This is a genomic window from Chryseobacterium vaccae, from assembly GCF_009602705.1.
Classification (GTDB): Bacteria; Bacteroidota; Bacteroidia; order Flavobacteriales; family Weeksellaceae; genus Chryseobacterium; species Chryseobacterium vaccae.
Genome location: NZ_VSWH01000001.1, coordinates 3,690,524 through 3,805,866 on the forward strand (window position 1 = coordinate 3,690,524; position 115,343 = coordinate 3,805,866).

The 115,343-nt window shown below is 38.2% G+C and carries 94 protein-coding genes and 2 riboswitches (2 of these 96 running past the window's edge); of the genes, 47 read left to right on the forward strand and 47 right to left on the reverse strand.

The window, feature by feature from the left end; genetic code table 11:
* From FW768_RS16825 to FW768_RS16865, 9 genes are all read right to left on the reverse strand, one after another.
* On the reverse strand, positions 1–1,068 hold the 5' portion of the coding sequence (locus FW768_RS16825) for a T9SS type B sorting domain-containing protein (protein WP_153397390.1). It extends 1,050 nt beyond the left edge of the window; the window shows 1,068 of its 2,118 coding nt (coding positions 1–1,068); its start codon is at positions 1,066–1,068; the stop codon falls past the left edge of the window.
* Positions 1,069–1,172: 104 nt separating this feature from the next.
* Complete coding sequence (locus FW768_RS16830) at positions 1,173–3,251, reverse strand: T9SS type B sorting domain-containing protein (RefSeq protein WP_153397392.1); 2,079 nt, start codon at positions 3,249–3,251, stop codon at positions 1,173–1,175.
* A 177-nt stretch (positions 3,252–3,428) separates the two neighbouring features.
* On the reverse strand, positions 3,429–4,034 hold the full coding sequence (locus FW768_RS16835) for a tetratricopeptide repeat protein (RefSeq protein ID WP_153397394.1): 606 nt from the start codon (positions 4,032–4,034) through the stop codon (positions 3,429–3,431).
* Between the two features lie 344 nt (positions 4,035–4,378).
* Entirely contained in the window at positions 4,379–6,469 is a 2,091-nt protein-coding gene (locus FW768_RS16840) for a T9SS type B sorting domain-containing protein (RefSeq protein ID WP_153397396.1), read from the reverse strand.
* Positions 6,470–7,015: 546 nt separating this feature from the next.
* Complete coding sequence (locus FW768_RS16845) at positions 7,016–8,251, reverse strand: MFS transporter (protein WP_153397398.1); 1,236 nt, start codon at positions 8,249–8,251, stop codon at positions 7,016–7,018.
* A gap of 93 nt (positions 8,252–8,344) precedes the next feature.
* Entirely contained in the window at positions 8,345–8,707 is a 363-nt protein-coding gene (locus FW768_RS16850; protein WP_153397400.1) for a hypothetical protein, read from the reverse strand.
* Positions 8,708–8,776: 69 nt separating this feature from the next.
* Entirely contained in the window at positions 8,777–10,276 is a 1,500-nt protein-coding gene (locus FW768_RS16855; RefSeq protein WP_153397402.1) for a GH3 auxin-responsive promoter family protein, read from the reverse strand.
* A 368-nt stretch (positions 10,277–10,644) separates the two neighbouring features.
* A complete protein-coding gene (locus tag FW768_RS16860; protein ID WP_082377044.1) occupies positions 10,645–10,890 on the reverse strand; it encodes a hypothetical protein in 246 nt (81 codons plus the stop codon).
* A 178-nt stretch (positions 10,891–11,068) separates the two neighbouring features.
* Positions 11,069–11,461, reverse strand: a complete 393-nt coding sequence (locus FW768_RS16865) for a hypothetical protein (protein ID WP_153397404.1) — start codon at positions 11,459–11,461, stop codon at positions 11,069–11,071.
* 255 nt (positions 11,462–11,716) lie between these two features.
* Between FW768_RS16865 and mfd the strand changes: the two genes are divergently transcribed.
* From mfd to pth, 7 genes are all read left to right on the forward strand, one after another.
* Positions 11,717–15,085, forward strand: coding sequence for a transcription-repair coupling factor (gene mfd, locus FW768_RS16870; protein WP_153399954.1), 3,369 nt, complete (start codon positions 11,717–11,719; stop codon positions 15,083–15,085).
* A 388-nt stretch (positions 15,086–15,473) separates the two neighbouring features.
* Positions 15,474–16,295, forward strand: coding sequence for a hypothetical protein (locus tag FW768_RS16875; RefSeq protein ID WP_153397406.1), 822 nt, complete (start codon positions 15,474–15,476; stop codon positions 16,293–16,295).
* A gap of 7 nt (positions 16,296–16,302) precedes the next feature.
* The gene (locus tag FW768_RS16880) at positions 16,303–17,118 is read left to right on the forward strand and encodes a hypothetical protein (RefSeq protein ID WP_153397408.1); all 816 of its coding nucleotides are present in this window, start codon (positions 16,303–16,305) and stop codon (positions 17,116–17,118) included.
* Between the two features lie 8 nt (positions 17,119–17,126).
* Positions 17,127–17,867 (forward strand): hypothetical protein, encoded by a 741-nt coding sequence (locus FW768_RS16885; protein WP_153397410.1) that lies wholly within the window; start codon positions 17,127–17,129, stop codon positions 17,865–17,867.
* A 153-nt stretch (positions 17,868–18,020) separates the two neighbouring features.
* Positions 18,021–18,893, forward strand: a complete 873-nt coding sequence (locus FW768_RS16890; RefSeq protein ID WP_153397412.1) for a hypothetical protein — start codon at positions 18,021–18,023, stop codon at positions 18,891–18,893.
* A 98-nt stretch (positions 18,894–18,991) separates the two neighbouring features.
* Positions 18,992–19,924, forward strand: coding sequence for a hypothetical protein (locus FW768_RS16895; RefSeq protein ID WP_153397414.1), 933 nt, complete (start codon positions 18,992–18,994; stop codon positions 19,922–19,924).
* Between the two features lie 86 nt (positions 19,925–20,010).
* On the forward strand, positions 20,011–20,574 hold the full coding sequence (gene pth, locus FW768_RS16900) for an aminoacyl-tRNA hydrolase (RefSeq protein WP_153397416.1): 564 nt from the start codon (positions 20,011–20,013) through the stop codon (positions 20,572–20,574).
* 129 nt (positions 20,575–20,703) lie between these two features.
* Here pth and FW768_RS16905 read toward each other — a convergent pair whose 3' ends face one another.
* The 9 genes from FW768_RS16905 to FW768_RS16945 form a co-directional block, all read right to left on the reverse strand.
* Positions 20,704–22,296 carry a SulP family inorganic anion transporter gene (locus tag FW768_RS16905; RefSeq protein WP_153397418.1) on the reverse strand — a complete coding sequence of 531 codons (1,593 nt, stop codon included), beginning with the start codon at positions 22,294–22,296 and terminating at the stop codon, positions 20,704–20,706.
* 146 nt (positions 22,297–22,442) lie between these two features.
* Positions 22,443–22,742 carry a hypothetical protein gene (locus FW768_RS16910; protein WP_153397420.1) on the reverse strand — a complete coding sequence of 100 codons (300 nt, stop codon included), beginning with the start codon at positions 22,740–22,742 and terminating at the stop codon, positions 22,443–22,445.
* A gap of 24 nt (positions 22,743–22,766) precedes the next feature.
* The gene (locus FW768_RS16915; RefSeq protein WP_153397422.1) at positions 22,767–23,435 is read right to left on the reverse strand and encodes a carbonic anhydrase; all 669 of its coding nucleotides are present in this window, start codon (positions 23,433–23,435) and stop codon (positions 22,767–22,769) included.
* Positions 23,436–23,776: 341 nt separating this feature from the next.
* The gene (locus FW768_RS16920; protein WP_153397424.1) at positions 23,777–28,729 is read right to left on the reverse strand and encodes a T9SS type A sorting domain-containing protein; all 4,953 of its coding nucleotides are present in this window, start codon (positions 28,727–28,729) and stop codon (positions 23,777–23,779) included.
* A 432-nt stretch (positions 28,730–29,161) separates the two neighbouring features.
* Entirely contained in the window at positions 29,162–29,716 is a 555-nt protein-coding gene (locus FW768_RS16925) for a serine acetyltransferase (protein ID WP_153397427.1), read from the reverse strand.
* An 11-nt stretch (positions 29,717–29,727) separates the two neighbouring features.
* Entirely contained in the window at positions 29,728–30,876 is a 1,149-nt protein-coding gene (locus FW768_RS16930) for a glycosyltransferase (protein WP_231128714.1), read from the reverse strand.
* Positions 30,877–30,886: 10 nt separating this feature from the next.
* A complete protein-coding gene (locus FW768_RS16935; RefSeq protein ID WP_153397431.1) occupies positions 30,887–31,891 on the reverse strand; it encodes a glycosyltransferase family 2 protein in 1,005 nt (334 codons plus the stop codon).
* Complete coding sequence (locus tag FW768_RS16940) at positions 31,846–32,976, reverse strand: glycosyltransferase (RefSeq protein WP_153397433.1); 1,131 nt, start codon at positions 32,974–32,976, stop codon at positions 31,846–31,848. The genes FW768_RS16935 and FW768_RS16940 overlap by 46 nt, the downstream gene beginning before the upstream one ends.
* Before the next feature lie 102 nt (positions 32,977–33,078).
* Positions 33,079–33,648: an acyltransferase gene (locus FW768_RS16945; RefSeq protein WP_153397435.1), complete on the reverse strand. Its 570-nt coding sequence runs from the start codon at positions 33,646–33,648 to the stop codon at positions 33,079–33,081.
* A gap of 49 nt (positions 33,649–33,697) precedes the next feature.
* Between FW768_RS16945 and FW768_RS16950 the strand changes: the two genes are divergently transcribed.
* The 3 genes from FW768_RS16950 to FW768_RS16960 are packed head-to-tail and all read left to right on the forward strand — an operon-like array spanning position 33,698 to position 35,696.
* The gene (locus tag FW768_RS16950; RefSeq protein ID WP_153397437.1) at positions 33,698–34,672 is read left to right on the forward strand and encodes a ketoacyl-ACP synthase III; all 975 of its coding nucleotides are present in this window, start codon (positions 33,698–33,700) and stop codon (positions 34,670–34,672) included.
* A 32-nt stretch (positions 34,673–34,704) separates the two neighbouring features.
* Positions 34,705–34,938: a phosphopantetheine-binding protein gene (locus FW768_RS16955; protein ID WP_062698016.1), complete on the forward strand. Its 234-nt coding sequence runs from the start codon at positions 34,705–34,707 to the stop codon at positions 34,936–34,938.
* A complete protein-coding gene (locus tag FW768_RS16960) occupies positions 34,938–35,696 on the forward strand; it encodes an SDR family NAD(P)-dependent oxidoreductase (RefSeq protein ID WP_153397439.1) in 759 nt (252 codons plus the stop codon). Before FW768_RS16955 ends, FW768_RS16960 begins: the two co-directional genes overlap by 1 nt.
* Here FW768_RS16960 and FW768_RS16965 read toward each other — a convergent pair whose 3' ends face one another.
* Genes FW768_RS16965 through FW768_RS16975 form a run of 3 tightly spaced genes read right to left on the reverse strand, consistent with a single transcriptional unit; the run spans position 35,697 to position 38,202 of the window.
* A complete protein-coding gene (locus tag FW768_RS16965) occupies positions 35,697–36,857 on the reverse strand; it encodes a glycosyltransferase (RefSeq protein ID WP_153397441.1) in 1,161 nt (386 codons plus the stop codon).
* A complete protein-coding gene (locus FW768_RS16970) occupies positions 36,836–37,660 on the reverse strand; it encodes a glycosyltransferase family 2 protein (RefSeq protein WP_153397443.1) in 825 nt (274 codons plus the stop codon). The genes FW768_RS16965 and FW768_RS16970 overlap by 22 nt, the downstream gene beginning before the upstream one ends.
* Positions 37,657–38,202, reverse strand: coding sequence for an acyltransferase (locus FW768_RS16975; protein WP_153397445.1), 546 nt, complete (start codon positions 38,200–38,202; stop codon positions 37,657–37,659). The genes FW768_RS16970 and FW768_RS16975 overlap by 4 nt, the downstream gene beginning before the upstream one ends.
* Before the next feature lie 105 nt (positions 38,203–38,307).
* On the opposite strand from FW768_RS16975, the gene FW768_RS16980 reads away from it, so the two are divergent.
* The 4 genes from FW768_RS16980 to FW768_RS16995 all read left to right on the forward strand — a co-directional run bounded on the left by FW768_RS16980 (position 38,308) and on the right by FW768_RS16995 (position 42,688).
* A complete protein-coding gene (locus FW768_RS16980; RefSeq protein WP_153397447.1) occupies positions 38,308–39,078 on the forward strand; it encodes a class I SAM-dependent methyltransferase in 771 nt (256 codons plus the stop codon).
* 62 nt (positions 39,079–39,140) lie between these two features.
* Positions 39,141–40,160 (forward strand): acyltransferase family protein, encoded by a 1,020-nt coding sequence (locus tag FW768_RS16985; RefSeq protein WP_153397449.1) that lies wholly within the window; start codon positions 39,141–39,143, stop codon positions 40,158–40,160.
* 175 nt (positions 40,161–40,335) lie between these two features.
* The gene (locus tag FW768_RS16990) at positions 40,336–41,769 is read left to right on the forward strand and encodes an MBOAT family O-acyltransferase (protein ID WP_153397451.1); all 1,434 of its coding nucleotides are present in this window, start codon (positions 40,336–40,338) and stop codon (positions 41,767–41,769) included.
* 1 nt (position 41,770) lies between these two features.
* Positions 41,771–42,688: a hypothetical protein gene (locus tag FW768_RS16995; protein WP_231128716.1), complete on the forward strand. Its 918-nt coding sequence runs from the start codon at positions 41,771–41,773 to the stop codon at positions 42,686–42,688.
* On the opposite strand, the gene FW768_RS17000 is transcribed toward FW768_RS16995, so the two are convergent.
* On the reverse strand, positions 42,685–43,626 hold the full coding sequence (locus tag FW768_RS17000; protein ID WP_153397455.1) for a glycosyltransferase family 2 protein: 942 nt from the start codon (positions 43,624–43,626) through the stop codon (positions 42,685–42,687). The genes FW768_RS16995 and FW768_RS17000 overlap by 4 nt on opposite strands.
* A gap of 132 nt (positions 43,627–43,758) precedes the next feature.
* Between FW768_RS17000 and FW768_RS17005 the strand changes: the two genes are divergently transcribed.
* The gene (locus tag FW768_RS17005; RefSeq protein WP_153397457.1) at positions 43,759–43,962 is read left to right on the forward strand and encodes a hypothetical protein; all 204 of its coding nucleotides are present in this window, start codon (positions 43,759–43,761) and stop codon (positions 43,960–43,962) included.
* Here the strand turns inward: FW768_RS17005 and FW768_RS17010 are convergent.
* From FW768_RS17010 to FW768_RS17105, 20 genes are all read right to left on the reverse strand, one after another.
* On the reverse strand, positions 43,940–44,884 hold the full coding sequence (locus tag FW768_RS17010; RefSeq protein ID WP_153397459.1) for a glycosyltransferase family 2 protein: 945 nt from the start codon (positions 44,882–44,884) through the stop codon (positions 43,940–43,942). The two genes, FW768_RS17005 and FW768_RS17010, sit on opposite strands and share 23 nt — an antisense overlap.
* 440 nt (positions 44,885–45,324) lie before the next feature.
* On the reverse strand, positions 45,325–46,257 hold the full coding sequence (locus tag FW768_RS17015; RefSeq protein WP_153397461.1) for a glycosyltransferase family 2 protein: 933 nt from the start codon (positions 46,255–46,257) through the stop codon (positions 45,325–45,327).
* A gap of 1 nt (position 46,258) precedes the next feature.
* Complete coding sequence (locus FW768_RS17020) at positions 46,259–47,197, reverse strand: glycosyltransferase family 2 protein (protein WP_153397463.1); 939 nt, start codon at positions 47,195–47,197, stop codon at positions 46,259–46,261.
* Positions 47,198–47,201: 4 nt separating this feature from the next.
* Positions 47,202–48,998, reverse strand: a complete 1,797-nt coding sequence (gene asnB, locus FW768_RS17025; RefSeq protein WP_153397465.1) for an asparagine synthase (glutamine-hydrolyzing) — start codon at positions 48,996–48,998, stop codon at positions 47,202–47,204.
* A 47-nt stretch (positions 48,999–49,045) separates the two neighbouring features.
* Complete coding sequence (locus tag FW768_RS17030) at positions 49,046–49,969, reverse strand: glycosyltransferase family 2 protein (RefSeq protein ID WP_153397467.1); 924 nt, start codon at positions 49,967–49,969, stop codon at positions 49,046–49,048.
* A gap of 59 nt (positions 49,970–50,028) precedes the next feature.
* Positions 50,029–50,697: an NAD-dependent epimerase/dehydratase family protein gene (locus FW768_RS17035; protein ID WP_153397469.1), complete on the reverse strand. Its 669-nt coding sequence runs from the start codon at positions 50,695–50,697 to the stop codon at positions 50,029–50,031.
* A gap of 79 nt (positions 50,698–50,776) precedes the next feature.
* A complete protein-coding gene (locus FW768_RS17040) occupies positions 50,777–51,703 on the reverse strand; it encodes a glycosyltransferase (protein ID WP_153397471.1) in 927 nt (308 codons plus the stop codon).
* Between the two features lie 14 nt (positions 51,704–51,717).
* Complete coding sequence (locus FW768_RS17045) at positions 51,718–52,581, reverse strand: glycosyltransferase family 2 protein (RefSeq protein ID WP_153397473.1); 864 nt, start codon at positions 52,579–52,581, stop codon at positions 51,718–51,720.
* Between the two features lies 1 nt (position 52,582).
* The gene (locus FW768_RS17050) at positions 52,583–53,479 is read right to left on the reverse strand and encodes a glycosyltransferase family 2 protein (RefSeq protein WP_153397475.1); all 897 of its coding nucleotides are present in this window, start codon (positions 53,477–53,479) and stop codon (positions 52,583–52,585) included.
* Between the two features lie 3 nt (positions 53,480–53,482).
* Complete coding sequence (locus FW768_RS17055; RefSeq protein WP_153397477.1) at positions 53,483–54,583, reverse strand: DegT/DnrJ/EryC1/StrS family aminotransferase; 1,101 nt, start codon at positions 54,581–54,583, stop codon at positions 53,483–53,485.
* Positions 54,584–54,630: 47 nt separating this feature from the next.
* On the reverse strand, positions 54,631–55,599 hold the full coding sequence (locus FW768_RS17060; protein ID WP_153397479.1) for a ketoacyl-ACP synthase III: 969 nt from the start codon (positions 55,597–55,599) through the stop codon (positions 54,631–54,633).
* 10 nt (positions 55,600–55,609) lie between these two features.
* Positions 55,610–55,840, reverse strand: coding sequence for an acyl carrier protein (locus tag FW768_RS17065; RefSeq protein ID WP_153397481.1), 231 nt, complete (start codon positions 55,838–55,840; stop codon positions 55,610–55,612).
* A 4-nt stretch (positions 55,841–55,844) separates the two neighbouring features.
* Positions 55,845–56,372, reverse strand: a complete 528-nt coding sequence (locus FW768_RS17070; RefSeq protein ID WP_153397483.1) for a GNAT family N-acetyltransferase — start codon at positions 56,370–56,372, stop codon at positions 55,845–55,847.
* Positions 56,373–56,384: 12 nt separating this feature from the next.
* A complete protein-coding gene (locus FW768_RS17075) occupies positions 56,385–56,801 on the reverse strand; it encodes a sugar 3,4-ketoisomerase (RefSeq protein WP_153397485.1) in 417 nt (138 codons plus the stop codon).
* On the reverse strand, positions 56,788–57,969 hold the full coding sequence (locus tag FW768_RS17080; protein ID WP_185152000.1) for a glycosyltransferase family 61 protein: 1,182 nt from the start codon (positions 57,967–57,969) through the stop codon (positions 56,788–56,790). Before FW768_RS17080 ends, FW768_RS17075 begins: the two co-directional genes overlap by 14 nt.
* Positions 57,954–59,216, reverse strand: coding sequence for an ABC transporter ATP-binding protein (locus tag FW768_RS17085; RefSeq protein ID WP_153397489.1), 1,263 nt, complete (start codon positions 59,214–59,216; stop codon positions 57,954–57,956). Before FW768_RS17085 ends, FW768_RS17080 begins: the two co-directional genes overlap by 16 nt.
* Before the next feature lie 29 nt (positions 59,217–59,245).
* Positions 59,246–60,094, reverse strand: a complete 849-nt coding sequence (locus tag FW768_RS17090; protein ID WP_153397491.1) for an ABC transporter permease — start codon at positions 60,092–60,094, stop codon at positions 59,246–59,248.
* Positions 60,095–60,268: 174 nt separating this feature from the next.
* Positions 60,269–61,132 carry a glucose-1-phosphate thymidylyltransferase RfbA gene (rfbA, locus tag FW768_RS17095; protein ID WP_153397493.1) on the reverse strand — a complete coding sequence of 288 codons (864 nt, stop codon included), beginning with the start codon at positions 61,130–61,132 and terminating at the stop codon, positions 60,269–60,271.
* Between the two features lie 87 nt (positions 61,133–61,219).
* Complete coding sequence (rfbB, locus tag FW768_RS17100; RefSeq protein WP_153397495.1) at positions 61,220–62,299, reverse strand: dTDP-glucose 4,6-dehydratase; 1,080 nt, start codon at positions 62,297–62,299, stop codon at positions 61,220–61,222.
* Entirely contained in the window at positions 62,300–63,616 is a 1,317-nt protein-coding gene (locus FW768_RS17105; RefSeq protein ID WP_153397497.1) for a UDP-glucose dehydrogenase family protein, read from the reverse strand.
* 216 nt (positions 63,617–63,832) lie between these two features.
* Here FW768_RS17105 and rimP point away from each other — a divergent pair, with 216 nt between their 5' ends.
* The 11 genes from rimP to pckA all read left to right on the forward strand — a co-directional run bounded on the left by rimP (position 63,833) and on the right by pckA (position 82,915).
* The gene (rimP, locus tag FW768_RS17110; protein WP_153399956.1) at positions 63,833–64,300 is read left to right on the forward strand and encodes a ribosome assembly cofactor RimP; all 468 of its coding nucleotides are present in this window, start codon (positions 63,833–63,835) and stop codon (positions 64,298–64,300) included.
* A gap of 15 nt (positions 64,301–64,315) precedes the next feature.
* Positions 64,316–65,551, forward strand: coding sequence for a transcription termination factor NusA (nusA, locus tag FW768_RS17115; protein ID WP_062697940.1), 1,236 nt, complete (start codon positions 64,316–64,318; stop codon positions 65,549–65,551).
* 79 nt (positions 65,552–65,630) lie between these two features.
* Positions 65,631–68,588 (forward strand): translation initiation factor IF-2, encoded by a 2,958-nt coding sequence (infB, locus tag FW768_RS17120; protein WP_153397499.1) that lies wholly within the window; start codon positions 65,631–65,633, stop codon positions 68,586–68,588.
* A gap of 680 nt (positions 68,589–69,268) precedes the next feature.
* Positions 69,269–72,124 carry a SusC/RagA family TonB-linked outer membrane protein gene (locus tag FW768_RS17125; RefSeq protein WP_153397501.1) on the forward strand — a complete coding sequence of 952 codons (2,856 nt, stop codon included), beginning with the start codon at positions 69,269–69,271 and terminating at the stop codon, positions 72,122–72,124.
* Positions 72,125–72,146: 22 nt separating this feature from the next.
* The gene (locus tag FW768_RS17130) at positions 72,147–73,574 is read left to right on the forward strand and encodes a RagB/SusD family nutrient uptake outer membrane protein (RefSeq protein WP_231128717.1); all 1,428 of its coding nucleotides are present in this window, start codon (positions 72,147–72,149) and stop codon (positions 73,572–73,574) included.
* A 231-nt stretch (positions 73,575–73,805) separates the two neighbouring features.
* Entirely contained in the window at positions 73,806–75,743 is a 1,938-nt protein-coding gene (locus tag FW768_RS17135) for a putative porin (RefSeq protein ID WP_153397503.1), read from the forward strand.
* A 12-nt stretch (positions 75,744–75,755) separates the two neighbouring features.
* Positions 75,756–77,342 carry a bacillithiol biosynthesis cysteine-adding enzyme BshC gene (bshC, locus tag FW768_RS17140; protein ID WP_153397504.1) on the forward strand — a complete coding sequence of 529 codons (1,587 nt, stop codon included), beginning with the start codon at positions 75,756–75,758 and terminating at the stop codon, positions 77,340–77,342.
* 38 nt (positions 77,343–77,380) lie between these two features.
* Positions 77,381–79,309 carry a LysM peptidoglycan-binding domain-containing protein gene (locus FW768_RS17145; protein WP_153397506.1) on the forward strand — a complete coding sequence of 643 codons (1,929 nt, stop codon included), beginning with the start codon at positions 77,381–77,383 and terminating at the stop codon, positions 79,307–79,309.
* 70 nt (positions 79,310–79,379) lie between these two features.
* Positions 79,380–80,255 (forward strand): ACP S-malonyltransferase, encoded by an 876-nt coding sequence (gene fabD / locus FW768_RS17150; RefSeq protein ID WP_153397508.1) that lies wholly within the window; start codon positions 79,380–79,382, stop codon positions 80,253–80,255.
* Positions 80,256–80,265: 10 nt separating this feature from the next.
* Positions 80,266–81,171 carry a GYDIA family GHMP kinase gene (locus FW768_RS17155; RefSeq protein ID WP_153397510.1) on the forward strand — a complete coding sequence of 302 codons (906 nt, stop codon included), beginning with the start codon at positions 80,266–80,268 and terminating at the stop codon, positions 81,169–81,171.
* A gap of 127 nt (positions 81,172–81,298) precedes the next feature.
* A complete protein-coding gene (gene pckA, locus FW768_RS17160) occupies positions 81,299–82,915 on the forward strand; it encodes a phosphoenolpyruvate carboxykinase (ATP) (protein WP_153397512.1) in 1,617 nt (538 codons plus the stop codon).
* A 304-nt stretch (positions 82,916–83,219) separates the two neighbouring features.
* Here the strand turns inward: pckA and FW768_RS17165 are convergent, their stop codons facing one another.
* Positions 83,220–83,627: a type II 3-dehydroquinate dehydratase gene (locus tag FW768_RS17165; RefSeq protein WP_153397515.1), complete on the reverse strand. Its 408-nt coding sequence runs from the start codon at positions 83,625–83,627 to the stop codon at positions 83,220–83,222.
* Between the two features lie 243 nt (positions 83,628–83,870).
* A riboswitch (SAM riboswitch) is annotated at positions 83,871–83,968 on the forward strand.
* Positions 83,969–84,051: 83 nt separating this feature from the next.
* Here FW768_RS17165 and FW768_RS17170 point away from each other — a divergent pair.
* Both FW768_RS17170 and FW768_RS17175 read left to right on the forward strand, forming a co-directional pair.
* Entirely contained in the window at positions 84,052–86,967 is a 2,916-nt protein-coding gene (locus FW768_RS17170; protein WP_153397517.1) for a SusC/RagA family TonB-linked outer membrane protein, read from the forward strand.
* 19 nt (positions 86,968–86,986) lie between these two features.
* The gene (locus FW768_RS17175; RefSeq protein WP_153397519.1) at positions 86,987–88,480 is read left to right on the forward strand and encodes a RagB/SusD family nutrient uptake outer membrane protein; all 1,494 of its coding nucleotides are present in this window, start codon (positions 86,987–86,989) and stop codon (positions 88,478–88,480) included.
* A gap of 65 nt (positions 88,481–88,545) precedes the next feature.
* Here FW768_RS17175 and FW768_RS17180 read toward each other — a convergent pair whose 3' ends face one another.
* On the reverse strand, positions 88,546–88,866 hold the full coding sequence (locus tag FW768_RS17180) for a hypothetical protein (protein ID WP_153397521.1): 321 nt from the start codon (positions 88,864–88,866) through the stop codon (positions 88,546–88,548).
* A 219-nt stretch (positions 88,867–89,085) separates the two neighbouring features.
* On the opposite strand from FW768_RS17180, the gene FW768_RS17185 reads away from it, so the two are divergent.
* The 19 genes from FW768_RS17185 to FW768_RS17275 all read left to right on the forward strand — a co-directional run bounded on the left by FW768_RS17185 (position 89,086) and on the right by FW768_RS17275 (position 113,129).
* Positions 89,086–89,409 (forward strand): DUF6660 family protein, encoded by a 324-nt coding sequence (locus FW768_RS17185; RefSeq protein WP_153399961.1) that lies wholly within the window; start codon positions 89,086–89,088, stop codon positions 89,407–89,409.
* 135 nt (positions 89,410–89,544) lie between these two features.
* On the forward strand, positions 89,545–93,906 hold the full coding sequence (locus FW768_RS17190; protein ID WP_153397523.1) for a CusA/CzcA family heavy metal efflux RND transporter: 4,362 nt from the start codon (positions 89,545–89,547) through the stop codon (positions 93,904–93,906).
* Between the two features lies 1 nt (position 93,907).
* Positions 93,908–95,218: an efflux RND transporter periplasmic adaptor subunit gene (locus FW768_RS17195; protein ID WP_153397525.1), complete on the forward strand. Its 1,311-nt coding sequence runs from the start codon at positions 93,908–93,910 to the stop codon at positions 95,216–95,218.
* Between the two features lie 125 nt (positions 95,219–95,343).
* Positions 95,344–96,225, forward strand: a complete 882-nt coding sequence (locus FW768_RS17200) for a bestrophin family protein (protein ID WP_153397527.1) — start codon at positions 95,344–95,346, stop codon at positions 96,223–96,225.
* Between the two features lie 20 nt (positions 96,226–96,245).
* Positions 96,246–97,142, forward strand: coding sequence for a cation diffusion facilitator family transporter (locus FW768_RS17205; RefSeq protein WP_153397529.1), 897 nt, complete (start codon positions 96,246–96,248; stop codon positions 97,140–97,142).
* A gap of 12 nt (positions 97,143–97,154) precedes the next feature.
* Positions 97,155–97,574 (forward strand): Fur family transcriptional regulator, encoded by a 420-nt coding sequence (locus tag FW768_RS17210; RefSeq protein ID WP_153397531.1) that lies wholly within the window; start codon positions 97,155–97,157, stop codon positions 97,572–97,574.
* 44 nt (positions 97,575–97,618) lie between these two features.
* Positions 97,619–99,580, forward strand: a complete 1,962-nt coding sequence (locus tag FW768_RS17215) for a heavy metal translocating P-type ATPase (RefSeq protein WP_153397533.1) — start codon at positions 97,619–97,621, stop codon at positions 99,578–99,580.
* Between the two features lie 717 nt (positions 99,581–100,297).
* A complete protein-coding gene (locus FW768_RS17220; RefSeq protein ID WP_231128719.1) occupies positions 100,298–100,681 on the forward strand; it encodes a hypothetical protein in 384 nt (127 codons plus the stop codon).
* 145 nt (positions 100,682–100,826) lie between these two features.
* Positions 100,827–101,102: a YHS domain-containing protein gene (locus FW768_RS17225; protein WP_153397534.1), complete on the forward strand. Its 276-nt coding sequence runs from the start codon at positions 100,827–100,829 to the stop codon at positions 101,100–101,102.
* Entirely contained in the window at positions 101,089–101,772 is a 684-nt protein-coding gene (locus FW768_RS17230; protein WP_153397536.1) for an SCO family protein, read from the forward strand. The genes FW768_RS17225 and FW768_RS17230 overlap by 14 nt, the downstream gene beginning before the upstream one ends.
* A 142-nt stretch (positions 101,773–101,914) precedes the next feature.
* Entirely contained in the window at positions 101,915–102,589 is a 675-nt protein-coding gene (locus tag FW768_RS17235; RefSeq protein ID WP_153397538.1) for a superoxide dismutase, read from the forward strand.
* A gap of 3 nt (positions 102,590–102,592) precedes the next feature.
* Positions 102,593–102,961, forward strand: coding sequence for a hypothetical protein (locus FW768_RS17240; RefSeq protein ID WP_153397540.1), 369 nt, complete (start codon positions 102,593–102,595; stop codon positions 102,959–102,961).
* Between the two features lie 199 nt (positions 102,962–103,160).
* Complete coding sequence (locus FW768_RS17245; protein ID WP_153397542.1) at positions 103,161–103,988, forward strand: MbnP family protein; 828 nt, start codon at positions 103,161–103,163, stop codon at positions 103,986–103,988.
* Between the two features lie 37 nt (positions 103,989–104,025).
* On the forward strand, positions 104,026–105,027 hold the full coding sequence (locus tag FW768_RS17250) for a cytochrome-c peroxidase (protein ID WP_394349981.1): 1,002 nt from the start codon (positions 104,026–104,028) through the stop codon (positions 105,025–105,027).
* A complete protein-coding gene (locus tag FW768_RS17255) occupies positions 105,027–105,977 on the forward strand; it encodes a transporter (RefSeq protein WP_153397545.1) in 951 nt (316 codons plus the stop codon). The genes FW768_RS17250 and FW768_RS17255 overlap by 1 nt, the downstream gene beginning before the upstream one ends.
* 162 nt (positions 105,978–106,139) lie before the next feature.
* Positions 106,140–106,324: riboswitch (cobalamin riboswitch) on the forward strand.
* Positions 106,325–106,433: 109 nt separating this feature from the next.
* The gene (locus tag FW768_RS17260; RefSeq protein WP_153397547.1) at positions 106,434–108,464 is read left to right on the forward strand and encodes a TonB-dependent receptor plug domain-containing protein; all 2,031 of its coding nucleotides are present in this window, start codon (positions 106,434–106,436) and stop codon (positions 108,462–108,464) included.
* Positions 108,461–109,594: a YncE family protein gene (locus tag FW768_RS17265; protein ID WP_153397549.1), complete on the forward strand. Its 1,134-nt coding sequence runs from the start codon at positions 108,461–108,463 to the stop codon at positions 109,592–109,594. Before FW768_RS17260 ends, FW768_RS17265 begins: the two co-directional genes overlap by 4 nt.
* Positions 109,595–109,606: 12 nt before the next feature.
* Positions 109,607–110,815 carry a cell surface protein gene (locus FW768_RS17270; RefSeq protein WP_153397551.1) on the forward strand — a complete coding sequence of 403 codons (1,209 nt, stop codon included), beginning with the start codon at positions 109,607–109,609 and terminating at the stop codon, positions 110,813–110,815.
* A gap of 37 nt (positions 110,816–110,852) precedes the next feature.
* Positions 110,853–113,129, forward strand: coding sequence for a T9SS type A sorting domain-containing protein (locus FW768_RS17275; protein WP_153397553.1), 2,277 nt, complete (start codon positions 110,853–110,855; stop codon positions 113,127–113,129).
* Positions 113,130–113,211: 82 nt separating this feature from the next.
* Here the strand turns inward: FW768_RS17275 and FW768_RS17280 are convergent, their stop codons facing one another.
* From FW768_RS17280 to FW768_RS17290, 3 genes are all read right to left on the reverse strand, one after another.
* Positions 113,212–114,000 (reverse strand): DUF6383 domain-containing protein, encoded by a 789-nt coding sequence (locus FW768_RS17280; protein WP_153397555.1) that lies wholly within the window; start codon positions 113,998–114,000, stop codon positions 113,212–113,214.
* Positions 114,001–114,283: 283 nt separating this feature from the next.
* A complete protein-coding gene (locus FW768_RS17285) occupies positions 114,284–114,868 on the reverse strand; it encodes a hypothetical protein (protein ID WP_153397557.1) in 585 nt (194 codons plus the stop codon).
* A 177-nt stretch (positions 114,869–115,045) separates the two neighbouring features.
* Positions 115,046–115,343: the final stretch of a retropepsin-like aspartic protease gene (locus FW768_RS17290; protein ID WP_153397559.1), read on the reverse strand. Its footprint extends 815 nt past the window's final position; only the last 298 of its 1,113 coding nucleotides appear in the window; its start codon lies beyond the right edge, outside the window; its stop codon occupies positions 115,046–115,048.

Below are 115,343 nucleotides of genomic sequence, written 5' to 3' on the forward strand. Positions count from 1 at the left end.
GTTAGCCGGGTCAGTGATCTCATTCGTATCTGCGTTCAGGTCAGCCATGGTAGGGTAGTACTTCTTCGTAACCGTACCTGTGAATATGTCTGCGGTAGTCAGATCGAATTTTGCTGTGCCTTCTTCCTTGTTATTACAACCTAAAACGGTTGCGTCCCTGCCGGTAATTTTAACTTCTTTAAATTTAAAGCTTCCTGTAATGAAACATTTGTTCAGTGCATTGTTTGGATCATCAGGGTCAGTATACTTTACTCTGTAGAAATAAGTAGATGTTCCATTTACAGTAATAGGAGTTTCGATAGGGGCATCACCTGTAAGAGCATCGTTGTTATTACGGTGGTACGTTACAGAGAAATGTTCATTACCATTGACAATATTATTACTAAGAGTAGTAAAATCATATAAAGACGGAAGTGAGCAGATTGGCACTTCACGAGGAGAAGTAGGGGTTGGCCCCGCTCCTCCCGGAGGAAGGAATGGATTAGGAGAAAGTGTCGGGTGGTTGAAAGGTGATGCTAAAGTAGCTGTTCCTCCCCAAGTTAATGAGAACCCTAAAGTATTATGACTGAAGTTGTCTACCAGTAATACATAAGTCTGGCCGGCTACTACATTCATTGGAGCTTCGTAACTACCGTTAGGTGCAGGGGATGCCAATCCTGTAGGATAAGGCCAGTCTCCTGTTCTGGGTGCGTAGTTACAACGAATAGGAGATCCTAAACTCTCGATACTTCCGCAGACAGGGCTTGGTCCCCATACAGCCCAGTCGTAATCTGCACTGTTGGCATCATTATGAGGTCCGTTCGGGTCAACATTTGGGGTGATTTCAAATGTAAGAGTACCGGATTGTCCTATCGTAAACGAATACCATACGGAAAAGTGCTCACCATCTTTTAGGCAAAGGTTGGCAGGAACATTCGGTGGTTTTGGTATGTCTACAACAACCCCTGGTCCTTTAGGGTCATACGAGATATTCGAGTTCCCACAGACCGGAATTGCAGTGACGCAGTCGGACTGCGAGTAAAATACCTGCGATAGAAATAGGATAAAAAGAAGTAGTGTTTTTTTCATTTTTAAACGATTTTTTAATGAAACAAGTTAAACAAATAATTTGATTCAGCATTTATGTTGAAAAAACCGCCCCGTAGAGCGGTTTTTTATGTTTTATTAAAGAATTATTCTCTGTTTTTTACCATTACCCATCCTGAGAATTTAAACGAAGTATTCTTTTTGTCGTTTTCATTCCAGGTTACAGAGTACCAGTAAGTTCCGGTTGGGATTTTTAAACCTCCTACGGTTCCGTCCCATTTGTATCCGTTGGTTTTATCAGCCTGGTGGATTTTTGTTCCGTATCTGTCAAAGATACTGAATATAAGGTTTTGTTTACCCGCCATAGCAGAATAATCGATCACATCATTTACGCCGTCTCCGTTTGGTGTGATTACATTCACAAGGTTAGGAACTACTACACCTATTTCAAGAGGGTCACAATCATAAGCATCTTTTACATAGATTTTGTGATCGCCTCTGGATAAGTTGGTAAATACATTAGAGTCCTGCCAGTTGATGTTATCCATAGAATATTTGTAGGCCGGAGTTCCTCCGATCACGTTCACTGTGATGGTATTGCTGCTGATATCAACATTAGATATCACCGGCTGTTCAGAAGCATATACTTTTACCTTTTGCAGAGTGATACATCCTCCTGTATTCAGTTTTACCCAGTAAGTTCCTACTCCCACGTTGCTGATGGATTGTGTAGTCGCTCCTGTGCTCCATTCATAGCTGGCAAACCCAGGTCCTGCATCCAGAGTAGTTTTATCTTCAATACAGATAATTTTATCTTCGAGAACATTAGATTTTACCGGTGCAATAACCGTTAAGGTCACTTTAGCAATGGCATAACAACCCTGGTTGTTGAATACTTTTACAAATACTACACCGCTTGGTGCTGTGTAAGTAAGCGGAGCTAAAATCTCATTAGTACCATCTATTGCATCTGTAAGTGAAGGGTAATATTTTTTCGTAGCGCCGAGTACAGTGGTTACTGTTGCGTTGGTAAGATTGAATTCTCCAAGAGAAGGATTACTTTCAAGGAAACATGTTCTTAAAAAAGCATCAGTTACAGTAACTACCGGGTGGAATTTAAGGGTGATCTCTGCAACATCAATACATCCGAATTGAGAAGTTACTTTTACGAAAATTTTTCCTTCCGCAGAAACAAACTGATACAGAGAGCTACCTGTAATTTCGTTAGTACCTGCATTCAGGTCGAACATAGTAGGGTAGTATTTCTTAGTTGCTGTTGGATCTCCAAATACATTGGCTGAGGTCAGATCAAACGTTGCAGTACCCGCATTATTATTGTTACACTGAGTAAGTGTGGCATCGGTAGCAACAATGCTTCCATCCTTAAATTTAAACTTACCGGTCTGCCTGCATTTGTTGATTGGGTTGTCCGGATTCGTAGGATCAGTATAGCTAATACTGTAATAGTAAATACCTGTAGTATTAATTGTAATAGGAGTGGTAATTGCATTGCTTTCGATCAGGGCGTCATTCTGGCTTGTATGATAAGTAATTCTGAAGTTAGGATTACCATTAAGTATACCTGTTGATAACGTTGAAAAGTCAAAAATCGCCGGATTGGTACAAACAATTACTTCTCTTGGATCTGCTGGATTTGCAGCCGGAATTCCTGGTGGATTGAATGGATAAGGCTGCACAGCAGGATCTGTAAACGGAGAAGATAGAGTAGCTGTTCCTCCCCATGATAATTGGAATCCGTTAGCAGTTTCCCTGTGATTGTTAATTACGATATAATAAGTCTGTCCGGGAAGTACATCAAGGTATTTAACCCATTTGTCTCCGCCCGCACCTTCTGTAGTATCGGTTGCAGTCATACTAAGGCCGGTATTTCCAGGGGTTCCTGAATATGAACAACGGATAGGACCTCCTAAATTACCACACGGCCTATTAGGACCATATACCCCGAAATCATAATCGTCGCCCTGATTATTAGGGACAATTTCAAAGGTAAGGGTTCCGCCTGTCTCTACAGTAAAAGAATACCATACAGAAAATGTTTCATCTACAGACAGACATCCTCCCAGTTCTTCTTCAATGTCTCCGTGGCCGCTTGGGGTGTAGGAAATATTGGAGTTTCCACAGACTGCCATTGCAGAGGTACAGTCTGACTGTGCATATAGGATATGCGAAAATATAATTAAGAAAACAAGTAATGCTTTTTTCATAAGGGGGGATTTAAAAAAACAAATATTTAAAACTGTTGAATTTTGAAAAGAACGTTGCTTTTTATTACTGTTTTTAAAGAAAAATTATAGATATATTGTATATCTTGAAATCCTGTCGGTGTTGAATCCGAAAACAGCAAGAGTTCAGCTTTTTGCGTTCTTACAATCATCTTATTATTAATTTGCTCCAACTAGCTGTTTGCCCCAGTTTGGACTGCCGGTAGAAGAGTTTGAAGTATTGAATTCTGCTGTTGCTTTTTGAAGCAATTTAATAGCTTCGGTTTTGTTGCCTGATCTTTCAGCAAGCTCTGCTTTTAAGAACGTAAGCCTTGGATTGTTTTTCAAAACCGTTTCTGCTTTTTTCATATATCCTGTAACCGTTTTTAGTTCCTTTTGAGGATCTGTAGAGGTCTTTATTCTGAATTTCTGAAAATGAATGAGACCTAAAAGGGTATTAATCTCGCCATTGTTCTTTTCAGACGCAAGAGCCTGAGTTGCCAGTTTATTCGCCAGTTCGTTAGATTCGCTAAGGTTTTTGTTAGGAGAATTTGACAGAAGGAAGTTGGTCTTCAGATACATGGTTGCAGCAGCATAATAATTAGCCTGCCACTTTTCAGAGGTGTTAGTTTCTGAAAATATTTTGAAAAGCGTGTCATAGTCATTTTCTGAACTGGCATCGTTAAGCTTCAAAACAGACTGTTGTAAAGCCTGATCTGAAAACACTTGGGCAGATGCCCAGGAGCCAGCCATGAGAAAGCCTAAAATTAATAAAAGTTTATTCATAAAGGGGAATTTTTTATTAAGCAAATATAGAAAATTATTAAAATTAAATTAAAGAATTTGTGATATATTTAATAAAATAAGCGTATTGTGGGTTTATATTTTAATATTACTAACTTGGGATTGGTGTGTGGAAATTTTCGTTTTTATTATTCTCATCCTTTTTTATAAAGATGAAAACAATTTTTTAGATAAATTATTGTGTAATGGATAAAACGTGTTGGAATTGATCCTTTTAAAGTTGAAATAGTACTGTATCACCTTGATGAAAATAAGCTAAAACGAAAAGACCGCTTCATATGAAGCGGTCTTTTCGTTTATAAAATCTGGTATTGGTTAAAATTAGGTTACTCTCTGTTTTTCACCATTACCCATCCTGAGAATTTAAACGAAGTGTTCTTTTTATCATTCTCATTCCAGGTCACGGAGTACCAGTATGTACCTGTAGGAACTTTTTTGCCGGTTACGGTTCCATCCCATTTATAGCCATTGTTTTTATCAGCTTGATGAATTTTTGTCCCATATCGGTCAAAGATACTGAATATGAGATTTTGTTTACCCGCCATGGCAGAATAATCGATCACGTCATTTACGCCGTCTCCGTTTGGCGTAATTACATTCACAAGGTTGGGGACTACTACGCCTATTTCAACAGGATCGCAATCATAAGCATCTTTTACATAGATTTTGTGATCGCCTCTGGATAAGTTGGTAAATATATTGGAATCCTGCCAGTTGATGTTATCCATAGAATATTTGTAGGCTGGAGTTCCTCCGATCACGTTCACTGTGATGGTATTGCTGCTGATATCAATATTAGACACTACCGGCTGGTCGGAAGCATAAACTTTTGCAGTCTGTGTGGTAATACATCCTCCTGTATTCAGTTTTACCCAGTACGTTCCTACTCCCACATTGCTGATGGACTGTGTAGTCGCTCCTGTGCTCCACTCATAACTGGCAAACCCAGGTCCTGCATCCAGAGTAGTTTTATCTTCAATACAGATAATTTTATCTTCCAGAATATTTGACTTTACTGGCGCAATAACCGTTAACGTCACTTTAGCAATTGAATAACAGCCTCGGGTGTCGGTTACTCTTATATATATTACGCCGCTTGGAGCAATGTATGTAAGTGGATTCAGAATTTCATTGGTTGCATTTTCAGCATCAGTAAATGACGGGAAATATCTTTTTGTAGCGCCGAGTACAGAAGTTACTGTTGCATTGGTAAGGTTAAATGAAGCGGTTGCGGGATTAGATTCTATAAAGCAGGATCTGAGACTTGTATCATTTACGGCAACTACAGCATAAAGATTTAAGTTGATTTTGGCTGTTGCAGTACATCCCTGCGGAGTGGTTACCAGTACATAAATCACATTTGTTGATGAAAGGTAAGCATACGGATTGGTGATCTCATTAGTTCCTGCATTCAGATCAGCCATGGTTGGATAATATTTTTTTACCGCTGTACCGTTTGGATCATTATATACGTTAGCGGTTGTCAGATTAAAAACCGCTGTTCCCGCGCCGTTGTTGTTACACATCGTCAAAGTAGCATCTGTAGCAACTATATTCCCCTGTTTGAATTTGAATTTCCCTGTCTGTCGGCAGGAATTTATCGGGTTGTTCGGATTGGTAGGATCTTCATAATGAACACTGTAATAGTATACTCCGGTAGTGTTCACCGTTTGAGGGGTCAGAATGGGATTGTTTCCGGAAAGAGCTTCGTTCTGGCTGGTGTGATAGGTAACAACGAAATTGGCATTACCATTTACGATTCCTGATGTTAAAGTGGAAAAATCAAAAATGGCAGGGTCCGTACAAATAACTACTTCTGACGGGTTGGCTGGATTGGCCGCCGGAACTCCCGGAGGTACAAATGGATGAGGGGTAATTGCCGGATCATTGAAAGGTGAAGCCAGGGTAGCGGTTCCTCCCCATGTAAGGGAAAATCCGTTTGTGTTGGCACTGTAATTATTTACCAGAAGGTAATAGGTTTCTCCAGGTAGTACATCCATGTACCTTACCCAATCACTTGTATTTCCTGTGCCGGCACCAGCAAAAGGAAAGGTTGTAGTCATATTAAGTCCTGTAGCACCCGATGTATATAGAGTATTACATCTTATACTATTTCCTTTATTGGCACAGGTTACGTTCGGGCCCCATACATAAAAGTCGTAATCTGTAGCCCCGGTTTGTAAAGGAGTGATCACGAAAGTCAGAGTTCCTGCTGTTGCAATAGTGAATTTATACCAAACAGAGTACCTTTCCTCATAAATTCCGCAGCTCCCGTCAGGTAATTCCTGAACTCCGGGTCCGCTGGGAATATAGGAAATATTGGAATTACCACAAACCGACATCGCTGTAATGCAGTCTTGCTGAGCGAAAAAGAGCATGGGTAAAAATAAAATTAAAAAGAGTAGAGTTTTTTTCATATCTGATTATTTAAAAATGTTAATTCATATAGGTTTTAGTTAATGGCAGCCTGTTTTTACAGGATTTATTTTCGAATAGTCTGGCCAACTATTGTATGTTTCTGAATCTCAAACTATTAATTTATAACAGATGATTCTGGAAATTCAGAATGTTTTTATCTTAATTTTATAAGGTGATGCTTATTAAACTAGTGTGAATTAACTATAGCCCTGGTAATCCCATAAGAAATGAATAATACCACTCCTGAAAGTTGAACGAATGGTTTAAATAACAAAAAAGGGCAGGCCGTTTTGCTATAGTATTTTCATTAAAATGAATATTTCCTGATCAAATATACTTAAAAAACACCTGTTGATTATCAATTGTTTAGTATTTTAATCTTTTTTTAATTATCAATGAATTACAGTAATACAAATTTTATCTTTTTATTAAAGTATAGCAAGATTTAATAACCGTAGATGAATTGTATTTACGTTAGAAGAAAAAGTAAAAGGGGAATTGTCTCTGAATTTTGTTCTGATTAAAAAAAAATTTTGTCAGAAAAATTAATACTGCATTTTTCTCAGCTTCGGATTGGTGCTTCCTACAAGTAGAGCAATCAGAACAGTCATGCTTCCCCCGAATACAACAGACCGTACAACCCCCATCAGCTTAGCCATCAGCCCGCTTTCAAACTGACCCATTTCATTGCTGGACATAATAAAAATTGAATTGACACTCAGAACTCTTCCCCGGATATGGTCCGGTGTCTTAAGTTGTACAATGGTCCCACGGATGACAACAGAAATGCCGTCAAGCATTCCGCTCATCACTAAAAATATAAAGGAAAGCCAATACAGTTTAGAAAGCCCGAAACCAATAATGCAAAGCCCAAATCCGGTAACAACTGCCAAAAGAATTTTTCCCTGGTTTTTACGTAACGGAACAATCGAGAGAATAGTGATGATACACATGGAGCCAATATCAGATGCCGCATTCAATAATCCGAAACCTTCCGCTCCGGCATCCAGTATGTCTGTGGCAAAAACAGGAATCATGGCGACAGCGCCGCCAAAAAGGACAGCAAACATATCAAGACATAACGCCCCTAAAATTTCTTTCGTTTTAAAAATATAGGAAATCCCTTCACGCATACTGTCAACAACATTTACCGTTTCTTTTTTATATTCCGAATACTGTTTATTCAGCTGCCAAAAGAAAAGCGACGCAATAAATATCAGAGAAAGAATGACTACCAATGTCCATTTTACTCCGAAATACCCAATCAGAAGCCCGCCTGCAGCATGTCCGCATACCGAAGAGATAAGAAATGTAGCCTGATTAAGCGTAACAGCATTCGGGAGATTTTCTTTTTTTACAATCTTAGGAATCATAGAAGGAACAATAGGTCCTATAAATGCCCGCGCAATACCCGTAAAAAAGATAACTCCGTATATAAAATAGGTAGTCTGATGCCCGTCAAAATGCATTTCCATCCTGAAGAATGCAGGAATCAGCAGCAGTCCGATCAGGAAAATATAAGCATAGTTACAGATCAGTAATAATCTCTTTTTTTCATTCATATCAATGACATGGCCTGCATATAACGCACAGCTTACCGCAGGAATCACCTCCGAAAGTCCTATCAGCCCAATTGAAAACGGGTCTTTTGTCAGCTGATATACCCACCATCCCAATAAAGTAGCAAGCATCCTGAAGGCTAAAACAATAAAAAATCTTCCCGTAAGAAGATTCCTGAATTCAATATTTTCTAATGTTTTTAACGGGGTAAAAGAAATCATGCACAAAAATAGCCCTAAATATTTATTTAAGGCTGTTTGTATATTTGTTTTTTAAATGATAAATCAAATAAGTTCTGAAAGATAAAATCTATTTTAGTCTGCTCTCAGTGAACTGATCACGATGGCGGCAACACCTGCAGCACCAATTACCGTAGCACCCGCTGTTACTCTGGCTTTAGATCTATCTTTCACCGCAGCTACATTAGATTTTGGAATGATTACTTCTGTACTGTCTTTCTTACCGGCAGTCCCGATGAGGTTATTTCCGTCTACATTTCTAAAGAGCATTTTCTGTTTCGGAGAACCGTCTTTCATGGTAACGATATACATTCTTCCGGCTTCCAGATTAGAATAGTTATTTTTTGAAATATCATCACTGTACTTTGTCGTAGCACATGAGGAGATAACAAATAAAGAGGTTAATAAAGCTGATTTTAAAAGTACAGATGCTCTCATTATTATTTTTTAGTTTTTCAAATTTATAATTTTTTTCCAATATACGTTTTTGGAATTAAAAAAATATCTTTAAAATTTATGAAGTTCTAACTGATCTGCAATTTTTCTGTCATTGGCCAGCCTCGGGATTTTATTCTGCCCACCCAATTTTCCTTGGGATTTAGCATATTCATGGAAAGCGTTTTTCCTCAGTTTTGTGATATGAAGTTTCTGCAGGATATTTCCGGTAATCAGATCGTCATAGTAAATATTGCGTTTACGTAGCTGATCATCAAGTTCGTTTCGGAAAAGATTCATATTTTCAGGTTCCTTTTCAAATTCTATCAGCCACTCATGATAAGGAAGCCCTTCATTGGGATTCACCTGCGGTGCAAGATGGAATTCTGTGATCTGCGCCGGGAACTTCTCCAAAGCGGCTTTCATTGCTTCTTCTACCTCAAAAGCAATAACATGTTCTCCGAAAGCGGAAGTGAAATGTTTGGTTCTGCCGCTTACCAGAATTCTATAAGGATCTTTGCAGATAAATCTCACTACATCCCCGATGGAATAGGCCCAAAGACCTGAATTGGTAGTCAGGATAAGAGCATAATCTTTATGAAGTTCAACCTCTTTTAATGACAGGCGTCGTGCTCCGGGCTTTCCGTATTCTTCTAACGGAATAAATTCGTAAAAAATTCCGTGGTTGGTTAAAAGAAGTAGTCCTTCCTTCGTATAATCATCCTGGAAGGCAAAAAAACCTTCAGATGCGGGGAAGGTCTGTACGGTATCTACTTTTCCACCCAGCAGATCTTCCATTTTATCTCTGTAAGGCTCGTAATTAACGCCTCCCGTTACGATAAGCTGCAGATTCGGGAAAAGCTGTTTGATCTTTTTACCATATTTTTCAGTCAGTTTTTCAAAATACATGATCAGCCATGGTGGAATACCCGAGATAAGGGTCATATCTTCCTTCTCTGTTTCTTCGATAATTTTGTCGACCTTGGCTTCCCAGTCTTCCATGATATTGGTTTCCCAGCTTGGAAGACGGTTCTTTTGAAGGTAACCGGGAATGTGGTGGGCAACAATGCCGGAAAGACGTCCTGTTTTTATTCCGAAAACTTCTTCCAGCTCCGGGCTACCCTGGAGGAAGATCATTTTTCCTTTAACGAAATCTGCGTTATTCTTTTGAGCAATGTAATGGAAAAGAGCACTCTGTGCACCTGCGATCTGAAAAGGCATTCCTTCTTTGGAAATAGGAATGTATTTTGACCCCGAAGTTGTTCCCGATGTTTTGGCAAAATATTCAGGGGTTTCTGTCCATAGAATATTGGCCTGCCCTCTTTTTACTCTTTCAATATAGGGTTTTAAATCTTCATAATCTGCAACAGGAACTCTTTTCTGAAACTCCTGTACCGAATGGATATTCTCAAAATCATGCTCCCGCCCGAAAAGCGTTTTCTGGGCAGTTTTAACAAGAGAGAGAAGCAGGGCTTCCTGGTTTTGTTCAGCATTTTTCTTGAATTCTTCAGTTTTCCGGACATGTTTTTTTGCCCAGATCAGTGCTGCATTTTTCTTGATGAAGTTTAACATGCTTCAAATTTATAAATAAGTATAGAATCTTAAGCCATTTTCTTTGCTCAGGTGTAAAAGTTTAGGGATTTTTAATGATGGTAAATGAGCATAAAATAAATAATACCGTTTCGTTTATCTTATTTATACAGGACATAAATATCCTTGTGTGAAATATATTTTCAATCTTCTTATATATCGGCCATTCTTTCTATTTAAATCCTGTTTAGAATTGAAGAAAACATTGGTATTAAAAAATTTTCGCTCGTAGATTTGTCAGATTGAGCATATTTTTTGAAGCTTTAGACTATGAGTTACAAAAAAAACCAGTGAATAACTTCACCGGTTCTTCGAAATTTGATTATGAAAATAACAACTATATGTTGAGTTTATTTGTTCTCTTTATATCTCTTGTCAGGAGTGCCGTCTTTTTTTAGCTTTTTGTTCTCCTTATATCTTTTGTCCGGTGTACCGTCTTTTTTCATTTTGGCTGCCGGTTTTGCTGTTTTGGCTTCAGGAGCTTTTACTGTTTTTGTAGTCTGATGAGGGGCTGTGCCGGAAGCAGGAGCAGTCTGTTGGGCAGTTGCAAGCCCTAGGCCTAGTACCAAAGACATTGCAGTTAATAATTTTTTCATAGGGTTTTATTGTTTGTTTTCTTAAGTAAAGATAATCAAAAAACGGGCTGGAAAAACGGATGTTTTTAAACTTAACTAAAGTTTATTACTGCTTAAAAAAAAATTAAAACGTTGATATAAGGCATAAAATGAGCCTGTTTATTTTAAACAGGCTCTGATGTAAGTATGAATTGTTGGTTTATCGTGTACAGTTGGCAGTCCAGGTTTTACCATCTTTTATGTATAAGATCTTTAGCTCATTATTATCAATTCTGATGTAAGATGTTGCATTAGATCCTATCATAACCAGAGTATGGTCTCCTTGCTGCTCAAATTCTATTCCGTTCAAATCGGGGATGCTGTTAGAGAATGCAAAATTATACTTTGTACCGCTGGCGATCTTGGTCACAAATACACTTCCGTTGTCTGTATTAATGTTGGTAGATCCGTCATTATAGGAAACACTGCCTTTATAGGTTCCCGCAAAAAAGTCATTATTTACAGGGTCATCATCTCTGCTGCACGATGAAAAAGATAACGCTGTAAAAAATACCAGCATACAAATTCCTAAAATTCTAATTGCTTTTTTCATAATACTATTTCTTTAAAAGTTTGTTAAAGGAAAATTTCCAAACTTTATGCCATGGGGTTAAAAACAATATTTTTTTAACGTATAATTAAATGAATTGGTAAAAAATTAAGATTTGGGTATCTGTTTTAAAGTTTTGTTAATTTTTATACAAAACCCGAATTCTTAAAAAAGAGAAAAATATACGTATCTTTGCCGCTCAGACACGGTTTCGGAGAACTTCCGAAATCGCTTTTGTCGTTTATACAATTACTATTTATGCAGCTAAAACCTATCAACGAAAAATTTCTTCCCGATCTGCTTCAGAAAGAATTTGGCAAAGAGATCTTTGATCAGCTGGAAGGGAGCCAGCATATTTCCGTGAAGGGAAATGCTGGTTCTTCAGCTTCTATTTTTACTGCCGAGCTTTTCCTCACACGAAAAAAAAATATCCTTTATCTGGTTGATGATAAGGAAGATGCCCTGTATGCGAATACTGAAATGGAAGATCTGCTGGGGAAAGATAAAGTTTTGTATTTTCCGGCAACCCATATGGAACCTTATCAGGTTGAGAAAACGCAGAATGCCAATCTTGTTTTGAGAACAGAGGTTTTAAATAAGATCAATTCAGGGAGATCTCCCAAAGTGATTGTTGCCTATGCGGGAGCTTTATCGGAGAAAGTTCTTAAAAAAGAAGACTTTAAAGCCATTTCTCATCATATAAAAACAGGAGATCAGCTGGACTTTGATTTTGTAGATGAGCTTCTTACACATTATCATTTTCAGCAGGCTGATTTCGTTTCCGAGCCCGGAGAGTTCTCAGTAAGAGGGGGAATTGTAGATGTATTTTCTTATTCCCACGAAAAGCCTTACCGTATTACTTTCTTTGGAAATGAAGTGGAAAGTATTAAAACATTTGATATAGAAACCCAGCTTTCAGTAGAAAAAGTAAAAGAGTTCCAGCTGGTTTCGAATATGAATTTTTCGGTGACAGGAACAAGGGTTTCATTACTGCAGCTTCTGCCGGAAGGGAGTTTTATCATTTCCCGGAATGGAGCGACCGGAATGCAGAAAATCAAAACATTTTATGAAAAATCTCTTGAGAAATATGAAGCGCTGAATAAAGATATTGCTCATAGAAGACCTCAGGAACTGTTTATTTCAGATCAGGAGTTTTTATTTGATTATAAAAAATTTACAACGGTTGATTTTGCTGGGATTTCGATGGAAGGCCTCAGAGATCTCACAGAAATTAAAATGGAACAGCTTCCGCAGCCGTCTTTCCATAAAAATTTTGAACTGCTTATTGAAGATCTTGAAGAAAAGCAAAATGCAGGTTTCGATACATGGATCTCGTTTTCCACAGAAAAACAAAAAGAAAGGCTTGAGTCTATTTTTGAAGAACTGGAACACGAACTCCCTTTTAAAAGTTTTAAATCTGAACTGCATGAAGGTTTTGTAGACAGCGGACATAAATTATTGGTATATACGGATCACCAGATTTTTGACAGATATCAGCGGTATAAAGCAAAAAATACTTTTGCCAAATCTGAGCAGCTTACATTGAAAGACCTGATGTCATTGAAAATCGGAGATTATATTGCTCATATTGATCATGGTATCGGAAAGTTCATGGGACTGGTAAAAGTGAATAATGACGGAAAGATTCAGGAATGTTTCAAACTGACGTATAAAAATGGAGACCTGTTGTATGTGAGCATCCACTCGCTGCATAAGATTTCGAAATATAATGGTCCGGAGGGAAAAGAGATTACCCTAAGCAAGCTTGGTTCGCCAACCTGGAAATCTTTGAAACAGAAAACAAAAGCGAAAGTAAAACAGATTGCTTTCGACCTTATCAAATTATATGCACAGCGGAAAACAGCAAAAGGATTTGCATATACTCCGGATTCCTATCTGCAGAACGAGCTGGAAGCAAGCTTTATTTATGAAGATACACCTGATCAGGAAAAAGCTACCATTGATGTGAAAAAAGATATGGAGGCAGATACCGTGATGGATCGTTTGGTATGTGGCGATGTAGGTTTCGGAAAAACGGAAGTTGCCATGCGTGCAGCATTTAAAGCAGCAACAGATGGAAAACAGGTTGCTGTGCTGGTTCCTACCACTATTCTGGCGTTTCAGCATTACAGGAGTTTTAAAGAAAGACTGAAAGATTTTCCTGTGAATGTTGCATATGTAAACCGTTTCAGAACTGCTAAGCAGAAATCTGAAACACTTGAAGATCTGAAAAACGGAAAAGTAGATATCATCATCGGGACCCATCAGCTGGCAAGCAATTCTGTGAAATTTAAAGACCTTGGACTTCTGATTATTGATGAAGAGCATAAATTCGGTGTTTCTGTAAAAGATAAGCTAAAAACTCTTAAAAGTAATGTAGATACGCTTACACTGACAGCAACTCCAATTCCCAGAACGCTGCAATTTTCCCTGATGGCAGCAAGAGACCTTTCTGTAATTAAGACACCACCGCCCAACAGACAGCCCGTTGATACCCATTTGATCGGTTTCAATGAAGAGACGCTCCGGGATGCTGTTTCTTATGAACTTCAGAGAGACGGGCAGGTGTATTTTATCAACAACAGGATTGAGAATCTTAAAGATATTGCAGGACTTATCCAAAGATTGGTTCCGGATGCAAGGGTAATCACAGGGCACGGCCAGATGGAAGGAAAACAGCTGGAAAAAAATGTCCTTGACTTTATGGATGGAAAATATGATGTTCTTGTTTCTACTACCATTGTTGAAAGTGGAGTGGATGTTCCGAATGCCAATACTATATTTATTAATGATGCCCAGCGTTTCGGAATGGCCGATCTTCACCAGATGAGAGGAAGAGTAGGACGAAGCAACAGGAAGGCTTTCTGCTATCTGATCACCCCTCCTTATGATATGATCACTTCTGATGCCCGTAAACGTCTTGAAGCGATTGAACAGTTTTCTGATTTAGGGAGTGGCTTTCAGATCGCGATGAAAGACCTGGAAATCCGGGGAGCCGGAGATCTTCTGGGAGCAGAGCAGAGCGGCTTTATCAATGAGATGGGCTTTGAAACCTATCAGAAACTAATGCAGGAAGCGCTGGAGGAGTTGAAAGACGATGCCGATTTTGAAAACTTATTTGAAAATGAGGAAGACCGTCAGAAGCTCTTCAAGTCTGTAAAGGATGTTAATATCGATACTGATCTTGAATTAATGTTACCTGACTTTTATATTTCTAATACAGAGGAGAGGCTGCTGCTTTATCAGAAAATTGCAGAGATCAACAGTGAAAAAGAACTTCACAAGTTTGAACTTGAATTGATTGATCGTTTCGGTCCGCTTCCCAAAGAGGCGGTAAATTTATTAAAAAGTGTCTCCCTGAAATGGCTTGCAGCAGATATAGGATTTGATAAAATCGTGATGAAAAACGGGGTGTTCCTGGGATATTTTCCAGGTAATCCTCAGGATAAATTTTATCAGACCGACCGCTTCAGGCATATCATCAACTATTTAACTCAGAATCCGACTGAAGCTCAGCTGAAAGAAAAAATCGGAAAGGAAGGTAATCAGTTGATGATGAGAAAAGAAAAAGTAAAAAATGTGGATGAAGTGAATAGTCTTCTAAAGGCAATCATCGGACATGAATAAATGGATAGAATGACGTTTTTTTTGATAAAAAATAGTTTTTAAATCTCTGAAAGCAAATAATTTTTATTCAAAATAGATAAAAGATCTGGAAAATTTACTTTTCAGATCTTTTTTTATTGAAAAATTTTAATAATTATTTTGAACAGTTGATCCATAAAAAAGTGACTGAAAATCACAGTGTAATGAGTAAAAATAATTCGTGAAATACTTCTATTACAGGGCTTAACGAGGGTTTTTCAGCGAAAATAAAGAGCGGATTAATCACTTGTAGAAATAATTCTACTTTTTTGTACAACTAATTCGATGGTGTAAATGCTTTATTTCTACATAGTTAGAATTAATTGGGTTGCTTTTTTAGGTTGATAATTTGTATCTTTGTGGCCCAATTATGAAAAAAATTATATTTTGTTGCGCTTTTGGACTTGTTTCATTCTGTGTCAGCGCGCAGGTGGGAATAGGGACTACATCCCCTAAATCTACTCTCGATGTAAACGGGAAGACCACCTTAAGAAGAGAACTTAGAGTAGGCGGAAGTTCGGCCGAGGCAGGAAAAGCCGGGCTTAACGGCCAGGTTTTGGTTTCACAGGGAGAAGGAAAGTCTCCTGTATGGAAATCATTGAATGTTTCCTTTATGGAAGAGGGGCAGTACAAATTAATCAATTCGTATGTGTCTTCAGATCAGAACGGGATAAGTTCCCTTTCTAACTTAGCTACCGGTGATGGCATATACAAAAATAATGTGGGAGATGATATTACCGATACTTCAAAAGGAACATGGGTGAAAATTGAAGGTCTGAAAAATATTTTCGATATCAAAAACGGGAAAAACAGACTTACTTATCAGTTTCAGACCGGTGTTGAAATAAAAGCCCCGAATGCACAGGCTTCCCAGAACATAAGTTTTACCTGTGGTGTTTTCAGAAACGGAAGGCTTGTTGCGGTACGTCCGGACAGGATTGCTTCAAATAACAACAGCGAAAAAGCAGGAATACAGGAGTATATTTTTACCCTTAACTATACTGAACAAAATGTACCTATAGGCACACAAAGGCTTGAAGTAGCCTGTCGTAAGATCTCTACTTCCAGTTCGGGATCCCAGTTTGCCATAGGACGTAATATATCAGACACCAACACGGTTTCCAATGCATTTACTCTTGAATCTATTATGAAGATAGATGTGATTGAGTATGTTACTTATAAAAACAATTAATCAACTGATGAGAAAAATAATATTAACTCTATTTCTTGGAGCAGGACTGCTGCTGTCCGGACAGGTGGGTATTAATACAGATACTCCGAAGGCCAAACTGGATGTGAACGGAGATCTGAATCTGAGAAATAAAATAGTCGTTCTGAATACAACAGACAACAGCCTTTCTCAAGGGAATAATGACCAGATCCTTGTCTCTCAGGGAGAAGGCTACCCGCCCATCTGGAAATCGCTGCGTATTCCGGAATATGAACCGAATAAATTTTATCTGATATTCAATAATTCCTTTTCGGACAGAACAGGAGTGAAATTTACCAGTACTGAACAGTTTGGTACTGCTGCCCGAAGTACAGCTTTTGTAAAAGGAGCAAATTTCTCCAGTTTTTCAACGTTTAAGAAAATCCCGGGACTGTCTGAGAAAATCAAAGTATACAGTACACAAAGCAAAACATACTTCCAGTTTGAAACTGTGGTGCAGGCCGATCTGCCTTCCAATAAGCCAACAGACGTTTCAATAGATTATGCATGTGGAATTTTTGTAGATGACAAATTGGTCAATATGAGACAGAGAAACCTAAAGGCAAGTACTGCAGCCAGTACTTTCATTACCCATAATCAGATCGGGGTCATTGAAAACCTTTCTATAGGAGAACATAACGTAAGCGTTGCATGCTCAAGAATCGGGTCTTATGAAACGGCAAATAATATTGTTCTGGCTATAGGAACCTATGCGGCAGATAATATCAATGATTTCATTACCCAGTCTTCTTTAAAAGTAGATGTGTATGAAATTCCTCAGTTCTTTAATCCTATTACTAATTAAATCCGGTCATGAAAAAAATACTAATTATAAACTCTTTATTGTTGGCTGTTTTTGCCGGGGCTCAGGTGGGAATAAATACTTCTAATCCTGTTAATGCATTGGATGTAAACGGAGATCTGAGTGTAAGAGGTGAGTTGAGAACAGGAGGAACTAATGTTCTTAGAGGATCTGCCGGTACAGCAGGATACATTCTGCATAATAACTCAGAGATGAATATTAATGATTGGAAGAACATTAAAATTGCTGACGGGCAGGGAAGTATGTCTGTATTTTCCCTGAATACGGTAGCAGACCAGACTGGTGTTGTTTTTACCGGAAACGGATCTCCTGTTCCTTATACAGAAAATACAACCCTGAATAGTAATTGGGTAGTGCTTCCCGGAACCAATGATACATTTTCCATTACAAATGGTACAAACAAAGTGGTATTTACCTTTCAGACGACTGCTCAGAAGACTGGAAACGGAAGTTCTTCAGCTGGTTTTGCCTGTGGTGTTTTTGTAGATAATAAACTTAGGGCGGTTCGAACTGAAGTTGTATTAGGAGATGAAGGTGCCTATAAGATTTTTAATCTTAATGCAACACTTACCAATCTTACACCCCAAAATAACTACAGCGTTAAGGTAGCCTGTACAAAGAGAACCTTGAATAACGGAACTCTGGGAATAGGCACTGCTGTAAATGTAAACTTCCTTAATAATGAAATGGCACAGTCTGTATTAACAACTTCCGTACTGCAACCTTATTAAAATATCATTATTATACCTTATAAAAACCTAAAAACATCATGTTTTTAGGTTTTTTTTATGAAAAGAAAAGAATTGCTTTTAAATTGTTATGAAAATGAATGATTTGGTCAAAAAAATGGATTATATTTGTGAACTCACTAAAATATTTTTTCAATGGGAAAAAACTATCTTTTAAAAATTTTTGCCGGCGTACTGGTTGGATTCATGGTTTCATGTAACAACAGTGGTTCGGATGATTTTGAACCAAGTGCTGGTAACGGCGGAAATAACGGTAATGGAACTCCTCCTCCTGCAAGAGTACTGGAAGAGATCACTTTTAACAATGTCGTTCAGGAAAAATATATTGTTAATTCAGGAAAACTGGTAACCGGAATGTTTAAAGATGGCAATACCAGTACATCTTATACAGGTACGGTAACCTATAACGGAGATAAAATATCCAAAATAATGTTTCTGGGAAATGTAGCTGGAAGTGTTTCTTATGATTTCACAATTAGTGAAGACAGCAAAGGAAATATGTATAATGCCACCTGTAAGGCTGTTGCTCCTACAGCGGCCAATTCTTATATCAGTGATTATACTTTTACTTATGACACAACAGGAAAGCTTACCAAAATCCTTGAAAAGAAAAAATATGGCGGTACATATGCTTATACCAATTTTGTGCTGATTGATTTTACTTATATTGGAAATAATATTTTTAAAGGAGACTGTACCAGAGGAGTAATGAACGGCGCAGGCGATCCAGATATGAGCACTGCTAAGAAAACAATGTACAGCTTCCAAAACTATGATTCTAAGATCAGTCCGTTTTCTACACTTCCAAAGAGCTTTTTTATGGCGTGGAGCTTAGTGCGTCCTGACACCTTCTATAGAATATCTCCCAATAATCCTACTTCAGTATATGTAGCACCACCGGCACCGGCTACTGCTACCAGTACACCATTGGATTATCTTTATGATAATCAGAACTATCCTGTATCTAACAAGGATCAGAAACTTAAATATACTTACAGAGTTTTATAATCCTTCTTTGATTATCGGTTTTACCGGAATATAAATAAAAAGATAGCTTTTATACAAAAAAAAGTTATATTTGTCAAAAAATAAACAATTACCTGGAAATGAAACGACTTTTCTACTTTATTGTATTGATAGCAGGTTTTTCTTCAATATACTCCTGCAAAGATATGCTGGATGATAACGGGGATCCTTTAATAGATTTAAATAACACTGGAGGTCTTATTGGGCCAAGAGCACTGTACAGAGAAATTACAGACAAAGATACATTGGCAGAATACCATTACAGTGGTCTTCTTTTAACCAAAGTACTTATGGATAGTTCTTCAGTAGCAGATATTGCTTATAGTGGAGATAAAATAAGCCAGGTTACTTTTAACGGTTTTCTGGATCTTAACGCAGACGGAAAACTGGACAAGGACAGTATTTCTTATACGCAGCTGTTTACTTACGGACCTAATAATAAATTAGTAACCATCTCAGAGAACAGACTGACTTTCAGAAGACCAGCACCTGTACCTCCGGCTACGGCTCCGGGCCCTCAGACGCTTCTGAACAGAACAAAAGCTCTTTATGATTTAAAATACGATGCATCTACAGGCAAGCTAAGTACCATTTCGATGAAAAATGGTCCTGAAACTCCAGGAGTTCCATTCACTTTTAAAGATTATTCTGAAACAGAATATACATATTTAGGGGATAACGTGGCTAAAACAGTAAGAATTTACGGGCCAATGGCTGGCGGTGTACCAGGAGCGGTTACTAGAAAATATGCTTACGAGTATTTTGCTTATGATAATGAAATAAGCCCTTTTACTCTGCTTCCTTCAGCGTATAAAATTTCAAGACTTTTATCAACAGAAATTAATGATAGAGAAAGTCATATCTTGTCTCCAAATAATCCTAAGAGACTAACGGTAACAGACCTTATGCCTCCTATTCCTACTTCGGTGATCAGAACGACTAATTATAATTATGACCTTCAGACCTATATGACAAAAGGGTTTGGTGTTAACTATATTTATAAGCCTTTCTAGAAAATAATTTCTTAAAATATACAGCCCGGTCTTTTGGAGATTGGGCTTTTTGTTTTTTATCCCTTAATTTTGTAAAAAATTTCTAAATGAAATATTTAATAGTCGGTCTCGGAAATAAGGGGCCGGAATACGAGAATACACGTCACAATATAGGATTTAAGGTTGCCGAAAAGATTGGGGAAACCCTGGAGGCTCCATTCAATACAACTAATTTTGGCTGGATGGCTGAAGGAAAATACAAAGGGAGAAAAGTTTTTGTGCTTAAACCTGATACCTATATGAATCTTTCCGGGAACGCCGTAAGATATTGGATGCAGAAAGAGAATATTCCCTTGGAAAACGTGCTGATTATCACAGATGATCTGGCGCTGCCATTTGGGACATTGAGAATGAAGATGAAAGGCTCAGATGCAGGCCATAACGGCCTTAAGAATATTAATGAAGTGCTGAATACCCAGAATTACGCAAGGCTTCGTTTCGGAATATCTGCAGATTTTTCTCAAGGCCGGCAGGTAGATTACGTTTTGGGAACCTGGAGTGGGGAAGAAGCAGAAAAGCTGCCGGAGAGGATTGAAAAATTTTCTAAAGCCTGCCTGTCTTTTGTTTTTGCGGGAATCAATAACACGATGTCAGCTTTTAACGGAAAATAAAATCAGATTGTAAAGATTATCAGTCTAAGCAATACATAAAAATAAAGACCATCGGGATTTCCGATGGTCTTCTGTTGTACTTTTAAAAATTAATTTCCAATCAATTTATATCTAAACTACTACTTGCTTTTACATCGCCCTTCTGTGCGTGATCAGGATGTGAGAATCCTCATCTCTTTCATAATCTGCATATGAAGTTTTGAAGCCTAAAAGTTCCACATCAATGTCTTCTTCTTTTGCCCTGATATTAGCGAAATCCTGAATCATTTCTAATACATCTGTGGCAATATATGAAGTTCCTCTTGCATCGATGGTCACGGCAGAATTGGACTTGATATTTTTTAAAGTTTTTTTAATGGCAGCCTTGTTTAAGAAGGATACTTCTTCCGCAAGTTTTATCGTAATGCCGTCTGCATTATTCAGCTTTTCACGGCTCAGATAATAAGCACGTTTCATATTTCCCTGAAGGATATAAAAAACGGAAATGGCCAAACCAATACCTACACCTTTCAATAAGTCTGTAGCTACTACAGCTACCACGGTTGCAACAAATGGGATAAACTGGAATTTTCCAAGATGCCAGAAGTGCTTGAAAGTAGCCGGTTTTGCCAGTTTGTATCCTACCAGGATAAGTACAGCAGCAAGTGTGGCAAGCGGTATCAGGTTGAGTATAAATGGAATGGTAAGTACACAAACCAATAACAGTACACCATGAATCATGGCAGACATCTTAGAGGTTGCTCCAGCATTGGCATTGGCAGAACTCCTTACTACTACTGAAGTCATAGGAAGTCCCCCGATGAATGAACTGATCAGGTTTCCGATGCCTTGTGCTTTAAGCTCAAGATTTGTGTCGGTTATTCTTCTCTGTTTGTCCAGTCTGTCGGATGCCTCAATGCAAAGAAGGGTTTCAATAGAGGCTACAATAGCAATAGTTGCTCCTACGATCCACACTTTAGGATTGGTGAATCCTGTAAAATCCGGCATGGTCACAAGGTTCTTAAAATCATCCAAAGACTGTGGGACCGGAAGTGAAACCAAATGCTGGGTATTGATTGCTAAAGAACTTCCGGAAAGCTTAAAAGCTTCATTCATGAGAATTCCTGCTACTACAGCTACCAGTGCTCCCGGAAGCATTTTCATTCTTTTCAGAGCAGGAATTTTATCCCACAGAATAAGAATAGCTACCGAAACCAAAGTGACAATAATGGCTCCCGGGTGAATAGCCCCGAAAAGCTCTGAAAAATAATTGAAGTTAATTCCATTGTTAAAAAGAGACTGATTGCCTTCGTAATCTTTGTCAAATCCCATTGCATGAGGAATCTGTTTCAAAATAATAATGATCCCGATAGCAGCTAGCATTCCTTCAATAACATTGTTCGGGAAGTAATTGGAAATACTTCCTGCTCTGACGAATCCCAGTACAAGCTGGATCAGTCCTGCAATAATTCCGGCGCATAAGAAAAGTTCAAAAGCGCCCAGATCTGTAATGGCTGTTAAAACAATGGCAGTAAGCCCGGCAGCCGGTCCGGATACTGAAATATTTGAATTACTGATGAATCCTACAACAAGACCTCCTACAATACCGGCAATAACTCCCGATAATGGCGGTGCGCCCGATGCTAAAGCGATTCCTAAGCATAAAGGTAACGCTACTAAGAATACAACGAGTCCGGAAGGGAAATTCTCCTTGATTCCTCCTAATAATGATGTTTTTTTCATGATATTTTTGAAAAATACTATAACCGATTGATCTATCCTTTGATAATCAATTATAAAAGATTGGAAATTTAATTTTTAAAGCACACGGATTCGATACCATGATCTGATATGAATACCTATTAAATAAATCTAATTATACTTAAAAATTAAGCTTCCGGAGGCGGAGAAAATATAGTGAGTAAAGGCGATAGATGAAAGGAGTCATCTACCAGCACAAAAGACACGCCCTGAAGATCAGGTTCGGAGAACTTCAGATAATCGAATACATCTAAAGTTTTCGGAAGGGTCTTTTCGTAAACAATAAAAGATGACGGGTGAGAGTGGGGCTCTTCTTCGTTAATTACTACATTGGTTCTTACCAACTCCCAGCCGGCAACCGCAGCAATGCCCGGCAGCGCTGTAAAGTTAACAAAGAACATCAAAATAATAATACTCCAGAATTTCATTTTACTCTTTTTTGTCAGAAAAAATTATTTGGTTTTTCTGCTCATTACCCAGTCAGAACTTGTAAGGTTGTAGATCTTTTGGATATCCTTTAAGGTTTTCTCAAAATCAATCTCCAGATCAATGATCTTACCGGTTCTAAGGTCAAACACCCAGCCATGTACAATAGGATACTCTTCTAAAATGTATCTTTCCTGTACGCAGGCCATTTTGATCACGTTAATACACTGCTCCTGAACATTAAGTTCTACAAGTCTGTCATAACGTTTTCCTTCGTCTTCGATAGCGTCTAATTCAGTTTGGTGTAATCTGTAAACGTCACGAATATTTCTCAGCCACGGATTTAATAATCCTAAGTCCTGAGGCGTCATCGCTGCTTTTACACCACCACAGTTGTAATGTCCGCACACCACAATGTGTTTTACTTTAAGATGTTCTACTGCGTATTGAATTACCGCTGTGGAACTCATGTCTAAAGTATTAACAACATTGGCAATGTTTCTGTGGACAAAAACTTCTCCCGGTTTTGCTCCCATGATTTCTTCAGCTGTAGCTCTACTGTCTGAACATCCGATATACAGATAATCAGGTGTCTGAGTTTTAGCCAGTTCATGAAAGAAATTCGGGTCTTCAGCAATTTTAGACTCTACCCACTTCTTGTTGTTTTCGAAAATAACTTCGTACGATTGTGACATAATTTAAATGTTTAAGGTTTATAATTATTTATTTCGTTTAAATTATTTTCAAATTCAATAGACTATATCAATAATTATGCAAAAATATAATTTTTGCCATAAAGGCAGGCACTTTTAACAAAGTTTAATATTAAAATATGCTTAAAATCATATTTAAAAAGATCATTACTAGTCATTTTCAGATTAGTTTTTCTGACAAAGCTATAATCCAAACTCAAAAAACAATGATAAAATTACGAACTATTAATTATAAAATTGAATTTAAAGATTAAATATTTTTAAATCTGCATAAAATGAACTGCCTCAGTCTGAGGCAGTTCATTTTATAAAACAACAGTTTTTTACTGTTTAATAATCTTTACGAAGGTTTCGGCATTGTTAATCCGTACCAGATAGGCTCCGGATACCAGAGAAGAAACATCGGTCTGTCTGTTCTCAAACTTTCCTTCTTTAATCAGTTGTCCCGAAAGATTATAAATCTGGAAATAATAATCTCTGTCATCAGCATTAATGTACAATGTATTTTTTACAGGATTCGGGAAAAGGATCAGTTTATTATCCTTCTGTATCTTTTCTATCTCTTTTTTAGCAAAGACATTAACTGCTTTCTGTACTGCATTTTTAGGAACAGGAACAGCAAAAGGCTCATATCTTGGAATCTCTTTTCCATCTGCATCGTACTGGATCTTCGCACATCGGCAGGACATAGCAGATTGTGGACGGAAAGAGAAACTCGGTGTAAAGAAATACATTTTTACATCATGGCTTACCTGGCTGATCTCTGTGTTGAACAGCATTCCTATAGAATTGTCACCTCTTAGTGCGGCAGTCCAGATTCCGGAAAGTTTAAAATTCTCGTCTGCTCCGAATGTCCCTGCCTGAGAAGCTGTTAAAGCGTTTCCTCCACCAAATCCACGGATTCCGTTATTCGGGAAATTACCGATATTGTATTCCGGCTTATTAAAGATAAAACCGTATCTCACATTTACTCTTCCCTGACCGGCAGGAGGTATAGATTTTACATAACCGCCCAGGTAGTTCAGCTTAGTAGCGCTGAAGGTCTCATTGCTTACGAAAGTATTCATGTCGGAAGGATCCAGACCGTAAACATTTTTATTATTTTGGGTAAAATTAGCGTGGTAATACCAGGGAGAATTTCCTTTGGCATAGGCTAAGAAACCTGCGGAAATATTTACACCTCCGTCTGCAATGCCTTGTACATCAGGAATTCTCCATCCTTCAGGACATGGATCGTACGGTGATTTTTCTGATGCATGACCCCATCTTTCAGAAGCCAGACCATTTTCACCGGAAATCCAGTCTTTGCTCGCCGCTGCGCTTTGATACATGAAAACAGAAGGATTGTTTACAGAGTATTTCAGAACTTTTTTAAGTTTCAGATCCTGGGTGTCATTAGCTGCCACAGTGCTGGAATAAGTGGAGTATTCTTTAGTCTGATTGGTAACGTAGTTGGTCTCATCAATCGCCCCTGAATAAACAATATTCCCTGCATTCGTTCCGGTTTGTCTGAAAATAGTATATTTTCTGAACAGGTTTCGGGTATTTCCTCCCGCAGAATGCTCATAAAAACCTCCCGGGTAGTAGAATACCGGTAACGGATCTTTTCTTCCCCATTGGTAATGAAGACCGCCGCTGTCTTTAAGTGTCTGTACGATGGCATTTCCATAATAAGCAGGATTGGACGCGTTATAATAGAACGTTCCATATAATCCCTGTTCAACCATGTGCTGATTCAGGAATGGGCCCAATGCACCAAGGTCTCTGTCCATTAAGGTCGTTTTCAAAGGAACTCCGTAATAACTTTTAGCTGAATTTACGAACTGACCTGCTGTGTCTTCAGTAATTCCCGTATTGGCAGCTGTTTCTGTAGTATATTCAGGGTGTTCCTGTACAACGGATTTAGGTGCCCAGATATGCCAGCTCCACAGAAGAGGATCTGTATTATTTCCAGCCGTCCATTGTCCGGAATTTCCTAAATGAAATCCTACTACGGCATTTCCAGTTTTGTTTTCGTTAAGGGTAACGCGTAGTTTAGCAGTTTCAATTGAACCATCAATAATTTCTACTTTTGAAATCAGGCTCTGATCTGTAGTCCATACTACAGACGTTGATTTTATACTTCCGGCAGGCATCTCACTGTTTTCAGATAAATACAGTTTGTGCATGGCATAAGCTTTCTTTAAAGGAATATCAATAATTCTGTCTTTGCTGGCTGCAGGAGCTTCAAGTGAAGCATTTGTATACTCGATATAGCTGTTAGGCTCTTTGGTCCATTCTTTCAATGTTTCAAGTGTATACTGAGCAGGAGAAGAGGTAATATACTCTGTTTCAAATACAGCAGGCATATAAGCATTGTTAGGATCCTTTATGCATCGTACCGCTCTTGTCTCATAAGTATTTCCTTCCAAAACACGGTTGTAAGCAATATTATGCCATCCCGCACTTGAATGGTTCGGAATATTTCCGGCATCTGAAATAAGAACTAATCCCCGTGCTCCGGTTATAGGAGTTTCCCCGATGCTGATGGAAGAGAAGAAAGTGGATGCATGAAGTGCCCCGTCACTATGCTGATCCTGAAAACCAATGATCGGCTGTTTGTATAGTTTGTTGCCGTCCCTCAGCGCGTCGATCTGTGTGCTGGTACGGTTGCTTAAAGTCATAGGCTGAGGATAATATTCATAATTTCCGGTGATGGGCAGCATTCCCAGGTTTCGGTCTGCAACATTACTCAGGTCAAATCCATAGCCCGGATAGACTTTGATTCCCGGATACTGAACATTGGGCGTATTAGGAATAATATCCACATTATTTGCTCCTCCGGCTTTCCCCCAAGGACTGGTTCTGGCTCCTGCATCTACAGAAGAGTAGAAAGATGGAACTCTCCATCCGCATGGACATGGGTCGTAAGGAGATTTCGTGGCATATCTTTTACTTTCTTTGGCAACATTTACATCCGAAGTATTCATATTGGTCCATTTACCTCCCCGGGTGTCTCCCCAAAGATCCCATGTTTCATTCTTGTAGTGATCAGCATTGTATACCTTGTATTTGCTTTTTGAAAACCAGGTAGTCTGTTCTTTTCTTTCCCAGTCTGAAGCTCCCGGTCCCTGTATCAGATAGTTCTCCCCATTATTTACAGGAGTTTCCCCTATTTTGTAAACATAAACCGGTGGAATGATAAGATTGATCGGGTTATTGATGGAATATCTGATATTTCCGTTCGGGGAATCAAAACCTGTATTGTCTGCTGTTGCATATAAATTTCCTCTGTATTTGGATGGTACGGAACCTTTTAACGTTCCAACTTCTCCTCTGATGGTATAGGTAGAAAGATCTTTATAATTGGAAGGGAATGGATCTTTTCTTCCCCATTGGTACTGCAAGCCTCCGGATCTCTGGAAGCCATGTCCTGTCAGATTGGCATTGGTAGCCCCAAGGTTTCTGTCCATCCATTTCCAGTCGGTTACCAGATTTCCGTTTTTATCCTCTTCAAATCCCTGGTGATAGGTGCTTCCGTCTGTAGGATCATCAGTTACCCATACATGCCAGGTCCAGTATACTTTGTCATTCACACGGTAAGAAACAACGGCATTCCCTTCCTTCATTTTATTAACCAGTACTTTGATTTTAGCATTTTCTCCGGTTCCTTCCAAAGTAACCGAGCGGATCAGACCGGTTTCATCTTCCCAGTACAAACCTGCGGAAGCATTTCCGATATCTGGAATTTTGGTGTAATTGTTCTGTTCGTCCCTCATCAGATCACCTCCTTTGGCCCACATTTCATAGGCTTTTTTTACAGGGATGTAAAGACCGTCTGCAGCATTGCCGTTTTTATCTTTTCCGGTGAAAATGTAACTGTTAGGAGCTTTCGTCCAGTCAGCAGGAGTATTGTCAGGTATAGCTCCGGAATTAACGGAATAACATGCATTTACACAATCTCCTGAATTATAGGGAACATTAAAGATTCCTACATAATTAATGAATTTAGAGACCTCTGATTCAATGTCCTGCAGTGATCTTACAGGCTGATAAAAGTTCGTTACATCATTACGAAGGGCACCCATACCATATAAAGTCATTTCCGGAGTATTGGATATGATCAGGTTTTCAGAGCCGGGACCTCTTCGGGCATTTCCCTGATCGTTGGTATAACCGAAATAAGGAGCTCCGTAATTACTGTGAGCAGTCAGATTCGTGATATTGATATGAGTACCGTCACTTTTGTATACCCTGAATCCTGTGATATAACTGGATACAATTACAATAGGTTCCTGATCAGTCATAAAATCAGATAACTTTTCATGGATGGTATTGTACAGATTGAAATATCTGCTTTCCAGCTGGTTGGGATTTTTGAAGTTGTGGTAGCCCGGTCCGTTAGGTTCTCCCGGCCATTGGCTGAACTTCATCATCAATCCGTTGATGGAAAACTTTCCGGCAAATAGATACACCGGATCATTGTAGCTGTATAAATAAGGGATAGGATGCCCTGCCATTTCATCATAAATGAATTCAGGAGTAGAGCCCAATATACTGTTGGGAGCACCTGTATTGATCATAGTAATGGATTTTCCGTCCGGAGCAAGCTGGGCGGGTGTGGTCGGAGAAAATACAACATCGTCCTTTTTGTTGTTCATAATCACATTCCCAAGCTTATTCCAGGAATGAGCAGAAGTTACCCTATCTTTGATACCCGTCACTTTTCCTGTAGCATCAAGGTTCAGGGTTCCACTTTTTTTAGGAGTAAGGAGGATCGTATATTCATTTTCATCAAGTTCGCAGGTCGTTGCTGTATAATCACCCTCTTTATAATGGTTTACAGATCTTTCCCAGACCACGCTGCTGAAATTACTGATATTGACATCGGAATTCAGTTCAATCTTTAAATGGTAAGCAGAAACGGCAGAAGCAGGAAGCTCAAAGGATGCTTTAAGGTTTTCGTTGTACTGGTTGTAAGAATACAGGGTCTTGCACCAGATGGTGATCCAGTCTCCCTGTGAATTCTGGTACTTGATTTCCATACGGATATTTCCGCTGGTAAAAGGTTTGGTGAGCTTACCTTCAATAGCGACGAGCCCTTTCTGGTTGACATTCTGCTGAACGGTAAATCCGGGATCCAGATCATAAACGTAAGGCGGGACCAGGCTTTCAGGCCTGAGGAGTTTTTCTTTTTCATCCCTATGCTCCGGAAAAGGAGCTACCCGGGAAAAAGCATGGCTGGGTACTATGCAGAGTAGTACGGCAAAAGCCTGCAGCGTAGATTTTTTTTTCATAATGTTTCCGAAAAAATTGTTAAACGTTGTGTTTTGTGGTTAAATATTTAGTTGAGCAGAGAAAAGTAAGCTGCTGTTTTTCATTCTGATGATGAAAAACGAAATAGCCCGTAAACTCATTGTTTACGGTGTTTTTAATTCAAACTGCTTATTCTGTTATTTTCAGCGGTGAAAAAGGAGGGTAATGGAGCCGTCAAAAGACTGCTTTAGGAAATTCCGAATGTTTTTTTTCATGGTATGTTTTGTTTTTATGTGTTTTTTTTAAATTCAAAAAGATTATTATATTAATAACTTTAAGATTTTTGTAAAATTAAATAAAAAAAATATATCCCACAATGTTTGAGTTATATTTTGTTGCTGATTATTAATGAGTTGTGTATAATCTTTTATGATTAAAAACTATGAAAAAAAATGATGAAAATATCTGAAAATTTATATTTTATGATTAATGTAGCCCTCTGTTGCATTTTGATTAGAGTAGATTGTTCCCGGATTTCCCATCACAACAGAGTGGGAAGGAACATCGAAATTCACATAAGAATTTGGGGCAATCAGAACATTGTTTCCTATTGTTATACCTCCTACAATAACTGCATTGGCACCTATCCATACTTCATTGCCAATGATAGGGAAACCAGCATTTTTTCCCCGGTTCTGCTGTCCGATGGTTACACCCTGTGCAATATTACAGTTCATTCCGATCTTTGCTTTAGGATTGATCACCAGGCTTCCCCAATGGCCTAGATAAAAGCCTTCCCCAATTTGTGTTTCAGGGTATATCTGGAATCCATATTTGATTTGATAATGTCTTAAAATAAACTTCCAGAAAATTCCTGAAACAGGGTTCTTTCCGTGTTGCTGGGCTTTTCTGAGAATATAGATAAAATGAAGATTCGGATTGATGCATTTTTTCCAGATCTGAAAACGGGACAGCCATTGTCCGCTTTCCCGGTAAAAATCTTTTTGAATAATAGAACGCTCAGCCATTGCAGTTGTTTTTATACATTATCAATGATTTCCTGAATATGTTGTACCGATTTTTCCAGTACAAAAGGAAGTTCTGTAGTACTGATTTCTTTTTTATAGTGTTCAGCAAGGTCTCTGTCCGTAAGGAATTTTTTCATTCCCTCGTAGATTCCGTCTTCAGAATTTGGGGTAATAATTCCCAGTTTTCCGTTCTGGAGAAGATCTTTAATTCCGGAAATATCCGTTGCTGAAATAGGTTTCTTCAAAATAAGAGCTTCGGCAATAATGGTTGGATATCCTTCATGCCGGGAAGACATAATATAAAAATCAGATTTTTCCATATAAGGGTACGGATTGCTTTTATAGCCCAGCATTTTGGCTGTTTTCTGTAGACTCAATGCATCCAGCTGAGCCTGGATATTTTCAAGATCATAGCCGTCACCAATAATCAGGAGGTTATGTTTGAAACCTTCATCCAGAAGTCTTTTGTGAACCTGAAGAAGCCTGTCATATCCTTTTTGAGGATAAACCGTTCCTACGGAAACAAAAACAGGATCGCTGCTGTCCGTAAAAGGCATATCATCAACAGGCATGTGAGCTTTCTCCAAAGTGTCATTTCTGTCAATAGGATTGTAAATTTTTACAATAGATTTCTTCTCAATATCGTTTCGGGCATGCTCCAGCATTCCCTCCTCCAGTTTATTTGAAATAACGAGTATTTTATCAAATTTAAAAAATTCCCGTATCACATCGGGCGTAAATTCTTTTAAACTAAAAATATCGTTTTGAATCCAGATAATTTTTTTTGAATCTTTTAAAGGGCTGGACAGAATCTCTTTATACATTCCATGAATAGCGCCAATCTCTACATCGTATTTTTTGTTTTTCAAAACGGATTTATAGAGAAGGCCAGGAAACCACAAAAACATTTTCTGGTAAAGAACACGGAAGGCCTTCACTGGAATTTCGTGTGGCCTGTTGGTGGTGATCATTTCCCCTTTGATGAGATAATGCAGGTTGACCCAGGATGGAACATCTTTAATATACTGTCCTGAATATAAATTGATCAGTAGGTCAATTTCATATTTGTCTGAAGGGATATTTTTCAGAAAATTAATCAGTGCTTTTTCTGCACCGCCATGACGTAAGGAACCAATTCTAATCAATATTTTTTTCTTCAAAGCAATAAAATTATGTGTTTAAAAATCTTTTAAGTTTTAGCAATAAACGGAATTGCCCGGTCTTAAGAAACAAAAATAGAACTTTTCGGTAATAGCCGGTGTATAAAAAATGATCTGTACCAATAGATTTCCTGATTTTATTAAGATACAGATCTGATTCTTCCTTCTTTAAATCTCTTCCGATTATTCCCTGGTCTATTGAGGATTCAATAAAATCCCAGTCGAATTGATAAAGATATTTTTTGGCCGCTTTATCTTCCCGTTTCTGAAATGTAATAAAATCGATTACCGCAGTGTGGAGGGTGAATAATGAGGTAAAAGAATGTTTTATCCTGCTCAGGGATCCGTCCGTAAATTCATAATGGTAGAGAGCTTCGTCCAGAATTTTTATGGAATGGATTTGTTTAATATATTCCATGAAAAACATCAGATCTTCACCATAGCTAACTTCCTTGTTAAAGCTGAGGTTGTGCTTTACAATGATGTCTCTTTCAAAAAATTTAGCACAGGGTCCTCCAAAATAGAGGAGGTTATTTCTGACCAACAGTTCAGTGAAGTCGGCCTGTATGTTATACGTTTTACAAAGCAGGTCCCTCGGTTTTCCGCGGATGATGTTCTGAATCAGCAGGACACCGGGTGATTCATACTGCTCTGTAAAAACCTGAAGATAATTGCTTTCTACCCAGTCATCAGAATCGATAAAGCATATATTTCTCCCTTTTGCATGGGCAATACCTGTATTCCTGGTATCGCTTACTCCGCTGTTTTTAATTTTATCAATTACTTTAACTCTTCTGTCTTTTTCAGCAAAAGAATTCATGATCTCCAGAGAATGATCTGAAGATCCGTCGTTGATTAAAATGAGTTCAAAATTGGAGAAAGTCTGGTTGAGAACAGAACTAACACATTTCTGCAGGGAGGCCGCTGAATTATATACCGGGATAATAACAGATATATGGATCCCGTTGTCTAAAGTAGCTCTTTCCATTGCTGTACTATTTTTTCCTTTCTCCATTTTTTGGATTCTTCGAAAGACGATTTCATAAGGTTGTTCAGGAGCTCGGGATCATGAATAAGGTGTCCAAGCTTTTCTGCAAACATTTTTCTGTCATGTAAAGGAATTAAAAACCCATTTTTTTCATTGATGATATCTGCCGGACCAAATTCGCAGTCATAAGAAATGATGGCGTTGCTGCAGAACATAGCTTCCACAAGAACCAGCCCGAAAGCTTCGCTTAAAGACGTGAAGATAAAGATTTTTGACTTTTGGAGCAATTCAGCCACTTCTTCAGGGGCTTTTCCTCCAAGAAGAAGAACCTGGTCTTCAAGTTGGTTGCTTTTGATGTATTCTGCAATATTTTCTTTTTCCGGTCCATCGCCAATGATCTGTAGTTTCCAATCCGGAGGTTTGGGCGTTTCATGAAATATTTGGACAAGTTCTATAGCATTTTTCGTTTTGTCCAGTCTGCCCGCAAAGCTGATGAGGTTTTCTTTTTTTTCCGGAGGGGTGAATTCCAGCTTTTCATATATTCCGTCCGAAAGATTAGAGATGAAAAAAGTTTTATTGAACCTTTCGTAATACTTTACTGAGGGTTTGTTGATGGAAACGACCGCTTTTAACTTTTTATAGTTTCTTCTCAGCATTTTGTCATAAACCACACCACCTATCCGGAAAGAAGAATGTTCCCAGGCAATGGTCTTTTGGCTGATCTCCTTTTCAAAAGAAAGCATGGTAGACAGTTTGTACCAACAGGTTACAATTGTTTCATAGCGGTGGTGGTTTTCCCTGATCCACTCTCTTAGTACTCTGTAGGAGCCCCAGTCATAGAGATAGGAATATATGGTGTAGATCTTGGGAAAAGAGCTGTATTTTTTATTAATATGCGTGGCAAACTTCGAATACTTGTCTGCAAACGAATTGATGTAATGTTTTTTAATTTTGGGATTTATCTTGTAAAAATCAGGCCGGGGAGCCATCAGAAATAGAATCTCTATATCGTAGCCTTCATCTGCCAGTTCCGAGGTAAGATTGGCCAGTACTTTGGCAACACCGCCAATTTTTATATTCTGATAATAGACAAATAGTATTTTTTTTTTCATTTGGTTTTTAATTCGTCAGGAAGTGACTATTGCAAAAATATAAAAAAGAACTTAGCGGAGGGGTGGGGAACTGTAGTCTTTTAAGAGACCTGCCTCTGTATGCTATTTAATTCTTCTTGCCTTTTTAAATTTATAAGGAAGATTGGTCTTAATATATTCATCCAGTTTTTTCCTGTCTTTTTCCAATTCCCGTGGGTACTCGGGGTTGTTTTTTAGAACAATGTCACCATAGTCTTCTATCGTGCAGAGAAACTGTGCCGGATTGCCTATAAATACGGTGTTGTCAGGCATAGATTGTGATAAAACGGAGTTGGCTCCCAAAATACAATTGTTTCCCATCTGCACATCCTGCATGATTACACAATTGAGGCCGATAGTACAATTGTTTCCGATTTTTATCCTCCCGAAAATTCTTGCATCTTCATAGCCGGGGAGTCTTCTCAGAAGGGTTGTGGTTCCTCCATGATTTACAAACCTTACGTTTGCTGCGATATTCACATGATCTCCAATTTCAATAAGGTAGGGCTCGGTTCCAAAATAAATTTTGTCCGGCATATTGAAACTTTTACCCACCTTCATACCACGGAATTTTGCTGCTTCAAGGCTGGCCTTGTTCAGAAATGCATGGTAGGCGGAATGTATTTTTAATACTATTCTGAATATGAGGATCATTATTGTAAATTTGTTTTTTACTTTTGCAAAGAAAAAGAATTTATTTAATATGATAAAAGTTTCCAAAATAGAATATTATTTGCCGGAGCTGGTTCTTACCAATGAGGATTTGGAAAAAGAGTTCCCTGAATGGAGTTCCGAAAGGATCCATGAAAAAATAGGCATCAGGCAGCGCCATATTTCCTCAGACAATGAGACGGTATTAGAGCTTGCCGTAAAGTCTTCTGAAAAGCTTTTTGAGGGCTATGACAGGAACAAAGTAGACTTTATTCTTTTCTGTACTCAAAGTCCGGATTATTTCCTTCCCACTACAGCATGTCTTCTTCAGGACAGACTTGGCCTCAGAAAAAATATCGGAGCGATGGATTTCAATCTCGGATGTTCCGGTTTTGTATACGGAATGGCTTTTGCTAAAGGATTAATAGCCGCAGGAATTGCAGAAAGTATTCTGTTGATCACTGCGGAGACCTATACAAAGCATATTAACCCGAAGGATAAGGCCAACCGTAGTATTTTCGGAGATGCTTCGGCATCAATCATTATTGAAAAGGATGCAGATGCCAAAGATTACAAATTCTGTCTGGGTACAGACGGAAGCGGTGCGGAAAATCTTATCGTAAAAAAAGGCGCGTTCAGAACAGATTTTAAACTGAATCCTGAAAATGAATTTGATCCTGAAAATCTTTACATGAACGGTCCTGAGATCTTTAACTTTACCATTGAAAATATTCCGGGGCTGGTAAAAGAAACATTAGAAACAAATGGTCTGACGATGGATGATATCGATCACTTTGTTTTTCATCAGGCCAACTCTTTTATGTTGAATTATTTAAGGAAAAAGACAAAAATACCGGCAGAAAAGTTCTATATTGACATGGAGAATACAGGAAATACGGTGTCAGCTACCATTCCGATTGCTCTGAAAGATATGATGAATAAAGGAACGCTGAAAGAAGGAGACCGCGTACTGATGGCTGGTTTTGGAGTTGGATATTCCTGGGGAGCTACCATTATTGAAATTTAATTATAACATAAGCCATAAAATAAAAAAAATATATGAAGACATCCGTTTTTTTAGAAAAATTACAGGAAGAATTAGAAGAAGATGAAACACTTACGCTTGATACCAATTTGAAAGAGCTGGAAAGCTATGACTCTATCAGCCTGCTTTCTGTGATTGCATTTGTAGATGAAAATTTTAATAAGAAAATTGATACAAAGCAGTTTAAAGATATAGAAAAAGTATCTGATCTTGTCAATATTATTGGTAAAGAAAACTTCGAAGATTAATGAATCAGTTTTCATTAAAAGATAAGATAATTCTAATTACAGGGGCTTCTTCCGGGATCGGGAGAAGCTGTTCTGTAGAATGTAGTAACGCAGGTGCAGATCTTATCCTTATTGCAAGGAATGAAGAAGAGCTTCAAAAAACAGTATCTATGCTTTCTCCTGAGGCTAAGGCAGAGATGATTATTGCAGATATTACCCAAGGTGAAAGCCTGGAAGAATTAATTGCTGAAAAAGTTGCTGTTTTAGGAAAGATATCAGGATTTATCCACTGTGCAGGAATAGAGAAAACATTGCCTCTTAAAAAGCATACACCTCAGTTGTACCATGATATTTTTGCGGTCAATGTGATTTCCGGTTTTGAGATTGCTAAAATTCTTTCCCTTAAAAAATATAAGACCGAAACTTCAGCTTTTGTATTCATTTCTTCAGTTGCCGGAATGGTTGGAGAAATTGGGAAAGCCGCTTATTCTGCCAGCAAAGGTGCAGTGGTTTCCGGAGCTCGTTCTCTGGCAATGGAACTTTCAAGAAACGGAATAAGAGTAAACAGTATCAGTCCTGCCATGGTAGATACTCCTATTTTAGAGAAAATGTTCGAAAATATCGGAGAGGAAGCTGCAGAAGAGATCCTGAAAAAACATCCGCTGGGTATAGGAAAACCTGAAGATGTGGCCAATGCCTGCATTTTCCTGCTTTCAGATGCCGCAAAGTGGATTACAGGGACTAATCTGGTAGTAGATGGTGGCTATTCAGCCCAATAATTATTTTTTCACAAGATTTTCGATAATTTTTTCTACGGCATCAAAAATTTTCTGATTGTCAAACTGGCTCTCTATGGTTTCAAGGTTGGTCTTGATTTTTGTAATGAGCTCAGGATTGGTCAGAAAGACTTTCATGGCTTCATACATTTCATTTGTATCATAGTTGATGAGGTATCCGGTTTCACGATCTTTGATCATCACACCCACATCTCCGGTATCGGTAGCGATAATTGGTTTTTGCAGAATTAATGCTTCGGCGATTACCAATGGCCATGCCTCGGATTCGGAGGGAAGAATAAAGTAATCCGCATTTTTAATGTAAGGATACGGATTCATTCTGTTCCCGCTTAAAATAAAAGTATTCTGAACATTATTGGCCTGAATTTGTTCAGTCAGATTTTTCATCTCCTCACCGTTGCCAAGGATGAGAATGCTGTGATGAAACCCTTCGTCAATAAGCCTCTTGTGAGCATCAATGAGTTTATGGTAACCTTTTCTGCCGTGAAGGCGGCCTACGGAAACAAAAACAGGACCTTGAGGAAGGTCTACAATTTTTTCTTCAGCTTTATTTTTAATCTCTTCTATAGGAATGGCATTAATTACTACGCTTTCAGCCGGATAAGATAAGTCAGGGTGTGACTGATGCATGATATCTTTGATTTTCTGGGAACAGTAGATCATATGATCAAACTGTGGGAAATTTTCAAGAATATCCGGAACCAGAGGTTGCATTCCCGGAATATTGATCTCCGAGTGAAACCATCCTATTTTTTTCGAATCTTTATTACTGGAATTGATGACGGATGAAAAAGCCGAATAGGTAGGAGCAATTTCCACATCAAATTTTTTATGTCCTAAAAGACGATCAGTTATTGTATGATTTTTCTGAGCTTTGGCAAGTTTAAGTCTTCTGCGGATCAGCTGCAGTTTGTGGATTAACGGATTTTGAGAAAAATCTTCTCTCCCGTCTGTAAGATATACTTTTCTGACATGTTTGGGGAATTCATTTCTAAGCTCACCCTGATTAAGATTCAGACATACCGTAATGTCGAATTTTTCAGGATTGAGATTCTTGATGATGCTGAGAATCACCTTTTCTACTCCGCCCATTTCCATGGAACGATGCCTGAAAAGGACTTTTATTTTTTTATTTTCAGACATGCTAGTTTTCTTACAATTTTTGAAATGAATGTATTTTGTTTCCCGAAAATGAAGGTAGGAAGGTTTTCAATATCCTCTATGTTCTTATCATAGAGCTTTTGTATATGCCTTCTTTTAAGAGTGTTATACAATACGATATGCCAGTTTTTATACAGTTTTTCCTTTTTTCCTTTATCCTGAGAAACTCCCTGTGTGTGAATTCTGTAAAGGTAAAGCTTTTTGGTTATGAAAAACAGATCTCCCTTTTCATAGAGTTTCAGGTAGAGGTCCTGATCTACAGATGAACTGATGGTTTCATCTATTTTTTCAGTGGAAAGATAAGTATCTTTCCTGAATGTGAAAAAATGGGCAATTTCAAACTGTGTGTTCAGGAACTTTTTTTGTCCATTCCGGATCTTTTTAGAATAAGGGAACGTTTTCGTAACTGAGAGATTTTCATCACACATATAAAACTGGGAATAAGTACCAATAATATTCGTGGATGTGTATGCTTTTATGCTTTCCTCCAGAGCATTGGGGGTTAAGGCATCGTCAGGATCTACAAAGCCGCAGATGGTACCCGTTGCAAGTTCCGCACATTTCTTTTTGGTATAGCCCACCCCCTTGTTGGCTTCATTTTCATACAGAAAGAAGCGGGGATCGCCGGAAATTAATTCTCTGAGAGATTCTTTTTCTGATTCTTCAGAGCAGTCATCCACAATAATGACTTCCCAGTCGGAGTAGGTTTGTTTAATGATACTCTCAAAACAGTCTCTGAAAAAAATAGCATTATTATAGTGAGCAATTAATATCGAAAACTTCATTCTCTTGCCTTAAAAATTAGTTCTTGTTCATTTACTACTGTTGTATTCTCAGGAACATCTTTATAGATTGTGCACCCGGCTCCAATAATACAGTTGTCGCCAATGGTTACGCCTTTCAGTACGGTAACATTGCTTCCGAGCCAGCAGTTGCTTCCGATGGTTATGGGAGCTTTTGTAAATTCTGATGTATGTACTTTGAAAATGGGAGAGGTTTCATAAGTGTGATTATGATCATATAGCTTTACATTTTCTCCGAATAATGTATTCTCACCTATTGAAATGCGTTCCAAGCAGTTGATAGAGCAGAAATTGTTCATAAAGAAACGGTCTCCGATTTCTAACGTGGCATTTTTCAGGACAAGCATACAGGTGTAATTTCTAAATTCTACAGACTTTCCGATGCTTACTTTTTTTAAATCCTTGTCCAGAACAAAGCGTCCGCCAGCACCTAGTTTGATATTTTCAAAAAATACGCCGGGGTGCTTTTTCAGGATAGAAAGCTGCTGTTTTCTGTATATTTTTTCGAAAAAATTGTAGAACATATCTGAGTTTTATTTTTTTTCATTTCACTTGAGTATCACAAATATAATCGGTTTTTAGATAAATGAAAAAAAAATATTTATTTTTGCGGTATTAAAGACAACACAGTGAGCGAAATAACAAGAGTTCTCAAAACATTTATAGGGTATCTGAAAAGACCCGACCTTTATCCGGAGCTTGGCCGGAAAATCATTAAAAATACAGTAAACAGAAGCAATGCATTCAAGGGAAAGGAAAAAACCAATTCCTGGGCTGCTGCGAAAGCTGTTTCTCAAAAAGAAGCTGTTTTAAAGCTGTTCGGGATTGATATTGATCCCTTCCGTACCGATTACCGAGAAGCATTAGCGGCTGCAGAACATAAGGAGAGTGTGTGTCCTGTGAAAATGGGCGGTCCCGGAGCACTGGAACTGATCTATTATGCCTGTGAATTTACCAATGCTAAAAATGTGGTAGAAACAGGCGTTGCTTATGGATGGTCATCACTGGCTTCACTTTTATCGCTGGTAAAAAGAGAGGGTACATTGTACAGCTCAGATATGCCGTATCTGGCGCAGGATGGCGATCAGTATGTAGGATATGTGGTTCCGGAGCAACTTAAAAACCACTGGAAGCTGTTTCGTTTTGCAGACAGGGAGTCACTTCCAAAAATCTTTTCCGAAAATCAGGTTTTTGATGTACTGCATTATGATTCGGATAAAAGCTATAACGGAAGAATGTGGGCTTATGGCGAACTTTATCAGCATTTGAGAAAAGGAGGGGTATTTATCAGTGATGATATTGGTGATAACTCTGCCTATCAGGATTTTTGTGAGAAAAATAATATAGAAACCACTGTGGTAGAATATGAAGGAAAGTATATTGGTGTTTTTATCAAATAAACTTCCGGAAGGTATTTTTTATCTAACTAAAAATAGGAGAGGCTGTTGAACAGTTTTCATGAATGAAGATAAGTCAGATCACTTTTACCCGGTTCCTGGCAGCTATGGCGATTGTTATTTCCCATTTCAATAAAGATATGTTTCTGTATAAGATTGATTATATTTCAAACATCTTTCTGAAAGCCAATGTAGGGGTAAGCTATTTTTTTATCCTGTCCGGATTTATTATGATCATAGCTTATCATAAGAAGGAGAAGATAGAATATATTGACTATTACAAAAACAGATTTGCCCGGATTTATCCGTTATATGTGCTTGGATTGCTGCTTTATCTGGTAACCCGGTTTTCGAAATTTAACATACCCGACAGCTTTCTGTATCTTTTTGGATTGCAGAGCTGGATTCCAGGTAAAGCAATGATTCTGAATTTCCCGGGATGGTCTATTTCTGTGGAGTTTTTATTTTATCTGCTCTTTCCTCTGCTGTATAATCACTTTTATTCAAAAAAGAATAAAACCATTTGGGTGGCTGCCGGAGTGATCTGGATTGTAAGTCAGGTGTTTTCTCATCTTTATGAAGCTTCCCCTTCCTATAAAGGCCCTCATACCGAAAGTCATGAATTTCTGTATTATTTCCCTCTGATGCATATTAACGAATTTCTTGTAGGAAACCTTGCAGGTATTCTCTTTGTCAGGAATTTTAAACAGAAAAATTATGATATTCCGGTAATTCTGATTTTTACAGCCATTCTTCTTACTATGATTTTTGTTCCGCTTTTTTATCATAACGGATTAATGGCCCTGCTTTTCATCCCTCTTATTATTCTAATATCCGGAAACAATGGCTTTCTGACAAAGCTGTTTTCTTTAAAGCCACTGGAATATCTGGGTGAAGCAAGTTATGCCGTTTATATTACCCACATCCCGGTATTGTATATTCTGAGAGATATTCTGAGAACATATTATCTGGACAGCGATACTATATTCCTGATTTATATTCCCGTTCTTATCATAACTTCAATGTTGTTTTATCAATTTATTGAAAAACCTTTGAGAGATTATCTGAAAAGATTGGAAATCTGAACGATATCTTTATAAAAAAACATATTTTTGTGTAAACCGAAAAAAAATTACAGTGATTGAAATAGCCCATATTCCCTCAAAAAATAATAGAAATCTTAGAAATAATCCCATAGGCAGAAGCTTTAGCGTTTCAGAAGAGGAAAAAGTATGCATCCATAACTTCTAAATACGCCATATGTTATTCAATTCAATAGGATTTCTGATCTTTTTGCCCATCGTATTTTGTCTTTACTGGTTTGTTTTCAATAAGAAATTTCAGCATCAGAACAGACTTCTGCTTCTCGCGAGTTTTTATTTTTATGCTTGCTGGGACTGGAGATTTCTTTTCTTATTGATGTTTTCAATAGGTCTGGATTATGTATCCGGAATTAAAATAGAGAACAGCAAAAATAATAGAGAAGCCAAGTTCTGGCTTACCTTAAGTATTGTGATCAATCTCGGGTTTTTGGGTTTTTTCAAATATTATAACTTCTTTGTTGAAAGCTTTGCTGATCTTTTAAGCAGCTTTGGATTCACTGTGAATGTCTGGCTTATCAATATCATACTTCCGGTAGGAATTTCTTTTTATACTTTCCATGGGCTTTCCTATGTCATAGATGTTTATAAAAAAAGAATAAAAGCGGAGCGGAACTTTACAGATTATGCTGTTTTTGTCAGCTATTTCCCCCTTCTTGTTGCGGGGCCTATAGAAAGGGCAACGCATCTTCTTCCCCAAATTCAAAGAAAAAGAGTTTTCAATTATGAACAGGCAGTAGACGGAATGCGCCAGATTCTTTGGGGATTTTTCAAGAAAATGGTTATTGCAGATAATTGTGCGCCTCTGGTTAATGAGATTTTCAATAATTATCAGACGGAAACTCCCGTGAATCTTGCCATAGGAGCTGTATTATTTGCCTTCCAGATTTATGGAGACTTTTCGGGATACTCTGATATTGCATTAGGGGTTTCAAGATTATTTGGTATCGAATTACTTAAAAACTTTTCATTTCCCTACTTTTCAAGAGATATTGCAGAATTCTGGAGAAGGTGGCATATTTCGCTTTCTTCTTGGTTCAGGGATTATCTTTATATTCCTTTAGGAGGAAGTAAAGGAGGGCTGCCTATGAAGATCAGAAATACATTTATTATTTTCCTGGTCTCAGGATTCTGGCATGGAGCTAACTGGACTTTTATTATATGGGGAGGGCTCAATGCGCTATATTTTATGCCTTTACTGATCATGAATAAAAACCGTCAGAATCTTGAGGTAGCGGCCCAGGGAAGACTTTTGCCATCTGTAAAAGAAATTTTTCAGATCTTAATTACGTTTTCAGTCACTTGTATTGCGTGGATATTTTTCAGGGCAGAATCTGTTTCTCAGGCTTATCATTATATTTTAAGAATATGCAGTGTTGAGCTTTATTCTGTGCCCCATAATTTGCCTGTGAAAGTATTTGGATTGATCGGCTTTATGATGATTGTGGAATGGATCAACAGAGAGCAGTTTCATGGGCTGGAGATCAAAAGATATATGCCTTGGGTGAGGCGGATTTTTTATCTTGCAGTTATTTATATTATTCTTCGTTACGCCAACTTCGGGAATAATGAATTCATTTATTTTCAGTTTTAGCATGAAGAAGTTTTTATTTAAAATAGCACCTTATTTTGCTGTTGTACTTATTGTATTTGCAGTACTTGGATCTTATGCAGATGGAAATACGGATGATGATTATATGCACTTCGCAGTTGAAAAACCACAGAATATCATTTTGGGGGATTCCAGAGGAGCACAAGGAATTGTTCCATCGGTTTTGAAAGAAAAACTAGCTGTTCCTTTTGACAATTTTTCCCTTAATATTGTCTATTCACCATACGGCCAGATTTATTTAAAAGCCTTAAAAAGAAAACTTAATCCTGCTACGAAGAACGGAATTTTTATTCTTACCGTAAACCCGTGGAATCTTTCCCTGAATCATATTGTTAAGAAAAAAGAAGATTTTCCTGAAGAAAAATCGCCACTTAAGAATATGTATTTTTATGATATGTCGCCCAATTATGAATACCTGTTGAGAAATTATACCAAAAGCTGGTTTAAAATTTATACAGACCGTGAAGAGGCTGGCAGATCCAATACTTTCCTGCATAAGGACGGCTGGATGGAAGTAGATGTTAATATGAACAAAGATTCTGTAGCCGCACGAACAGCGTTGAAAACAAAGGAATACAGGGATATGATGGAGAATTATAATCTTTCGGATGAACGGTTAAAGGCTTTGAATGATATCATCAATTACCTTAAAGACAAAGGAACAGTTTATCTGGTACGTATTCCTACCTCTAAAAATATTACGGAGATAGAAAATGAAAAGTTCCCGGAATTTAATGATGTTATGAAAGAGATTTCACAGAAACATCATTTGAAATATTATAATTTTGCGGGTCAGTATAATGAGTTCCAATATACAGACGGAAACCATATGTACCGGGATTCCGGTAAAAATCTTAGTGCCCGTATTGGAGATTCTATCCGGTCAGACCGTAAAAATTAAAGCAGATATTTTCTGAAATTAATATTATACAGCCCGGAACGAATACTTGGATAATCTGTAATAAGATATTGTAAGATCATTCCCCACTTTTTGAAAACAGGTGCATCTGCGATCTGAAAACTCCGGTGCATTCTTCTGATATGAAGTTTTACAGGAGCGGGAATATTATCCTCAGCTGAGGCCCAGTCATTAACTTCTTTCCACAGCAATACTTTGGTTTTGGCGGGTTTTACTGCTTTCGCTTCCACTTTTGTGATCCTGTTATCTTCATGAACTCCTCTTATCGCCACCGCTTTATCTAAAATACCTGGATAAAGATCAAGGTAAAAAGACAGACGGAACAAAAATTCCGAATCCTGGTGAAGTCTTAAAGTGGTTTTGAACAGCGGATTCATTTTTTTCATTAACGACTCTTTTCGGATAGTCAATGTATCAATACTGAATAAACCAAAACTCCCACGCATATGAAGCTGGCCCGGGAAAACATCTTTCGGATTGTGCTTTTCATAAACAGTTGTTAATTTATCCTTATACAGATTGTAATACTGTTCTTTTGCTTTTTCAGAATAATACTGTACACCAAGAGCGCCGTAAACTCCTTCTACTTCGGAATTTTTAAAAAGTTCTTTTTCAGCTTCGAATCGGTTAGAAAGATAATAATCATCGGCATCCAAAAATGCAATAAAGTCTCCGGTGGACTTCTCTATACCCAGATTTCTGCTGGGGCCGGCTCCGTGGTTACCCTTATCCGGATGCTGGAATAATTTTACTTTCTCATATTTATCGGCAAGCTGTATACATATCGGAAGCACATTGTCGGGAGATTTATCCTCAACAAGAATAATCTCATGTACTTCATCAAGCGGAAGTACAGATTCTACGGCTTGGGTTATAAACCTTTCCGCATTGTAAACAGGGATAATGACCGAGATTTTCATTTTGTGTTAGTTTTCCAACAGCAAATATAATAAAGTAGAGAAGATTATATAGGGTCTTTATTTTATATTTTGCTATAGAATACTATTTAACCTGAATTAGGGTTAAGGAGTTTAAATATAAAAGGTTGGAAGATGGAAGAAGGAGGCTGGAAATTACTTTTAGCTATAGATACTGAAAGCCTCTATAAAATCAGATTAGCTAAAAAAGATGACAATTCATTATTGATGACCTTCAGAACCTCCCTCTTTCGTCTCCCAGCTTCCAAGCTCTATAAATCAAAAATTCTTATCCCGAACCCTGAGGTTATTTATATTATGAAAATAGAGAATGTTTGAAGTTGATGTTGTATAATCCGGATTGTATACTCCTGAAATCTGTAAACAGGTATTTTATAACCATTCCCCACTTGTGCGTTCTGGGAGCGTTGGCAATTTTAAAACTCCGCTGCATTCTTTTAATGTGAAGTTTTACATGGTCAGGAATGGTATCTTCACTTTGAGACCACCGGCTCACCTCATTCCAAAGAAGTGCTCTTGAAATGGCCGGATCTATTATGCCAGTATCCACTTTAGTGATTCTGTTATCTTCATGTACTCCTCTCATGGCAACAGCCTTATCCAGAATACCGGGATAAAGGTCAAGATAGTAGGATAATCTAAAGAGGAATTCAGTATCTTCGTGAAGCCTTAGGACTGGTTTAAAGAGCGTATCCATTTTTTTCATTAAAGAGTCCCGCCGAATGGTAAGAGTATCTATGCTGAAAAGCCCAAAACTGCCCAGCATATGGATCTGGCCCAGAAAAACTTCATCAGGACTGTGTTTTTTATAAACTGTAGTCAGTCTGTCTCTGAATAGCTGATAATATTGTTCTTTTGCCTTTTCTGAGTAGTAATGTACACCAAGAGCTCCATAAACCCCTTCTACTTTAGGATCTGTGAAAAGTTCTTTTTCTGCATCAAATCTGTTGGGAAGGTAGTAATCATCAGCGTCCAGAAAAGCAATGAAATCCCCTGTTGCTTTTGTCATTCCTAGGTTTCTGCTGGGGCCGGCACCATGATTTTTCTGATCAGGATGTTGGTAAAGCTTTACTCTGTTATATTTTTTTTCAAGTTCGCGGCATATTTCCAGTGCATTATCCGGAGATTGGTCTTCAACCAGAATGATTTCATATACTTCCTCGAACTGCAGAGCCGATTCAACGGCATAAGCCACAAATTTTTCTGCATTATAAACGGGAATGATTACTGAGATCTTCATTTACTCTTGTGGAAATTTGAATGATTTGTGTTTATTTTTCTTATTGGCGGGTATTAGATTCTTTGATGAATAAAAGAGATGTTTTTACAAAATAATATAAATAATACCGCAACTGCAACCAGAATAAGTATTTTTAACATATGATGCTGGTAATTCTTTTTTTTTCTTCCTTAAAAATAATTAAAAATATTCTTAAAATTCTCTATTTAATGAAATATTATTTTAACTTTTATGAAATGCTTTAGAATGAAGTCATCTTGATCTTGACTGCTATAGTAGCTTAATACTGTTTTTTACCAATTATTCAAAATTAGATTATTTATTTTAGAGATAAAATAATGGATATCCATCATTTTACAGAGTGAGAAATAGTGATGCATCTTTAATAAACATGAGGTTTATAACCATTATCTTCATTGAAAACTGCTGGGAGCCATAGATCAATGGGTATATGTAAATCTGTATTTCGTTTTCAATATTCTTGGATCTTTAAGAATGGCCATAAAAACACCGGAAATCTTAGATAGTCCTTTTTTTTCTGATAACTCAAACGCTTTTTTCTGGAGTTCAATATGCCGGGCCGCATCTTTATCCGGCCGCACAGCTTCAGACCATTGAAAAAGGGAGTTCCAGAAAAGAAACTGCCTCTGGTTATACTGAGGAGAATATTTTACAATTTTGGTGATTCTGTTATCATCATGCATTCCCCTGATGGCTACGGGCTGATCAATAGTTCCGGATTTCAGATGACAATGATAAGCCAGCTTAATAATAAAATCTGAATCCTGATGCAGACGCAGACTTTCATTGAAACGCAGGTTCTTAGATTCAATAGAAGATCTTTTTACAGTAAGAGCATCCAATGTGAAAAATGAGCCGAATTTTCTTGGGGTAAGCCCTAAAAGACCTCTGAAGACCTCCTTCTCCTCTGCTTGGTAATTAACCGTCAAAAGATACTGATCATTAATATTGGATAAGCATTCTTCTTTCCCTTTTTCCGTGAGATATTCTGTTCCTATGGCATTGAAAACGCCTTCAATTTCAGGATCTTTAAAAATTTCTTTTTCTGCGTCAAAACGATTGGGAAGGAAATAGTCATCAGCATCCAGAAATGCAATAAAATCAGAAGAAGCCTTTTTCATTCCCAGATTCCTGCTGGCTCCGGCTCCATGGTTTCTTTGATCAGGATGCTGGTAAAGCTTTACTCTTTCATATTTCCCGGCAAGTTCCCTGCATACGAGCAGTGCGTTATCCGGAGACCGGTCTTCCACAAGAATAACTTCCTGTACCTCATCGAACTGCAGTGCTGATTCTACAGCCTTGGAAACATATTTTTCGGCATTGTATACAGGAATGATTACTGATATTTTCATTTTATCGGCGATAATAGGTAAAACGATATCTAGTCTTTAATATCTCAGGGTTTTTCATGGCTTCCAGAAATATGCAGGCATATTTATTTATCCCTTGTTTTAAAGCAAGATCAAATGATTTATAGATTAGATAAATTCTCTTTTTATATTCATTGGGTAACTTCTTGGATAAAGACCAATTGTAGAGAGAATTCCAGTACAATAGCTGCCGTTGATTGTATTCTGGGGTATATCTTACGATTTTGGTAATTCTGTTGTTGTCATGAATGCCTCTCATAGCAATAGCCCGATCTATAATACCTGTTTTCAGATAGCAATGATAAGCAAGCCTGATGGTAAATTCTGTGTCCTGATGTAGGCGGAGAGCCGGATTAAAACGTAGTCCGTGGCGGTCCAGAGACTGCTTTTTTATAGTCAGTGTATTCAGGGGTATTGATGTACCGAAAAATTTAGGTGAAAGCCTTAAAAGGCCCCGGAAGACGTCTTCTCCTTCTGCAGGATAATTTACCGTACTCAGTGAGACGTTTTGAAATTTAGACTGAAATTCCTGTTTTCCTTTCTCAGTTAAATATTCTGTGCCGATAGCTCCGAATACCCCTTCAATATTGGAGCTTTTAAAAATTTCTTTTTCTGCATCAAAACGGTTGGGAAGATAAAAATCATCTGCATCCAGAAAAGTAATAAATTCTTCAGATGCTTTTTCAATACCGAGGTTTCTGGTGGCTGCGGCGCCTCTGTTTTCTCCGTCAGGATGCTGAAATAACCTGATCCTGGAGTTTTCAGCTGCCAGTTTCCGACAGACCTTCAGAGAATCATCTGTTGATCCGTCTTCAATAAGGATAATTTCTTTTACTTCTTCTAACTGAAAGGCTGAGGTTACTGCTTTTTCTAAAAGCCCTGCTGCATTATAAACGGGTATGATAACGGAAACTTTAATCATTATCTTATAATATGGATGCGTTATTATCTGCCCAAAGTGCCAGCTGTAAGATGTTCCAGTGTTTTTCATCCTTATTCAGGAATTGCTGCACTGCTTTAAAATCTATATAGCTGAAAACTTTATGATTCGGATTTTTCAGCAGATCATCAGAAAGCTGCATCAGATTGTCTTCTGCAAACCAGTTTTTCACCCCTAATCCAAAGCCCTGCTTGTGTCGTTTTCTGATGGTTTCCGTCCAATAGGAGCCCATTGCTTCACGAAGAATGATTTTATCGTTGGTATCATCCAGCTTCAGCTGATCTGGAAGCTGAATACAGAATTCTGCAAAATCCAGATCAAGGAACGGAGTACGTACTTCCAGTGAATTGGCCATAGCCATCCGGTCTGATTTTACCAGCATATTGGCAGGGACATAATTTTCAAGATCCACTCGCATAATATCATTCAGAGAATCTGTATCAGGGGTGAAACTGAAGTTCTGGACATAATCAGAAGTAATCCCCAGCAGGCTACGCTCCTGTTTACTGAAGGCATTTCTTACGGAATTCAAATGAAAATCCATGATGGATGAATATTCAATGTTTTTCCGGGTAAGATATGAGGTTGTTTTCAACTTCTGATACAGTTTCAGACCAAACTGTGCGACAATATTTTTATAGCTGAAGTGATTTCTTAATTTGTTTTCAACGGTATAGAAATGATAGCCTCCGAACAATTCATCACCTACATCTCCTGATAATACGACGGTTAATTTTTCCCGGGCATATTTACAGATTTCATAATGAGGAATGAATGAAGCATCGGCAAAAGGTTCATCAAAAAAAGGAGAGATTTTTAAAAGTGATGCTGCAAGATCTTCTTTCTTTTCATGAACTTCTATATGATTGGTATTGTATTTATCGGCAATTTCTTTGGCATATTTCAGTTCATTGTCTTTATGATCATATCCGAAACTAATGGTTGTCTGGCGTGGAAGAAATTCATCAACTAAAGCGACTACAGATGAAGAATCCAGCCCTCCGCTTAGAAAGCTTCCTACTTCCACATCTGCAATAAGCTGCTTTTTTACTGCATTTTTAAGCAGGTAAAGAAACTCATCTTTAGCATCGGAAAGACTGATTGTCCTGTCTTTTGCCGGAATGCTGTAATAACGGGAGACTGAAATTTTCCCATCTTTCCATATCAGCTGGTGAGCAGGAGGAAGGGTAAATATATTGCTATAAATACTTTGATACGTACTTACATAGCCGTACTGAAGATAGTGGGAGAGTGCATCATTGCTTACTTTAGGACTTATTAATCCTGAAGCCAGAATCGCTTTGATCTCTGATGCAAAAATAAATTCATTATTATTTCCTATAGCGTAATAAAACGGTTTTTCTCCAAAACGGTCTCTTGCACAGAAGAGCTGCTGCTTCTGATCGTCCCAGAGTGCAAATGCAAACATACCCGGAAGATCGTGGATGAGGTTTTCCTGTTTTCTCTGGTACATCGCCAGAATGACCTCCGTATCTGAACCGCCGTGATAAGGATATTCAGCATATTTTCTCTTAAGATACTGGTAGCCGTAAATTTCACCGTTCAGAACAATACATTCATTTCTTGTATTGGAGAACATGGGCTGTTTTCCATTGTCAGAGAGGTCGATAATGGAAAGCCTGCGGTGCCCCAGAGCGGCGTGATCATAAAATTCATAGTGTGAAGAGTCGGGACCGCGGTGGATCATAGAGTCGGTCATTCTCCGGATCTCTTCCTGATAATTCCTGGCATTACTGCTTATGATTCCTGCTATTCCGCACATATTATGTTGTTTTTCATCATTAATCTTTCATTTATGTGTATGCTAATTTACGACAGATTAAGAAAAGTAGCTCCTTTTTGGGCCACCATATTTCTGAAACTGATCAATTGCTTTTCATCGGAAGAGATTTTTTTATACTTCTGAGATAAGGTTTTATATTGGGCCATGTTGCCAAGGATAAAATTCTTGATCATACTCTGTCTGAGCGCTTTTTTTTCGAGATGCACAGCATCAGGAAGATTAGGATTCATAGCATTGATCTCAATCCTGACATTTTCAAATTTTGTATAATCTATTTTGTCCAGTTTCTGTACTCCGTCATGTACGGCTTTGCTGCCCGGGATCAGTAATACTTTTTTCTGATGAAAATGAATACGGTTTACAAACTCATTATCTTCACCATAATGGAAAAAATAAGGATTAAAACCTCCTACAGTTTCTATTGTTTTTCTGGGAAGCAGCCAGTGGGCTGCATTCACAAATCTGATTTCATAATAGGGTTTCAGGGTTTGAAAATACAGATCAGAGATCATTCTTGTTTTTTCATAGTTGCTGGCAATGTACTGATCCAGAAAAATATCGAGATATTTTTCTGAGCCGTCGATATGGATGGGGCTTATAATGCCTATGCTGCTCTGATCTGGATGGACATTATAAACCTCAATCATTTCTTCCATGGTATCCCGGTACAGCCATGCATCCTGATTCATCAGGTAAAAGAAATCTGCACCTTCTTTGTATGCTTTTTCAATACCGATATTATTAGCCTTTCCGAATCCAAGGTTGGTTTCTGACTGTGTAAAATCTACTTCAGGAAAATGAGTTCTGATATATTCCTGGGTACCGTCTGAAGATCCGTTGTCTATAACGAAACATTTTACGGGAAGTGAAGAATTCCTGAGGCTGGTAAAGCACCTTTCTGCCCATTTCATGGCGTTGTAGGTAACAATAATGATGTGGATCTTTAGCATTTTCAGATATGGATTTTAGGTTCAGTCCGGTTTTATAATAACGTGAATAAGAGATATTTTTAAATATACTTTCGGGTTAAAGTTTCCAGATAATCCTGGGGGCTTATTCCTGTAAAAAATGTACTGATATTTTCATTGAAATCTACCTGATAGAAATCTCCTTCATCAGTTTCCGAATAACTGGCTTCTTGCCCGGTCTGCTTTTCTATAGCATTCACAATCTCTTTAAGATCATAATAATAAGGGAAAGCAAGGTTGATAATTTCATTGTGTAAATCCAGACAATGCCTGCTCAGAAATCCCGAAATGTCATCAATGTCAAGCAACAGCCTTCTCGCCTTAAGATGCATGGCAAAATCATGGCCGTCAGCGATCTGTTTTTTCAGGAAATTAAAAAGGGTATTTGGGTTGCCACCTTTTCCTACAATGTTTCCTATTCTCAGGATCAGAAAATTACCGGAATTTTTGATAAGATAATTTTCAGTCACTTTTTTATGCTGAACATATGGGCTATTCTGTTTCGACTGGTCGTGAATGCTTAATGTAGAAAAATAAACGATCTTTTTTTCTTTGTTTTCTTCGTGAACTGATCTCAGGAGAGACAGCTCTCTTTCAAATTCTGAGGCTCTTGTTTCCAGAGAATTAGAAACGCCTGAGGCAAAAAAGACAATATCTTCTCTGTCATAAGGCCTTACAGCATTTGCTATGATACCATTACCGATGATCATGGGTTAAATATTTTCATTAATTGTGTTATGTGCGGGGAACAATACTTCATATCTTTTACGGCACTGATGCCAGGCAGTTTTATTTAAGGTAATCAAAGATATGAAAATAGTATTTCATTTTTATTCCGGCTATCAATCGTTTCAAAGGGGAAAGGCTTTTCATATAATCTTTGTAATACTGAAGACAGTATTCTTTGTATCCGTCTTTCAGTGAAGGACTCAGTTGAAGGTTTGAAATTGTTTCCTTTACAAAAGTATTTCGCCTGAATACAGAAAAAAGCGCTTCTCTGGTTATCGGAGGTTTTTCGGAAGCCTTGAGTTTGGAGAATGTGTTAAATCCAATGCTTTGTTTGGGATGAATCCGGTATTCTCCCAGAATAGCGGTATCTGTTTGTACCGAATTTTTATCGGCAGCCAGCAGCAGCAATTCATAGTCGTGGATAATTACAGGATTTATTTTCTGTAACGGGAGATGTTCTTTAAGAAAGGTATTCCGGATGGCCATGCTCATTCCGGGGAATATATTTCCCTGAAATAAAATTCTTTTGATGACGTCTTGAGGTCCGGTAAACTGATCTGGTCTGTTGGTATCAAGATCCCAGTAGGTTATTTCGTCAGTACTGTTTACCGGTTCTCCGAAAAGTTTAATATTATGACAGATGATATTAATTTGTTTCTCATTTTTAAAGAGCCGGGTAATGTATTCATTTTTATGAGGATACCAGCGGTCGTCCTGATCACAGAGGAAAACAATGTCACCCGTACACAGGCTCATTGCTTTTTCAAAATTGCCTACATAGCCTAAGTTTTCGGAATTTTCATAGACTTTGATGAGGTTCGGGTGTTTTTCTGAATAATTTTTCAGGATTTTTACCGTGCCATCTGAAGATTGGTCGTCACAGACGATGATCTCGGATACCGGAAGAGTCTGGCTCAGGATGCTGTCCAGTTGTTCGGCAATATAGGTTTCACCATTGTAGGTGCAAAGGGCTACGGATGAGGTCATTTGTGTGTTAGGAATCAGTTCTTTTTTTGAAAAAGGCGGTAATAATATTTTTTTAAAGCCAGGTATCCGGATACCGCCCGTCCGCCTGTCACTTTATTGAATTCATTTCTCTGCTGAATGTACTGCTTAGAACGTACTTCTATAATATGATAAACCAGCCTGTCGTGAAGATCATCTCCGTACAATTTTTTCAGAATGGGAAATATTCTGATTCTCTGTTGGAGAATTTTATAAAGATCAGAGGACATGCTGTTGTTATTGTCTTCTTTACGGTAATGGGCCAAAGGCTCATCTACCAGAAGGACTTCGGGGTTGTCTTTGGTGATATGGATCCACATCAGCCAGTCTTCACAGCTTGTTAGTGAAGTGTCAAACCAAAACCCTTCCAGAAGTTTCTTGGAAACAAGAGCGCAGTGGATTGGAATGCTGAACTTCAGATCCCATCCGAATACAATCCCTTCAAATGTTAAAAAATCCTGTTCAACCCGGTTGTATCCGGAAAGATGTAATCCGTTTTTATAGATGGTGAACTGGCTTACGGCCAGCGGATATTCTTTATCTGTGGAAAGGCTTTTTGAAAATTTTTCCTTATGAATTGTATCATCAGAATCCAGAAACTGAACATAGTCTCCGGAAGCCTTTTCAAGACCTGTGTTTCTGGTAGAGGATAAGCCACCGTTTTCTTTATATACATACTGAAAACGACTGTCTTTTTCCGCCCATTTTTTGGCCACCGTTTCCGTATGATCTGTAGAACCGTCATTCACAATAATGCATTCCCAGTTCTGATGGGTCTGGTCAAGAACCGACTGCAGGCATTCGTCCAGATAGACGGCCTGGTTGTAGCAGGGAACAATGACGGAGACTTTGGAATTCATTTTAAACAATTTTATTTAACAGTTTGTACAGCGGAACGGGAAGCCAGTTTTTCAGAGCGAGGTCCAGCCTTTTTATACGAAACGGATACTGATGATAAGCACTGATGTATTCTGAAGGAAGCTTTACCCCTGAAAAATAATATTTCTGGGTAAATCCGTTGATCCGATCTTTGACCAGACCTTCTTTATCAAACATCATTTGCAGAAGAATAGTTTCCATTTCAATCTTTTCTGCTTTTATTTTGGAAATATTTTCCGGGTGCATCCGGTAATACGCAAGCTTTTCCGGAATGTAGGCAATCAGATATTTTTCACTGATTTTCAGCCACCGGAAATAATCATCTACAATAAATTTGGTGTCATATTTTCCGGTTTCCCTTAAAGCATGGGTTCTTAATAATACCGTGAGGGCAGCAATCCTGTTCCCTCTTATAAGTTCTTTTCTGAAAATAGGAGGATCAATATTTCCTAAAGCATCATAATCCGCAATATCCTGAATGATAGAGCTGTCGTTGTCTATCGTATGAGTATTGGTAAAAACCATTCCGTATTCTTCACCCAGATTTTCAAGTCTGGAAACGCATTTCTCAATGGCATTGGGGTGAAGAAAGTCATCGGCTGCTAAAAGCTTGATGTATTTCCCCTTCGCCAGTGCGATACATTCATTGAGCATGGCTGCCAGACCTGTATTTTGGGTATGGAAATTCTTTTCAGCGGAATAGCTGTTTTTCTGAAGCCACTGATCAATAACGGCCGCCGAATGATCGGGGGAAGCATCATCACCTACGATCAGCTGAATGTTTCCGTAGGTTTGATTTTTAATGCTGTCCAGATTTTCCCTGATAAACATGGAATGATTATAGGAAATAACAACGACGGTTACTAACGGCTGCTCCATGTATTAAAACTCGTTTACTGCTTTAATGATCGCCTGAATCTCTTCCTCTTCCAATACTGAAGAAATGGGAAGGCTCAGCACTTCTTCGTGCATTTTTTCGGTAATAGGGAAGGACAGATTATTATATTCTTTATACGCTTCCTGCTTGTGTGGAGGAATAGGGTAGTGAATGATTGTATGAATTCCTTTTTCCGTAAGGTGGGCCTGAAGTTCATCTCTTTTTTCAGTTCTGATCACGAAAACATGCCATACGTGTTCTTTTTCGTCGGCAGGGTTTTCAGGAAGGATGATTTTCGGATTATTGATTTCCGAAATGAATCTTTTAGCTACTTCTCTTCGGGTATCGTTTTCATGACTGATGTATTTCAGTTTTACATCCAGAACGGCAGCCTGCAGCTCATCCAGCCTTGAATTCAAACCTTTGTAAATGTTTACATATTTTTCGTTTGAACCGTAGTTGGCCAATGCGCGGATGGCTTCATACAGCTCTTTGTCATTGGTGGTTACCGCTCCTGCATCGCCCAAAGCTCCTAAGTTTTTACCAGGATAGAAGCTGAAACCTGAAGCATCACCAAGATTTCCCGATTTGATGCCGTTCCATTCTGCTCCGATAGCCTGTGCATTATCTTCTACGATCTTCAGATCATATTTCTGGGCTATATTTTTAAGTTCTTCAGAGAAAACAATTCTCCCCTGAAGGTGAACGATAAGAATCGCTTTTGTTTTTGGAGTGATCTTTTCTTCGATCTTTAAAATGTCGATATTGTAAGTGCCTGGATCCGGTTCTACGAAAACAGGAACCAGCCCGTTGTCTGATAAAGCCAGTACAGAAGCGATATACGTATTGGCAGGAACAAGAACTTCGTCACCGGCTTTCATAATGCCCATTTCAATATATCCGCGGAAGATAAGACGCAGGGCATCCAGTCCGTTGGCTACCCCTACGGCATATTTTGCCCCGATGTAGTTGGCTAAATTGGTTTCGAAGTTTTTAAGTTCACCGCCTAGTAAATACCAGCCGCTTCGGAAAACTTCCAGTAATTTGTTCTCTATTTCTTCCTGATACCGTAAATTGATCTTCTGAAGATCAAGAAATTTTACCATAGTATTATTTTTTTAATGATAACCCCTGAACAGGGAAGTTATGCTCATTATTTTTTTCTTAAACACACTGCGCCCCATGAATAACCTACTCCAAAGCCTACCAACATGATGTTTTTTAAATCTCTTGCAGTCATTGAATTTTTAAAGGCAATGGGAATTGTTGATGATACGGTATTTCCGTAGTCAAGCATATCGATCACGAAATTTTCCTGAGGAATGTTAATTCTTTTTCTCAGGAAATCAAGCATGAATGTATTAGCCTGATGGAAGATGAAGGTATCAATATCACTCTTTTCAAATCCGTTTTTTTCCAGGTTTTCTTTGACAAGGCCCGGAATGGCTTTTGAAGTGAAGTCGAAAATTTTCGGACCGTTCATGTGAAGATAATTGTCTTTATCCTCTTTATCCTCTGTTTTCTTATTTCTTACGGCACCGTTTTTAACGATGAGGTTTTTGGCGCCTTCTCCGTCAGTTCCTACCGAGAATTTCAGAATTTCAAAATCTCCGTTTTCCGAGATCAGGGTTGCTGTAGCGGCATCACCGAAAAGGCTGATGTTTCCTTTATCATCTTCATGAATGTGCTTTGAATAGGTTTCTGCTGTTATTAAAACCACATTCTTCATCATTTTGGCATCAACAAGTGCGTTGGCAAGAGATAATCCGTAAATATACCCGGAACATCCCTGGTTGATGTCAATCGCTCCACAGCTTGTATTCAGGCCGGCCTGGGACTGAACGAGACAGGCAGTGGCAGGCAGGAAGTAATCAGGACTTTGTGTACAGACGATAAGATAATCAATCTCAGATTTATCAATGCTGTATTCTTCAACAAGTTTGTTGAGGGCTTTCACTGCGATGTCGGAAGTATATTCGTCATCACCGGTAATATTCCTGTTTCTGATTCCTATTTTTTCAAGAATCTTATCGCTTTCCCAGTCCGGAAATTTAGCTGAAATCTCTTCATTGGAAATAACAGTACCCGGAATGTATGTTGAAATATGTTTGATAAAGGCCATTGTTCAGTATTTATTGTTTTTTCTCAGAAACAAATGAATACAAAGCGTTTATAGTATTTAAAGCGGTGATTTGCTCAGGCTCCATATCAACACCGTATTCGTCTTCAATCATTACTTTGATGACCATTGCCGTAAGGGAATCCCAGTAGCTTTCTTTACTGTATTCTGTTTCAGGGGTGATCGTTACGTCTGTATTTTCCAGCTGAGACTGAAATTTTTCAATGAATTCGTTAATTGACATATGATTAAATTTTAAATTTTTTAAGAATATCCGGCAGTACGGAATTAAATGTATCCCTGCTCAGCAGATAGTAATTGTTTTCCTCATCAGTTTTTACCAGTTCGGGTTTGAAAAGCCTATGGTAGCTGTTGACGGAAGTATTCTGTTTTCTTACTTCAAACTGGACGGTATCAAATTTCAGTTCATTCAGAACATAGTCTTTCACAGCCATGTCTACTTTTATTGAGTTTTTGATGTTGGCGTAATCCGGTTTTGAAACCCAGCTTCCTATTTCCGGCAGCCCGGATTCTATTTTATAAACTCTGTAAGTTGCGAAATCTTCATTGTTTTCGTCATAGGCTATAAAATAGTATTCCTTTTGTTCCTGTTCACGCACTTTATAGTTTAAAATCCACTGTTTCTGTGCTTCTACATCCGGAGATGTTTTTGAAATAAACCTCGATTTTTTCTCATTATTCCTGATGGAAACGATGAATTCAGCATCGTCCGCATCAACGAGTCTCAGTTTAATTCCTTTATATTCAATGATCATTTTAATGAATTTTTATAGGTTTTTACCAACTGTTTCTTTGAAGCTTTCATAATCTCTGAAATAATCTTCTTCGTCATAGATTTCTGAGGCAAGGCAAAGCAATACCGCATTATGGGAAAACTGAATATCTCTCCATACCAGTTTTGGGATATACAAACCTTTGGTAGGATGGTCCAGAACAAATGTTTCTTTATTCCCGTCCTTATCTTCCGTATTAAAGGTAATAATTCCGGAAACAGCAAATATAACCTGCTGAAGCTCCTTATGAGCATGCCCTCCGCGCGTCACATCATGAGGGGTGAAGTAGGTCCAATATACACGCTGAATATCAAAAGGAATGTTTTTCTGAGCCTCGGCTATAGTAATGTAGCCCAGCTGTGACGATCCTATTTTATCGAAAGTTATGATCTGTGGTTTATTGTTCTCCATTAATGTATTTGAATAGTTCTTTAAATTCCTCAAAGTTAATTATAAAATTACTATCAGAGTGAAGTCCGTTGTTATTATATAGCTGAGTGTAAAAATCTACCTCAAATATATGTCCCAGACTTGAAAAAGCACTGAAAGAAGCTGCATTTTCAGGGGTGAAACATATCGCTTTTGGCTGATTTCTGCAGAACAGCATATTGGTCCAGGCTGCTCCGGAGATTCCGATGATAAATCTGGCGGTTTTAAAATATCCGGCCTGCTGTGCAAGAGGTATTTCTTCCAGGCAGACAGCTGTAAATCCGAAATCTTTTAGATAATTTAAAATCTCATCCTGATTGGCTGCCACACGATGGGTATTTTTTCTGTATAAAAATATTCTGTCCGGCAGTCCCTCTTCTGTTTTCAGATTATTCAGAATTTCATCTGAAAATCTTCGGGTAATTTCTTTATTATAAAATGTTCCTTCGGCTTTGATCTCTCCATCGAAGCGGTTAAACTGTACATGGTTGAAATCATTGATATGATACAGCTTTTTCACATGATAAGTTTTTTCCGGGTTTAAGTACTGAATGGTAAATTTATCTTTTGCCAGGATTTTCAGGACAGACTGCATGCCGGGAGTTTGCTTTACAATTTCATGAACGAAAATAGTCCGGGTATATTTTTTGTTAAACAAAAGCAGTTTCGGCATTATTTCAATCAGGAAATGAAACCAGTTCCAGGATCCGTTTCCGCCAAGAAAGAAGCCTTCATCAAGCTGTTCAGTATTTTTTCTGATTACCTTGGCATCTTTGCTGTTATGAACAGTTACAAAGCCTTCATTGAGTCTTTCTCCGGAGCTTCTGTAAACAACCAGATTATTTTTGATCCAAAATGCAGAAGAATTGATGTCTACATAAGCGTTCTCAAACTGGTAAACCGAAATCCCGGGAACCGTATTCTCAACATAACTTTCCTTGATATTCAAACGCTTGGGAAGATTGCATTTAAAAATACCCGGGGCTGAAATTTTTTCAAGAATATTTTCTCTACAGTTTTCTATATCTTTTATCTTTAAGATTTGTGAGTAAGGTTTATAAAAATAATTGTAAAGGGTTTTCCTGACAATATTTGAAAGGGATTCATTGCTTTGTATGTAAGGCGTCAGCTTTTTTAAAACCGCTCCCATGCGAAATTTGTTTTGATGAATCCCGGTTCTATTCCCAGCCATTCTCCTAACTCTTTTCCTTTCTCCGCAATTCTGAACGTCAGAATATCTTCTTCATGAAGTACACTCTCATGGACGTTTCTGATGATATATAAGCTCAGTACGTATTCTCCTACATTAAAAAAATCTTTGGGAATATCACATACCAGTTTGTTGTTACCGGGCTGCAACTTTGCTTTTCCGGCATTGGTCATGGTAAAAAGAATATCGTTGTTGAAGTTTTTAACTACATACGAAATGTGATAATCATTGGCCGTATCTTTTATGGTAATATCGGTAAGCAGATTAAACTTCTGGTCTTCGATGAAATCTGTTTCTTTAGACTGTAAATTTTCATCAACCAAAGAAATGCTTTTAAGTTCAAAAAGGTTATTGTTGAAATCTTTATTGTCACCAAGGATTACACTGTTGCCAAAAACCTGCTTATCACCGTTATATACGCTCAGTGCTTTTTCTGTAGGGCCGTTATAAATGATGTTTCCGTTGGACATTACAATTCCCTGGTTACATAAGGAACGTACAGCCGTCATATTGTGGCTTACGAATAAAATAGTTCTACCCTGATCTTTGGTTACATCTGACATTTTCGCCAGACATTTCTTTTGAAACTCCGCATCTCCTACAGCCAGTACTTCATCTACGATAAGGATCTCAGATTCCAGATGGGCAGCAACAGCAAATGCAAGACGTACATACATTCCGGATGAATATCTTTTCACAGGAGTATCTATATACCTTTCAACCCCGGAGAAGTCAACAATCTCATCAAATTTCCGTTTGATTTCTTTACGGGTCATTCCTAAAATGGCACCGTTCAGGAAAACATTTTCACGACCTGTCATCTCAGGATGGAATCCCGTTCCTACTTCTAAAAGAGAAGCAATCCTACCTTGGGTGTAAATTTTTCCAGTGGTTGGTTTGGTTACCTTACTCAAAACTTTCAGTAAAGTTGATTTTCCGGCACCGTTTCTCCCGATAATTCCTACGGCATCTCCCTGTTCAATTTCAAAATTGATATCACGAAGGGACCAAACGTATTCAGATTCTCCTTTAGTAGTCCTGTCATTCGCTTCACCAATTTTCAGATAAGGATCTTCTTTTCCTCTCATTTTGTGCCAGAACCTGTTCAGATCATGGGAAAGCGTTCCTGTGCCCACCTGCCCGAGACGGTATTGTTTTGATATATTTTCTGCTTTTAAAGCCAGCATAGTCTTATTAATTTAAAAAGTTAAAAAAATTATACAGTATCCATAAACGTTTTTTCAACCCTGTTGAAGACCACGATTCCTATCATCAGAAGGATAAGAATGATACCTGTACTGATTCCCAGCATTACCGGAGAGAAATCTCCCACGCCGAGCCATGCGTATTTAAAGCATTCAAAAATACCTGTTAAAGGATTGTAATAAGTTAATTTTCTGAATATACCCTGAAGCGAAGATACCGGATATATTACAGGAGTAGCGTACATATATAAGCTTACTCCAAAGCCAAGCAGCATACTGAGGTCCTTGTATTTCGTTGTAAGCGAGGAAAAAATCATTCCTGCGCCTAGTGAGAAAAGTGCCATAAGAATTATGAGAAATGGTGTGGCAAGAACCCAGATGTTAGGATGTACTTTTCCCTGAGACCAGTAATAAGCCCAAACGGTAATGAATAAAAGGAACTGAACTCCGAACCGCATCAGATTGGAAATAACAATAGAAAGCGGTGTAACCAGCCGGGGGAAATACACCTTACCAAAGATTCCGGAGTTTCCCGAAAAAGTATAGGAAGTTGCAAGCAATGATCCTGAAAAATAGTTCCAGAGTGTAACTCCTGCCAGATAAAAAAGAAGTGGTGGAGCACCGTCTGTGGGAAGTTTGGCTATTCTGCCGAAAATGACAAGATAAACAATAGTTGTTAAAATGGGATTGATAAAAAACCAGATAGGGCCCAGAATAGTCTGCTTGAAGCTGGAGACAAAATCTCTTTTAACAAACATATAAACAAGATCCTTGTACCTCCAGACCTCTTTAAGCTTAAGGTCGAATAAAGAATGCTCAGCTTCAATCGTTTCTGTCCACTTTTGCTGTGGTTCGTTCATTTGTGTAAATTTTTGCAAATGTAAAATATTTAATTCTTATTCGGTTTTTTATATTGATGAATAATTATTCACATAAAACCAAAAATAACAACTAATATATTGATATTTGTTGTTATGAGCAAAAAACTATTGGCCATAAGGCCAATAGTTTGTAAATTTTATAAGATTGTACGTTTATTTTTTGATCAGCTGCTTCAGGTATTCACCGTAACCGCTTTTACCATATTTTGTTGCGGTTTCAAGAAGCTTTTCTTCATTGATGAATTTATTTCTGAAAGCAATTTCCTCTATACATCCAATTTTGAAACCCTGTCTTTTTTCAATAACGCTTACGAATTCGGAAGCATCATGAAGAGAGTCAAAAGTTCCGGTATCCAGCCAGGCAGTTCCTCTGTCAAGGACACCTACTTCAAGTTTTCCTTTGCTTAAATATACGTTATTAACGTCGGTGATCTCCAGCTCTCCTCTTGCAGAAGGTTGAATGTTCTTTGCGATTTCCACCACTTCGTTATCATAGAAATAAAGTCCGGGAACGGCATAGTTTGATTTAGGCTGTAAAGGCTTTTCTTCAATAGAAACTGCTTTTAAGTCAGCGTCAAACTCTACAACACCATATCTTTCAGGATCAGAAACGTGATAAGCGAAGACTACTCCTCCGTCGGGATTAGTTTTGTTCTTCAGTAATGTTCCCATTTCCGAGCCGTAAAATATATTATCCCCCAGTACCAATGCGGCAGAATCATTTCCTATAAACTGCTCACCCAGAATGAAAGCCTGTGCAAGTCCGTCCGGGCTTGGTTGTACCACATATTCTATATTACACCCGATCTGGGAGCCATCACCTAATAGTTTAATAAACCCCGGCTGATCATGTGGTGTGGTGATAATCAGGATATCTTTGATTCCTGCTAATAATAAGGTGGAAAGCGGGTAATAGATCATAGGTTTGTCATAAACAGGCATCAGCTGCTTGCTCACGGCAATCGTAAGAGGGTAAAGTCTGGTTCCGGAGCCTCCGGCTAATATGATTCCTTTCATCTTTTATTTTGTAAGTTGTCCGCTACATTGTCCGTTAAATTCAGAAAAATAACAGAACGGGCATAGCAGAGCGTGTTTTGTGATGTTCTAGTTATATTGATTTTCGTAATACTTCTGGTAGTCACCGCTGGTTACGTTTTCAAGCCATTCTTTATTTTCAAGATACCAGTCGATGGTTTTACCCAGTCCTTCTTCAAAAGTTACGGAAGGTTTCCATCCTAGGTCCTTGTTAAGTTTGGTGGCGTCAATAGCGTAACGTTTATCATGTCCCGGTCTGTCTTTTACAAAAGTAATCAGTTTCTCAGAGTGCCCCTCAGGCTTTCCTAATTTAGCATCCATCTGTTTAATCAGTTCCTTTACAAGATCAATATTCTGCCATTCGTTGAAGCCTCCGATATTATAGGTTTCTCCCGTTTTGGCTTCATTGAAGATCTGGTGGATGGCTTTGGCGTGATCAATCACAAACAGCCAGTCTCTTGTATATTTGCCGTCACCGTAAATAGGTAAAGGTCTTTCATTAATGATATTGGAAATACAAAGAGGAATCAGTTTTTCAGGAAAATGATTCGGACCATAGTTATTGGAGCAGTTGGAAACGATGAACGGCATTCCGTACGTGTTTCCGTAGGCTCTTACCAAATGATCTGAAGCTGCTTTTGATGCTGAATACGGAGATTGCGGATCATAAGAAGTGGTTTCTAAGAAGAATCCTGTCTCTCCTAAACTTCCGTATACTTCATCTGTAGAAACATGATAGAATAGATTGGTTCTTTTTTCATCCGGGAATCTTCCATGGGTATGATCAGGATTCAGTGTCCAGAATTCTTTACACAGATTCAGAAGATTGGCTGTGCCGTTCACGTTGGTGTTGATGAAGGCCATAGGATCTGTAATGCTTCTGTCTACATGGCTCTCGGCAGCTAAATGGACAACAGCATCCGGATTGTATTTTTCAAATACTTTTCTTAATTCTTCAGGCTTGGTAATATCAGCCTTTTCGAAAACATAATTAGGTTCATTTTCTATGTCCTTCAGATTTTCCAGATTTCCGGCATAGGTAAGTGCATCAAGATTGATGATTGTAGTATCCGGATTGTTTTTTACAAATTCTCTTACGACATGGGAGCCGATAAATCCGGCACCTCCTGTAATGATTATATTTTTCATCTATTTATTTTCTATGGTCTTTCTTCCTATACTTTTATAATAAAACCCATTTTGTTCCGGAACTTCCAGCGGGTACATATTTCTTCCGTCAAAAATAACTTTATTTTTCATTTTTTTAGCCATGAGCTCAAAATTAGGATTTTTGAATTCCGGCCATTCAGTGGCGATGAATAAAGCATCAGCGCCCTCCAAGGCATCATACATTCCTTTTGCATATTGAATGTTGCTGCCTAGAAGTTTCTGAACGTTATTTTCAGCTACAGCATCGTAAGCTACAATTTCCGCGCCTTTCTCCAGCAGAAGAGCAATATTGTCTAAAGATGATGCTTCTCTGATGTCGTCTGTATTGGCTTTGAAGGCTAACCCCCACATGGCAATCTTTTTACCTTTAATATCTCCTCCGAAATATTTTTCAATTTCTGAAACCAGAATAACTTTCTGTGAAGTATTGACGTTTTCTGTCGCTTCTAGAATCTGGAAATTAAAATCTTCTTGCTTTCCGGATTTAATCAGCGCTTTCACATCTTTAGGAAAGCAGCTGCCGCCATATCCGATTCCCGGGAATAAAAACCGATGTCCGATTCTGTCGTCACTTCCCATTCCCAGTCTTACTTTGTCCACATCTGCTCCTACTTTTTCACAATAGTTAGCAATCTCATTCATAAACGTAATTTTTACTGCGAGGAATGAATTGGATGCATATTTTGTCAGTTCCGATGATTTTTCATCCATAAAGATGATCGGGATTCCCGTATTGGTAAATGGCTGATAGATTTTAGACATGATGTCTTTCGCTCTGTCAGAGCTTGCTCCTACAACGACCCTTGATGGGTTCATAGAGTCTTCTACCGCAAAACCTTCCCTTAAAAATTCGGGATTGGAAACTACATCAAAAGGAATGTTGGTTTTTGAGGAAATTACTTCTCTTACTCTATCGGCAGTTCCAACAGGAACGGTACTTTTATTAACAATTACTTTATATTCTGTCATCAACTCTCCAATGTTGTTCGCAACATGAAGTACATAGGAAAGATCTGCGGAACCGTCTTCTCCCGGAGGGGTAGGCAATGCCAGATAAACAACTTCGCTTTTGTCTAAAGCTTCTTTGAGATTGGTGGTGAAAAACAACCTTTCAGACTGTATGTTCCTTAAGAACATTTCTTCAAGGTTCGGCTCATAGATGGGAACAATGCCGTTTTTCATACCTTCTACTTTTTTTTCATCAATATCAACACAGTATACTGAATTGCCGAGTTCTGCCAGGGTAGTTCCTGTAACCAGCCCAACATAACCCGTTCCTACAATCGTTATATTCAAAATGTATGTTTTTAAAAATTCTGTCACAAAAGTAATAAAAATACCTTCATCCGCTTTCTTAATTTCCTGTAATAAAATTTTTGTGTTATTTGCTTGATAATAAGTTCATTTTGTATTTATAGAAAAAAATACGTATATTTGCACTGGATTTACGGAAAAAAATGGGAAGGCTTCGGAAGAAAGCCTTTTTTCGTACGGGTAAATCAGATCAATAATATGGAGTTTAGAAAAAGAATTGAAGAATTATTAAATGAATTCCTCGAAACCAGAAAAGATTTATTTCTTATTGATTTAAAGATTTCTGCAGGGGATGATATTACTGTGATTTTAGATGGAGACAATGGAGTTACCCTGCAGGACTGTCTTGATGCAAGCCGTGCAGTAGAATTCAATATGGATCGTGAAGAGCATGACTTTAGTCTTCAGGTGATGTCTGCGGGATTAAGTGAACCACTGTCTGCTCCAAGACAGTTTAAGAAAAATATAGGAAGAGAAATTGAAGTGCTTTTAGCAGATTCTTCCAAAATTGAAGGCGAACTTGCCAAAGTGGATGATGATAAAATCACCCTTATTTTACGCTACCGAAAGCCGAAAGATATCGGAAAAGGGAAAGTGGATGTAGAGGAGGAAAAAGAAATTCCTTACTCTGAGATAAAGAAAGCATTAGTAGTAATTAAATTTTAAAAGAAAAAAGAATAGATGGATAATATAGCGTTGATTGAATCCTTTGGTGATTTTAAAGACGAAAAAGGGATCAGTAAGATTGATCTTATGGCAATTATTGAAGATTCACTGAAAACTCTTTTGAGAAAGAGATTTGATTCAGATGATCACTTTGATGTAATTGTAAACCCGGATAAAGGAGATTTTCAGATATTTTTAAATAAAACCATCGTAGAAGACGAAATGTCTGAAGACGATGATCTTGAAATTGAAATCTCTGAAGCAAAGAAAATCGATCCTACTTTTGAAGTAGGTGAAGATTTTACCATGGAGATTCCTGTTGCTCAGTTAGGAAGAAGAAATATCCTTACCCTTAAGCAGATTTTAGCTACAAAACTTCAGGAGCATAACAATGCCATGCTTTATGAGCAGTTTAGAGATAAAATCGGGGAAATTGTTGTAGGAGAGATCCACCACATCCGTCACAAACATGTGATCTTATTGGATGATGAGGGGAATGAATTCATTTTGCCAAAAGAAAACCAGATCCCATCCGATTTCTTTAAAAAAGGAGAAAATATCAGAGCTATTGTAGAAACAGTAGATTTTAAAGGATCTAAGCCGCAGATCATTATTTCCAGAACCGCTCCTAAATTCCTGGAGAAATTATTAGAGCTGGAAATTCCTGAAATTCAGGACGGAACCATCATGCTTAAAAAAGTAGTGAGAATTCCGGGTGAAAAAGCGAAGATCGCAGTAGATGCTTATGACGACAGAATTGACCCTGTTGGTGCTTGTGTGGGTGTTAAAGGATCCAGAATTCATGGCGTTGTAAGAGAGTTGAGAAATGAAAACATCGATGTTATTCAATGGTCTAAAAATCCAGAGATCTTAGTAAAAAGAGCTTTAGGAAACGTTACGATCAATAAGATTGATATCAATGAGGAGCAGAACTATGCATTAGTATATACTCCGGTTGAAGAGATCTCTAAAGTGATTGGTAAGCAGGGACAGAATATCAGACTGGCTTCTTGGTTGACAGGTTATGAAATTGATGTATACAGAGAGTCCAGCGAGGATGACGACGTTGAATTGAGAGAATTTAATGACGATATCGAGCAGTGGATTTTGGATGAATTTAAGAAAGTAGGTCTTACTACTGCGAAATCAGTATTGGATAAAGATACCGAGAGTCTTTTAAATATGGTTGACCTTGAAGAGGAGACAATTGAAGAGGTAAAACGTATTCTGAGAGAAGAATTTGAAGATTAAGATTTTAAATAAATTTTAATAAAACAGTAAAAAGGAAATACTTTAATTTTAAGAATTAAAAAAATACGTAAATATATAGATGCCAAAAATAAGATTAAATAAAGCGGTTAAGGAATTCAACATTTCGATGTCCAGATTAGTAGAGTTTTTACAATCAAGGGGTTTCGAGGTTGAAAGCAATCCTAACGCTCAATTAGAAGAAGCGGCATATTCTGCATTGGAGGCTGAGTTTGCCAAAGACGGTGAACAGCGTAAAGCTTCCCATGAGGTGGTAATAACTAAAGTTCCGGAAGAAAAACTGGAAATTGAAGAAAAGAAAACCCCTGAAGTAATAAGAGCTAAAGCTAATAAACCAGAAACTAAAATTTTAGGTAAAATAGATCTTGATTCTGCAAAACCTGAAGTGGAAGAAACTCCTGAAATTCCAGCAGCAGCTCCGGCACCAGCGCCAGTTGAAGAAAAGAAAGAAGAAGTTGTAGCTGAACCGGAAGTGAAAGCAACCCCTGAGAAGCAGGAATTTAAAGTTCTGGATAAAATTGATTTGTCTCAGATAGAATCCAGGAACAGACCAGTGAAAAAAGACAAACCAAAAATGGAGGAGAAAAAAGAAGAGGAAAAACCTGCAGAACCAGTAAAAGAAACTCCTAAACAGGCTGAACCTGTTGCTGAAGTAAAGCCTGCAGAACCTCAAAAAACTGAGCCAGAGTCTCAGGAACCTCAAAAAATTGAGACTGTTTACCAAAAATTAGACGGTCCTAAAATTGTGGGTGAAAAAATTGACTTAACTCAATTTGCACCAAAACCAGGCTCCGGAGCTAAAAAGAAAAGAAAGAGAATTGAGAAACCAGGTGGGCAGAATAATCAGCAAGGCCAGGGGAATAATCAAAACTCAGGAAATAATAACAACCAGGGAGGGCAGGGTAACCGTCCTCAAGGCCAAGGAGGTCCGGGCGGAAACCGTCAGGGGCAGGGAGGCCAAGGCAACCGTCCTCAAGGTCAGGGAGGTCCGGGTGGAAACCGTTTTGGCGGAAACCAGGGCAATCGTCCGGGAGGCCAAGGTGGTGGCGGATTCAAGAAAGGTGGTCAGAATAACAGACCTGGACAAAGAGTAATGCCTGTAGAGCTTACTGATGAGCAGGTTAAAAACCAGATCAAAGAAACGCTTGAAAAATTGACCAATAAAGGTGGTAAATCGAAATCTGCTAAACACAGAAAAGATAAAAGAACCTTCCGTAGAGAGCAGGATGAGCGTCAGCAGGAGCTTGAAGCACAAGACAGAACACTTAAGGTGACAGAATTTATCACAGTGGGTGAACTGGCGAGTTTGATGAATGTCTCTCCTACTGAAGTAATCTCTGCATGTTTCTCACTAGGGGTAATGGTTACCATGAATCAAAGATTGGAAGCCGATACCTTATTATTGGTAGCAGATGAATTCGGGTATAAAATTGAATTCTCTGACGCTGATCTTGAAGATACAGATTCAGAAGATGAAATCGATACTGAAGAGAGCTTAGTATCAAGAGCTCCTGTAGTTACTGTAATGGGGCACGTTGACCACGGTAAAACTTCATTACTGGATTATGTTAGAAAAACTAACGTAATTGCGGGTGAATCCGGAGGTATTACGCAGCACATCGGTGCTTATAATGTGAAATTGGAAAACGGTCAGAGAATTACATTCTTAGATACTCCTGGTCACGAAGCCTTTACGGCAATGAGAGCAAGAGGTGCGCAAATCACAGATATTGCAATTATTGTAATTGCTGCCGATGATGACGTAATGCCACAGACGAAAGAAGCTATTGCTCACGCTCAGGCTGCACAGGTACCGATGATTATTGCTATCAACAAGGTTGATAAGCCAAATGCAAACCCAGACAATATTCGTCAACAGCTTTCAGGTCTAAACCCTCCGGTTTTAGTGGAAGAATGGGGCGGAAATGTTCAGGCGCAGGAGATTTCAGCTAAGTTTGGTAATAATGTAGACGTATTATTGGAGAAAGTTTTATTACAGGCTGAAATGCTTGAATTAAAGGCGAATCCTGATCGTGCAGCAAATGGTGTTGTTATTGAAGCATCTCTTGATAAAGGTAGAGGTTATGTTGCTACCATGTTGGTGCAAACCGGAACATTAAGAGTGGGAGACTACGTAGTGGCAGGTAAAAATCACGGTAAAGTAAAAGCTTTGCTTGATGAAAGAGGGAAAAATCTTGCGGAAGCAGGTCCTTCAATTCCTGCAACAATCTTAGGTTTAGACGGAGCGCCGACAGCTGGTGATAAATTCCGTGTATATGCAGACGAAAGTGAAGGTAAAGCCATTGCCAATAAGAGAGAGCAGCTTCAGAGAGAACTTTCTATCAGAACGAAAAAACATACAACGCTTGAAGAATTGGGCAGACGTATTGCTTTAGGAGAATTTAAAGAATTGAATATTATCCTTAAAGGTGACGTGGATGGTTCTGTGGAAGCACTTTCTGATCAGTTACAAAGATTGTCAACAGAGGAAATCAGCGTGAAAATTCTTCACTCAGGGGTAGGACAGATCACTGAATCTGATATCAACTTAGCGGCAGCATCAGATGCCATTATCATTGGATTCAACGTGAGAGCTGGTGCAAACGCAAAAGAACTTGCAGACCGTGAGGAAATTGAAATTAGAACCTATTCTGTAATCTATAAAGCAATTGATGAAGTAAAAGAAGCAATGGAAGGAATGCTTTCTCCGGAAATTCAGGAGCAGGTAATTGGTAATGTTGAGATCCGTGAGGTATTTAAGATTTCTAAAGTAGGAACTATTGCAGGATGTATGGTTCTTACCGGAAAAGTTACAAGACAGTCGAAAGTACGTTTGTTGAGAGACGGTATTGTTAAATTCGATGGTGAACTTGAAAGCTTAAAACGTTTCAAAGATGATGTGAAGGAAGTAACAAAAGGTTACGAATGTGGTCTGAACCTGAAAGGGTACAATGATATTGAAACTGGAGATATTCTTGAAGTCTACGAAGAAGTAGCTGTTAAGAAAAAATTGAAATAATAGATTTCATATAAATGAAAGCTGTCTCATTTGAGGCAGCTTTTTTTATGTCTATCCCTTTGTATTCTCTGTTTTTGTAGCCGAAAAAATAGTTGAATTTTCTATTTTAAAAAAAATGAAATTATAATTATTGTTAATTCACATTTTTATGACGTAATATTTGTTAGAAAATGAAATTTATTTTGTTGTAAGTTATTTAATTGCCTGTATTGATAATTTGTAAGTTATGAAAATAATTTGAGGATATTAAAATGCAAGTATTGCGCTAAGTAGGTAATCTTACCGCTGAATTGTTTATCGATTTTAAACTCGTTTTAATCAGCTAAAGCAAGGAATAGTATGTTTTGATAGTTAAAATAAAAACCAAATTTTATCTTATAAATAGGTGGAATTCACATTTTTATCAATGTCTTTTTTTTAGGATGAATTATATTTTTATAATTTATATTAATTCTAAATAATATTTTTTGCATTAACAATAATGCGTTAAAAAAAAATACAGACGTAAAAAATTTGTATTTTATGAAATAAAAATTAAGTATTATTGTTAAATCCTATTTGTTTAGCGTAATTTTTATATTAAAATGTAAAAAAAAGTATTGCATAGACTGTTGAAAAACTTGCAAGTGTTAATATTTATTAACATATTTGCCCATTAAAATATATTAAAATTTGTTAATATGAATGTTAAACTACGTGTATTAAGTGCTGGAGCATTGTTCTTCATGGGACAGGCTGCTTTTGCACAGCAACAAGCAAAAAAGGATACAGCTACTAAATCAACTCAGATTGAAGAGGTGGTAATGGTTGGGTTCGGGCAGAAAAAGGCTGTAAAAGAAATTACAGGATCTGTAGGTACGTTAAAAGCAGATAAGCTTAATGACCTTCCGATCGCTTCTCCTGAAGCTGCATTAATGGGAAGAGTAGCGGGTGTTCAGGGAGGTATTTCTTCAGGTCAGCCGGGGGGATTTGTAACACTTCGTATTAGAGGTCAGGCTTCTATCAACGGGAATAACAACCCTATTTATATTATAGATGGAGTAAGAGTAATGTCCGGAGACCCTACTTCGAACAACACTACCGGAAATATCCTATCCAGTTTAAATCCTGATGATATTGAATCCATGACAGTACTTAAAGATGCGGTTTCTACGGCGATCTACGGTGCTGATGCAGGAGCAGGGGTAGTTCTTATTACTACTAAATCAGGAAAGTCTGGAAAGCCAAGATTTAACTTTTCATCATCTTATGGTTTAAACCAGACGGCAATCAAGCAGCCGGGAGTTTTAAATGGAGAGCAGTTTAAGCAGTATGCAGCAGCTTCATTTGCTAACAGAAATAATATGACTGAAGCGGCAGCTCTTCAATATCTTACAGATAATGTATGGGGATCTGATTTCGTAAACAATAATACAGACTGGAGAAACATCGTTCAGAGAGGAAGTGCTATCCAGCAGGATATGAACTTTACTGCATCAGGAGGAAGTGATAGATTTAAATACTATTCTTCTTTCGGTACCTTTGAGCAGGAAAGTGTCTACAGAAACTCTGATTTCAAAAGATTCAGTGCTTCTACTAAGTTAGAATACAAAGCAACAGATCGATTAACAATCAATACAGATATCCAGGTTGCTAATACTACTACCAGAACATTGCCTAACGGTGGTGCTTTCGCCAATCCGGTTTTAGCCCAATATTTCACTGCTCCTTTGGAGCCGGCTTATAATGCTGACGGATCTATTTATTTAGGATCTGTAGATGATGGAACCTATAATGGTCTACCAATCGCTGGGACTTTCAACCCAGCTGCGATTTTAAAATACAACACGAATAAAGCGAACTCTACCCGTATCTTTGGTAACATAGGAATCGGTTATAACATTCTGAAAGGATTAAACTACAGATTAAATGTTGCCCCTGAATATGTGGTAACTGAAGAGGATGAATATCTATCTCCTGTATATGGTGATGGGTACAGCACCAATGGTCGTATGACTTCAGGAACGAACCGTTATTTCAACTTCAACGTATCCAACGTATTGAGCTATGCATTCTCTTTATCTGATGACCATAAATTCAATGCAAGTTTATTCCAGGAGGCATATCAGTCTAACACAAGAACTTTAGCAGCTACAGGACAGTCTGTTGCTTTAAGTACTTTGGAGCACCTTTCCAGCTTTGTAGTACCAATTGACCACACAGGGGTAAATAACCTTGAAAGTTCAAGATCAGGTTATGGAGCAACTTTAGGATACAACTACAAAGGATACTTAAATATTGACTTATCCGGAAGAAGAGATGCTGTATCTTATCTTCAGCCAGGCAGCAAAGCAGGTAACTTCTGGTCTGCAGGGGTTGGATTGGATATTGCTAAAATGATTATTCCAGAAAATGATTACCTGAACTCTTTAAGACTAAGAGCTTCTTACGGTAAAGTAGGTAACAGGGTATCAGTATCTCCTTATGCTACGTATTCTTATACCATCAACTACAATGGTTTAGCAGGAGCAAGTTATGCAGGATTTGATAACCCTGGTTTACAGTGGGAAACCGTAAATCCTTTCAACTTAGGGGTTGATTTCAGCTTATTCAAAAATAATTTAACGATTACTGCTGAATACTTCAACAAGAAAACGAAAAACCTGATCTATAATATTCCTCTTTCCACTTCTCAGGGGTTAGGAGCTTATTTTGATAATGTAGGAGACTTGGTGAACAAAGGTTTCGAATTCACAGCGAATGCTAACATCTTAAGTCCTGTTACTAAAGGAGGATTTGCATTAAGCATGGATGGTAACCTTTCTTTCTTAAAGAATGAAGTTACTAGCATATATGGAGGAAAAGACGTAATCACAGGTACTACGATCTTAAGAGAAGGAGAAACAGTAAACAGCTGGTTCATGAGAAAATGGGCTGGAGTAGATCCAAGCAATGGTAACCCGCTATGGTATAAAAACGGTGTAGACGGAGAAACTACCAGCAACTATGCAGAAGCGCAGCGTGCGATCCAGGGATCTCGTATTGCTAAAGTATATGGAGGGGTAGGCTTAAATATGTCTTATAAAAACTTCACAGTAAGTGCTCAGGGAACTTTCAGTTTCGGAGCTAAGATGTATGATGACTGGGCATTCTATTTACAGGGTGATGGTACCAATTCTCACGTTTATAACAGCTACGCAGATGCTATGGATTACTGGACACCAAGCAATCCTAATGCAGAGAATCCAAAACCTTTCCAGGGGATTGGTGCAAGGGGGACAGGATCAACATCTGCTAACAATAGTTCTACAAGATTCCTTAGAAAAGCGGACTTCTTAAGACTAAGTAACCTGAAAGTAGCCTATACCTTTGATAAAGACTTCTTAAAAGGAGCTCCAGTAAACAAGGTGACTTTATATGTGATGGCCAACAACCTATATACTCACAGATATGACAAGAAGCTGAAGTTTGATCCGGATATGGCTTTGATCGGGACTAGTAACCTGAACTTACCTGCTATGAAAACCTACTTAGTTGGATTTAATGTTGAATTCTAAAAATTCTAAAAATTTAAAAAAAATGAAAAAATATATTATAGCACTTTCTTTAGCAACAATGGTAGGTTTTTCACTAACCTCATGTAGCGAAGAATTTATTGATACCGATTTTGGTAACTCTGAACAGGCTGAAACAATCACAAGTGTTGAAAAATTACAGTCTTTTGTAACAGGAGCTTATGGATCTATGAGAGCTGTTGGGTATTATGGAGCTCAGTTTCCACTTTTTGCGGAAATCAGAAGTGATGAAATGTTCACCAGAAGAGCAGCAGGATATTTTACTTCTGTAGGAAACTTATCCATGACTTCTACAGACCAGTATACAACAGGACCTTACAATGCTATGTATGCAGTAGTAGCAAAAGCTAATATTGTAATCAATTCACCAGATAACCTTACATGGTCTCAAACATTGAATCAGACTACTATTCAGGAGAAAGTGAATAAAGTAAAAGGAGAAGCTTATGCTATCCGTGCGTTGGCATTCTTCGATTTATTAAGACTTTACGGTCAGCAGTATTCAGGAGGAACAAAAGGAGTAGTAATTCCTACGAAATATGATCCTAAGGCTAACATGGCAAGAGCAAGTGTAGCTGAAACCCAAGCTCAGATTGAAGCTGACTTCGATAAAGCATTATCTCTATTAAGCGGTAACGGATTTACAGATACGGCTAACAGAACTGAATTGAATGAATATTCATTAAAAGCATTAATGTCAAGATATTATCTTTACAAAGGAAATTATGCTAAAGTTAGACAATATGTTGCTGATGTCGTTGGAGGTGGGGCTTACAATGTAGCTGCTAAAGACTCTTATGTAATCAGCTGGACTTTGAACAATGCATCTACCAACTCTATGTTTGAACTTTCTGTAGGTACGGCTAATGCTTATGGTGCTGCAGGGATGAATGCTTATATGAATTTTGGAGGAGCCTATAGAAATATGGGAGTATTAGCTGCTACTTACGCATCATATAATGCTGCGGATGTTAGAAGAACTTCTGCTACTTTTGCTACTGCTTCAGGAATTAGATATATTGTTCACAAATATCCAGACATGAGTGGTGCTGATAACCTTAAGTTAGTAAGATATGAAGAGGTTCTTTTAAATGGTGCTGAAGCTGAATTACCTGCAAATGGAGGATCACAATCTAATGCAGATAGTTATTATAATGCTGTATCTACAAACAGAGGTCTTGCATCAGCATCTAATGTGACTCTACAGAACGTGAAAGACGAAAGAAGAAGAGAGCTTCTTGGTGAAGGATTCAGAATGTGGGATTTATTAAGATGGGGTCAGTCAGTTCCTGTATATGGTTCGGCTGGAACAGGTACTCCTGTAACATTGAACATCGGAGATACGCGTTTGGCATTCCCTATTCCACAGGCAGAAACAAACGTTTCAGGTACGTTAGTTGCTCCTAACCCTGGTTATGACAACTCACTTTAATAAGTAAAATCTTCTTCACAGAAGAACACTTATATAAATTTAAAAAAGCAGTAACATGGTCACATGTTGCTGCTTTTTTTATGGAATAAAAATAATGATATAAAATACTGTTAAAGACACTCATTTAAAAAGTTAATATTTTCAGAAGATTCATTGATCCGTTTAATTAAACTCGAAACTTATATGAATACATTGTAGCAGATTTTATATTTTTGTAGCTTAAATGTTACAATGAGATATTTCATCATCATACTCTTCATATGCTTTAATGTTAAAGCTCAGACAGTCAAAACAGACTCCGGTAAAATCGTTAAAAAAGCAGAAGATACCCTTGTTATTGATTCAGGGAAAAAAGACTCCCTGAAAATTTTTAAACCTACCATCAATGATTATCTGTATCAGAACCAGTTTTCTGAAAAGAAAGTTTTTGATACCGTGATGACTTTTGGTAAGACTCATATCTTTTCCCAATACAATAACAGAGATAATTTTGGAAGAGTACAGCCTGCTAATATCGGAGCAGGATTCAATCCTCTTATCTATGAAGTGAATGCGGAACAAAACCTGTCTCTTCTGCCTTCCAATAAGGCTTATATGATCTTAGGAGCAAATGATATTAAATATTATGACGTAAAAACACCCACAGCCTCTTTCATTTACCATACTGCAATGAAAAACGGTGCCGCTCTTAATTCTACCTACACTCAGAATATCGGAAAAAGATTCAACTTTGCCATTGAGTATATGGGATTACGTTCTCAGGGATTTTATAGAAATTCACTGGCAGCTAATAATAATACCATATTTTCCGGGCATTATGTTTCCAAAAGCGGGAACTATGAACTCTTTGCCCATTACCTGCATCAGAACGTTAACAATCAGGAAAGCGGAGGGATTGTAGATGACGCAAGATTCCAGAGTGGAGACAGCAATTACAAGAACAGGCAGAATGCTCAGGTGAACCTTGCATCGTCCAGCTCACAGTTCTCTTATAGAAGATATTACTTAAGCCATCAGTTTACGCCGTTTAATGCAGAGAAATTCCCTTTCAGTATAAGGCATACCGTTTTCCATCAGGGAAATAAATATTATTATAATCAGGGACAGCTTGAGCCTTACTGGTATACTGACGCCGCTACTCAGGTAACTAGTGGATTCCCCCTGACAACCAAAAAATATTCAGATAACTTTAGCAATACAGTAAGTCTTGTTTTTAATAATGAAAAATTCAAGCTTGATGGAGGAGTTCGTTATCAGATGCTGAAATTTGGGGTCAGAGACCTGGCAACGATTAATGGAACCGCTCTTCCGGGAGAGTTGAAAGAAAATAGAATAGGAGCTGTAGGAAATCTTCAGGTCAAACTTTGGGATAAAATTCAGCTAAAGTCCTTTTTAGAATTTTCAAATGGGAGCCAGTTCGGAAGTTATCTAAAAACAATCAACAATCTTAAGTTTGAACCTATAAAAGATTATTTTGTTAATGCCAAAGTAAATTTCCAAAGTGCTTACCCTTCTTTTAATTATTTATTGAATACTTCTGTTTATAATGGGTTCAACTATTATCTTGAGAATGCTAAAAACCAATCTGTAACAGAAATCGGAGGGAGTGTAAACCTGAAATGGTTCAAAACCGAACTTTTTGCTAACTACTTCAGAATAGAAAATTATACGTATTTTGACAGCAATGCCAACCCAAAACAAAGCGAAAGCTCACTGAACATTTCTCAGATCGGAGGTGATGCTACCTTCAGCTTTGGTAAATTTCATTTGAACACAAGACTTCATTTCCAGAATACACTAACGAATAAAGAACTTCTTCCTCTTCCAAGTTTTATCGGTAGAGCTAACTTCTTCTATCAGACTCACGCATTCAAAAAAGCTGCTGAAATTCAGGCCGGATTAAAAGTGTATTACTTCTCTAAATTTGCCTCAAGAGATTACTTCCCGATCCTGAATGAATATATTCTTCCCAATGCAAATGCATTCTCAATCGGAGGGCAGCCTATTGCCGATCTTTATATCAATATGAAGGTTAAAAAAATGTTCTTTTACGTAGAAGGACAACAGATTGGAACTGTAATTTCCAGTAATAAAGCTTATGCATTTCCACACTATCCGGTTTATGATTTCAGGCTGAACATCGGAATTGTGTGGTATTTGTTCAACTAAAAGAAAAACAAGTTGAAAACAATTAATAAAATATCATTTAACGACATAGAAAGCATTCCTCAGTTGGTGAAAGATTTTCTGAACCAAAAAATTGAGGGATTTGAAGAAAATACCTTTTCTTTAGAGCATTTCAGAAACCAGATTCATCTTAAAAAAGACGCTTTTACTCAAGATCAGAGGAATATATTGTCGGATGAACTAAATAAACAGCTGGAAGACTTACATCTTTCTTCAAGGCAAAAAGAAAATCTGGATAGGCTGAAATTGCCCAATACATTTACCATCACAACCGGACATCAGCTGAACCTGTTCTCAGGACCTGTTTTCTTTGTTTACAAAATTTTGCAGACCATCAAAACATGTACATATCTGAAAGAAAATTTTCCGGATTTCAATTTTGTTCCTGTATACTGGATGGCTTCGGAAGATCATGATTTTGCAGAGATCAATCATTTCAAAACAGAGAATAATTATTATGAGATCAACGAGAAATCTGGTGGGCCTGTAGGTAGAATCAAAATCAGTGATACCTTTTTCGTCTCAGAATTTGAGAAAGAGTTCAAAGATTCCGTTTTCGGAACAGAACTGATCCTGATGCTGAAAGAAGCTTATAAAACAGGTAATACGCTTACTCAAGCGATAAAAATCCTGGTCAACAGACTTTTCTCAGATTTTGGACTGTTAATTATAGACGGAGATTCCAGAGTACTTAAAACACAGATTAAAGAAGTTTTCAAAAATGAACTTCTGAATTCCAGTCTTTACAATAATTCAAATGAAAAAGTTAATTTTCTAACGGAAAAATATGGCAAAGTCCAGGTCAATCCAAGAGAAATAAATCTTTTTTATCTTTCAGAAACAAGAGACAGAATAGATTTTGATGGTCACCGATATAAAATAGTGGATACAGACACCATATTCACACAGGATCAAATTCTGAATGAACTGGAAAATCATCCTGAAAAGTTCAGCCCGAATGCCCTGATGCGCCCCGTTTATCAGGAAAAAGTACTTCCCAATCTTGCTTATATTGGAGGAAATGCAGAAATTATGTATTGGCTTGAACTCAAAGATTACTTTTCAAAACTCAATATTCCGTTTCCCATTTTGATTCCGAGAAACTCAATGCTTTTCCTTCCGGAAAAAACGCTGGGGAAAGTAGGGAAACTGAATCTTAAGATTGAAGACTTTTTTGGAAGCTTTACCGGCATCACCAATCAGAAAATTTTAGAAGGCAGCAATGTCTTACAATTACTGGAAGAAAAAGAAGCCCTTTTGGAAAAAAGTTTCTCAGAATTGAAAGCTATTGCGGAAACTACAGAAAAGTCTTTCGGAAATATGGTGAAAGCAGAAGAAGTAAGACAGCTGAAATCTTTCAAAAGAATGAAAAAGAGACTCCTGCATGCCGAAAAAATAAAACAAAACGAACTGCTGGAAAGACTGGAAAGACTATTTTTGGATATCCATCCTTCTAAGACCTGGCAGGAGAGGGTATATAACTTCAGCGTATTCTTTTCAGATTACGGGTACTCATGGCTTGAAAATTGTTTGGAAGAAATGGTGGTTCAAGAATCCAAATTAATAATTGTTGCCATTTAATTTTAAAGAAGTATTTTTGTAAATTATAATTATCGAATATGATAAAGAGGTTTTTTATTCTGTCCAGTTTATGTATGGTTTTGGGGGTGTCTGCTCAAAATTCACACACCGTTGCCAAAGGAGATAATCCTTACAATATCGCTAAAAAGTACGGGATAACTGTAGACGAATTGTTAAAGCTGAATCCAAAATTCAAAGATGGGAAGCTGGCTATTGGTGATGTTCTTACAGTAAAAGCTGAAAAACATACAACTCCGGTTTCTAAACCTGTTTCTGTTGAAAAAGCAAAACCGAATACGGGGCAATCACTAGGTAAAATTGTATTACAGCCAAAACAAACCGTTTATGGAATTGCAAAGCAATACCGCATTTCTGAAACAGATCTTCGAAAACTGAATCCTGAATTGGACTCTCATATGAAGATTGGTGACGAAATTACACTACCTCTTGAGAGTATAAAGAAATATGGCGGAGGGCAGCAGACTGCTCCTGTGGTGGCTAAACCTGTCGAGGCACCAGCAGAAACACCAGTAACTACAGGTTCTTCAGAGAAAGGGACTTATGTTATTCAGCCAAAAGATAATTATTACAGAATTTCAAAACAGTTTGGAGTCAGCCAACAGGAACTTTTTGCTTTAAATCCTGGATTAGAAGAAAAAGGTCTGAAACCTGGTGATACCATTAATATTAAAAAATCAAATACGGAAACCGCTTCAGAAGCAGTGAATCCGAAAACAAAAATAGACTCAGGGAATGAAAGATCTTCAGCCGGATCTGTTGCCGCAGCTGATGATTATGTTACCTATACTGTACTACAGGGAGACACCGTTTTCTCAATTGTCAACAAGTTTGGAATTTCCATTGATGAGCTGATTGCACTTAATCCTGATCTTTCCCACGGACTGAAAGCAGGAATGGTGTTAAAAATCAAAAAACAAGATCCTGCTTACGTAAAGAAAAATGGAGATGCTCTAAGTGTAGTATTAATGCTTCCATTTGGATACAGTACCAATGAAACCCAGTACAGAGGAATGGCTATGGATTTCCTTACAGGAGCTAAACTTGCTATTGAGAGAAATGCCAGAGGAGGACAAAAGCTGGACATCAAAATCGTGGATTCAGGAAATGAGGCGTCATTCAGAAATTCACTAACGCAGATCAACCCGGAGAATACCGACCTTATTATAGGTCCGTTCTTTAAATCCAACGTAATTGATGTTCTTGATTTTACTAAAAATCAGAAAATTCCTATCGTTGCACCATTTGCCAACTCACCGGAACTGTACAACTACAGCAACCTGATCATTGTAGAAACCAATGACCAGACGTATGCTGATAAAATTGTAGAAGAAGTGAAATCTGTTTATTCAGATCAGAAAATATATGTTGTTGCTGACAGCAAAAAAGAAATTGCAGGCTACATCAAAGGCGGGCTTGAAAAAGCCGTTAAAAATCCAAATGTTATCATCGTGAATTCTCCTGCAGATATCCAGTTGGATCAGAATATGATGACAGGACAGTCTGCACCGGTTATCGCTATTTTAGCAAGTGATGCAGATGCGGCAGGAGATGCTTTTGCAACTAAAATGATCAGTCTTTCCAAAGAAGTTCAGGGGGTAAAAGCATTCAGTATGTATTATTCTCCGGTTTTTGAAAAGAAAGTTGACGAGTTAAGCCAGGCAAGCCTTGTATATTTGATGGACAGAAAAATCAATACCGACGGGAATTTTGAAAAGGAAATTCTGGCAGCGTATAAAACAAAATATTGTAAGACGCCTCCTAAATATGCTGTTGTAGGTTTTGATGTAGTCAATGATATGCTGACGAGAGAAAACAAAAAAGGAGAGATCTTTAAACAGATGAACAAAGTACAGACTCAGCTGGCTACCAAGTTCGAATTTGTAAAATCTAAAGCAAACGGAGCGTATGTAAATACAGGTTACCGTGTCATCCGATTGGTACCATAAATGATTTATGTTTCTTTAACAGAATTATTTTAACATTATATTTATATTTGCATAATATTTAATTCAATACATGAAAGCACTTGTATTTCCTGGGCAGGGTTCTCAGTTTGTCGGAATGGGAAAAGAATTGTATGATTCCAGAAAAGATATCAAAGATCTTATGGAATCTGCCAATGAAATCTTAGGTTTCGACATTCTTTCCATTATGTTTAACGGAACAGATGGAGATCTTAAGAAAACAGAGGTTACCCAGCCTTCTATATTTATACATTCAGTAGCTGCTTTAAAAGCGGTAAATGGTCTTGGAGCTGAGATGGTTGCAGGACATTCTCTAGGAGAATTTTCAGCATTGGTTGCCAATGGAGTTTTATCTTTTGATGATGGACTGAAATTAGTTTCCGAGAGAGCAAAAGCAATGCAAGAAGCCTGTGATGCCAATCCAAGCTCTATGGCAGCAATTTTAGGTCTTGAAGATGCTGAAGTTGAGGAAATTTGTGCTTCGATCAATGGGATCGTAGTACCTGCTAACTACAACTGTCCTGGTCAGCTTGTTATTTCAGGGGAGACTCCGGCAGTGGAAGAAGCTTGTGCAAAACTTAAAGAAGCTGGTGCAAGAAGAGCATTATTACTTCCTGTAAACGGAGCATTCCATTCACCATTAATGCAGCCGGCACAGGAAAGACTGGCAGCTGCTATTGAAAAAACAAAATTCAGAAAAGCAACCATACCGGTTTATCAGAATATTACCACTACAGCGATTACCAATCCTGATGAGATCAAGCAAAACCTGATCGCTCAGCTTACGGGGCCTGTGAAATGGACGCAGTCTGTTCAGAACATGATCAAAGACGGTGCCTCTAATTTTGTGGAAGTAGGTCCGGGAAAAACACTTCAGGGATTGATCAAGAAAATTGATGCGTCTGTGGAAGTGGCTTCAGCAATCTAATTAAAATCATATGGGCGAAATATTTTCACCGGGAAAGCTTATGCTTACTTCAGAATATTTCGCAATAGACGGAGCTCTTGTTCTGGCAGTACCAACGCTGCTGGGACAAGAGTTTTTTTTTGAAGAAAAAGACGATGAAAATTCCCTTGTTTTATGGGAAGCTTATCATCAGAACAAATTATGGCTGAAAGCAGTCATCAATTATAAAAACTGGAAGATCCTCGAAACGAATCTGCCTTCTGCCGCTGAATTTATTCTTAACACCCTTAAAAATGTTCAGCAGCTTTCTGAAACCCGGTTCAAGAGCAATTTTTCTTATTATTTAAAGACCAACCTTCAGTTTCCCGCAGATTACGGATTAGGAAGCAGTTCAACATTAATGAACAACCTTGCCGAATGGTCCGGAATTGATCCTTTTCACCTAAACAGTATCAGTCTTGGAGGAAGCGGATATGATATTGCGGTGGCCAAAGAGAAATCAGCTGTTTTGTTTAAAAGTAAGCCGGAAATCTGGTATGAAAAAACAGAATTCAGCCCTTCCTTCAAAAATGAGCTTATTTTTATTCATTTAAATCAGAAGCAGGATAGCCGCGAAGGAATTAATCTTTACAAATCAAAAATAAAGTCTCCGGAAATGATTCGTGAATTTTCGGATTTAACAAAAAAAGTTTTATTATGCAATGAATTGGAAAATTTTTCTGAACTGATGATGATTCATGAGCATAAAATTTCCGATTTCATTGGAATTCCTACAGTTAAAGAGAAATTTTTCGCAGATTGCCCGGTTTTTGTTAAAAGTTTAGGGGCTTGGGGCGGAGATTTTGTAATGAGCGCCAAATTTGAAGGCTTTAAGGACTATTTTTGGGGAAAAGGTTTCACCCGTGTTTTTGAATGGCCTGAAATAATAAACTCGTAATCAGTAATTTATAATCCTGTTTTTTTATTTGTCATTCTGACTTATATCATTATATTTAAACCACCTTTAACAAATAATTAATATTAATTTTGTTGAACCCAATAAAGAAATAGAAAATATAAGTAAAATGAAACACGCTAAAATCATCCAGGATTTAGAAAAATTAGGGATTAAAGGAAATTACGAGGTGGTATATAACCCTTCTTATGAGGAATTATATCAGGCTGAAGTATCTCCTGAAAATCAAGGCTTTGAGAAAGCTGAGCTTACGGAATCAGGTGCAGTATCGGTAAAAACAGGTATTTTCACAGGTCGTTCACCTAAAGACAGATATATTGTTCAGGATGATGTTACAAGAGATACGATTTTCTGGGACGGAAAAGTAAATCTTCCTACAACAGCAGAAATTTTTGACTCTTGTAAAGGATTAGTGCTGAACCAGCTTGCTGAAGCTAAGAAAATCTATGTTGTTGATGCTTTTTGCGGAACCAACGCAGATACAAGACTAAAAGTAAGGTTCATCGTTGAAGTAGCGTGGCAGGCCCATTTCGTTACGAATATGTTCATCCGTCCGTCTCACTACGAGCTTGAGAACTTCGGAGAGCCTGATTTCACAGTAATCAACGGTTCCAAAACAACCAACCCGAACTGGGAAGCTCAGGGATTAAACTCTGAAAACTTCATCATGTTCAATCTTACGGAAAAACTTCAGATTATCGGTGGTACTTGGTACGGTGGTGAAATGAAGAAAGGAATGTTTGCTATGATGAATTACTATCTTCCATTAAAAGGTATGGCATCTATGCACTGTTCTGCAAACGTAGGTGAAGAAGGAGATGTAGCTCTTTTCTTCGGTCTTTCAGGAACAGGTAAAACGACTTTATCTGCTGATCCTAAAAGATACCTTATCGGTGACGATGAGCACGGTTGGGATAACAACGGAGTATTCAACTACGAAGGTGGATGCTATGCTAAAGTAATTGATCTTTCAGAAGAAAAAGAACCAGATATTTTCAGAGCAATCAAGAGAGATGCACTTTTAGAAAATGTAGTGGTAAATAACGGTGTTGCAGATTATAAAGACGGATCTATCACTGAAAATACAAGAGTATCTTATCCTATTTATCATATCAATAAAATTGTCCTTCCTTCAAAAGCAGGACATGCTAAAAAGATCGTTTATCTTTCTGCAGATGCGTTCGGAGTACTTCCTCCGGTTTCCATCTTAGATGATAATCAGGCACAGTACCACTTCCTTTGCGGATATACTTCCAAGTTAGCCGGAACAGAAAGAGGAATTACTGAACCTCAGCCGTCTTTCTCTCCTGCATTCGGAGAAGCATTCCTTACCCTTCACCCGACGATGTATTCTAAGACACTGATCGGTAAAATGAAAGAACATGGAGCAAAAGCTTACCTTGTTAATACAGGATGGAACGGAACAGGAAACAGAATCTCTCTGAAAGATACAAGAGCAATTATTGATGCGATCATCGATGGTTCTATTGATAGTGCGCCTAAAACAAGAGTTCCTATTATGAACCTTGAAATTCCAACTCAGCTTCCAAATGTTTCCGAAGGAATCCTTGATCCTAGAGAAACATACAGCAACGCTTCAGAATGGGAAGAAAAAGCAAAAGATCTTGCTGGAAGATATATCAAAAACTTTGAGCAGTATTGTGATACTGAAGAAGGAAGAAAGTTAATCGCTTCAGGACCTCAGCTTCAGGAACAGACGATCTAATATAATTTAAAATATATTATAATTAAAGCCTCATCATTGATGGGGCTTTTTTATGTGGTTTACATTATAACTAGGTTGAAAAATGCAATGCGTTAAGATTTTAAATCATCAGGCTGCTTTTAAGGCGCTAGAAAATCCAAGATTTTCAACAAGTTTTTTGGAATGAAAATAGTATGGGTTCAAATTTTATCGGAGATAAAATCATTGCGCCTTATTAATGCAGCATAAAAATATTTTAGCGACTTTGCGTATACCAACACTAAAAAAATCTGCGTAATTAGCGAGCAAAATAATACATTCAGTATTATTTTAAGCTTAAAATGGCTAATCTGTAACCATCCATTCCAAATCCGGACAATACTGCATCACAATGAGCTGCGGTTACAGATTTCTGGCGAAACTCTTCCCGTTTATAGATATTGCTGATATGCACTTCTATTTTTGGCTTCCTGATATTCTTTAAACAGTCTGCGATTGCATAGGAATAATGAGTATAAGCTCCCGGATTGATCACCAGCGCATCAAAATCATCTTCCTGCAGCCTGTTGATGATTTCCCCTTCAATATTAGATTGGTAATAATCCAGTTTGTGGGATGAAAACTCATTTTTCAGTTCTGTAAAGCAGGTTTCCATAGAAATGCTTCCATAGATTTCAGGTTCTCTTGTGCCCAGAAGATTCAGATTGGGTCCGTTTACGATTAAAACTTTCATTCTATAAATGTATAAAGTTTAGTTCATTTGACGAACTATTTTTTTTTCTTCATTCATGTTTTCTTTTTTGAATTATTGATAATGATATTTATCATGTTTGTGAATTTGATAATGATGTAATGCTTTGCTGTAACAGGTTTTAGCTAAAAATTAAGTTAATTTTTGAAAATTTTTCATTAAAAATTCATAAGTCTACTTGTTTTGTAGACTAATTGTTTTTAGATTTGTAGTCATATTTCGATCGGCTTATAAAGAAAGATGGAGGGAACTGACCCTGTGAAGTCTTAACAACCTGCCCCGGTGCAAGGTGTTACATTCAGCCTTTAAAGGAAAAATAAGCAATTGGTTAATCGTATTTTTCGATGCCCTTTGCTGACTTTTCTGCAAAGGGCAAAATTTTAATATATGATAAATAAAATTGATTATGATTGGTGAAAGTTTAATTAAATCTAAAATTTGGATTCCTCCCGTTGCTGTATTTTTCTTAGGGATTGTCAGTGTAAACGCACAGGAAGCCAAACCGAAAAAAGATACGATCCGCGAAAAAGAAATTGATGAAGTAGTGGTCGTGGCTTATGGTAAAGCGAAAAGAAACAGTTATACCGGATCTGTAGCTACCATTTCAAGTGACAAGATCAACAACAGACCTGTAAACAATATTACAAAAGCACTGGAAGGACAGGTTCCGGGAATTCAGGCGGCAAGTGCTTCAGGGCAGCCGGGTTCTACGGCCTCAATTAGAATACGGGGGATTGGTTCCGTAAGTGCTTCCAGTGATCCGCTTTTTGTGGTAGACGGAATTCCTTTTGATGGAAATATCAATTCCATCAGCCCGAATGATATTGAATCCATCAGTGTATTGAAAGATGCTACAGCAAGTGCTTTGTATGGATCAAGAGGTGCCAACGGAATCATTATCATTACGACTAAATCCGGTAAAAAAGGAGAAGCGAAAATCAACTTCAATATCAGCCAGGGATTTTCCGGAAGAGCCGTTAAAGATTATGAACAGGTGAGTACAGATCAATATTTCCAGCTGCATTGGGAAGCATTGAGAAATGGATATAAATCTGATAAAATATCTTCTCAGCAGGCCGCACAGATGGCGTCAGATAACCTCGTTTCTTCTTTGGGGATTAATCCGTACGGACCGGGATATCCCAATCCTGTAGGAACAGACGGTAAACTTCTTCCGGGTGCAAAAGCTTTATGGAATGATGACTGGAGAGATGTTCTTCAGAGAATGGCTTCCAGAAATCAGGTTGATTTTGATGTCAGCGGAGGAAGTGATAAAAGCAATTATTTCTTTTCATTAGGGTATCTGGATGATAAAGGAATTGCGATTCAATCCGGTTTCAAAAAATACAGTACGCGTTTAAAACTGAATTCAGAAGTGAAAAAATGGCTGAATGTAGGAGTGAATTTAAGCTATACCAACAGTATTCAGCAGGCTCCGACTTCTTCAGATTCCAAATCAGGCAATGTGATTCAGGCTGCAAGAACAATTCCTTCTTTTTATCCGTATTATGAAAGAAATCCAGACGGAAGCTATAGACTGAATGCTGATGGAGAAAGGGTGTTTGATTTCGGAAAATACAGGCCAAGTAATGCGCTTCAGAATCAGAATTTAGCAGCAACACTACCTTTGGATAAAAATGAAAACAGAGAAGATAACTTTTCAGGAAAAGGTTTTCTTGATTTTACTTTCCTTCCGGAATTGAAATTTAAATCCAGCTTCTCGGTAGATTTGGTTAACTACAACGGACATTATTATACCAACCCCATTTTAGGATTGGGGAAAGAAACAGGAGGTTCAGTGAGCCGTTCAAATTCCAGAACACTTTCATATACAACGAGTAATATCCTGACGTATGATAAGAAATTCGGACAGCATCATTTCAATATTCTGGCAGGGCAGGAGTTTTATAAATATGATTATCAGACGATTTCCGGTTCCAGAAGCCAGTTTTCCCTGCCGTATTATTATGAACCAAGTGCAGCAGCTTTGTTAGGAAGTTTTACAGGGAAAAGTGATAAACTGACATTACTGAGCTTCTTAGGGAAAGCTGAGTATGATTTTAAAAATACGTATTTCCTTTCAGCTTCAGCAAGAACAGACGCCTCGTCCCGTTTTTACGGAGATAACCGATGGGGGAAATTCTGGTCGGTAGGGGCTTCATGGAAAGCTTCCAACGAAGACTTTATCAAAGATCTGAACTTCTTCAACCAGCTGACTTTACGTGCGAGTTACGGAGGTCAGGGGAATGATAAACTGGGAACACTTTATGCTTATCAGGAACTGTATAAGTTTTACAATAACTTAGGGGAACCCGGAACGGTTCTTACCAAAACGGCAACGAACGACGTGAAATGGGAAACCAATCTTAATTTCAATGCCGGACTTGAGTTTACCATTCTTAATAACAGAGTTAAAGGGAATGTAGAGTATTTTCAACGAAAAAGCCAGGATCTTTTATTCAATATGCCGACGGCTCCGTCTTTGGGAATCAGTGATTTCCCGGCCAACATTGGAACGATCCAGAATACCGGTTTTGAATTCTCACTTTTCACAACACCCATCAAAAATGATGATTTTGAATGGAATATTGATGTGAATCTGAGTACCCTGAAGAATAAAATCCTGAAATTACCTAAAGGAACCGTAATCAGCGGAACAAAACGTATGCAGGAAGGCGGTTCTATCTATGACTTCTTTATTCAGGAATGGAAAGGAGTAGACCCAAGTACAGGAAAACCGTTGTGGAGATATATTTATCAGGATGAAAACGGAAATACGATAGACGGAACGACTTCAGAATATGGAAAAGCAACCAAAACCCCGCAGGGATCCGCATTGCCGAAATTAACAGGAGGAGTTACCACAAGTATTGCCTATAAAAACTTTGATTTCTCTGCACTGCTTTCTTTTAGTTTGGGAGGAAAGATCCTGGATACGGATTATACTTCCCTGATGTATAACGGAAGTTCCGGCGGAAGGGCATGGAGTACTGAAATGCTAAACAGATGGACCCCGGAAAACCCTTATACGGATGTCCCTTCATTAAGCACAACCACAAATAACTGGAACTCAAGTTCTTCAAGATTTTTGTATTCCGGATCGTATGCAAGGCTTAAAAACGTCAATCTGGGCTATACACTTCCTTCAGATTATTTTGAAAAACTGGGACTGAAGAAATTCAGAATTTATATCCAGGCAGAAAACCTGCTGACCTTCTACAAACATAAAGGTCTTGACCCTGAACAATCACTGGACGGAACGACTTATTTCAGATATCCGGCCATGAGAACGGTAACTTTCGGTCTTCAGGCAACGCTTTAACCTTTTTAAAATTGAAACAATGAAAAAATTAAAATATTTATCTTTTGCTCTTATCGCAGTATGGTCTCTTACCAGCTGCGAAAGTGAGTTGGAAACGGCTCCAACGGATCAGGCTAATGGTGCAGAAGTTTTTAAAACCGCTGAAAGTGCAGAAACTGTCATCAACGGAACCTGGGCTAAATTTAATGATGACGGAACAACGTTTGCGAACATTGGATATTCAACGGTACTCAGAACCAGCGATGCCATGGGTAGTGATGTTGCGGTGCTGACTAACAAATATGGATTTCCTACGGCCTACGCTTTTGCCGAAATGGTGAACAATACCGCAGGACGTCCGCAGTTTATCTGGACAATGCTGTATTCCACCATCAACAACATGAATAATGTGATCACCCGTATTGATGGAACAGAAGGAAGCCAAGCCAAAAAAGATCAGGTGAAAGGGCAGGCCAAAGCACTTCGTGCATTTTGTTATCTTAATCTGGCCAGCTTTTACCAGTTCAGCTACCTTAAAGATAAAACAGCTTTAACAGCTCCGATCTATACAGAACCTTCAACGATAAGTTCCGTTCCGAAGAAAAGAGCAAGTCTTGAAGAAATCTACACTTTAATCAAAAGTGACCTGACGGATGCTGATAACCTGCTGAAAAACTATAACAGAAATAACAAAGATAAAATCGACAGATCCGTAGTCAATGGTCTTCTGGCAAGAACTTACCTGAATACAGGAGAGTGGAGTAAGGCTGTTGAAGCGGCAAAAACAGCAAGAAATGGTTTCCCTCTAATGACTCCTGAAAAATATAAGGAAGGCTTTAATGATATCAGCAATGGAGAATGGATCTGGGGCCACGGACAAACCCAGGAACAGTCAGATGCAGGTTATGCGTTCCATTATCTGGATGTATCTTCTTCAGGAAGTTATTATTACAGCTTTATGGCAGATCCTTATTTTAAAAATTTATTTGACACAAATGATATAAGATCACAGTTATTTTCCTGGGATGGTCTTCCGGGAAGAGAAGGGCTGCTGAGATATGCTAAATTTAAATTCAAGGCCAATCTTATCGCAGACATTGTACTGATGAGAGCGGCGGAAATGTATCTGATTGAAGCGGAAGGAGAAGCCAGAGCCGGAAATATCACTAACGCCATAGCTGCTTTGAACCAGCTGAAATCAGCAAGACACGCTAATCCTTACAGTGGATCGCTGGACCAGAATGAAGTGGTAAAGGCCATCCTGATTGAAAGAAGAAAAGAATTATTCGGGGAAGGATTCTCCCTTTCAGACGTAATTCGTACCCAGGGAGCTGTAGAAAGAAAAGCTTTTGTGGATGATGAAGGAAAACCGATCAAAGTTCAGGTAACCACTCCGGACGGAACGGTAAAAACGGTCAACGGAAGAGGGCACTCAGTCCTGAATTTCCCGGATCAAAGCTCTTTTGTCCCGAACAGCAAATATTATCTGTTCAGTATTCCGCAGAAGGAAATAGAGAACAATCCTAACCTGTAATAATTAGATTTGATTTTTTTTAGCCATCGCTTAGTGTGATGGCTTTTTTATTGAAATGTAATTCATCAATTTGAAGACTCTTTTGCAATAATTTCTTTACTCCCCAAACATCTCAGTATCGCTGCCAGCTTATAAAGATCGTAATCTATCATGTCTCTTTCTCCACTCATTACTTTCTGTAAAAATTCCCAATCATCTGTAAGGCTTCCCATTGTCAAACCTACAGGATCTTTATAAGGATCATATAATTCTTCATCAAGTATATTCCAATATAGATCTTTATCCAGAGTTATTGATTGGTTGTTGTCCAGACTGTTTAGCTTTGAAAGAAAAATTTCAAACAATATTTTCAGATCAGCTATTTTTATAGGGGTATTATTTTCCATTCAATTGATGTGTTTTTTCCTCAACAAGGGCTGATGATACCTTTTGTGAAGACAGATAGGGCTTATACAATTACAAAACTATTATTTTTATTGATACAATCCGGAACAATTTTTGAACAGGTTTTACTCATATATTGATGGATCATTTTCATTGATTATCTGCTTTAATAGAATGAAATTAAAAATCTCATTCATAAAAAATGTTTACCTTTGTATGATATGAACCTGTTCAGATGGATATTAGCATTCTATTTTATGGCATTGTCACTCATGCCATGCGAAGATGTGCACCGTCCTTCCGGTTCAGAGGATGTGAAGCTTACCTTTAATATGGAGGAGTCTCATTCCAAAGACAAAGGAGATATTTGCTCACCGCTTTGTACATGCAGCTGCTGTCAGATCACAGTGTCTGCTTTTAAAATGCATTCCCTGCTGAAAATTCCGGATCATATTCCGGCCTATTTCTCTAAGAAAATTCTTTTTCAGAAAAACAATTTCGCTTATCAGGTGTATGACCACATCTGGCAGCCTCCCAAGATTTAATTTTTATTGATAATCAGGAAGTCATGCTTTCTGAGTATATGAACTTTGCAATTTCATTGCAGAGGCCTTCATGATATATTTGTACCGGAATACCGTTCCTGTACAGTTATTTATTCATAAAAATTAAAATACATTGTGTTAGATAAAATCATAAAATTCAGTATCAAAAATAAGGTCGTTGTTGGTATCATGACCTTGCTGCTGATTATCTGGGGAGTGTGGAGCGCTACTAAACTTCCCATAGATGCCGTACCGGATATTACCAACAATCAGGTGCAGATTATCACAGTCTGTCCTACACTGGCAGGACAGGAAGTAGAACAGCTCGTAACCTTTCCTATTGAGCAGAGCATTGCCAACGTTCCGGATATAGAAGAAACAAGAAGTATCTCAAGGTTCGGACTTTCTGTGATTACCGTTGTTTTCAAAGAAAATGTGGATGTTTACTTTGCCAGGCAGCTGGTGAATGAGCGCCTGAAACAGGCTGCAGAAGAAATCCCCAAAGGAGTAGGAACACCCGAACTGGCTCCCGTAAGTACGGGACTGGGAGAGGTTTATCAGTATATCCTCCATCCGAAAAAAGGAAGCGAAAAGAAATACGATGCCAAAGAACTCCGTACCATGCAGGACTGGATCGTTCGCAGGCAGCTTAACGGAACCCCGGGAGTAGCAGAAGTAAACAGCTTTGGAGGAGAATTAAAACAGTATGAAGTAGCTGTTAATCCGGATCGTCTGAAAGCAATGGGAGTGAGCATCACCGATATTTTTACCGCTCTGGAAAAAAACAACCAGAATACGGGAGGCGCTTATATTGATAAAAAACCAAATGCTTACTTTATCCGGGGAATCGGTTTTGTAACATCTCTGGACGATATTAAAAGTATTGCTGTAAAAAATGAAACAGGAAGCGTTCCGATCTTTATCAAAGATGTGGCAGATGTACGGCTTGGAAGTGCTGTACGCTATGGTGCGTTAACCTATAACGGAAAAGTAGACGCTGTAGGTGGCGTTGTTATGATGCTGAAAGGTGCCAACAGTAACGAAGTCGTAAGCAATATCAAAGCTAAAATTCCTACCATTCAGAAATCCCTTCCCGATGATGTGTTGATAGAACCGTTCCTGGACAGAACAGATCTGGTAGGAAGAGCCATCAATACCGTAGAAAAAAATCTTATTGAAGGCGCATTGATCGTTATCTTCGTTTTGGTAGTCTTTCTTGGAAACTTCAGAGCAGGCCTTATTGTAGCTTCTGCCATTCCGCTGTCATTGCTTTTTGCTTTGGGAATGATGAATGTATTTGGTGTGAGTGCCAATTTAATGAGTCTCGGAGCTATCGATTTCGGTCTGATCATAGACGGAGCCGTGATTATTGTGGAAGCAACCCTGCATCATTTAGGAATTAGGAAATCCGTAGGAAGACTTACCCAAAGTGAAATGGATGAAGAAGTTTTTCTTTCAGCATCCAAGATCCGTAACAGTGCCGCATTTGGAGAAATTATCATCCTTATCGTTTACATTCCGATTCTTACCCTGGTGGGAGTAGAAGGAAAAATGTTTACCCCGATGGCCAAAACAGTAGGATTTGCCATTTTAGGAGCTTTGATCCTTTCACTGACCTATATTCCAATGATGAGTGCCCTGTTTTTGTCTAAAAATATATCCCATAAAGAAACTTTTTCAGATAAAATGATGAATCGTCTGCAAAAGATCTATCAGCCATTGCTGCAGAGAGCCATCAAAGTAAAATATATCATTGTTTCAGCGACTGTTTTCATATTCGTCATTACCGCTTTTATTTTCAAAAATATGGGTGGAGAATTTATTCCTCAGCTGCAGGAAGGAGATTATGCCTTCCACTGTATTCTTCCTCAGGGAAGTTCATTGAGCCAGAGTATAGAAACCTCTATGCAGGCTTCAAGGATCATCAAACAGTTTGATGAGGTGAAAATGGTAGTCGGAAAAACCGGTTCCGCCGAAGTTCCTACCGATCCCATGCCTCCCGAAGCTACTGATATGATCATCGTTTTGAAACCAAAAAACGAATGGAAATCGAAGAAATCTTATGAAGAACTGGGAGATGAGATCAGCGAAAAACTGGAAACTATTCCGGGAGTTTTCTTTGAAAAGAACCAGCCGATCCAGATGCGTTTCAACGAGCTGATGACAGGAATCAGACAGGACGTTGCCGTAAAAATTTTTGGTGAAAACTTAGACTCCCTTTCCATCTATGCAGATAAAGTAGGAAAGATCATTCAGACGGTTGACGGAGCTACAGCCCCACAGATCGAGAGAGTAAGCGGACTTCCGCAGATCAATGTGGTATACGACAGAACGAGAATGGCCAACTACGGACTGAATATTGAAGATGTAAACAACGCCGTAAGTACAGCATTTGCAGGAAAAGCAGCAGGTCAGGTTTTTGAAAATGAAAGACGTTTTGATCTCGTAGTCCGTCTCGACAGCCTTCACAGAACTAATATCGATGATGTGAATAATCTGATGATCTCAGCCGGTTCAGGAGCACAGATCCCATTGTCTCAGGTGGCTAATATCAGTTATAAGCTGGGGCCGGCACAGATCAGCCGTGAAGAAGGGAAAAGAAGAATCGTGATAGGTTTTAATGTAAAAGACCGTGATGTACAGAGTGTAGTAAAAGATATTCAGGCAAAACTGGATAAAGAAATTAAACTGCCTTCAGGATACTACTTTACCTACGGAGGTCAGTTTGAGAATCTTCAGGAAGCAAGCAAGCGTCTGATGATTGCCGTTCCGGTTTCCTTATTCCTGATCTTTATGCTGCTGTATTTCACGTTCCGTTCATTCAAGCAGGCTGCTTTGATCTTTACCGCTATTCCGATGAGTGCCATTGGAGGTGTATTCGCCCTTTTGTTAAGAGATATGCCATTCAGTATTAGTGCAGGAATAGGATTTATTGCCCTTTTCGGAGTTGCCGTACTTAACGGGATCGTTCTGATCGGAACATTCAACCAGCTGGAGAAAGAAGGAGAAACCGATGTGATGAAGAGAGTATATGAAGGCACCAAAACCAGGCTGAGACCCGTTTTAATGACGGCAACCGTTGCTTCATTAGGATTCCTTCCGATGGCTATTTCCACAGGAGCGGGAGCTGAAGTACAGAAACCTCTGGCGACCGTAGTGATCGGTGGATTAGTTACCGCAACTTTCCTTACTTTATTCGTTTTACCGATGCTTTATATCATTTTTAATAGCAAGATTTCAGGACGAAACTTCAAAATAAAACCTTCTGTAACGGTGATCGTATTTGGATTTTTGATGTTCGGACAGTTTTTTAATGCACAGACCCGCCAGATCTCCGTTGAACAGGCGGTAGAAATAGCAACGGAAAATAACCTGACTTTAAAATCAAAAGCACTCAGCATACAATCTGCAGAAGCATTGAGAGGAACAGCAAAAGAACTTCCCAAACTCAATTTTGAAGCGCAGCTGGGACAATATAACAGTCCGAAATTCGATCAGTCATTTGCCATTTCGCAGAGCATTCCTTTTCCAACACTTTTTAAAGCACGAAGAGAGCTGATTAATGAAAACGTAAAAAGTCGTCAGATCGATAGGGAAGTTTCAGCCAATGAGCTGGTGAAACAGGTACGGACATATTACTACCAGATTGAATATCTTCAGTACAACCAGTCAAAGCTGAAAAACCTAGACAGTCTTTACCAGGATTTCATCAGGATTGCTACCGTAAGGTTCAAAGCAGGAGATATTAAAAAGATTGAAATTAATACCGCCGAAACTCAAAAAGGCGAAATCAACCTGTTACTTAAGCAGAATGAAGTTTATCTGAACAATGCCTATAAAAATTTAAGGACCCTGCTGAATACTCCGGATGATTTTGAAGTCCCCTTCAAAAACAGCTATGAGCCTTTAAAAGCCGAAAATATTCTCGACAGTACAGCTGTAGCCAATAATCCGGCAGTGAAAGCTTTTTATCATGAAATGGAAATAGCAGAGAAAAATAAGAATGTTGAAAAAGCACAGGGACTTCCTGAATTCAGCCTCGGACTAACAAGCCAGTCATTGATTGGGTTTCATACCAAAAACGGTCAGGAAAAATTCTACAATGCCGGAGACCGCTTCAATTCATTCTCTGTAGGAGTTGCCATTCCATTAGCTTTTGGGGCAACAAAGGCAAGGATGAAGTCTTTAGAATATGAAAAGCAGGCCGCGGAAGCCAATGCTCGTATGATGAAACAGCAGCTTTCTGCACAGCTTGAAAATGCATTTAGTCAATATCAACAGGATATACAGCAGTATGACTACTATATAGAACAAGCTGTTCCGAATGCAGAGAAAATTGTAAAAGCAGCCCAGCTAGGCTATAAAACAGGAGAAATATCTTATGTGGAATACCTCTTTGCCTTGCAGACTGCCACCAATATCCAGCTTAAATATTTAGAGTCCATCCAGCAGGTCAACCAATCTGTAGTTACCATTAATTCAATCATTAATAAATAACATGAAAGTAAAACACAATATCATATATCTTAGCGTCATTGCCCTATTAGTCATCAGCTGTGGAAAAAAAGAAGCTCCGGCAGAAAAATCTGAAGTTAAAACCGAACAGGCTGAAGAAAAGCATGAAGAAGGCTCTGAAACTATTGCTGCCCTTACAGAAGAGCAGATAAAATCAGTTGGAATAACCTTAGGAACCATAGAAATGAAAGAGCTGACCGCTACCATTAAAGCCAACGGCCTTCTAAGAGTTCCGAATAACAATAAAGCGACAGTAACCTCACTGTACGGCGGTGTCATTAAAACCCTGAACGTTCAGGTAGGAAGCATCGTTAAAAAAGGCCAGGTAATAGCAACCATCGCAAACCCGGAATTTATTCAGCTACAGGAAGATTATCTGACCACGAATAGTAGGATTACTTATGCAGAACAGGAATACAGACGTCAGAGAGAACTTTTTGATAACGATGCAGGAGCCAAAAAGAACCTGCAGAGTGCCGATGCTGAACTCAGAACACTCAGAACCCGTAAAGCTTCCCTTTTACGGCAGCTCCAGATGATGGGAATAAGCCCCGGAAAAGTAAACAATGGAAACATGAGATCAGGATTGGTGATCACCGCACCGATCAGTGGCACAGTCAGCAGTATCGCTGCCCAGATCGGAAGTTATGTGGATGTTTCGTCTCCGGTAGCTGAGATTATCGATAACAATTCAATTCATCTTGACCTGCAGGTTTTTGAAAGGGATCTTCCTAAAATGAGAATCGGGCAGATTGTTCATTTCAAACTGACCAATAATCCGGAAACTGAATACGATGCAAAAATCTACAGCGTAGGTTCCTCATTTGAAAACGAAAGCAAAACCGTTTCCATACATGCGGCTGTAACTGGAAATAAGACGGGACTTATTGACGGAATGAATATCACAGGAATCGTAAGCCTTGATAAAAATACAACCCCTGCAGTGCCGAATGAAGCTATCGTAGAAGCAGACGGGAAGTATTATATTTTTATACAAACAGATAAAATAGCAAAAGAACATGCAGAAGAGGGAGCTCATGATGATCACGGCCACGGCCATGATGAAGGAGAAGCAGCCCATGCCCATAAAAATGAATCAGAAGCCGGACAGCACGCAGAACAGAAGGCTAAAAATATGAATTTTGAAAAGGTAGAAGTGGTCAAAGGAACTTCAGATATGGGCTATACAGCAATTACTTCAGTCTCCAATATTCCTGCAGATGCAAAAGTAGTGGTGAAAGGAGCCTTTTTTATCAATGCAAAACTTTCTAATTCCGGAGATCACGGCCATTAGGAAATGATAACCTATTTTAAAATTATAGGTAAAAAAGTCCCGGTTTTTATGCTTAAATTAGAACTGATGAGGAAAAGAAGCAAAAAAAAACAGAATCATCAAGATTGTAAAAACACCATTCATTTATGCTTTTAAATAAAAAAATATCCGTCTGGTATTTCATCCGTGAAATAAGATCCCAGATTGTATTCATGGCCATATTTGCGGTGTCTATTGGATTACTGGATTTACTGCCATGGTTTCGGAAGATCTCACTTCCTCTGAATATTCCGGCATTGTTGGGTACAGCAGTATCCTTGTTGCTGGCCTTCCGGACTTCCCAGTCCTATGAAAGATGGTGGGAAGCAAGAACCGTATGGGGAGCCATCGTGAATGATTCCCGGACTTTTATCAGGCTGGTGAAACAGTTCTATCCGGAAGGAGAAGAAAAGATTGTCAAAGAATTTGCAGAAAGACAGATCATCTGGACCTACGCACTGGGAGAGTCTTTAAGAAAACTCCCCTTTTCAGATAAAGTTGATAATTATCTGAATGAACACCGGATAAAAGCAATGAATATTCCCAATGCACTTTTAGATGCCCATTCAGAACAAATTAGAGAAACGGCTTCATCAAAAGGATTAACAGACTTTCAGCAGATGCAGGTGAACGATATGGTGACAAAGCTATGTGACAGTATGGGTAAATGCGAAAGACTAAAAAATACCGTTTTTCCAAGGGCATATAGCCTTTTGCTGCATACTCTGATCTATGTTTTCGCAGCAGTACTCCCGTTTGGGCTTGATGACTCACAGCTTGCCGTAGAAATTGTCATTACCTTTCTGATCCCTGTGGTATTTATTGCCATCGAAAAAACATCAATCATGATGCAGGACCCTTTCGAAAACAGACCTGTTGATACCCCGGTAACCTCTCTGGCACAGACTATAGAAACTAATATCAGGCAGATGATCGGAGAACAGAATGTGCCGGGCAAAAAAGAAAATCCTTTGTACTACGAAATGTAACTTGTAAAATCTCAAAGATCATGGAAGAAACAAAAATACAGACCGTTTCACCAGCCAGCAGCCACAAAAGAAACCTGCTGATTGTACTGTGCCTGAGCGGAACCTATATGATAGCTGAGGTCATTGGGGGATTTATTACCCAAAGTCTTGCACTCCTTGCAGATGCGGCACATATGCTGACGGATGTTGTAGGTTTATTTCTTGCATTCATCGCTATAAAAATTGGTGAACGGAAAGCAGATGCCGTTAAAACATTCGGCTATTACCGTACTGAGATATTGGCTGCGGTAATCAATGCTGTGGTGCTTTTGGGAATTTCTGTCTATGTGCTGTATGAAGCCTATCAGAGGTTTCAGAATCCGCCGGAAGTGCAGAGCGGCTCAATGCTGATCGTGGCCGGAATAGGATTGGTAGTCAATATTATCGGAATGATAATCCTAAGGAAAGATTCAGAGGGAAGCCTGAACATGAAAGGCGCCTACTTTGAAGTACTCTCAGACATGCTTACTTCCATTGGCGTAATGATTGCGGGAGCTATCATGCTGACAACAGGATGGTATTATGCCGATCCGCTGATCTCTGCAGCAATTGGACTTCTGATATTTCCAAGAACATGGCGTTTGCTGAAGGAAGCGGTTAACGTACTGCTGGAAGGAACACCGAAAGATGTAGATATTCATGAATTGCGAAAAACATTGGAAAATACGGAAGGCGTGGAAAATGTCCATGATCTTCATGTATGGTCACTTACTTCAGGAGTGAATGCGATGAGTGCCCATATTGTCAGGGATAAGGTAACTGGGCATAATCCGTTACTGAAGAGATTAACAGAAGTGACAACAGAGAATTTTAAAATTAGCCATACCACTTTTCAGATCGAAGAAGAAGGCTATGAAGAACAGGAAATACATCTTTAAAATGATTAAGAAATGAGAAAAGATATAGAAACAAAACTTATAGATAAAAATACCAAGCCGACCAGCATGAGGATTCTGGTCTATGATTTTTTAAGCAGCCAGGAAATGGCACTTTCCCTTTCTGAAATTGAATCCCACTTTAAGAATGCTGACAGAACCACCATCTACAGAACCTTAAAAACCTTTGAAGAAAAAGGGATTGTTCACAGCATACAGGAAAATACAACTACAAAATACAAACTCTGTCACGATGAGTGTGATGAAAAAACACACAAAGACTGGCACTTGCATTTCTATTGTAAAATATGCAAACAAACCACATGCAGGGAAGATATTTCATTTCCGGAAAACATACAGACCAATTTCCGGATTGATGAAATAAGACTTTTTGCCAAAGGAATCTGCGAAAGCTGTCTTGAAAGTTTGCAATAGCATTGCATTGGGTTTACCTTTAATTTTACATCAAAATATCAGTTATGGAAGAATGTTGCAGTACAAAACTAAAAAAAGAACAACATAAGCACGATCACTCAGAAGGAGATGGGCATGATCACTCTCATGATACGGGAGATAAAACCGTTTTTCAGATGTTTCTTCCCGCGATAGTATCGTTCGTACTCTTGCTGATAGGAATAGCGCTGGATAATTATATCAAAACAGAATGGTTTACAGGCTGGATACGTTTGGTGTGGTACCTGGCAGCTTATGTGCCTGTTGGCTTTCCTGTCTTGAAAGAAGCCTGGAGAAGTATAGTTCAGGGTGATGTATTTTCTGAATTTTTCTTAATGGGAATCGCTACAGTAGGTGCTTTTGTGATCGGGGAATATCCCGAAGGGGTGGCTGTTATGCTTTTTTATTCCGTAGGAGAAGTTTTCCAGGGAATGGCCGTATCCAGGGCAAAAGGAAATATAAAAGCATTGCTGGATCAGCGTCCTGATGAGGTGACGATCATGGAAAATAATCAGCCGAAAACTATTAAAGCTAAAGAAACCAAAATAGGAGACGTTATTCAGTTGAAACCCGGAGAAAAACTGGCTTTAGACGGAGAACTTCTCTCAGATTCGGCATCGTTTAATACCGCAGCCCTGACAGGAGAAAGTAAACCGGATACCAAAAATAAGGGAGAATCCGTGCTGGCCGGAATGATCAATATGAACAGTATTGCTCTGGTAAAAGTAAATACCGCCTATGAAGATAGTAAACTGAGCAGGATTCTCGAGCTGGTGCAGAATGCTACAGCGCAAAAAGCACCAACTGAGCTGTTCATCAGAAAGTTTGCAAAAGTATATACTCCGATCGTTGTTTTTCTGGCCATAGGAATCTGTCTGCTGCCTTATTTCTTTGTGGATGATTATCAGTTCAGAGACTGGCTGTACAGAGCATTAATTTTCCTTGTAATCTCTTGCCCGTGTGCACTTGTGATCTCTATCCCTTTAGGATATTTCGGAGGAATCGGAGCCGCCAGCCGAAACGGAATTTTGTTTAAAGGAAGTAATTTCTTAGACAGTATTGCAGAAATTCAGAATGTGGTAATGGATAAAACCGGAACCATGACCGAAGGCGTATTTAAAGTGCAGGAAGTAAATATTACATCTGAATTCAATAAAGATCAGATCTTGAAAATGGTAAATGCCCTGGAAAGCAAAAGCACGCACCCTGTAGCTACAGCCATTCACAATTATGTTGGAGAAATTGATCACTCTCTTCCCATGAACAATGTTGAAGAAATAGCAGGACACGGTTTAAAGGCAACCATAGAAGGAAAAGAACTGCTGGTAGGAAATTTTAAGCTGATGGATAAATTCAATATCAGCTATGATGTAAACCATGCGAATATTGTTTACACCGTTATTGCCATAGCCTATGATAAAAAGTTTGCAGGATTTATCACCATTGCCGACAGTATAAAAAGTGATGCCAAAGAAACGGTGGATAACCTTCATAAAATGAACGTAAAAGCAACCATGCTGAGTGGCGATAAAAGTACAGTCGTAAAATATGTCGCTGATCAGTTGGGTATAGATAGTGCATTCGGAGATTTGCTGCCTGAAGATAAAGTCAATAAAGTAAAAGAGATCAAGGCTAAAAATCAAACGGTAGCCTTTGTAGGAGATGGTGTGAATGATGCACCTGTAGTGGCCCTAAGTGATGTAGGAATTGCAATGGGTGGACTGGGAAGCGATGCAACCATTGAAACCGCTGATGTTGTGATTCAAGATGATAAACCCAGCAAAATACCGATGGCAATTAATATCGGAAAGCAAACGAAAAAGATCGTATGGCAGAACATTATCCTGGCCTTTGCTGTAAAAGCTGTCGTTCTGGTTTTAGGAGCTGGAGGTCTGGCTACCATGTGGGAAGCTGTTTTTGCAGATGTAGGAGTAGCTCTGCTGGCCATCTTAAATGCGGTGAGAATTCAGAGGATGAAATTTGGATAACGCAGTTACAGCTTAAAAACAACTCAATATATGATTTCTGTTGATAAGATAGTCTCAAACCTTATAGGTTTCAAAAACCTATAAGGTTTAGAAAAAATATTCTTGCTGATTAAGTAGTTTTTTTGTTGACCTAACGCTAAAGAGCCGCAAAGGTTTTTAGAATTATAATCCTTCATTGTAAGAATTAGAATTGGCCGAAGGCCAATCCATCGCTTCATCGAATCAACGGAGTTGATTCTACACTTTGCTCCCTTAAAATCAATATTGCCTATACATGAACCTTTGCGTATAAAAACAAAAATTAAGCGCAATAATCTATCCGATTTTCTTTAAACCACAAAAAGCCTAAAAGTTTTAAAAATCGAAGATGTCTATTAATCTCAGAATAATAAATCTGCGTCATCTGACCAATCAGCGAGTATTAAAAATATCCATGCAATCTGGACAATCCATGGGAAATAAAACTTCTAAAAAATCTTGATACACATCTGATAATCCGGAGAATTTATTCAATAGAGGTAGACTTTTGTCCACCTAAATAATAAAAAATAATCCATTGGCTTTAGCCAAAACTTATACAGTTAATCCGCAAATCCATAATGGATAAAAAAATTGTGCATTCGCGGCAAAAAAATCTATACACCTTAACCATTTTAACCAAAATTAATCAATGACATTCATCAGGAATAAGGCATAAACTAATTTTGAATAGTATATTTGTACTACAGAACTGAATCGTTGAGGTTTTTTATTTCCATATTCATCATTTTTACCATTGCAGTGCGCCCTGTTCTGCCACTGGTCAATTATGCTGTAAACTACGACTATATTGTAAAGAACCTTTGCGAAAAGAAGAGCATTCCCCAGTCAACCTGTAAGGGAAAATGTTATGTTGAAAAAGAGCTGGCCAAAACAGAAAAGCAGTCTAATAATTCTCAAACTATAAAAATTGCAGGACTGGATGCTTTTATTTTCAATGATATTGTTTCTTTTAATCCCATACAGGGGTATTTAATTTCCTCCGGAAAAAGTATTTCAAACTCCAATAGTTTCCATACTTCAGAATATTTTTCAAAAATATTTCATCCTCCGCTGGTTTAGATTTTCTTTTAAACTAATTTTTTAGTTGATTTTAATTTACAGATCCTGAAATGCCTTGTGACAGCATTTGATGCCATTAAAGCAGGTTTGTATTAAAATCAAAAGACTTCATTCATCCTATCATTAATTTCAATTTAAGATTAAAATGAAATCAAAAATTATTTTGACGGCTTTGCTGTCAATATCCCTGTTTTCGTGTGCTCAGGAAACCCATAAAGTAAAACATAAAAAATCGATGAGTACTTCCGGAGAAAACCTGAAAAATGTAAAAGTAGTCAATGCTGAAGACCCTGTCTGCCATATGAAAACAGCCGAATTTTTAAAAGATACAACAGTCTATAAAAATAAAACGTACGGTTTTTGCAATACCTACTGTAAAGACGAGTTTAAGAAAAATCCTCAGAAATATGTCCAGGAATAAAAAGACGGAAACCAAAGCTAAAACAAAAGTGATTATTCCTATCGCTGTAATGGCTTTACTTTTTATAGGAATAGGTGTCGGAATGGGATATTTTAAAAAGAATCTTTATACCGTAATGAAGGTTCCGGATTTTGAACTGACGGATCAAAATAATAAAAAGATCACCAATAAAGATATGCTTGGAAAAGTGTATCTGGTAGAGTTTTTCTTCAGCAAATGTCCTACAATTTGTCCGGTAATGAACCGGAATATGAGAGCTATTGAAGACGAGATCAACAGTCCGGACTTTGGGATCATATCCATAAGCATTGATCCGGAAAACGATACGCCTGAAGCGTTAAAAAAACATGCTAAAAGTGTAGGCGCAAAATCTCCCGACTGGCATTTTCTAACCGGAGACCGGGATTATATCGGGAAGCTGGCAGATCAGTTCAATATTTATGTAGGTGATAAAGAAGATGAGAGCGAAAGCCTGAATCACAGTGGAATGATTGCCCTTGTAGATCAGGAAGGAAACATCAGATGCAGGTACAATAAAGACAATATGCCGATCCTGTATTATTCAGGACTGAATTACGAAGATCTGGAAGGGAAAACTCCAAAGCTTAACGGAAAATACCACCCAGACCGCGAAATATTAATTGAGGATATTAAAAAACTGCTGAAGTAGTAAGACAGGAGGAAACGATAGGGAATTTTTGATAGGATTAATGATTTCTGATTAAGAAGACTAATTAAAACTTCCTTCTTCCAGCCTCCATCTTCCTTTCTCAAATAAAAAATAATTTGTTCAACCATAAAAACAAAACGTTATGAAGATTTTGAAAATAGCGGCTTTAAGCGCAGTATTGGCTGCTCAGTTCGCTTTTGCCCAGTTTAAGCAGACCCCTTTGCCATATGCATACAACGCGCTGGAGGGAAATATTGATGCACAGACGATGGAGATCCATTATTCAAAACACGCAGCAGCTTATGTTGCTAACCTGAATAAAGCCATTGCAGGAACTCCACAGGAAAAACAGACTTTGTTTCAGATCATGTCGGGAGTTTCCAAACTTCCGCCTGCTGTAAGAAATAATGCCGGAGGACACTACAACCACGAACTTTTCTGGACGGTTCTTACCCCTGAAAAAAATACGCAGCCTTCAGCTAAATTATTGAAAGCGATCAATGAAACCTTTGGAAGCCTGGACGCTTTTAAAGAAAAAATGAGCAAGGCAGGAGCTGACCGTTTTGGTTCGGGATGGGCATGGCTTTCCGTTGATAAAAGCGGGAAACTATTCGTTTCTTCAACCCCTAACCAGGATAATCCCTTGATGGATGTTGTTGAGGAAAAAGGAACCCCAATCCTGGGAATTGATGTCTGGGAACACGCTTATTACCTGAAGTATCAGAACAAAAGAGCGGATTATCTTACTGCAATCTGGAACGTGCTGAACTGGAAAGAAGTGAGCAGAAGATATGATGAAGCCGTAAGCAAAAAATAATCAATGAATTTAATTTGCAGCATATTCCTTACCCTTTACATGGTGTTCAGACCCCTGATCCCATTGGCGGAGTATGCTGTAAATTATGATTATATCTCAAAAGTGTTGTGTATCAATAAAAGCAGGCCGGAAGTTCACTGTAACGGAAAATGTTACCTCACTAAAGAGCTTGCCAAAACAAACGATACCGATTCTTCTCCTTTAAATAAAACCAAAACTTCAGGGCAGAAAATTCTCGATACTTATATTCCTTCCGGTATTACGGAAGTTATCACCACTGAAAAAATACCTTTTTTCAACTTTAGCTTCATCTACGAAGAAGCCTATTCATTTCTGTTTCTGAAACACATTTTCAGACCACCGGTTTTTTAAGTTTTTATTTATTTTTATTCGAAAGACTAACAGCAAAAATCACAGAATTTTTTATTTCAAAAGTTTAATTGCTCTTATTTCATCACTTAAAATAGCATAAGTGTTAAAATATCTTTTGTCTTTTGTCAATCAAAAAAACTGAATGTTTTCGCACATTCAGCACTACTTTTATTTCAAAAATTCAACTTAAAAAATCAAAATGAAAATCTATAAATTTTTATCATTATTCTTTGTAGCCTTTACGCTGGCTGCTTTTACATCGTGTCAAAATCGGGATGACGAGGATCCTCAGGATTCTTTAGCAGGAAATATTCAGGTAAAATTTGAAAACGGGTTTAATAATCTGGGAAATATTGTGCTGGATCAAACGGTACAGACTTCTGCAGCAGGGCAGAAACATAAATTTTCAACATTGAAATATATCATCAGTAATATCAGTCTGATCGATGAAAATGGAAATGAATTCAAATACAACGAAAATAATCCGGACAAAGGGGCTTTCATTATCGATCAGGCAGATGCCAAAGCAGGAGTGATCTATCTGGATCTGAACGGTATTCCTAAAAATAATTATAAGAAAATAAAATTCGGACTTGGGCTCAGTCAGAAAGCTTATCTGCTGGGGCAGGACGGGCAGGCAGAATTCTGGAATAGGGCTAAACAGAAAGGAATGTCGTGGTCCTGGGCTGCCGGGTATGTGTTCGTAAAGCTGGAAGGGAAATATGGAAATGCATCGGCAGATAAAGAATTTATGAACCACACCGGAAATATGGGAAATGTAGCGGCTAACAATACGCCTGATCTTTACCGGGAAATTACGTTGAACCTTCCCGTTACGGCCAGGGTGACCAACCAGATCAAGCCATCTATCCATGTTCTGGCTGATCTTAACCAGTTTCTGAGCGGAACCAAAAACCTGACATTGACTACAGACAATGATATGGCGATGGGTTCAAACCAACATTTGGTAGACGTAACGGATAATCTCACGAAAATATTTAAAGTAGACCATGTTCACAATGATTAATATACTACCAAGAATAGTGTTGCTCCTAGCTGCTCTGATGAGTTTTACAGCCTGTTCAGAGGAGGTGATACAGCCATTGGACAAAGACGAAGTTTATCCGTTGCAGTTTCCTTCTTATTTTCCTGATATGACTTTTGATAAGACTTCCAATCCGGTTACTAAAAATGGTGTTGAGCTAGGCCGGAAATTATTTTATGAAGGCAAACTTTCCCGGAATAATACCATTTCATGCGGGTTCTGCCATATTCAGGAAAATGCTTTTACCCACCACGGACATAATGTAAGCCATGGCGTAGACGACAGAATAGGAATCCGGAATGCACCACCCATCCAGAATATGATATTCCTGAAAAGGTATATGTGGGATGGAGTGATCCATAATCTGAATGAACAGCCCATTATTCCGATTACAGATGTGAATGAAATGGACAGCTCGATGCCGGAAGCCATTACAAAACTGAAAGAAGATCCGAAATATAAAAAACTTTTTGCTGCTGCCTACGGAGATGAAAATATTACAGGAGAACGGGTACTGAAAGCATTATCTCAGTTTATGGCAAGCCTGATCTCAGCAGAATCAAAATATGACAGTTTCAGACAGGGAAAAGTAAAGTTGACTACAGAAGAATCCCAGGGAATGACTCTCTTCCAGCAGAAATGTGCTTCCTGCCACAGCGGAGAACTATTTACAGATGAAAGTTTCAGAAATACGGGTATGTATTATAATTCGCAGTTTAAAGATCCTGGGCGTTACCGGGTAACCCTCGACCAGAACGACTGGATGAAATTCCGAGTGCCAAGTCTTAGAAATGTAGAATATACAGCACCTTATATGCATGACGGAAGGTTCTATACACTGGAAGCCGTTCTTAATTTTTATTCGGACGGAGTAGAAGACAATCCTAATCTGGATCCGGAGCTAAAACAGAACGGTCATATTGGAATAGCTATGAATAGTCAGGAAAAGCAGTTTATTGTTGCTTTTCTGAAAACGCTTTCCGATAAAAACTTTATTTCTAACCCCAAATTTTCTGAATAATGAACACGAAAACAATAATGGTAATGACAGGAATGGTTGTATCTGTTGGATTTCAGGCTAAAACTGTTAACGATAGCATGGAGGTTTCCAATAATGCTAATAGAATAATACTGCTTGATGACTGCGATGCCTGCGGTTGTGCGGCCGGAAATGGCTCTTCAGGTTTTGAATCGTTGCTGAATCCTCAGTTTATCGGGATTAAATATTTTGCCCAGCATTATAAGGCAAAAGAAAATTTGTTTGTGAAAGATCTTACACAGGATCAGTATTTCAATACGCTTCAGCTTTGGGGAAAAATTCCTCTGACAAAAAAACTGAGTGTTTATGCCAGTCTGCCATTCCATTTTCACGGAAAGAAAACAATGCAGGGAGACATCCGTATCAATGGAATAGGAGATCTGAACCTGATGGGAATTTATCAGATCGTTAATTCAAAGGAGAATGTCCATCAGCTTAATGGAGGTCTGGGAATAAAAGTTCCTTTAGGTAAATTTGACGAAAAAGGGATGTCCGGAGTTAATCCGAGTTTTCAGCTGGGAACAGGGAGCTGGGATTATCAGGCTGCATTGAATTATAAATTCCAGAGAAATAAGCTGGCAGTTCTGATTAATACGGATTATACCATCAAAACGGAAAATAAAAAGCATTATCAGTTCGGAAACCAATGGAATTATGCCGCAACAGGATTTTATCAGGTTGCAGGGAACGAGAAAACCATCTTATCTGCCAAGGCTGGATTTCAGGGTGAAGTATATGATACCAACCGACAGTACGGAGAAGCATTACCCCGCACGTCAGGAAGCGCTTTGTATGGGAAGCTGGGCTTTGAAGCATCTTATAAAAAGTTTAGTCTCGGGAGTGAGATTATGCTGCCTGCTTACACCAACCTGGCAGGAGGAGATATTGAGGCAAAATCCCGTTTCAGTATTTTTCTGAATATCGGGATTTGATGAACAGTTGATCGCTTGGGAAGAGGTGTTTTTAAGTGAAACCCTACAGATATTTTTTTATCTGTAGGGTTTATCTTTTGCTGGCAACAGGTTATTGTTAAATGTTTTTATCCCATTGAAAATCATTTTGTTATTTCATGTTTTGAATGTGTTAATAATTGTTTATCTTTGCCGGAATCTGGTGAGCCGTAAAAAGCGCTTAAAAGGGAATCCGGTGAAAATCCGGGACAGACCCGCTGCTGTAAGCTCCACACCAAAGTTTTTGAATAATATATCCACTGTTTTTTAATGGGAAGGATTTCAGAAACGGAGTAAGTCAGAAGACCTGCCAGATGATGAACGTTTGACGCTTTCGTGGAATAAAGCTTAGGACTACAATGATTCTGTGCAGTGAATGCTGTGCTTTGTCGTTGCTTTCTTATATCCATTAGCGTCATCATTATTCTAAATGAGCTAATGGTGACAAAACTTATTGCTTCTCTGATTCAAAAGGGAGCTATCACAATTTTTGTGGCAGCCTCTCATCTTGTATTCTCACAGTCTAAGGACAGCATCTGGGAGAAAACGATTCTTCCTATTCAGATTTATAAAAAAGATTTTAAAGAAATTCTTCCGGCACAGATTCTTTCGGGGGAACAACTGGAAAGACTTAACAGTCAGTCGGTGGCAGATGCCCTTCGGTATTTTTCCGGTGTTCAGATCAAAGATTACGGTGGAATGGGAGGTCTGAAAACGGTGAATATCCGGAGTATGGGAAGCCAGCATGTCGGCGTTTTTTATGATGGAATTCAACTCGGAAACGCACAGAACGGAGTGGTGGACCTCGGAAAATTTTCCCTTGATGATATAGAGTCAATTTCTTTATATAACGGCCAGAAAAGTGAAATTTTTCAGCCGGCAAAGGATTTCGGATCTTCGGGATCTATTTATCTACAACCTAAAATACCTGTATTTAAAGGAAATCAAAAAACGAACGTAACGTTTAGATTGAAATTAGGGTCTATCAGTCTCTTTAATCCTTCATTCCGTTTAGAACAGAAGATTTCAGATCGGGTTTCCGCAAGTTTCAGTTCAGAATTTGTTCAGAGCAAAGGATTGTACAAGTATAAATACGAAAAGAAAAATGCTGATGGTTCTGTTGCCAATGATACCATTGCCAGAAGATATGATTCTTACATCCGGGCCAAACGTTTTGAAACCGGTTTTAACGGAACCCTTAATGACGGAAGCTGGAGTGTACGGGGTTACGGATATATTTCAGACCGTGGAATTCCTACAGCTATTGTGAATAATGATTTCGGTCCCAAAGGGCAGCAGATGCTGGATGAAAACTATTTTATTCAGGCCAATTTCAGAAAAAAACTGTTCCCAAAATTTGAGACTCAGGTGAAAGCCAAATTTGCTTACGATTATTCCAGATTTCTGGATACAGTTAATGTATCAACAACAGCACTTCGTATCGATAATACCTATACTCAGAGGGAATTCTATCTTTCTTCATCTAATATCTATTCCATTACTAAAGACTGGGATGTAAGCGCAGGTTTTGATTTTCAGTACAATAATCTGGATGCCAGTCTCAGGGATTTTTCATTTCCTACCCGATATACTTCATTACTGGCCTTTGCTACAACCTATCAGTGGAGAAGGTTTAAATTTCTGGGAAGTGTACTCGGAACCTTTGTACATGAAAATGTAGAAAAAAATGCAAAATCTCCCGATAAAACGGAATGGACCCCTTCTGCATTTCTGAGCTATCAGCCCTTTGATTCAAAAGACTTTACCGTAAGGGCATTTTATAAAAGGATTTTCAGGATGCCTACTTTCAATGATCTTTATTACACCATGATCGGAAATGTCATGCTTAAACCTGAATTTACCAGACAGTATGATGTTGGTTTTACTTATCAGAAACTGTATGACCATGAGTTTTTTAAAGGAATTTATGTGAAGGCAGACGGATATTATAATGAAGTGGAAAATAAGATCATCGCAGTTCCTACTACCAATCTGTTCAGGTGGATGATGACGAATCTCGGAGAAGTAAGAATCCTGGGGGCGGATGTCAATATCCAGGCTGAATTCGATATCAATAAAGTGAAACTGAAACCTCTGCTAAGCTATACTTATCAAAGAGCCGGGGATTATACCGATAAAAAAGAAGACTATTACGGAGATCAGATTTCTTACGTACCATGGCATGCCCTAACTTTTACCATGATGGCAGATTATAAAGACTGGAGTTTCAATTACAGTTTTATGTATACCGGAGAACGTTACGATGCTCAGCTGAATAACATCCGGGCCAATTATCTGCAGCCGTGGTATACCCATGATCTTTCTGTTCAGAAAAAATTCAACTGGCATTCCCATCAGGTCAAAGCCGGTTTCGAAGTCAACAACGTCCTCAATCAATATTATGACGTGGTAAGGAATTATCCTATGCCCGGAAGAAATTTTAAACTCATTGTAAGTTTTACATTATGAAAAAACTAAACTTTTGCCTTCTGGCTTTTTCCATGCTCTGTTTGTTCTCATGCCGGACGGATGATTATGTTATCCCCTCGGAAAAAGAAGAGGTAGGTGCCGGAGAAGATACACCCATCAAAGGTTTTTATCTTCTGAACGAAGGAAACATGGGGAGTAACAAGTGTACCCTTGATTATTATGATTATGCCAGTGGAACGTATCAACGGAATATCTATGGAGAGATCAACCCGAATGTGGTTAAAGAGCTTGGTGATGTAGGAAATGATATTATGATCTACGGAAGTAAAATGTATGTAGTGGTGAATGTTTCCAACAAAATTGAAGTGCTGGATGCCAAGACGGCTAAACGTATCAAAACGATACAGCTGCAGAACTGCCGGTATATGAAATTCAAAGGAGGAAAAGTGTATGCCAGCAGTTATGCCGGTCCTGTTGAATTAAACCCGAATTCGCCACCAGGGAAAGTGGTGGAAATTGATACGGCTTCCCTGGCCATTGAAAGGCAGGTAGTGGTAGGTTATCAGCCTGAAGAAATGGAAATCATTGGAGATAAACTTTATGTAGCCAATTCCGGAGGCTATATGTTCCCGAATTATGACAAAACAGTTTCTGTGATTGATCTTAACAGTTTTACAGAGACCAAAAAAATTGATGTAGCCATTAACCTTCACCGCATTAGAAAAGATAATTACGGAGATCTTTATGTGAGTTCCAGAGGTGATTATTACAACATACCATCCAGCCTGTTTCTCGTGGATGCTGCTACCGGAGCGGTTAAAAAAGACTTTCATGTTGCCGTAAGCGGAATGACGATTGTGAATGACAAACTGTATTACTATGGCAATGAATTCAATTACAATACCCATAGTTATGTTAAAACTTTTGGGATCATTGATGTAAAAACAGAGCAGGTAATCGCAACTAAAATCATAGACCAGCAGTACGCCGACGAGATCAAAGCACCTTATGGTATTGCGGTTAATCCTTATACTGAAGACATCTACCTTACCGATGCCCGGAATTATGTAACCACGGGATATGTATACTGTTTTGATAAAAGCGGAAAATTCAAATGGAAAACCGAAGGCGGAAATATTCCTGCCCATTTTGCTTTTTTATACAAATAATTAAATGAAAAAATGGAAAGAAAAACTATAAATATCATAAAAACAGTACTTTTCTCTTCTGTTCTGTTAGGAGCAGCAGCCTGTAAAAGTGACACTGAAGAAATCGTGGAAGAAGTAACTTTTCCTTCAGAAGTATTGAAAGAATCTTATACGATTGACAGGCTTAAGTTGTTAAACATCGATCCGAAGATCGAAGGAAAGCTGACTTGGAGCATCAACGATTCTATTATTTCTGAAAACCTTCAGCTGGATTTTGTAAGTGCTGTTACCAAAACATACCCATTGACTTTGAAGGTTGAGGCAAAAGGAGCTGTGAAAATTTACAAATCATCCATCATTGTGAACCAGGAAGCAGTGCCTTACAGTAAATATATCAGCAATGTTTTTGATTATCGTCCGGCAGTAGGGCAGTTCATCAATGAAATGCCTGAATATCTGAACGGAAATACAGAAGCTGATATGATCAGAAAGGCAAAAGAATCTCTTATCGGCGGAAGCTCTACGATGATTACCCTTGGCGGATACGGAGGGTATGTTGCTTTCGGCTTCGATCATACCATTGCTAATCTGGAAGGAAGAGATTTTAAAATTCTTGGAAATGCCTTCTGGGGAAATAGTGCCAATGCTACCAGATCCGGATCATGTGAACCGGGAATCATCATGGTGGCTTATGATAAAAACAAAAACGGAAAACCGGATGAAGACGAATGGTACGAAATCGCCGGCAGTGAATATTTTAAGAATACCACTCTTAAAAATTACAGTATAACCTATTTCAAACCCAATGAAAATAAACCTCCCGTTCCCGGAAGTGAGTTTTGGCAGACTGATGTGGAGTACATCAAATGGCAGGATAATAATGGGACTTCTGGATTTAAAACTAAAAATACCTTCCATGCACAAAGCTATTATCCTTTATGGCTTTCCCAGGCTTCTTACAGCTTTACAGGAACCAGACTGAAGGATAATTTTTACGACCAGAGCGGAACGGGGGCTTATTGGGTAGGAACCTCCTATGATTATGGATATGCAGATAACGCACCGAATAATGATGAGGCTTCCAATATTGATATTTCATGGGCAGTAGACAGAAACGGAAATTACGTTAAGCTTCCCGGAATCGATTTTATTAAAGTATATACCGGGGTGAATCAGGAAGCCGGATGGCTGGGCGAAGTTTCTACAGAAGTAGCGGGTGCTTATGACCTGCATCTTAATTAACAGATCGAAATATAAATAAATTTAAATACTTATTAAAATGAAAAAGTTTTACCTTTTTACAATGCTGTTCCTGTTCGCATTTTTGGCGAATGCACAGGTTACCGTGCAGGGCGTTCCCCGGAATGATATCCAGAGAAATGAACAGCTTAATACCACATTAACTCCCAATATTAACTTTTCGGATATCCAGTATTGGGTGGGAACAGGTTCTAATGAAGCTGCTTTTGTTGTACAGTGGAATGACAGCAAAAACCCGGACGCTATGGTTTGGGGATTCAGATGGAACGGAAATGCTACAGGTGAAGATATGCTGAAGACCATTGCACAGGCTGATCACCGTTTTTTTTCACTTCTTTATCAGGGAACCCAGTTTGGAACGGCAATAGGAGGTTTAGGTTTTGATCTGAACGGGCAGAATATTAATGCGCTTTATAAAAACGGAAATACAACCTATCCGCTTTATCCGGCCAGTGGAATCATCAACACAACAGCATATGATTTTGACAGTTATGCGGCTGCAGATGCCAATGATCACTGGCAGTCCGGATGGACCACCAATGGATACTGGTCGTACTGGGTGAAAGATCCTACAGATAGTGACTTTGGGTATTCAGGGTTAGGCGCTTCTTCCCGTAACTTACAGAATGGTTCATGGGATGTATGGAATTTTAATGTTGCTTTTAGTGAAGCTCCTATTTCATCTACCATGACACCCGTTTCCCCTTATGTATCTTCAACAGATTTTACTAACGGATTCTTTATGGTGAATGAAGACTGGTTCGGACATACCAATGGCTCTGTGAATTTTGTACATAACAACGGCCAGATCAGCTACCGTGTTTACAGTAATACCAATAATAATCAGGCTTTTGGAGCCACTACCCAGTACGGAACAATTTACGGAGATAAATTTTATTTTATCTCAAAACAGGCAGCAGACGGCAATGATACTCAATATACCCCTGGCGGAAGATTGGTAGTTGCCAATGCACAGACCATGCAGAAAATTGCAGGATTCAATGATATAGGTGGAGGAGACGGAAGATCTTTCTTAGGTGTGAATGAGCACAAAGGGTATATCGGAGCTTCTAACGGAATTTATACATTTAATATTGACAATCTTCAGGTAGGAAGTTTAATCACCGGAACCGGAGGCGGAAGTCAGTATGCAGGGCAGATCGGAAATATGATTCGTACCTCAAAATATGTTTTTGCAGTAAAACAGTCTGCAGGAATTCTGGTAATTGACCCTAATACGGATACGGTAGTTTCTACCATTTCAGGAGCCTATCACTCAGTTGTTCAGGCGAAAGATGGAAGTGTATGGGCGATTCAGGATCAAAAGCTGGTGAATATTGACCAGAGTACTTTTGCAGTAACAGTATATAATATTCCTGTGACAAAATACCTAGGATCATGGGGAGCCTGGAATGCCGGAAGCTTTACAGCAAGTACAAAGCAGAATGTATTGTATTGGATTAATTCGGTTAATAGCTTTGTTTCCGGAACGCAGATCGTAAAGTTTGATGTAACGACTAAAACGTTCAATGAAAATTTTGCCGCTATTCCAGGACAAACGGGACAATTCAAACAGATTCCTTATGGTGCCGGACTGCGAGTGAGCCCGGTAACCGATGAATTAATTCTTAATACGACCGAAAGTGGCTTTGGTGCTCATTATCAGAAAAACTGGATCCATACTTTCGATGCCAGCGGAAATCTGATCAATACAAAGACTCTTAATGATTATTACTGGTTCCCTGCAGTGGCAGTGTTCCCAGATAACAGTGCTCCGGTAATAAGTTCTACCTTCCCTTCCCAGGCTTCAGTAGGAAATGTGACAACTATTGATCTGAAAACAGCCGTTGCCGATGAGGATAATATAAGCGCTTCAGTGGTGAAGACATTGAAATCAAACTCTAATCCAGCTGTGGTTTCCGCAGTGATCAATGGAAATGATGAACTTGTTCTTACTCCTGTTACAAGTGGAACTTCAAATATCGTAATCAGCTTCAATTCTAACGGAAAAGTAGTTGAAAAAACACTCACCGTAACCAGCACAACATCCAGTCTGGCTACTGCAGAAGTGAAGAAACTGGAGTTCAGTATTTATCCAAACCCTGTTTCCGATATGCTGAACATCAAAACTCCGGATAAAGTTCTGAATGTTTCAGTTTATGATATTTCCGGAAAACAGGTAAATGCTCCATTCCAAAACGGACAGGTGAATGTAAGCACGCTTCCGAACGGAATGTATATTCTGAAAGCAGTTACAGATAAAGCAGTTTATCAGCAGAAACTGATCAAAAAATAAACCATATTCACTTTTATTTCAATAAGAATCGGCGGCCCAACGGGCCGCCGATTCTGTTTTATCATAACAATATTCCTTAGAATTATGGGGTAATTCTGATCTTTTTAGAATAAGTCTTTTTGTCTTTTGTCTCAATATTCATAATGTAAATCCCTTCAGGTTGTCTTGCTTCAAAAGTATTGGATTTTATGGTAGAGTTAAATACCTCTTTTCCTGAAGTATTGGTCAGAGTAACCTTTGATCCTTCAAAAGAAGCATCACCGGCAAGTGTGATCTGTCCGTTTTGACTGTGAGCCATAAAATTGATAAACGGATCTTTATACTGATAAGCATAGTAAACTCTAAGGGCGCCATTCACACTAAGAAGACCGCCGTTAAGGTTAATTTTAATACGATCGAAAGGTATATTCATCGTCAATTCAATTTCTGCCTTGCTTGGGTCTGTACCTCCTAGTTTAATAGCATTGTTGTTAAGATTCTGGTAGTCATTATTAGATACATTGCCGTTGAATGTCTCAATAGAAATTCCGCTGATCAGCTGTGCCGCCAGCATGGTCTGATCTGATCCGATTCCAATGACAAGTTTGTTGGTGTTAGCAGCAATGTTGGTAGATGGGAAAATCAAGACCTGTTCAGTTCTTGCTAACAATCCTACAGAAACCTGAATAGTAGAATAATCATCTTCATTACTTCCTACTGCATTTTGAGGATTGAGTACGCCGCAACCTAAACAGATCCCAACAACCTGATTGGTTTGACTGCTAGCATAGATTTTAGTGATTTGAGCAAAAGATGTGCTCATCAGGAACAGAGTAGAAGCCAATACTACTGCTTTCTTCATAAACAGGCTTACAAATAAATTTGCTTTCATATGTTAAAATTTAGTTTTCTGGTATTCAATTGATGCAAATGTAATCATAAAATAATTATGTTAAGTAAATTATTTCATAATTGTGTGATTATTTAATATTAGCATAATATAATTGTTTAATTTTATTTTTATTTAAGTAATTGAAAATGAATTATTTTAGTGTTGTTTTTAATTTGTAGATCATAAAAAAATCCGATAGTTTTTTACAACTACCGGATTTAATTGATTTGTTTAGTTCGTGATTTTTTGAGTGGTTTTTTATGAATTTTATACTGAAAGGGGATCAATTTATGGTTTGCCACTTGCTGTTTTGCTCTTCGGTGTTTTTAATACGCAGCGGTTTAAAGGTTTTGAAATCAGAGGTTTCATATTCCAGCTCATAAAGATCGTTGCCGTTTACAGATCCTTTTTTTATAGCTACAAGATTTACGGTCAGTAAATATTTTCCATTTTTTTGTTTTTTGATAAATTCCGGATCATAAGTCCTTCCACTCACAGCATTAAATTCAAATGTATGATTGGTTGGTGCATATTTTTCAAGATTAGCTAAAAAATCATTTGATTCTGGAATGGTGAGTATTTCTCTTAGCTTAGTTTTTTCTATCCTGAAATGTTGGGAAGTAGAAAAGCTTCCCCGGTCATTCCGCCAACTGATGATTTCGCCCGGAATGCACTCTGTCATGATGATGGCTTCATTAGGCTCTGCTCCCGCTAGTTTTGAAAACTCTTCAAGCGCAGGTTTCGGATATTTCTTATACCTGAAGTTTTTTTGAATTTCTGAAACCTTGGGATGAGCTGTAGTTTCAAAGCTTTGTGCGAAAAAAGTAATGCTTACAAACAGGGACGCGCCAATAAGTATTTTTTTCATGAATTAGTTTTTTGAAAAGTGGGTGTCGTTTTAATCAAATTTAAATATTGTAAATTAAGTTTACAAATTAAATAGCGATAACTTTAGGGTAAAATACACGATACGAATGTATAGAAGCAAAAAAAAGACTTTATATAAAGCCCTTTTTTACCCTTGGTTCTAAACTCGAACTATTATTTAATTTAAATATTGCAGAACATTTTTCTTTTCTAAAGTTATTTTTTTGTGTTCTGCATTTTCTATTGTGATAGTCTGGCTAGTGTCAAGCGTCTTTTTTACCTCACAGAATATCTCGGGAGTTATTTTTGAAATATCAATGCCATTTACTTTAATAATTTTGTCTGATAAATTTAGTTCAGCTAATTGAGGTATTTGAAGTTTATTGACAATGATTAAATCATCTTTCATAGGAGCCAATGCAATCCCAAAAGTCTTATATTCCGGTTTGTTTCCGTTTGGAATTAGCGTCATTTTT

Excerpts from the sequence above, each read along its gene's own strand:
- FW768_RS16830 (WP_153397392.1), bottom strand. The coding sequence starts at position 3,251 with ATGAAAAAAGCATTACTTGTTTTCTTAATTATATTTTCGCATATCCTA.
- FW768_RS16835 (WP_153397394.1), bottom strand. The coding sequence starts at position 4,034 with ATGAATAAACTTTTATTAATTTTAGGCTTTCTCATGGCTGGCTCCTGG.
- FW768_RS16840 (WP_153397396.1), bottom strand. The coding sequence starts at position 6,469 with ATGAAAAAAACTCTACTCTTTTTAATTTTATTTTTACCCATGCTCTTT.
- FW768_RS16845 (WP_153397398.1), bottom strand. The coding sequence starts at position 8,251 with ATGATTTCTTTTACCCCGTTAAAAACATTAGAAAATATTGAATTCAGG.
- FW768_RS16850 (WP_153397400.1), bottom strand. The coding sequence starts at position 8,707 with ATGAGAGCATCTGTACTTTTAAAATCAGCTTTATTAACCTCTTTATTT.
- FW768_RS16855 (WP_153397402.1), bottom strand. The coding sequence starts at position 10,276 with ATGTTAAACTTCATCAAGAAAAATGCAGCACTGATCTGGGCAAAAAAA.
- FW768_RS16860 (WP_082377044.1), bottom strand. The coding sequence starts at position 10,890 with ATGAAAAAATTATTAACTGCAATGTCTTTGGTACTAGGCCTAGGGCTT.
- FW768_RS16865 (WP_153397404.1), bottom strand. The coding sequence starts at position 11,461 with ATGAAAAAAGCAATTAGAATTTTAGGAATTTGTATGCTGGTATTTTTT.
- mfd (WP_153399954.1), top strand. The coding sequence starts at position 11,717 with ATGCAGCTAAAACCTATCAACGAAAAATTTCTTCCCGATCTGCTTCAG.
- FW768_RS16875 (WP_153397406.1), top strand. The coding sequence starts at position 15,474 with ATGAAAAAAATTATATTTTGTTGCGCTTTTGGACTTGTTTCATTCTGT.
- FW768_RS16880 (WP_153397408.1), top strand. The coding sequence starts at position 16,303 with ATGAGAAAAATAATATTAACTCTATTTCTTGGAGCAGGACTGCTGCTG.
- FW768_RS16885 (WP_153397410.1), top strand. The coding sequence starts at position 17,127 with ATGAAAAAAATACTAATTATAAACTCTTTATTGTTGGCTGTTTTTGCC.
- FW768_RS16890 (WP_153397412.1), top strand. The coding sequence starts at position 18,021 with ATGGGAAAAAACTATCTTTTAAAAATTTTTGCCGGCGTACTGGTTGGA.
- FW768_RS16895 (WP_153397414.1), top strand. The coding sequence starts at position 18,992 with ATGAAACGACTTTTCTACTTTATTGTATTGATAGCAGGTTTTTCTTCA.
- pth (WP_153397416.1), top strand. The coding sequence starts at position 20,011 with ATGAAATATTTAATAGTCGGTCTCGGAAATAAGGGGCCGGAATACGAG.
- FW768_RS16905 (WP_153397418.1), bottom strand. The coding sequence starts at position 22,296 with ATGAAAAAAACATCATTATTAGGAGGAATCAAGGAGAATTTCCCTTCC.
- FW768_RS16910 (WP_153397420.1), bottom strand. The coding sequence starts at position 22,742 with ATGAAATTCTGGAGTATTATTATTTTGATGTTCTTTGTTAACTTTACA.
- FW768_RS16915 (WP_153397422.1), bottom strand. The coding sequence starts at position 23,435 with ATGTCACAATCGTACGAAGTTATTTTCGAAAACAACAAGAAGTGGGTA.
- FW768_RS16920 (WP_153397424.1), bottom strand. The coding sequence starts at position 28,729 with ATGAAAAAAAAATCTACGCTGCAGGCTTTTGCCGTACTACTCTGCATA.
- FW768_RS16925 (WP_153397427.1), bottom strand. The coding sequence starts at position 29,716 with ATGGCTGAGCGTTCTATTATTCAAAAAGATTTTTACCGGGAAAGCGGA.
- FW768_RS16935 (WP_153397431.1), bottom strand. The coding sequence starts at position 31,891 with ATGGAGAAAGGAAAAAATAGTACAGCAATGGAAAGAGCTACTTTAGAC.
- FW768_RS16940 (WP_153397433.1), bottom strand. The coding sequence starts at position 32,976 with ATGAAAAAAAAAATACTATTTGTCTATTATCAGAATATAAAAATTGGC.
- FW768_RS16945 (WP_153397435.1), bottom strand. The coding sequence starts at position 33,648 with ATGATCCTCATATTCAGAATAGTATTAAAAATACATTCCGCCTACCAT.
- FW768_RS16950 (WP_153397437.1), top strand. The coding sequence starts at position 33,698 with ATGATAAAAGTTTCCAAAATAGAATATTATTTGCCGGAGCTGGTTCTT.
- FW768_RS16955 (WP_062698016.1), top strand. The coding sequence starts at position 34,705 with ATGAAGACATCCGTTTTTTTAGAAAAATTACAGGAAGAATTAGAAGAA.
- FW768_RS16960 (WP_153397439.1), top strand. The coding sequence starts at position 34,938 with ATGAATCAGTTTTCATTAAAAGATAAGATAATTCTAATTACAGGGGCT.
- FW768_RS16965 (WP_153397441.1), bottom strand. The coding sequence starts at position 36,857 with ATGTCTGAAAATAAAAAAATAAAAGTCCTTTTCAGGCATCGTTCCATG.
- FW768_RS16970 (WP_153397443.1), bottom strand. The coding sequence starts at position 37,660 with ATGAAGTTTTCGATATTAATTGCTCACTATAATAATGCTATTTTTTTC.
- FW768_RS16975 (WP_153397445.1), bottom strand. The coding sequence starts at position 38,202 with ATGTTCTACAATTTTTTCGAAAAAATATACAGAAAACAGCAGCTTTCT.
- FW768_RS16985 (WP_153397449.1), top strand. The coding sequence starts at position 39,141 with ATGAAGATAAGTCAGATCACTTTTACCCGGTTCCTGGCAGCTATGGCG.
- FW768_RS16990 (WP_153397451.1), top strand. The coding sequence starts at position 40,336 with ATGTTATTCAATTCAATAGGATTTCTGATCTTTTTGCCCATCGTATTT.
- FW768_RS16995 (WP_231128716.1), top strand. The coding sequence starts at position 41,771 with ATGAAGAAGTTTTTATTTAAAATAGCACCTTATTTTGCTGTTGTACTT.
- FW768_RS17000 (WP_153397455.1), bottom strand. The coding sequence starts at position 43,626 with ATGAAAATCTCGGTCATTATCCCTGTTTACAATGCGGAAAGGTTTATA.
- FW768_RS17005 (WP_153397457.1), top strand. The coding sequence starts at position 43,759 with ATGGAAGAAGGAGGCTGGAAATTACTTTTAGCTATAGATACTGAAAGC.
- FW768_RS17010 (WP_153397459.1), bottom strand. The coding sequence starts at position 44,884 with ATGAAGATCTCAGTAATCATTCCCGTTTATAATGCAGAAAAATTTGTG.
- FW768_RS17015 (WP_153397461.1), bottom strand. The coding sequence starts at position 46,257 with ATGAAAATATCAGTAATCATTCCTGTATACAATGCCGAAAAATATGTT.
- FW768_RS17020 (WP_153397463.1), bottom strand. The coding sequence starts at position 47,197 with ATGATTAAAGTTTCCGTTATCATACCCGTTTATAATGCAGCAGGGCTT.
- asnB (WP_153397465.1), bottom strand. The coding sequence starts at position 48,998 with ATGTGCGGAATAGCAGGAATCATAAGCAGTAATGCCAGGAATTATCAG.
- FW768_RS17030 (WP_153397467.1), bottom strand. The coding sequence starts at position 49,969 with ATGCTAAAGATCCACATCATTATTGTTACCTACAACGCCATGAAATGG.
- FW768_RS17035 (WP_153397469.1), bottom strand. The coding sequence starts at position 50,697 with ATGATCATCGGTAATGGTATCATAGCAAATGCTGTAAGGCCTTATGAC.
- FW768_RS17040 (WP_153397471.1), bottom strand. The coding sequence starts at position 51,703 with ATGACCTCATCCGTAGCCCTTTGCACCTACAATGGTGAAACCTATATT.
- FW768_RS17045 (WP_153397473.1), bottom strand. The coding sequence starts at position 52,581 with ATGAATTCCAAAGTCTCCGTCATTGTTCCCTGCTACAACCAGGCCGTC.
- FW768_RS17050 (WP_153397475.1), bottom strand. The coding sequence starts at position 53,479 with ATGGAGCAGCCGTTAGTAACCGTCGTTGTTATTTCCTATAATCATTCC.
- FW768_RS17055 (WP_153397477.1), bottom strand. The coding sequence starts at position 54,583 with ATGGTAAAATTTCTTGATCTTCAGAAGATCAATTTACGGTATCAGGAA.
- FW768_RS17060 (WP_153397479.1), bottom strand. The coding sequence starts at position 55,599 with ATGGCCTTTATCAAACATATTTCAACATACATTCCGGGTACTGTTATT.
- FW768_RS17065 (WP_153397481.1), bottom strand. The coding sequence starts at position 55,840 with ATGTCAATTAACGAATTCATTGAAAAATTTCAGTCTCAGCTGGAAAAT.
- FW768_RS17070 (WP_153397483.1), bottom strand. The coding sequence starts at position 56,372 with ATGATCATTGAATATAAAGGAATTAAACTGAGACTCGTTGATGCGGAC.
- FW768_RS17075 (WP_153397485.1), bottom strand. The coding sequence starts at position 56,801 with ATGGAGAACAATAAACCACAGATCATAACTTTCGATAAAATAGGATCG.
- FW768_RS17080 (WP_185152000.1), bottom strand. The coding sequence starts at position 57,969 with ATGGGAGCGGTTTTAAAAAAGCTGACGCCTTACATACAAAGCAATGAA.
- FW768_RS17085 (WP_153397489.1), bottom strand. The coding sequence starts at position 59,216 with ATGCTGGCTTTAAAAGCAGAAAATATATCAAAACAATACCGTCTCGGG.
- FW768_RS17090 (WP_153397491.1), bottom strand. The coding sequence starts at position 60,094 with ATGAACGAACCACAGCAAAAGTGGACAGAAACGATTGAAGCTGAGCAT.
- rfbA (WP_153397493.1), bottom strand. The coding sequence starts at position 61,132 with ATGAAAGGAATCATATTAGCCGGAGGCTCCGGAACCAGACTTTACCCT.
- rfbB (WP_153397495.1), bottom strand. The coding sequence starts at position 62,299 with ATGAAAAATATAATCATTACAGGAGGTGCCGGATTTATCGGCTCCCAT.
- rimP (WP_153399956.1), top strand. The coding sequence starts at position 63,833 with ATGGAGTTTAGAAAAAGAATTGAAGAATTATTAAATGAATTCCTCGAA.
- nusA (WP_062697940.1), top strand. The coding sequence starts at position 64,316 with ATGGATAATATAGCGTTGATTGAATCCTTTGGTGATTTTAAAGACGAA.
- infB (WP_153397499.1), top strand. The coding sequence starts at position 65,631 with ATGCCAAAAATAAGATTAAATAAAGCGGTTAAGGAATTCAACATTTCG.
- FW768_RS17125 (WP_153397501.1), top strand. The coding sequence starts at position 69,269 with ATGAATGTTAAACTACGTGTATTAAGTGCTGGAGCATTGTTCTTCATG.
- FW768_RS17130 (WP_231128717.1), top strand. The coding sequence starts at position 72,147 with ATGAAAAAATATATTATAGCACTTTCTTTAGCAACAATGGTAGGTTTT.
- FW768_RS17135 (WP_153397503.1), top strand. The coding sequence starts at position 73,806 with ATGAGATATTTCATCATCATACTCTTCATATGCTTTAATGTTAAAGCT.
- FW768_RS17145 (WP_153397506.1), top strand. The coding sequence starts at position 77,381 with ATGATAAAGAGGTTTTTTATTCTGTCCAGTTTATGTATGGTTTTGGGG.
- fabD (WP_153397508.1), top strand. The coding sequence starts at position 79,380 with ATGAAAGCACTTGTATTTCCTGGGCAGGGTTCTCAGTTTGTCGGAATG.
- FW768_RS17155 (WP_153397510.1), top strand. The coding sequence starts at position 80,266 with ATGGGCGAAATATTTTCACCGGGAAAGCTTATGCTTACTTCAGAATAT.
- pckA (WP_153397512.1), top strand. The coding sequence starts at position 81,299 with ATGAAACACGCTAAAATCATCCAGGATTTAGAAAAATTAGGGATTAAA.
- FW768_RS17165 (WP_153397515.1), bottom strand. The coding sequence starts at position 83,627 with ATGAAAGTTTTAATCGTAAACGGACCCAATCTGAATCTTCTGGGCACA.
- FW768_RS17170 (WP_153397517.1), top strand. The coding sequence starts at position 84,052 with ATGATTGGTGAAAGTTTAATTAAATCTAAAATTTGGATTCCTCCCGTT.
- FW768_RS17175 (WP_153397519.1), top strand. The coding sequence starts at position 86,987 with ATGAAAAAATTAAAATATTTATCTTTTGCTCTTATCGCAGTATGGTCT.
- FW768_RS17180 (WP_153397521.1), bottom strand. The coding sequence starts at position 88,866 with ATGGAAAATAATACCCCTATAAAAATAGCTGATCTGAAAATATTGTTT.
- FW768_RS17185 (WP_153399961.1), top strand. The coding sequence starts at position 89,086 with ATGAACCTGTTCAGATGGATATTAGCATTCTATTTTATGGCATTGTCA.
- FW768_RS17195 (WP_153397525.1), top strand. The coding sequence starts at position 93,908 with ATGAAAGTAAAACACAATATCATATATCTTAGCGTCATTGCCCTATTA.
- FW768_RS17200 (WP_153397527.1), top strand. The coding sequence starts at position 95,344 with ATGCTTTTAAATAAAAAAATATCCGTCTGGTATTTCATCCGTGAAATA.
- FW768_RS17205 (WP_153397529.1), top strand. The coding sequence starts at position 96,246 with ATGGAAGAAACAAAAATACAGACCGTTTCACCAGCCAGCAGCCACAAA.
- FW768_RS17210 (WP_153397531.1), top strand. The coding sequence starts at position 97,155 with ATGAGAAAAGATATAGAAACAAAACTTATAGATAAAAATACCAAGCCG.
- FW768_RS17215 (WP_153397533.1), top strand. The coding sequence starts at position 97,619 with ATGGAAGAATGTTGCAGTACAAAACTAAAAAAAGAACAACATAAGCAC.
- FW768_RS17225 (WP_153397534.1), top strand. The coding sequence starts at position 100,827 with ATGAAATCAAAAATTATTTTGACGGCTTTGCTGTCAATATCCCTGTTT.
- FW768_RS17230 (WP_153397536.1), top strand. The coding sequence starts at position 101,089 with ATGTCCAGGAATAAAAAGACGGAAACCAAAGCTAAAACAAAAGTGATT.
- FW768_RS17235 (WP_153397538.1), top strand. The coding sequence starts at position 101,915 with ATGAAGATTTTGAAAATAGCGGCTTTAAGCGCAGTATTGGCTGCTCAG.
- FW768_RS17240 (WP_153397540.1), top strand. The coding sequence starts at position 102,593 with ATGAATTTAATTTGCAGCATATTCCTTACCCTTTACATGGTGTTCAGA.
- FW768_RS17245 (WP_153397542.1), top strand. The coding sequence starts at position 103,161 with ATGAAAATCTATAAATTTTTATCATTATTCTTTGTAGCCTTTACGCTG.
- FW768_RS17250 (WP_394349981.1), top strand. The coding sequence starts at position 104,026 with ATGAGTTTTACAGCCTGTTCAGAGGAGGTGATACAGCCATTGGACAAA.
- FW768_RS17255 (WP_153397545.1), top strand. The coding sequence starts at position 105,027 with ATGAACACGAAAACAATAATGGTAATGACAGGAATGGTTGTATCTGTT.
- FW768_RS17260 (WP_153397547.1), top strand. The coding sequence starts at position 106,434 with ATGGTGACAAAACTTATTGCTTCTCTGATTCAAAAGGGAGCTATCACA.
- FW768_RS17265 (WP_153397549.1), top strand. The coding sequence starts at position 108,461 with ATGAAAAAACTAAACTTTTGCCTTCTGGCTTTTTCCATGCTCTGTTTG.
- FW768_RS17270 (WP_153397551.1), top strand. The coding sequence starts at position 109,607 with ATGGAAAGAAAAACTATAAATATCATAAAAACAGTACTTTTCTCTTCT.
- FW768_RS17275 (WP_153397553.1), top strand. The coding sequence starts at position 110,853 with ATGAAAAAGTTTTACCTTTTTACAATGCTGTTCCTGTTCGCATTTTTG.
- FW768_RS17280 (WP_153397555.1), bottom strand. The coding sequence starts at position 114,000 with ATGAAAGCAAATTTATTTGTAAGCCTGTTTATGAAGAAAGCAGTAGTA.
- FW768_RS17285 (WP_153397557.1), bottom strand. The coding sequence starts at position 114,868 with ATGAAAAAAATACTTATTGGCGCGTCCCTGTTTGTAAGCATTACTTTT.